Origin of the sequence: Micromonospora cynarisoli (assembly GCF_030518815.1) — a bacterium.
Classification (GTDB): domain Bacteria; phylum Actinomycetota; class Actinomycetes; order Mycobacteriales; family Micromonosporaceae; genus Micromonospora; species Micromonospora wenchangensis.
The window spans coordinates 5,376,658-5,488,876 of the sequence record NZ_CP130426.1 but is presented as its reverse complement, the minus strand read 5'-3'; the positions used below and the strand labels follow the sequence as shown (position 1 = coordinate 5,488,876).

At 73.4% G+C, this 112,219-nt stretch carries 114 protein-coding genes, 3 pseudogenes and 1 riboswitch (1 of these 118 cut by a window edge); of the genes and pseudogenes, 67 read left to right on the top strand and 50 right to left on the bottom strand.

Annotation, left to right across the window (positions count from 1 at the left end; all coding sequences use genetic code 11):
- Positions 1-16: 16 nt before the first annotated feature.
- The 5 genes from Q2K16_RS24175 to Q2K16_RS24155 all read right to left on the bottom strand — a co-directional run bounded on the left by Q2K16_RS24175 (position 17) and on the right by Q2K16_RS24155 (position 3,733).
- Positions 17-529: a hypothetical protein gene (locus Q2K16_RS24175; RefSeq protein ID WP_302740387.1), complete on the bottom strand. Its 513-nt coding sequence runs from the start codon at positions 527-529 to the stop codon at positions 17-19.
- Positions 530-684: 155 nt separating this feature from the next.
- On the bottom strand, positions 685-858 hold the full coding sequence (locus tag Q2K16_RS24170; protein WP_091244888.1) for a CsbD family protein: 174 nt from the start codon (positions 856-858) through the stop codon (positions 685-687).
- A 144-nt stretch (positions 859-1,002) separates the two neighbouring features.
- The gene (locus Q2K16_RS24165; RefSeq protein ID WP_302740383.1) at positions 1,003-3,279 is read right to left on the bottom strand and encodes a heavy metal translocating P-type ATPase; all 2,277 of its coding nucleotides are present in this window, start codon (positions 3,277-3,279) and stop codon (positions 1,003-1,005) included.
- A 14-nt stretch (positions 3,280-3,293) separates the two neighbouring features.
- Positions 3,294-3,515 carry a hypothetical protein gene (locus tag Q2K16_RS24160; protein ID WP_302740381.1) on the bottom strand — a complete coding sequence of 74 codons (222 nt, stop codon included), beginning with the start codon at positions 3,513-3,515 and terminating at the stop codon, positions 3,294-3,296.
- Between the two features lie 11 nt (positions 3,516-3,526).
- Positions 3,527-3,733 carry a heavy-metal-associated domain-containing protein gene (locus Q2K16_RS24155; RefSeq protein ID WP_088643691.1) on the bottom strand — a complete coding sequence of 69 codons (207 nt, stop codon included), beginning with the start codon at positions 3,731-3,733 and terminating at the stop codon, positions 3,527-3,529.
- A gap of 94 nt (positions 3,734-3,827) precedes the next feature.
- Between Q2K16_RS24155 and Q2K16_RS24150 the strand changes: the two genes are divergently transcribed.
- Positions 3,828-4,127: a metal-sensitive transcriptional regulator gene (locus Q2K16_RS24150; protein WP_088643776.1), complete on the top strand. Its 300-nt coding sequence runs from the start codon at positions 3,828-3,830 to the stop codon at positions 4,125-4,127.
- Between the two features lie 52 nt (positions 4,128-4,179).
- On the opposite strand, the gene Q2K16_RS24145 is transcribed toward Q2K16_RS24150, so the two are convergent.
- The 3 genes from Q2K16_RS24145 to Q2K16_RS24135 form a co-directional block, all read right to left on the bottom strand.
- On the bottom strand, positions 4,180-4,809 hold the full coding sequence (locus Q2K16_RS24145) for a DUF305 domain-containing protein (protein WP_302740378.1): 630 nt from the start codon (positions 4,807-4,809) through the stop codon (positions 4,180-4,182).
- A gap of 62 nt (positions 4,810-4,871) precedes the next feature.
- A complete protein-coding gene (locus Q2K16_RS24140) occupies positions 4,872-5,345 on the bottom strand; it encodes a hypothetical protein (RefSeq protein WP_302740377.1) in 474 nt (157 codons plus the stop codon).
- 44 nt (positions 5,346-5,389) lie between these two features.
- On the bottom strand, positions 5,390-7,432 hold the full coding sequence (locus tag Q2K16_RS24135) for a heavy metal translocating P-type ATPase (protein ID WP_302740375.1): 2,043 nt from the start codon (positions 7,430-7,432) through the stop codon (positions 5,390-5,392).
- A gap of 162 nt (positions 7,433-7,594) precedes the next feature.
- Between Q2K16_RS24135 and Q2K16_RS24130 the strand changes: the two genes are divergently transcribed.
- Both Q2K16_RS24130 and Q2K16_RS24125 read left to right on the top strand, forming a co-directional pair.
- Positions 7,595-8,938: a YibE/F family protein gene (locus Q2K16_RS24130; protein ID WP_302740374.1), complete on the top strand. Its 1,344-nt coding sequence runs from the start codon at positions 7,595-7,597 to the stop codon at positions 8,936-8,938.
- Between the two features lie 166 nt (positions 8,939-9,104).
- Positions 9,105-9,235: riboswitch (cyclic di-AMP (ydaO/yuaA leader) on the top strand.
- Positions 9,236-9,239: 4 nt separating this feature from the next.
- Complete coding sequence (locus Q2K16_RS24125) at positions 9,240-10,265, top strand: coiled-coil domain-containing protein (protein WP_302740372.1); 1,026 nt, start codon at positions 9,240-9,242, stop codon at positions 10,263-10,265.
- 99 nt (positions 10,266-10,364) lie between these two features.
- Here Q2K16_RS24125 and Q2K16_RS24120 read toward each other — a convergent pair whose 3' ends face one another.
- On the bottom strand, positions 10,365-11,036 hold the full coding sequence (locus Q2K16_RS24120; protein ID WP_302740370.1) for a carbonic anhydrase: 672 nt from the start codon (positions 11,034-11,036) through the stop codon (positions 10,365-10,367).
- Positions 11,037-11,282: 246 nt separating this feature from the next.
- Between Q2K16_RS24120 and Q2K16_RS24115 the strand changes: the two genes are divergently transcribed.
- The 6 genes from Q2K16_RS24115 (at position 11,283) to Q2K16_RS24090 (ending at position 14,959) form a co-directional block, all read left to right on the top strand.
- Positions 11,283-11,609, top strand: a complete 327-nt coding sequence (locus Q2K16_RS24115; protein ID WP_302740368.1) for a helix-turn-helix transcriptional regulator — start codon at positions 11,283-11,285, stop codon at positions 11,607-11,609.
- Between the two features lie 299 nt (positions 11,610-11,908).
- A complete protein-coding gene (locus Q2K16_RS24110) occupies positions 11,909-12,265 on the top strand; it encodes a hypothetical protein (RefSeq protein WP_302740367.1) in 357 nt (118 codons plus the stop codon).
- A 215-nt stretch (positions 12,266-12,480) separates the two neighbouring features.
- Entirely contained in the window at positions 12,481-13,278 is a 798-nt protein-coding gene (locus Q2K16_RS24105) for a hypothetical protein (RefSeq protein ID WP_302740366.1), read from the top strand.
- A gap of 78 nt (positions 13,279-13,356) precedes the next feature.
- On the top strand, positions 13,357-13,707 hold the full coding sequence (locus Q2K16_RS24100; protein WP_302740364.1) for a DUF1232 domain-containing protein: 351 nt from the start codon (positions 13,357-13,359) through the stop codon (positions 13,705-13,707).
- Between the two features lie 46 nt (positions 13,708-13,753).
- The gene (locus Q2K16_RS24095; RefSeq protein WP_302740362.1) at positions 13,754-14,206 is read left to right on the top strand and encodes a TIGR03618 family F420-dependent PPOX class oxidoreductase; all 453 of its coding nucleotides are present in this window, start codon (positions 13,754-13,756) and stop codon (positions 14,204-14,206) included.
- Between the two features lie 150 nt (positions 14,207-14,356).
- Positions 14,357-14,959 (top strand): hemerythrin domain-containing protein, encoded by a 603-nt coding sequence (locus Q2K16_RS24090; protein ID WP_302740360.1) that lies wholly within the window; start codon positions 14,357-14,359, stop codon positions 14,957-14,959.
- A gap of 54 nt (positions 14,960-15,013) precedes the next feature.
- Here Q2K16_RS24090 and Q2K16_RS24085 read toward each other — a convergent pair whose 3' ends face one another.
- From Q2K16_RS24085 to Q2K16_RS24075, 3 genes and pseudogenes are all read right to left on the bottom strand, one after another.
- On the bottom strand, positions 15,014-15,244 hold the full coding sequence (locus Q2K16_RS24085) for a ferredoxin (protein ID WP_302740359.1): 231 nt from the start codon (positions 15,242-15,244) through the stop codon (positions 15,014-15,016).
- Between the two features lie 20 nt (positions 15,245-15,264).
- Complete coding sequence (locus tag Q2K16_RS24080; RefSeq protein ID WP_302740357.1) at positions 15,265-16,473, bottom strand: cytochrome P450; 1,209 nt, start codon at positions 16,471-16,473, stop codon at positions 15,265-15,267.
- Positions 16,474-16,658: 185 nt separating this feature from the next.
- Positions 16,659-16,820: pseudogene (locus Q2K16_RS24075) on the bottom strand (antitoxin); the annotation flags it as partial.
- Between the two features lie 109 nt (positions 16,821-16,929).
- Between Q2K16_RS24075 and Q2K16_RS24070 the strand changes: the two are divergent.
- Both Q2K16_RS24070 and Q2K16_RS24065 read left to right on the top strand, forming a co-directional pair.
- Positions 16,930-18,417 (top strand): NF041680 family putative transposase, encoded by a 1,488-nt coding sequence (locus Q2K16_RS24070; RefSeq protein WP_302740355.1) that lies wholly within the window; start codon positions 16,930-16,932, stop codon positions 18,415-18,417.
- A 292-nt stretch (positions 18,418-18,709) separates the two neighbouring features.
- On the top strand, positions 18,710-19,876 hold the full coding sequence (locus Q2K16_RS24065; protein ID WP_302740353.1) for an AI-2E family transporter: 1,167 nt from the start codon (positions 18,710-18,712) through the stop codon (positions 19,874-19,876).
- A gap of 100 nt (positions 19,877-19,976) precedes the next feature.
- On the opposite strand, the gene Q2K16_RS24060 is transcribed toward Q2K16_RS24065, so the two are convergent.
- Positions 19,977-20,633, bottom strand: a complete 657-nt coding sequence (locus Q2K16_RS24060; protein ID WP_302740351.1) for a dienelactone hydrolase family protein — start codon at positions 20,631-20,633, stop codon at positions 19,977-19,979.
- A gap of 124 nt (positions 20,634-20,757) precedes the next feature.
- Between Q2K16_RS24060 and Q2K16_RS24055 the strand changes: the two genes are divergently transcribed.
- From Q2K16_RS24055 to Q2K16_RS24045, 3 genes are all read left to right on the top strand, one after another.
- On the top strand, positions 20,758-21,150 hold the full coding sequence (locus Q2K16_RS24055) for a MerR family transcriptional regulator (protein ID WP_088643569.1): 393 nt from the start codon (positions 20,758-20,760) through the stop codon (positions 21,148-21,150).
- Positions 21,120-21,467: a thioredoxin family protein gene (locus Q2K16_RS24050; protein WP_302740350.1), complete on the top strand. Its 348-nt coding sequence runs from the start codon at positions 21,120-21,122 to the stop codon at positions 21,465-21,467. The genes Q2K16_RS24055 and Q2K16_RS24050 overlap by 31 nt, the downstream gene beginning before the upstream one ends.
- Positions 21,468-21,563: 96 nt before the next feature.
- Positions 21,564-21,743 carry a hypothetical protein gene (locus Q2K16_RS24045; RefSeq protein ID WP_145917639.1) on the top strand — a complete coding sequence of 60 codons (180 nt, stop codon included), beginning with the start codon at positions 21,564-21,566 and terminating at the stop codon, positions 21,741-21,743.
- A gap of 63 nt (positions 21,744-21,806) precedes the next feature.
- On the opposite strand, the gene Q2K16_RS24040 is transcribed toward Q2K16_RS24045, so the two are convergent.
- From Q2K16_RS24040 to Q2K16_RS24000, 9 genes are all read right to left on the bottom strand, one after another.
- The gene (locus Q2K16_RS24040; RefSeq protein WP_302740347.1) at positions 21,807-24,179 is read right to left on the bottom strand and encodes a glycoside hydrolase family 65 protein; all 2,373 of its coding nucleotides are present in this window, start codon (positions 24,177-24,179) and stop codon (positions 21,807-21,809) included.
- Positions 24,176-24,925, bottom strand: a complete 750-nt coding sequence (locus Q2K16_RS24035; RefSeq protein WP_302740346.1) for a beta-phosphoglucomutase family hydrolase — start codon at positions 24,923-24,925, stop codon at positions 24,176-24,178. The genes Q2K16_RS24040 and Q2K16_RS24035 overlap by 4 nt, the downstream gene beginning before the upstream one ends.
- A 49-nt stretch (positions 24,926-24,974) precedes the next feature.
- On the bottom strand, positions 24,975-25,442 hold the full coding sequence (locus tag Q2K16_RS24030; protein WP_302740344.1) for a DUF4442 domain-containing protein: 468 nt from the start codon (positions 25,440-25,442) through the stop codon (positions 24,975-24,977).
- A gap of 145 nt (positions 25,443-25,587) precedes the next feature.
- Positions 25,588-26,892, bottom strand: coding sequence for an ABC transporter ATP-binding protein (locus tag Q2K16_RS24025; RefSeq protein ID WP_302740342.1), 1,305 nt, complete (start codon positions 26,890-26,892; stop codon positions 25,588-25,590).
- A gap of 136 nt (positions 26,893-27,028) precedes the next feature.
- On the bottom strand, positions 27,029-29,203 hold the full coding sequence (locus Q2K16_RS24020; RefSeq protein WP_302740341.1) for a bifunctional glycosyltransferase/CDP-glycerol:glycerophosphate glycerophosphotransferase: 2,175 nt from the start codon (positions 29,201-29,203) through the stop codon (positions 27,029-27,031).
- 17 nt (positions 29,204-29,220) lie between these two features.
- Positions 29,221-31,185 (bottom strand): DUF5941 domain-containing protein, encoded by a 1,965-nt coding sequence (locus Q2K16_RS24015; RefSeq protein ID WP_302740339.1) that lies wholly within the window; start codon positions 31,183-31,185, stop codon positions 29,221-29,223.
- Positions 31,182-31,922, bottom strand: coding sequence for an ABC transporter ATP-binding protein (locus Q2K16_RS24010; RefSeq protein WP_088643539.1), 741 nt, complete (start codon positions 31,920-31,922; stop codon positions 31,182-31,184). Before Q2K16_RS24010 ends, Q2K16_RS24015 begins: the two co-directional genes overlap by 4 nt.
- On the bottom strand, positions 31,923-32,750 hold the full coding sequence (locus Q2K16_RS24005) for an ABC transporter permease (protein WP_302740335.1): 828 nt from the start codon (positions 32,748-32,750) through the stop codon (positions 31,923-31,925).
- Positions 32,751-32,809: 59 nt separating this feature from the next.
- Entirely contained in the window at positions 32,810-34,180 is a 1,371-nt protein-coding gene (locus tag Q2K16_RS24000; protein WP_302740333.1) for an L-serine ammonia-lyase, read from the bottom strand.
- A gap of 295 nt (positions 34,181-34,475) precedes the next feature.
- On the opposite strand from Q2K16_RS24000, the gene Q2K16_RS23995 reads away from it, so the two are divergent.
- Positions 34,476-34,682 (top strand): PspC domain-containing protein, encoded by a 207-nt coding sequence (locus tag Q2K16_RS23995; protein WP_302740331.1) that lies wholly within the window; start codon positions 34,476-34,478, stop codon positions 34,680-34,682.
- Between the two features lie 180 nt (positions 34,683-34,862).
- Here the strand turns inward: Q2K16_RS23995 and Q2K16_RS23990 are convergent, their stop codons facing one another.
- The 7 genes from Q2K16_RS23990 to pdxH form a co-directional block, all read right to left on the bottom strand.
- Positions 34,863-35,630 carry a DUF4230 domain-containing protein gene (locus tag Q2K16_RS23990; protein WP_302740329.1) on the bottom strand — a complete coding sequence of 256 codons (768 nt, stop codon included), beginning with the start codon at positions 35,628-35,630 and terminating at the stop codon, positions 34,863-34,865.
- A 101-nt stretch (positions 35,631-35,731) separates the two neighbouring features.
- A complete protein-coding gene (locus Q2K16_RS23985) occupies positions 35,732-36,895 on the bottom strand; it encodes an acyl-CoA dehydrogenase family protein (protein WP_302740328.1) in 1,164 nt (387 codons plus the stop codon).
- 32 nt (positions 36,896-36,927) lie between these two features.
- Entirely contained in the window at positions 36,928-37,233 is a 306-nt protein-coding gene (locus Q2K16_RS23980; RefSeq protein ID WP_145917627.1) for a type II toxin-antitoxin system VapB family antitoxin, read from the bottom strand.
- A 179-nt stretch (positions 37,234-37,412) separates the two neighbouring features.
- On the bottom strand, positions 37,413-38,015 hold the full coding sequence (locus tag Q2K16_RS23975; RefSeq protein WP_302740326.1) for a nitroreductase family protein: 603 nt from the start codon (positions 38,013-38,015) through the stop codon (positions 37,413-37,415).
- A gap of 2 nt (positions 38,016-38,017) precedes the next feature.
- Positions 38,018-38,947, bottom strand: coding sequence for an aldose 1-epimerase family protein (locus Q2K16_RS23970; RefSeq protein ID WP_302740325.1), 930 nt, complete (start codon positions 38,945-38,947; stop codon positions 38,018-38,020).
- A 70-nt stretch (positions 38,948-39,017) separates the two neighbouring features.
- Positions 39,018-40,310, bottom strand: coding sequence for an MFS transporter (locus tag Q2K16_RS23965; RefSeq protein ID WP_302740324.1), 1,293 nt, complete (start codon positions 40,308-40,310; stop codon positions 39,018-39,020).
- Positions 40,307-40,936 (bottom strand): pyridoxamine 5'-phosphate oxidase, encoded by a 630-nt coding sequence (pdxH, locus tag Q2K16_RS23960; protein ID WP_302746592.1) that lies wholly within the window; start codon positions 40,934-40,936, stop codon positions 40,307-40,309. The genes Q2K16_RS23965 and pdxH overlap by 4 nt, the downstream gene beginning before the upstream one ends.
- A 271-nt stretch (positions 40,937-41,207) precedes the next feature.
- Here pdxH and Q2K16_RS23955 point away from each other — a divergent pair, with 271 nt between their 5' ends.
- The 27 genes from Q2K16_RS23955 (at position 41,208) to Q2K16_RS23825 (ending at position 65,034) form a co-directional block, all read left to right on the top strand.
- Positions 41,208-42,314 carry a citrate synthase 2 gene (locus Q2K16_RS23955; protein ID WP_088643529.1) on the top strand — a complete coding sequence of 369 codons (1,107 nt, stop codon included), beginning with the start codon at positions 41,208-41,210 and terminating at the stop codon, positions 42,312-42,314.
- 264 nt (positions 42,315-42,578) lie between these two features.
- Complete coding sequence (serC, locus tag Q2K16_RS23950) at positions 42,579-43,706, top strand: phosphoserine transaminase (protein WP_302740321.1); 1,128 nt, start codon at positions 42,579-42,581, stop codon at positions 43,704-43,706.
- A gap of 188 nt (positions 43,707-43,894) precedes the next feature.
- Entirely contained in the window at positions 43,895-44,974 is a 1,080-nt protein-coding gene (sepH, locus tag Q2K16_RS23945) for a septation protein SepH (RefSeq protein ID WP_302740320.1), read from the top strand.
- A 60-nt stretch (positions 44,975-45,034) separates the two neighbouring features.
- A complete protein-coding gene (locus Q2K16_RS23940; protein WP_302740319.1) occupies positions 45,035-45,610 on the top strand; it encodes an aldo/keto reductase in 576 nt (191 codons plus the stop codon).
- Positions 45,611-45,627: 17 nt separating this feature from the next.
- Positions 45,628-47,079 (top strand): recombinase family protein, encoded by a 1,452-nt coding sequence (locus Q2K16_RS23935; protein WP_302740318.1) that lies wholly within the window; start codon positions 45,628-45,630, stop codon positions 47,077-47,079.
- Positions 47,080-47,806: 727 nt separating this feature from the next.
- A complete protein-coding gene (locus Q2K16_RS23930; protein WP_302740317.1) occupies positions 47,807-48,091 on the top strand; it encodes a hypothetical protein in 285 nt (94 codons plus the stop codon).
- Positions 48,081-48,272 carry a hypothetical protein gene (locus tag Q2K16_RS23925; RefSeq protein WP_302740316.1) on the top strand — a complete coding sequence of 64 codons (192 nt, stop codon included), beginning with the start codon at positions 48,081-48,083 and terminating at the stop codon, positions 48,270-48,272. Before Q2K16_RS23930 ends, Q2K16_RS23925 begins: the two co-directional genes overlap by 11 nt.
- A complete protein-coding gene (locus Q2K16_RS23920; protein ID WP_302740315.1) occupies positions 48,269-48,430 on the top strand; it encodes a hypothetical protein in 162 nt (53 codons plus the stop codon). The genes Q2K16_RS23925 and Q2K16_RS23920 overlap by 4 nt, the downstream gene beginning before the upstream one ends.
- Positions 48,427-50,256 carry an AAA family ATPase gene (locus tag Q2K16_RS23915; protein WP_302740314.1) on the top strand — a complete coding sequence of 610 codons (1,830 nt, stop codon included), beginning with the start codon at positions 48,427-48,429 and terminating at the stop codon, positions 50,254-50,256. Before Q2K16_RS23920 ends, Q2K16_RS23915 begins: the two co-directional genes overlap by 4 nt.
- The gene (locus Q2K16_RS23910) at positions 50,253-50,417 is read left to right on the top strand and encodes a hypothetical protein (RefSeq protein WP_302740313.1); all 165 of its coding nucleotides are present in this window, start codon (positions 50,253-50,255) and stop codon (positions 50,415-50,417) included. Before Q2K16_RS23915 ends, Q2K16_RS23910 begins: the two co-directional genes overlap by 4 nt.
- A 2-nt stretch (positions 50,418-50,419) precedes the next feature.
- Positions 50,420-50,737 carry a hypothetical protein gene (locus Q2K16_RS23905; RefSeq protein ID WP_302740311.1) on the top strand — a complete coding sequence of 106 codons (318 nt, stop codon included), beginning with the start codon at positions 50,420-50,422 and terminating at the stop codon, positions 50,735-50,737.
- A gap of 53 nt (positions 50,738-50,790) precedes the next feature.
- On the top strand, positions 50,791-51,027 hold the full coding sequence (locus Q2K16_RS23900; RefSeq protein ID WP_302740309.1) for a hypothetical protein: 237 nt from the start codon (positions 50,791-50,793) through the stop codon (positions 51,025-51,027).
- Between the two features lie 136 nt (positions 51,028-51,163).
- Positions 51,164-51,580, top strand: coding sequence for a terminase small subunit (locus Q2K16_RS23895; RefSeq protein WP_302740307.1), 417 nt, complete (start codon positions 51,164-51,166; stop codon positions 51,578-51,580).
- Positions 51,555-53,135, top strand: a complete 1,581-nt coding sequence (locus tag Q2K16_RS23890; protein ID WP_302740305.1) for a terminase — start codon at positions 51,555-51,557, stop codon at positions 53,133-53,135. Before Q2K16_RS23895 ends, Q2K16_RS23890 begins: the two co-directional genes overlap by 26 nt.
- Positions 53,136-53,203: 68 nt before the next feature.
- A complete protein-coding gene (locus Q2K16_RS23885) occupies positions 53,204-56,377 on the top strand; it encodes an HK97 family phage prohead protease (RefSeq protein WP_302740304.1) in 3,174 nt (1,057 codons plus the stop codon).
- A gap of 46 nt (positions 56,378-56,423) precedes the next feature.
- Entirely contained in the window at positions 56,424-56,804 is a 381-nt protein-coding gene (locus Q2K16_RS23880) for a hypothetical protein (RefSeq protein WP_302740303.1), read from the top strand.
- A 12-nt stretch (positions 56,805-56,816) separates the two neighbouring features.
- Positions 56,817-57,395 carry a hypothetical protein gene (locus tag Q2K16_RS23875; RefSeq protein ID WP_302740301.1) on the top strand — a complete coding sequence of 193 codons (579 nt, stop codon included), beginning with the start codon at positions 56,817-56,819 and terminating at the stop codon, positions 57,393-57,395.
- A gap of 3 nt (positions 57,396-57,398) precedes the next feature.
- Positions 57,399-57,806: a hypothetical protein gene (locus Q2K16_RS23870; protein WP_302740299.1), complete on the top strand. Its 408-nt coding sequence runs from the start codon at positions 57,399-57,401 to the stop codon at positions 57,804-57,806.
- The gene (locus Q2K16_RS23865) at positions 57,806-58,210 is read left to right on the top strand and encodes a hypothetical protein (RefSeq protein WP_302740297.1); all 405 of its coding nucleotides are present in this window, start codon (positions 57,806-57,808) and stop codon (positions 58,208-58,210) included. Before Q2K16_RS23870 ends, Q2K16_RS23865 begins: the two co-directional genes overlap by 1 nt.
- A gap of 2 nt (positions 58,211-58,212) precedes the next feature.
- Positions 58,213-58,533: a hypothetical protein gene (locus Q2K16_RS23860; protein ID WP_302740295.1), complete on the top strand. Its 321-nt coding sequence runs from the start codon at positions 58,213-58,215 to the stop codon at positions 58,531-58,533.
- A gap of 174 nt (positions 58,534-58,707) precedes the next feature.
- Positions 58,708-59,118 (top strand): HK97 gp10 family phage protein, encoded by a 411-nt coding sequence (locus tag Q2K16_RS23855; protein WP_302740293.1) that lies wholly within the window; start codon positions 58,708-58,710, stop codon positions 59,116-59,118.
- 1 nt (position 59,119) lies between these two features.
- The gene (locus tag Q2K16_RS23850; protein WP_302740291.1) at positions 59,120-60,637 is read left to right on the top strand and encodes a hypothetical protein; all 1,518 of its coding nucleotides are present in this window, start codon (positions 59,120-59,122) and stop codon (positions 60,635-60,637) included.
- The gene (locus Q2K16_RS23845) at positions 60,630-63,389 is read left to right on the top strand and encodes a hypothetical protein (RefSeq protein WP_302740290.1); all 2,760 of its coding nucleotides are present in this window, start codon (positions 60,630-60,632) and stop codon (positions 63,387-63,389) included. Before Q2K16_RS23850 ends, Q2K16_RS23845 begins: the two co-directional genes overlap by 8 nt.
- Positions 63,390-63,399: 10 nt before the next feature.
- Complete coding sequence (locus Q2K16_RS23840) at positions 63,400-63,885, top strand: hypothetical protein (protein ID WP_302740288.1); 486 nt, start codon at positions 63,400-63,402, stop codon at positions 63,883-63,885.
- Positions 63,882-64,613: a hypothetical protein gene (locus Q2K16_RS23835; protein WP_302740286.1), complete on the top strand. Its 732-nt coding sequence runs from the start codon at positions 63,882-63,884 to the stop codon at positions 64,611-64,613. The genes Q2K16_RS23840 and Q2K16_RS23835 overlap by 4 nt, the downstream gene beginning before the upstream one ends.
- Entirely contained in the window at positions 64,610-64,861 is a 252-nt protein-coding gene (locus Q2K16_RS23830) for a hypothetical protein (protein ID WP_302740285.1), read from the top strand. The genes Q2K16_RS23835 and Q2K16_RS23830 overlap by 4 nt, the downstream gene beginning before the upstream one ends.
- Positions 64,858-65,034 carry a hypothetical protein gene (locus Q2K16_RS23825; protein ID WP_302740284.1) on the top strand — a complete coding sequence of 59 codons (177 nt, stop codon included), beginning with the start codon at positions 64,858-64,860 and terminating at the stop codon, positions 65,032-65,034. Before Q2K16_RS23830 ends, Q2K16_RS23825 begins: the two co-directional genes overlap by 4 nt.
- A 122-nt stretch (positions 65,035-65,156) precedes the next feature.
- On the opposite strand, the gene Q2K16_RS23820 is transcribed toward Q2K16_RS23825, so the two are convergent.
- Positions 65,157-65,357: a helix-turn-helix transcriptional regulator gene (locus Q2K16_RS23820; protein ID WP_302740283.1), complete on the bottom strand. Its 201-nt coding sequence runs from the start codon at positions 65,355-65,357 to the stop codon at positions 65,157-65,159.
- A 113-nt stretch (positions 65,358-65,470) separates the two neighbouring features.
- Here Q2K16_RS23820 and Q2K16_RS23815 point away from each other — a divergent pair, with 113 nt between their 5' ends.
- Complete coding sequence (locus Q2K16_RS23815) at positions 65,471-65,767, top strand: hypothetical protein (RefSeq protein WP_302740282.1); 297 nt, start codon at positions 65,471-65,473, stop codon at positions 65,765-65,767.
- An 86-nt stretch (positions 65,768-65,853) separates the two neighbouring features.
- On the top strand, positions 65,854-66,243 hold the full coding sequence (locus Q2K16_RS23810) for an Rv1352/Rv1906c domain-containing protein (RefSeq protein ID WP_302740280.1): 390 nt from the start codon (positions 65,854-65,856) through the stop codon (positions 66,241-66,243).
- A 56-nt stretch (positions 66,244-66,299) separates the two neighbouring features.
- On the opposite strand, the gene Q2K16_RS23805 is transcribed toward Q2K16_RS23810, so the two are convergent.
- From Q2K16_RS23805 to Q2K16_RS23795, 3 genes are read right to left on the bottom strand one after another with little or no spacing between them, the layout of a single operon-like run.
- Positions 66,300-67,151, bottom strand: coding sequence for a DUF2637 domain-containing protein (locus tag Q2K16_RS23805; protein WP_302740278.1), 852 nt, complete (start codon positions 67,149-67,151; stop codon positions 66,300-66,302).
- A complete protein-coding gene (locus Q2K16_RS23800; protein WP_302740277.1) occupies positions 67,148-67,741 on the bottom strand; it encodes a hypothetical protein in 594 nt (197 codons plus the stop codon). Before Q2K16_RS23800 ends, Q2K16_RS23805 begins: the two co-directional genes overlap by 4 nt.
- Entirely contained in the window at positions 67,738-68,262 is a 525-nt protein-coding gene (locus tag Q2K16_RS23795; protein WP_302740276.1) for a hypothetical protein, read from the bottom strand. Before Q2K16_RS23795 ends, Q2K16_RS23800 begins: the two co-directional genes overlap by 4 nt.
- A gap of 97 nt (positions 68,263-68,359) precedes the next feature.
- Between Q2K16_RS23795 and Q2K16_RS23790 the strand changes: the two are divergent.
- A pseudogene (locus Q2K16_RS23790) lies at positions 68,360-68,788 on the top strand (aldo/keto reductase); the annotation flags it as partial.
- Between the two features lie 113 nt (positions 68,789-68,901).
- Here Q2K16_RS23790 and thpR read toward each other — a convergent pair.
- The 5 genes and pseudogenes from thpR to Q2K16_RS23765 all read right to left on the bottom strand — a co-directional run.
- Positions 68,902-69,471 (bottom strand): annotated as a pseudogene (gene thpR, locus Q2K16_RS23785) (RNA 2',3'-cyclic phosphodiesterase); the annotation flags it as partial.
- Positions 69,468-69,983, bottom strand: coding sequence for a hypothetical protein (locus Q2K16_RS23780; protein WP_489671807.1), 516 nt, complete (start codon positions 69,981-69,983; stop codon positions 69,468-69,470). The pseudogene thpR and the gene Q2K16_RS23780, both read right to left, overlap by 4 nt.
- 92 nt (positions 69,984-70,075) lie before the next feature.
- Positions 70,076-71,380 (bottom strand): MFS transporter, encoded by a 1,305-nt coding sequence (locus tag Q2K16_RS23775; protein ID WP_302740272.1) that lies wholly within the window; start codon positions 71,378-71,380, stop codon positions 70,076-70,078.
- 66 nt (positions 71,381-71,446) lie between these two features.
- Complete coding sequence (locus tag Q2K16_RS23770; RefSeq protein WP_204925864.1) at positions 71,447-71,896, bottom strand: MarR family winged helix-turn-helix transcriptional regulator; 450 nt, start codon at positions 71,894-71,896, stop codon at positions 71,447-71,449.
- Positions 71,897-72,022: 126 nt separating this feature from the next.
- Positions 72,023-73,501, bottom strand: coding sequence for an NCS2 family permease (locus Q2K16_RS23765; protein WP_302740269.1), 1,479 nt, complete (start codon positions 73,499-73,501; stop codon positions 72,023-72,025).
- Positions 73,502-73,590: 89 nt separating this feature from the next.
- Here Q2K16_RS23765 and Q2K16_RS23760 point away from each other — a divergent pair, with 89 nt between their 5' ends.
- Positions 73,591-73,848, top strand: coding sequence for a DUF2530 domain-containing protein (locus Q2K16_RS23760; RefSeq protein WP_302740268.1), 258 nt, complete (start codon positions 73,591-73,593; stop codon positions 73,846-73,848).
- An 11-nt stretch (positions 73,849-73,859) separates the two neighbouring features.
- Here the strand turns inward: Q2K16_RS23760 and Q2K16_RS23755 are convergent, their stop codons facing one another.
- The gene (locus Q2K16_RS23755; protein ID WP_302740267.1) at positions 73,860-74,696 is read right to left on the bottom strand and encodes a DUF3027 domain-containing protein; all 837 of its coding nucleotides are present in this window, start codon (positions 74,694-74,696) and stop codon (positions 73,860-73,862) included.
- 86 nt (positions 74,697-74,782) lie between these two features.
- Between Q2K16_RS23755 and Q2K16_RS23750 the strand changes: the two genes are divergently transcribed.
- From Q2K16_RS23750 to Q2K16_RS23740, 3 genes are all read left to right on the top strand, one after another.
- A complete protein-coding gene (locus Q2K16_RS23750; RefSeq protein ID WP_302740266.1) occupies positions 74,783-76,453 on the top strand; it encodes an MFS transporter in 1,671 nt (556 codons plus the stop codon).
- Positions 76,450-77,100, top strand: coding sequence for a futalosine hydrolase (locus tag Q2K16_RS23745; RefSeq protein WP_302740264.1), 651 nt, complete (start codon positions 76,450-76,452; stop codon positions 77,098-77,100). Before Q2K16_RS23750 ends, Q2K16_RS23745 begins: the two co-directional genes overlap by 4 nt.
- A gap of 417 nt (positions 77,101-77,517) precedes the next feature.
- On the top strand, positions 77,518-78,354 hold the full coding sequence (locus tag Q2K16_RS23740) for a 1,4-dihydroxy-6-naphtoate synthase (RefSeq protein ID WP_302740263.1): 837 nt from the start codon (positions 77,518-77,520) through the stop codon (positions 78,352-78,354).
- Here the strand turns inward: Q2K16_RS23740 and Q2K16_RS23735 are convergent.
- Entirely contained in the window at positions 78,315-78,701 is a 387-nt protein-coding gene (locus Q2K16_RS23735; protein ID WP_302740262.1) for a cold-shock protein, read from the bottom strand. The genes Q2K16_RS23740 and Q2K16_RS23735 overlap by 40 nt on opposite strands.
- A 29-nt stretch (positions 78,702-78,730) precedes the next feature.
- Positions 78,731-79,354 carry an HAD family hydrolase gene (locus tag Q2K16_RS23730; RefSeq protein WP_302740261.1) on the bottom strand — a complete coding sequence of 208 codons (624 nt, stop codon included), beginning with the start codon at positions 79,352-79,354 and terminating at the stop codon, positions 78,731-78,733.
- Positions 79,355-79,437: 83 nt separating this feature from the next.
- Here Q2K16_RS23730 and Q2K16_RS23725 point away from each other — a divergent pair, with 83 nt between their 5' ends.
- Positions 79,438-81,900, top strand: a complete 2,463-nt coding sequence (locus tag Q2K16_RS23725; RefSeq protein ID WP_302740260.1) for a helicase-associated domain-containing protein — start codon at positions 79,438-79,440, stop codon at positions 81,898-81,900.
- A 30-nt stretch (positions 81,901-81,930) separates the two neighbouring features.
- Here Q2K16_RS23725 and Q2K16_RS23720 read toward each other — a convergent pair whose 3' ends face one another.
- The gene (locus Q2K16_RS23720; RefSeq protein ID WP_302740258.1) at positions 81,931-82,182 is read right to left on the bottom strand and encodes a hypothetical protein; all 252 of its coding nucleotides are present in this window, start codon (positions 82,180-82,182) and stop codon (positions 81,931-81,933) included.
- A 142-nt stretch (positions 82,183-82,324) separates the two neighbouring features.
- A complete protein-coding gene (locus Q2K16_RS23715) occupies positions 82,325-83,212 on the bottom strand; it encodes a L,D-transpeptidase family protein (RefSeq protein WP_302740256.1) in 888 nt (295 codons plus the stop codon).
- A 171-nt stretch (positions 83,213-83,383) separates the two neighbouring features.
- On the opposite strand from Q2K16_RS23715, the gene Q2K16_RS23710 reads away from it, so the two are divergent.
- Together Q2K16_RS23710 and Q2K16_RS23705 are read left to right on the top strand one after the other, a co-directional pair.
- Positions 83,384-85,063: a DNA repair helicase XPB gene (locus Q2K16_RS23710; RefSeq protein ID WP_302740254.1), complete on the top strand. Its 1,680-nt coding sequence runs from the start codon at positions 83,384-83,386 to the stop codon at positions 85,061-85,063.
- Positions 85,064-85,167: 104 nt separating this feature from the next.
- On the top strand, positions 85,168-85,464 hold the full coding sequence (locus Q2K16_RS23705) for a hypothetical protein (protein WP_302740252.1): 297 nt from the start codon (positions 85,168-85,170) through the stop codon (positions 85,462-85,464).
- Positions 85,465-85,587: 123 nt separating this feature from the next.
- Here Q2K16_RS23705 and Q2K16_RS23700 read toward each other — a convergent pair whose 3' ends face one another.
- The gene (locus Q2K16_RS23700) at positions 85,588-86,343 is read right to left on the bottom strand and encodes a TIGR03089 family protein (protein ID WP_302740249.1); all 756 of its coding nucleotides are present in this window, start codon (positions 86,341-86,343) and stop codon (positions 85,588-85,590) included.
- A 100-nt stretch (positions 86,344-86,443) separates the two neighbouring features.
- Between Q2K16_RS23700 and Q2K16_RS23695 the strand changes: the two genes are divergently transcribed.
- Positions 86,444-86,725, top strand: a complete 282-nt coding sequence (locus Q2K16_RS23695; protein ID WP_302740247.1) for an SCO0607 family lipoprotein — start codon at positions 86,444-86,446, stop codon at positions 86,723-86,725.
- A 76-nt stretch (positions 86,726-86,801) separates the two neighbouring features.
- On the opposite strand, the gene ligD (Q2K16_RS23690) is transcribed toward Q2K16_RS23695, so the two are convergent.
- Together ligD (Q2K16_RS23690) and ligD (Q2K16_RS23685) are read right to left on the bottom strand one after the other, a co-directional pair.
- On the bottom strand, positions 86,802-87,710 hold the full coding sequence (gene ligD, locus Q2K16_RS23690) for a non-homologous end-joining DNA ligase (RefSeq protein WP_302740245.1): 909 nt from the start codon (positions 87,708-87,710) through the stop codon (positions 86,802-86,804).
- A complete protein-coding gene (ligD, locus tag Q2K16_RS23685; protein WP_302740243.1) occupies positions 87,703-88,641 on the bottom strand; it encodes a non-homologous end-joining DNA ligase in 939 nt (312 codons plus the stop codon). Before ligD (Q2K16_RS23685) ends, ligD (Q2K16_RS23690) begins: the two co-directional genes overlap by 8 nt.
- An 86-nt stretch (positions 88,642-88,727) precedes the next feature.
- Here ligD (Q2K16_RS23685) and ku point away from each other — a divergent pair, with 86 nt between their 5' ends.
- Positions 88,728-89,786 (top strand): non-homologous end joining protein Ku, encoded by a 1,059-nt coding sequence (gene ku, locus Q2K16_RS23680; RefSeq protein WP_302740242.1) that lies wholly within the window; start codon positions 88,728-88,730, stop codon positions 89,784-89,786.
- Between the two features lie 63 nt (positions 89,787-89,849).
- Here the strand turns inward: ku and Q2K16_RS23675 are convergent, their stop codons facing one another.
- Positions 89,850-90,242: a PPOX class F420-dependent oxidoreductase gene (locus Q2K16_RS23675; RefSeq protein ID WP_302740241.1), complete on the bottom strand. Its 393-nt coding sequence runs from the start codon at positions 90,240-90,242 to the stop codon at positions 89,850-89,852.
- A 189-nt stretch (positions 90,243-90,431) separates the two neighbouring features.
- On the opposite strand from Q2K16_RS23675, the gene Q2K16_RS23670 reads away from it, so the two are divergent.
- The 10 genes from Q2K16_RS23670 to Q2K16_RS23625 all read left to right on the top strand — a co-directional run bounded on the left by Q2K16_RS23670 (position 90,432) and on the right by Q2K16_RS23625 (position 105,236).
- Positions 90,432-91,079: an FKBP-type peptidyl-prolyl cis-trans isomerase gene (locus Q2K16_RS23670; protein WP_302740240.1), complete on the top strand. Its 648-nt coding sequence runs from the start codon at positions 90,432-90,434 to the stop codon at positions 91,077-91,079.
- A gap of 140 nt (positions 91,080-91,219) precedes the next feature.
- Positions 91,220-92,044, top strand: a complete 825-nt coding sequence (locus tag Q2K16_RS23665) for an SCO6745 family protein (protein WP_302746589.1) — start codon at positions 91,220-91,222, stop codon at positions 92,042-92,044.
- A 315-nt stretch (positions 92,045-92,359) separates the two neighbouring features.
- Entirely contained in the window at positions 92,360-94,147 is a 1,788-nt protein-coding gene (locus Q2K16_RS23660; RefSeq protein WP_302740239.1) for a hypothetical protein, read from the top strand.
- The gene (locus tag Q2K16_RS23655) at positions 94,144-97,626 is read left to right on the top strand and encodes an AMP-binding protein (protein ID WP_302740238.1); all 3,483 of its coding nucleotides are present in this window, start codon (positions 94,144-94,146) and stop codon (positions 97,624-97,626) included. The genes Q2K16_RS23660 and Q2K16_RS23655 overlap by 4 nt, the downstream gene beginning before the upstream one ends.
- Positions 97,623-98,597 carry a hypothetical protein gene (locus Q2K16_RS23650; RefSeq protein WP_302740236.1) on the top strand — a complete coding sequence of 325 codons (975 nt, stop codon included), beginning with the start codon at positions 97,623-97,625 and terminating at the stop codon, positions 98,595-98,597. Before Q2K16_RS23655 ends, Q2K16_RS23650 begins: the two co-directional genes overlap by 4 nt.
- A gap of 5 nt (positions 98,598-98,602) precedes the next feature.
- On the top strand, positions 98,603-100,528 hold the full coding sequence (locus Q2K16_RS23645) for an ABC transporter ATP-binding protein (RefSeq protein WP_302740235.1): 1,926 nt from the start codon (positions 98,603-98,605) through the stop codon (positions 100,526-100,528).
- 3 nt (positions 100,529-100,531) lie between these two features.
- Positions 100,532-102,319: an ABC transporter ATP-binding protein gene (locus Q2K16_RS23640; RefSeq protein WP_302740234.1), complete on the top strand. Its 1,788-nt coding sequence runs from the start codon at positions 100,532-100,534 to the stop codon at positions 102,317-102,319.
- Between the two features lie 59 nt (positions 102,320-102,378).
- On the top strand, positions 102,379-103,035 hold the full coding sequence (locus tag Q2K16_RS23635) for an HAD family hydrolase (RefSeq protein ID WP_302740233.1): 657 nt from the start codon (positions 102,379-102,381) through the stop codon (positions 103,033-103,035).
- Positions 103,036-103,076: 41 nt separating this feature from the next.
- On the top strand, positions 103,077-104,213 hold the full coding sequence (locus Q2K16_RS23630) for a glutathione-independent formaldehyde dehydrogenase (protein WP_302740231.1): 1,137 nt from the start codon (positions 103,077-103,079) through the stop codon (positions 104,211-104,213).
- Between the two features lie 9 nt (positions 104,214-104,222).
- Positions 104,223-105,236 carry an NADPH:quinone reductase gene (locus Q2K16_RS23625; RefSeq protein ID WP_302740230.1) on the top strand — a complete coding sequence of 338 codons (1,014 nt, stop codon included), beginning with the start codon at positions 104,223-104,225 and terminating at the stop codon, positions 105,234-105,236.
- A 179-nt stretch (positions 105,237-105,415) separates the two neighbouring features.
- On the opposite strand, the gene Q2K16_RS23620 is transcribed toward Q2K16_RS23625, so the two are convergent.
- Positions 105,416-107,065: a fatty acid--CoA ligase gene (locus Q2K16_RS23620; RefSeq protein ID WP_302740229.1), complete on the bottom strand. Its 1,650-nt coding sequence runs from the start codon at positions 107,063-107,065 to the stop codon at positions 105,416-105,418.
- An 84-nt stretch (positions 107,066-107,149) separates the two neighbouring features.
- Between Q2K16_RS23620 and Q2K16_RS23615 the strand changes: the two genes are divergently transcribed.
- On the top strand, positions 107,150-107,641 hold the full coding sequence (locus Q2K16_RS23615; RefSeq protein ID WP_302740227.1) for an NUDIX domain-containing protein: 492 nt from the start codon (positions 107,150-107,152) through the stop codon (positions 107,639-107,641).
- A 55-nt stretch (positions 107,642-107,696) separates the two neighbouring features.
- On the opposite strand, the gene Q2K16_RS23610 is transcribed toward Q2K16_RS23615, so the two are convergent.
- Together Q2K16_RS23610 and Q2K16_RS23605 are read right to left on the bottom strand one after the other, a co-directional pair.
- Positions 107,697-109,370, bottom strand: coding sequence for an MDR family MFS transporter (locus Q2K16_RS23610; protein ID WP_302740225.1), 1,674 nt, complete (start codon positions 109,368-109,370; stop codon positions 107,697-107,699).
- Between the two features lie 110 nt (positions 109,371-109,480).
- Positions 109,481-110,029, bottom strand: a complete 549-nt coding sequence (locus tag Q2K16_RS23605) for a type 1 glutamine amidotransferase domain-containing protein (protein ID WP_302740223.1) — start codon at positions 110,027-110,029, stop codon at positions 109,481-109,483.
- 123 nt (positions 110,030-110,152) lie between these two features.
- Here Q2K16_RS23605 and rfaE2 point away from each other — a divergent pair, with 123 nt between their 5' ends.
- A complete protein-coding gene (rfaE2, locus tag Q2K16_RS23600; RefSeq protein ID WP_302740221.1) occupies positions 110,153-112,039 on the top strand; it encodes a D-glycero-beta-D-manno-heptose 1-phosphate adenylyltransferase in 1,887 nt (628 codons plus the stop codon).
- A protein-coding gene (locus Q2K16_RS23595) for a glycosyltransferase family 2 protein (protein ID WP_302740219.1) crosses the window boundary here: on the top strand, positions 112,036-112,219 show its 5' end (the start). The gene runs 689 nt beyond the window's last position; 184 of the gene's 873 nt are visible here — the first part of the coding sequence; it begins with the start codon at positions 112,036-112,038; its stop codon lies off the right edge, out of view. The genes rfaE2 and Q2K16_RS23595 overlap by 4 nt, the downstream gene beginning before the upstream one ends.

Genomic DNA, 112,219 nt, shown 5'->3' with positions numbered 1-112,219 from the left:
CCGACCCGGGTACGGCTCAGACGTGGCAGTCGCGGGTGAGCCGGGGCGGGATGTCGACGAAGTCGGTGCCCATCCAGCTCGCCGGGCTCTTGGCCGCCGCCCCGGCGTCGATCTTCGTGGCGGTCTCCTCGACCAGCTTCCTGATCCGGTCGTCCCGGGCCTTGCGGGCCTGCGCGCGGACGTCGTCGGCGAGCCGGAGCAGCCGCCCCTTGAGCTTGCCGTTGAGCTGCTCGGGGGTGAGTTCCTCGCGGGTGGCCTCGACCGAGTCGGCGGCGATCTGCCGGCTGCCGTCGATGATCAACTGATCGACGGCCCGGCAGACCTGGGCGGTGTTCGCGGCGGTGCCGGCGGTCGGGGTGGCGGTGGCGGCGGTCGTCACCGGGTCGGGCGTGGCCTCCCCGGTGGGGTTGCCGGCGGCACTGGTCGGCGGGCCGGGCGCGGGGTCCGTGTCGGTCCCACCGTCCGAGCAGCCGGCGGCGAGGACGGCGAGGACGGCGAGAGTGAGCGCGGTGGTGGAGCTGCGGTGCATCGACTTCCCCGTTTCGATGTGTCGGGCGGTACCGCGCAGAGGTGTCGGGCGGCACCACGGACACAATGCCGCACAGCCCGCTCGGCCGAGCTTTCACCCCCGACGCGCCACACGCCGGGCCGACGAGGTCGGTCCGGCGTGTGGGGTGGCGCGGTTCAGCTCTTGAAAGCGTCCTTGACCTTCTCGGCGGCCTGCTTGAGGCTGGACTTGGCCTGGTCGTTGCGGCCCTCGGCCTCCAGGCGCTCGTTGTCGGTCACCCGACCCACACCCTCCTTGACCTTGCCGGCGGTGTTCTCGGTCGTGTTTTCGATCTTGTCGTCGAACCCCATGAGAGCCTCCCGAATAAGCACTTCTTCCAACGCCCCCCAGATACCCCCGCCCCCCACCCCCAAAACACCACCACCGCCGCTCCAGCCCGTCGATCAAGAGGTTCGCGTCACCGGCAGGCGCGCCGGGTGACGCGAACCTCTTGATCAACTCGGTTGTCCGGGGTGGAGGGTGGCGGCGGGGAAGCGGCGCAGCCGGAGGCTGTTGGCGACCACGAAGACCGACGAGAAGGCCATCGCCGCCCCCGCGATCATCGGGTTGAGCAGCCCGGCGGCAGCCAGCGGGAGGGCGGCCACGTTGTAGGCGAACGCCCAGAACAGGTTCCCCCTGATCACCGCGAGGGTGCGCCGGGAGAGCCGGATCGCGTCCACCGCGGCCGTCAGGTCACCCCGGACCAGGGTCAGGTCGGACGCCTCGATCGCCACGTCGGTGCCGGTGCCCATGGCCAGCCCCAGGTCGGCCTGGGCCAGGGCGGCGGCGTCGTTGATCCCGTCGCCGACCATGGCGACCGTGTGACCCTGCGCCTGGAGCCGGCGTACCGCGTCGACCTTGTCGGTCGGCAGCACCTCGGCGGTCACCCGGTCGATGCCGACCTCGGCGGCCACCGCCTGCGCGACCGTCGCGTTGTCCCCGGTGAGCAGCACCGGGGTCAGGCCCAGGGCGCGCAGCCCGGCGACCGCCTCCCGGCTGCCGGGTCGGACCACGTCGGCGACCGCGAGGACCCCCCGGGCCCGCCCGGACCAGCCCGCCACCACCGCCGTACGCCCGGCGGCCTCCGCCTCGGCCACCGCCCGGACCACCTCCCCGGGTACGTCCAGACCCCGCTCGCGCAGCAGCCTCGGCCGCCCGACGACGAGGTCGTGGCCGTCGACGGTGCCGGTGACGCCCAGCCCCTCGGTGGCGGCGAACCCGGTGACCGGCGGCAGTTCCCCGGCCTCGGCGGCACCGGCCGCCACGGCGCGGGCGATCGGGTGCTCCGAGCCGGCCTCCACCGCCCCGGCGAGCCGGAGCAGCTCGGCCCGGTCCTGCCCCTCGGCGGGACGGACGTCGACCAGGGTCATCCGGCCGGTGGTGACCGTGCCGGTCTTGTCCAGCACCACCGTGTCGACCTGCCGGGTGGACTCCAGCACCTCCGGCCCCTTGATCAGGATGCCGAGCTGCGCGCCGCGCCCGGTGCCGACCAGCAGCGCGGTCGGGGTGGCCAGGCCGAGCGCACACGGGCAGGCGATGATCAGCACGGCCACCGCGGCGGTGAAGGCGGCGGTCGGGCCGCCCCCGGCGCCCAGCCACCAGCCCAGGGTGCCGACGGCCAGCGCGATGACGATCGGCACGAAGACCCCGGAGATCCGGTCGGCGAGCCGCTGCACGGCGGCCTTGCCGGTCTGCGCCGCCTCCACCAGCCGGGCCATCTGGGCGAGCTGGGTGTCCGCGCCGACCCGGGTGGCGGTGACGACCAGCCGGCCGCCCGCGTTGACGGTGGCACCGGCCACCTGGTCGCCGGGCCCGACCTCGACCGGCACCGACTCGCCGGTGAGCATGCTGGCGTCGACCGCCGAGGTGCCCTCGTCGACCCGCCCGTCGGTGGCGATCTTCTCGCCGGGCCGGACCACGAACCGGTCGCCCACGACGAGTTGGTCGACCGGAACCCGGGTCTCCGTGCCGCCTCGCAGCACGGCGACGTCCCGCGCGCCGAGTTCGAGCAGGGCGCGCAGGGCCGCCCCGGCGGTCCGCTTGGACCGGGCCTCGAAGTAGCGGCCGGCCAGCAGGAACACGGTCACCCCGGCGGCGGTCTCCAGGTAGATGTTGCCGGTGCCGTCGGTGCGGACGATGTCCAGCCGGAACGGGTGGGTCATCCCGGGCATCCCGGCGTCGCCGAGGAAGAGCGCCCAGAGCGACCAGCCGAACGCGGCCAGGGTGCCGAGGGACACCAGGGTGTCCATGGTCGCCGCGCCGTGCCGCAGGTTGGTCCAGGCGGCCCAGTGGAACGGCAGCCCGCCGTACGCGACCACCGGAGCGGCCAGGGTCAGCGACAGCCACTGCCAGTGGGTGAACTGCCAGGCCGGCACCATCGCCAGCACGATCACCGGCAGGGTGAGCACGACCGACACCCGCAGCCGGGTCCGCAGGGCGTCCAGCTCGTCGACGGGCGCACCGGCCGGTACCGTCCCGGCGGGGGCGGGAGGCGGGGGCACGACGGCGGTGTAGCCGGTCTTCTCGACGGTGGCGATCAGGTCGTCCGGGGTGACCCCGTCGGCGTACCGGACGGTGGCCTTCTCGGTGGCGTAGTTGACGCTCGCCTCGACGCCGTCGAGCCGGTTGAGCTTCTTCTCGATCCGGGCGGCGCAGGAGGCGCAGGTCATCCCGCCGATGGCCAGCTCGATCAGGTGGGGGGCGGCGGGCGGGTTCTGGGTGGTCGGGGTCATCGCGGCACCTCCGGTCAACCGTGGGTGTGACCGGCCCCGCCGGTGACCGTCGGCGTCGGGTCGGTGGTGGGCTCGGGGACGACGGTGCTGGGAACGGGTTCCGGGGTGTGCGTGGGGTCGTGGCGGGTCTCGGCGGGCGGGGCGACGGGGCCGGTCAGCTGGCCGACCCCGTACGCCGCGCCGAACACCACCGCGAGGGCGAGGGCGAAGCCGCCCAGCCTGGTCGGTGTGTTCATACCCCGGACCGTCACGCCTCGACGAGGTCGTAACCGGCCTCGTCGACGGCGGCCCGCACGGACGCGGTGTCCAGCGGGCCGTCGCTGGTGACGGCGACCCGGCCGGAGGCCAGGTCGACCTGGACGTCGGTGACGCCGTCGAGGGCACCCACCTCGGCGCTCACCGCGCTGACGCAGTGCCCGCAGGTCATGCCCGTCACCTGGTAGTTCGTGATCATGCGGCTCTCCCCTCCACTCGTCCAACATACCCCCCAGGGGTACATCGCCCTGCGACCGTAGCATACCCCCCAGGGGTACGCTATCGTGGTCGGCATGACCACACCGAGCACCCCGGTCCGGGGCTACACCGCCAGCAAGGACCAGCTGCTCGCGCGGCTGCGCCGCGTGGAGGGGCAGGTCCGGGGCATCGAGAGGATGGTCGACGACGACAGGTACTGCATCGACGTGCTCACCCAGATCTCCGCCGTGCAGGCCGCCCTGGACAAGGTCGCCCTCGGGCTGCTCGACGGCCACGCCCGGCACTGCATGCACGAGGGGGCCGCCGAGGGCCGGGCCGACGAGATGGCCGCCGAGATGATGGCCGCCGTCGGCCGCCTGATGAAACGCGGCTGACCGCCCCGGCGGCGCGGGCGGACCGGTCGGGACCCGTCCGCCCGCGCCCGGGTCAGCGCCGGGCGAGGATCTTCCGCATGGCGTCGATCTCGCCCTGCTGGGAGGCGACGATCTGCTGCGCCATGGCCCGGGCCCCGGCGTGCCGGCCGTCCGCCAGCTCCTGCCGGGCCATGGTGATCGCCCCCTCGTGGTGGGCGATCATCAGGGTGAGGAAGAGACGGTCGAAGTCCCGACCGGTCGCCCCCTCCAGCCGGGCCAGGTCGACGTCGGACATCATCCCCGGCATGCCGTGGTCCATCCCGGGCAGGTGACCGCCGGCCGGGCTGCCGGACGGGACGGGTCGACCCCAGGCGGTGAGCCACCCGGTCATGGTGGCGATCTCCGGGGCCTGGGCGGCGCGGATCTGCCCGGCCAACCGGGTCACCTCCGGATCGGCGGCCCGGCTCCCGGCCAGCTCCGACATCCGTACCGCCTGCTGGTGGTGCGGGATCATCATCTGGGCGAACATCACGTCGGCCGGGTCGACCCCGGCCGACCCGGAGGTGGCCGGGGCGGCGCCCGCGACCGGGCGGCCGTGGCCGCCGTCGGTGGAACGGTCGCCGCCGCAGGCGGACAGGGCGACGACGGTGCTGAGGGCGACGCCGGCCAGGACGGCACGGCGGGCGCAACGACAAGTGGACACGGGCAGACCTTTCGGTACGACGGATACGGACGCTGGACGCGGCGGAGCCACGTCGGGGCGTCCTATCTGCGCAGCACCGACACCGTGGCGAGGCGGAGCCCGAGCGGGCGGGGTGGCGGGGCGCGCGGCTCCCGAGGCCGCGACGGCGGACGGGACACCCCGGCCGGCCTGGTACGCACCGCGAAGAGCAGCACCAGCACCGTCACGGTGAGCGCGCCGAGCACCGCCAGGCAGACGCTCCACACCGTCGACGGGCTGTCGGGCGACCCGCCGGGCAGCGCCGCCGCGCACCCGTCCCCGCATCCCCCGACGGCCGGCACCGGCTCACGGAGCAACGACCGGTCGGCCGGGGCGTCGTGCCCGGCGGCGGACCGGTGCGCGCCGTCCGTCGCGGTGCCGTGGCCGGCGGGGTGACCACCGCCCAGGTGCACGTCGTGGCCGAGGGTGTGCATCGCGGAGAGCCCCAGCAGCGTGCCGACGAGCAGGAGCAGCCGCAGCCACCGCCCGGTCGTCGTCGCCGTACCCGCCCGCCGCACGGCTCCACGCTAGCCGTCCCGGCCGTGCGACGGGCCGGTACGGGTCACCGGGCGTCGAGGCGTACCCGGCGCAGCAGTTGGGCGTTGAGCGCCACCACGATCGTGGACGCGGACATCAGGATCGCGCCGACCGCCGGGCCGAGCGTGACCCCCGCCCCGGCCAGCACCCCGGCGGCCAGCGGCAACGCCACCACGTTGTAGCCGGCCGCCCAGGCCAGGTTCTGGAGCATCGTCCGGTACGCCGCCCGGGACAGCCGCAGCACGCCGGCCACCCCGCGCGGGTCGGACGAGGCGAGCACCACCCCGGCCGACTCGACCGCCACGTCGGTGCCCGCGCCGATGGCGATCCCGACGTCGGCTCTGGCCAGGGCCGGGGCGTCGTTCACCCCGTCACCGACCACCGCCACCCGCAGGCCGCGCCGCTGCAACCCGGCCACCTGCCGGTCCTTGTCGGCCGGGAGCACCTCGGCGAACACCTCGTCGACCCCGGGTCGGAAGCCCAGGTCGGCGGCGACCGCCTCGGCCACCGGTCGGGCGTCCCCGGTGATCATCGCAATGGTCCGGACGCCCTCCGCCCGCAGCGCGTCGACCGCCGCCCGTGCCTCCGGTCGCACCTGGTCGGCGAGGGCGAGCAGGCCGACGACGGTGTCGGGCAGGCGTACCAGGTACAGCACCACCGCCGCCCGGCCGGTCCACTCCCGCTCCGTCGCCGCCAGTTCGGGGGGCAACTCCCGGCCCAGGTCGCGCAGCAGCGCCGGGCCGCCCACGGCGTAGCCCGTGCCGTCGATCACGGCGCGGACGCCCCGGCCGGGCAGCGCGCGGAACCCGGTGGCCGCACGCGGTCCGCCCCGGTCGGCGGCGGCGGTCACGATCGCACGGGCCAGCGGATGTTCGCTGTCGGCCTCCACGCCGGCCGCGAGCCGCAGCACGTCGTCCCCGTCGGTGCCGTCGGCGGCGGCCACCCCGACCAGCACGTGCTCGCCCCGGGTGAGGGTGCCGGTCTTGTCGAAGAGCACGGCGTCGACGGTCCGCATCCGCTCCAGGGCCAGCCTGTCGCGTACCAGCACCCCGGAGCGGGCCGCGAGGGCGGTGGAGAGCGCGACCACCAGCGGGATCGCCAACCCCAGGGCGTGCGGGCAGGCGATCACCAGCACGGTGACGGCCCGCACCACCGCCTGGTCCGGCTCGCCGAGCGCGGTCCAGACCAGCGCGGTCACCACGGCGGTGCCGGTGGCGACGTAGAACAGCCAGCCGGCGAAGCGGTCGGCGAGCGCCTGCGCCCGCCCGCCGGACCGCTGCGCCTGGGCGACCAGGCGGCGGATGCCGGCCAGCGTGGTGGCCTCGCCGACCGCCTCGATCCGCACCCGGACGGGCTGGTCGGTGGCGACGGTGCCGGCCACCACCCGGTCGCCGGTCGACCGGGGCACCGGCCGGGACTCGCCGGTGACCATCGACTCGTCCAGCTCGGCGACGCCGGCCACGACGCGTCCGTCGGCGGGCACCCGGCCGCCGGGGCGGACCAGCACCACGTCGCCCTCGCGCAGCCCGGTCACCGGCACCCGTTCGACGACGTCGTCCGCGCCGACGCGTTCGGCGTCGTCGGGGAGCAGCGCGGCCAGCGCGTCGAGCGCTCCCCGGGCCTGGCCGATCGCCTTCGTCTCCTGCCAGTGGCCGAGCAGCATGATGGTCACCAGCGCCGCCAACTCCCACCAGAAGTTTAGGTCGAAGGCACCGAGGAAGGTCAGGACCGAGGCGGCGTACGCGACGCTGATCGCCATCGCGACCAGCAGCATCATGCCCGGCGTACGGGCGCGGGCCTCCCGGACGGCCCCGGTCAGGAACGGCCGGCCGCCCCACCAGAAGACCACCGAGCCGAGCACCGGCCCGACCAGGGCCCGGCCGGGGAACTCCAGCGGGTGGCCGACCCAGCCCAGCACCATCCGGTCGGTCGCCACCACCGGCAGGGTCAACGCCAGGCAGACCAGGAACCGACGCCGGAATGTCGCCGGATCGTGGTCGGCGTGACCGGGTGGCCCCGGATGGCCGGGGTGTGGGCTGGCCGCAGCGGCCGACCGGTGCTGGTCCATGACCCCCACCCTCCCCCCTGGGCCTACCGTGGGCAGGGCGAACCGGGCGCAAGGGCCGGGGTGGTGGCTACCATCGTCCGACGATGATCCGCCGCCCGTGGGATGAACCGGTTGGCCGGCTGACACGTATTCCGTCCCGGATCGTTGGGAGAACTCGCACACATGGGCGCCGACCACACCCGTCCCGCTCCGTCCACCCCGCCTCGGGTGCGGCGGCTCCTCGTCGTGACGGTGGTGCCGCTCATCGTGGTCACGGTGATCGCCACGCTGCTGCTCTGGCCCGGCGCGACCCCGAAGATCGACCAGGGTGACCAGGTGCCCCGCCACCACGGCACGGTGACCCGGGTGGTGACCGAGCCGTGCCCGCCCGCCCCGCAGACCCCCGACGGCCCCTCCGGGGTGGCCGAGGGGCCGTGCGGGACGGTGACGGTCGCCGTCGAGCAGGGGCCGGACGCGGGCCGTGAGGTGCAGACGCCCGTCCCGTCCGGGCCGGGGGCGCCGACGGTGGCGGTCGGCGACGAGGTGGTGCTGGTCGCGTTGGCCGATCCGAGCGATCCGTCGGCGAGCAGCTACCACATCGCCGAGCACCAGCGGGGCCTGCCGCTGCTCTGGCTGGTCGCCCTGTTCGCGGCGGCGATCGTGGCTTTCGGCCGGCTGCGCGGGCTGGCCGCCCTGGCCGGCCTCGGGGCCAGCTTCGCCATCCTGTTGACCTTCGTGGTGCCGGGCATCTCCGCCGGGGGCGCGCCGCTGCCGATCGCGGTCACCGGCGCCGCGTTGATCATGTTCGTGGTGCTGTACCTGACCCACGGGATCACCGCGCAGACCTCGGTGGCGGTGCTGGGCACGTTGGGCAGCCTGGTGCTGACCGGCGTGCTGGGCACGCTGGCCACCGCCGCCACCCACCTGACCGGGTACGGCAGCGAGGAGGCCACCACGCTGTCGATGTACCAACGCGACGTGGACCTGCACGGTCTGCTGCTGGCCGGGATCATCATCGGTTCGCTCGGTGTCCTGGACGACGTCACGGTCACCCAGTCGGCCACCGTCACCGAGCTGGCGCACGCCAACCCGGGGCTGTCCCGGTTGCAGCTCTACCGGGCGGCGACCCGGGTCGGCCGGGCGCACATCGCGTCCACGGTCAACACGATCGTGCTGGCGTACGCGGGCGCGTCGCTACCGTTGCTGCTCCTGCTCACCGCCGACAGCCGCCCGGTGAGCCAGATCCTCACCAGCGAGTTCCTGGCCCAGGAGATCGTCCGTAGCGCGGTGGCGACCCTCGGCCTGGTGGCGGCGGTGCCGCTGACCACCGGGTTGGCCGCGCTGGTCGTGACCGCCGGGCGGGGACCGGCCGACGCCGGTACGGCCGGACCGACCCCCACCCCACGTCCCGCCCCCGACCGTGCCGAGGCGCTGGAGGCGTTGAGCGCGCCCCGGCACGGCGAACCGTCCACCCCGGCCCCCGCACGGTGGCCGGACCCGGAAAGGAGCACGGACGCCGCATGGTGACACTGCGCTACGTGACCGGAGGCGAGGTCACGGCTGTCGGTCGCGTCACTGATTACCCCTCGCTATCGGGAAAATACTCATTTGGTCGGGTTGCGGGCGTAGATCCCCGGTACGACTCTCGGGTAACCTCGCTGCCGGTCACCGCCGAAGGCGCCCACCGGTGCCAGCGGTGCCACCGCCCAATCGCCGTACGGCGAACCGGGGAACCGAGCACCTGGGGTGAATCCGCGCCAGCGGTAGGGGCCACTTCCGTCCCGAACCCGTCAGCTAACCCGGTCGGCGGTCGACGGAAGGGAAAACTGTGACGGCACCCCTACGCCGCTGGCTGACGCCGGCAGTGGCCGTACTCGCCGCCCTGGCGATCGTCGCCGGACCGGCCGCCGCCCCCGTGACGGCCGCGCCCAACGCGCCCACCCCCTCGGGGCACGAGGAGGACGACGAGCCGAAGCTCCTCACCGACGTCATCGAGGCCACCAACCGGGAGTACTCGGCGGCGAAGAACCGGTTGGAGAAGTCCAAGAAGCGTCAGCTCCAGCTCGCCATCGAGGTGGAGAAGGCGGAGCAGGAACTGGCGGCGCTGGCCCCCCAGGTCACCGAGATCGCCGCCCAGTCGTACCGGACGGGTCGGGTCGGCGCGGTCGCCGCGCTGCTGGAGAGCGACGCGCCGGACGCCTTCGTCCGCCGGGCCGCCGCCCTGGACGAGCTGAACATGGTCAACGCCGGCAAGCTGGCCGAGGTCAACGAGGCCAAGAGCCGGGCCGAGAACGCCAAGCTCGCCCTCGACGCCGAGGTACGCGAGCAGCAGAAGCAGACCAACCTGATGGCCAAGAAGAAGACCGAGGCCGACAAGGCGCTGGCCCTGGTCGGCGGCCGGGGCTTCACCGGTGGCCTGGTCGACGCGACGTCCCCGGTGGCCCGGATCGCCCCCGGCCAGACCGCCGACGGCGGGTGGCGCGGCGAGTCGTGCAGCGAGAACGACCCGACCACGTCCGGCTGCGTCACGCCGCGCACGCTGCACATGTACAAGGAGGTCAAGCGGGCCGGTTTCAACCGGTTCGTCGGCTGCTACCGCCCCGGTGGGCCCTGGGAGCACCCCAAGGGCAAGGCGTGCGACTGGTCGTTGCAGAAGAGCGGGTTCAGCCCGTGGCACAACAACGACACCCGGATGTACGGCAACAACCTCGCCGCGTTCCTGATCCGCAACTCGGACCGGCTGGGCATCTACTACGTGATCTGGAACCGGCAGATCTGGTTCCCGGCCAACGGCTGGAGTTCGTACTCGGGGCCGTCCAACCACACCGACCACGTCCACGTGTCACTGCTGTAGCGCCCGTGATCGACACCGGGGCGACACCGGTGCGATCGAGCCGATCATGACGAAGGCCGCCCGGCTGAGCCAGGCGGCCTTCGTCATGCGTGGCGCGCGTCAGGAGGCGACGGCCGCCGGTGTGGAACCGGCCGGCACGACCGGCGCGGGGGCCGCAGCGACGGGCTCGGGGGTCGGGGCGACCTGGTGGACCTCACCGGCGGCGAGCCGGTAGGACATGCCGACCACCGCGCACCGGCCGGCGGCCACCTCGGCGGCGATCACCGGGGAGTTGCCGAGCAGCACCTCGACGGTCTGCGCGATGTGGATGTCGACGATCCCGTCGATGTCGTGCACCCCCTGCTGGGCCGCGCGGCGCAGGCTCGGCCCGACGGCGGCGACCACCGAGTAGAGGTGCCCCGGAGGCTGGGTGCCGGTACGGGCCGCGTCCCGGGCCGCCTGCACGGCACCGCAGGAGTCGTGCCCGAGGACCACCACCAGCGGGGTGCCGAGCACCGTCACCGCGTACTCCACGCTGCCGAGCACCTCGGGCCCGGCGGTGTGCCCGGCGGTCCGGACCACGAAGAGGTCACCGAGCCCCCGGTCGAAGATGATCTCGGCGGCGAGCCGGGAGTCGGAGCAGCCGACGATGACGGCGAAGGGATGCTGGCCGTCGGCCACGGCGGTGCGGTGCCCGGCGTCCTGGTTGGGATGGCGGGGCGCCCCGGCGACGAAACGCCTGTTGCCGGCCTGCAACTCGGCCAGCGCCTGGGTCGGAGTGATCGGGGCCATTGCCTCACCTCGGTCCGGAATCGCACCTGGTCACGCCGGCCGGCGGCGACGACGGCCGTGCCCCCACGGTCACACGCAGCTAAAGGTACGTCAAGATTTCGTGATACACGTTTCAGGCGTCGGTCGGCGCGGTGTCGACGGCGTGTCGAACCCGGGCGCGCACCGGGTCGGCGGGTGACCGACCCCACCGGCCGGGCGCGACCGTCGGGGCGGCCGACGACCGGTCTCCCAGGAACGGGCCATACGATGGCCGTCATGGCGACAGGCGGCACGGGAAGCACCCGGAACTGGACGTTCCTCACCAACCACGGCCACGTGCTGCTCGCCATCGCCCGCAACCCCACCGCCCGCCTCCGGGACGTCGCCGACGAGGTCGGGGTGACCGAACGGGCCGCCCAGGCGATCGTCGCGGACCTGGAGTCCGGCGGCTACCTGCGGCGGACCCGGGTCGGCCGGCGCAACGAGTACACGCTCAACCCGAGCGGTCACTTCCGGCACCCCGCCGAGGCCAACCGCCAGGTCGGCGACCTGCTCGCCCTCTTCACCCCCGACCAGGCCGACCCCGACGCCTGAGCCCCCGGGCCCGGCAAGGACGCCGACGGCCCCGCGTAGCGCTCGACGTCGACGTCGGTCACCGGGGTGAGCGGTCCGGTGTCGACGGTCGGCGGGACGTCGCGCCGTCGGCGGAACCGCCCGGACCCACCGGCCGGAAACTGTCGGCGTCCTCATCGCCGTCGATGCATCCAGGCGCAGGTCAGGGGCCGCAACCCTGGCGGGAGCGGTCCGTCCACACGGCACACCGTGGCCCGACTCACTCCTCCGGCCGGGTCACCGCCGCTGCGCGGACGGCCGGTCGGGGATAGGTTGGACTGGTGATCCGCGCAGCCTCCACCCCGCCCGTCTGGGTGTCGAGGCTGCGCGACCTGACCCGGCTGGCGGTCACCGCGCTGGTGCTCGCCGCCGGCCTCGGCGGGTTCCTCGCCGTCACCGGTGGCCCGGCCGCCGCAGCCACCCGACCGTCCGTGGTGACCTCGCGGGTGGCGACGCTGCCCGCCGACGCCCGGCCGGCCGACGATCGGGCCGACACCCGGCCCGACGACGGGTCCCTCCGGCCCCAGCCGCCGACGCCCACCGACGGTGCCGCCGCCCGGCCCGTCGCGCCGGCCGCCGGGGCGACGCCGGACCCGGCCCGGGACGCCACCGGCCGGCGCGGCCCGCCCCGGAGCTGAGCCGCGCGGCACCTGCGCGCCCGTCCGGCCACGACCGGAGCACGCCGACCGCGACCGACCCCGGTCGGTCCGACGGCGGTCCGGGCAGAACCGATCCGATTCGGTCCCGGCAGATCCGACCCGGCCCACCCGTCGCAGGACGCGCCGCGCACAGCTCCCGCCCCGCTGCCGGGCCCCCGTCCGTCCACATCGTTGTCCACCGTGAGGTGTTGGTGATGCAGACCGTCTTCTCCGCCGTCCTGCCCGATGTCCCCGCCGCCGCCGCGATCTGGTTGATCCTGCTCGCCTTCGCCGCCGTCGCCGTCGCGGCCCTGGTGGTCCGGCCCGGCCGGCTCCGGCTGGCGGTGGCCGGCCGGTTCCGCGACGCCGCCCTGCCCGACGACCCGGAACGGGCCGAGCAGGACCGGGAGCACACCCGGTACGCCGAGGAGGTCGCCGTGGCGGCCGACCGGGCCGGCACCACCGCGGGCCGGCTGCGGGCCGAGTGGCTCGCCACCCAGGACGAGGTCGAGGCGGCCTGGACGGCCCTGGAGGCGGCCGAGGCGCACCTGCGCCGGCTCGCCGCCGCCGCGGTCATGCCCCTGCCGCACACCGGCCAGACCCCGGCCGAGTACGCCGACCGGGAACGTTGGCTGCACCGGGCCGCCCAGGAGGCGCACCGGCGGGGTGAGCTGTCGGACGCGCAGCTCGCCGACGTCCTCGCCCACCGTGCCGGCTGGGACCCGCGCCGGCACCCGGTGGAGCAGGAACTGGTGCTGCGCCGCGCGGCCCGGGACCATCTGGCGGCCCGGCACCGGGCGGCGGTCGCCCGGGAACAGGCGGCCTGGCGGGCCGCCGACCTGGCCGGCGCGGCGGCCCGCAGCCTGCGCGACGAGGCGTTCGCCGCGCGGGAGCGTCGACCGGAGCGGGCCGAGTCGGTGCTGCCGATGCCGGAGGCCCCGCGACCCTCGACGGACACCACCCGGGAGAACCCGGTCGTGGCACGCGGCCGGGCCGCCGTCGCCGCCTACTGACCCGCCCCGGCGGCGGACGACGGCGCGGCGTGCCCCGGACGGCGGCGCGACGCGCGGCGCTGCACTAGCGTTGCGGGCATGTCCCGGGAGATGTGGGCGCTCGTCGTCGTCGGCGCGATCCTGGCGTTGGCGACACTTGTCGGCGCGATCCTGCTGGCGGTACGGGTGGTCCGCACCCGACGACTGCTCGGCACGCTCGGCGTGAGCGGCAAGGTGGCGTTCTACGGCGCGCTGATCTACACGATCTGCCCGGTCGACCTTCTGCCCGACCCGATCTACCTCGACGACATGGGCGTGCTGGCCGGGGCGTTGATCTATCTGACCCGCCTGGCCCACCGCCGCCGGGCCGCCGGCCGCAGCCTGCCCGGCCAGCCCGGTCGGACGGGTGTCCCGCCCGGTCCGGACCGGTCCCGCCGAACCGTGTCATGATCGGGGCCGGGCCGGGGCCACGCCGTCCCTGGGACGGGGGACGGACATGGCCGGCAGGCATCGGTTGGACCCGTACGACGAGCGGGCCCTCACGTTCTGCCGCGAGCGGCACCTGGCCACGCTGACCACCCTGCGGCCCGACGGCACGCCGCACGTCGTACCGGTCGGGCTGACCTACGACCCGGCGGCCGGGCTGGCCCGGGTGATCACGTCCGCCGGTGCGGCGAAGGCCCGGTACGTCGCCGCCGCCGGTGCGGCGGGGGTCCCGGTGGCGGCGTGCCACCTCGACGGCCGCTGGTGGCTGACCATCGAGGGCCGGGCAATGCTGCGGACCGACGCCGCAGCGGTGGCCGAGGCCGAGCGCCGGTACGCCGAGCGCTACCGCCCGCCGCGCCCGAACCCGGAGCGGGTGGTCATCGAGATCGGCGTGACCCGCCTGCTCGGCTCCCTCCCGCCACCCGCGTCGGGACATCACCGACCGGCGCGACAGGACCGGTAGGCACGCGACGGGCTGGTCGCTGACCGCCGCCAACCGGCGGGCGGGCTCGACAGGTGGCGGTTCATCGACGGTGATGGGTTCGGGTGGCCCGCGGTGGGTACAGGCTCCGGCCAGGAGCCGATCCGTCCGCAACCGGTAAGGGGCACCGAGATGAGCGACCTACAGGCCACCACGGCTCGGGACGTGGTGGACGTCCTGACCGCCGACCACCACGAGATCGAGGCGATCTTCGTGGAGCTGGAGAACCCGCAGGGCACCGCCGAGCACCGTCGTCGGCTGGCCGACGTGCTGATCGCCGAGCTGGTCCGGCACGCGGTCGCCGAGGAGATGTACGTCTACCCGACCGCCCGCCGGGCCCTGCCCGACGGCGACCGACTCGCCGAACACGAGATCGCCGAACACGCCGCCGCCGAGCGGACGCTGAAGGAACTGGAGCCGCTGGACCCGTCCGACGCCCGCTTCGAGCCGTTGATCAGCCACCTGGCGAAGTCCATCCGGCACCACGTACGGGAGGAGGAGTCGGAGCTGTTCCCCCGGCTGCGGGCGGCGGTCGCCCACGAGGAGCTGGTGGAGCTGGCCGACCGGGTGCGGGCGGCGAAGGGGCACCTGCCGACCCGCCCGCACCCCGGCGCACCGGACCACCCGCCGGCGAACCGGCTGCTCAACCCCGGCGCCGGGCTGGTCGACCGGATCAGGGACACGCTGAGCGGGCGACCGACCAGCCGGGCCGAGCTGCACGACGGGCAGGACTGACCGTCGACGGTGGTCACCTCCGGGGACCCCGCCGGAGGTGACCACCGGGACCGGTCACGGTTCCGGGGCAACCCGGCTGCCGTCCCCCACGTCGGAGACGACGATCGCCTCCATCGGGCAGGACTCGGCGGCGTCCAGCACCGCGTCCGCCGGCTCGATCCGCTCGGCGACCGGCTGGGACAACCCGTCGACCAGGACGAAGTGGGCCGGGGCGTAGCTCGCGCAGATCCCCGCACCGATGCACCGGGTCGGGTCCACGTGCACCCGCCAGCCGGTCTCCCCCATCTGCCTCACCGTCCTTTCCGTCACCAGCTCACGGGCAACGCCGTCAGGCCCCGGACCAGCAGGCCGCTCTTCCAGGTCAGGGCCGCCGTGGGCACCGCCAGCCGCAGGCCCGGGGTGCGGGCCAGCAGCGTCTCCAGGACCACCTGGAGCTCCATCCGGGCCAGTTGGGCCCCGATGCAGTGGTGCGGGCCGTGACCGAAGGCGAGGTGCGGGTTCGTCTCCCGGTCGAGGACGAGCCGGTCGGCGTCGGGGAAGACGTTCTCGTCCCGGTTGGCCGAGGGGATGGAGACCAGCACCGGTTCCCCGGCGCGGACCAGCACCCCACCCAGTTCGACATCCTCCAGGGCGTACCTGGCGAACGCGGAGGTCGCGCCGAGCGGGATGAACCGCAGCAGTTCCTCCACGGCGGACGGCACCAGGGACGGCTCGTCGAGCAGCCGCTGCCAGACGTCGGGCTCGGTGAGCAGGACGTAGACCAGGTTGGGGATCTGGGTGACGGTGGTCTCGTGGCCGGCGGCCAGCAGGCCCGCCGCCAGGCGTACCATCTCGTCCTCGGTGAGCCGGTCGGCGTTCTCGTCGCGGGCCCGGACCATCGCCCCGATCAGGTCGTCGGTGGGGGTCACCCGCCGCTGGGCGATCAGCCCCGCCATGTACGACAGCAGCTGGTCGAGGTAGCTCTGCGCCACCTCCGGCCGGAGCGAGGTGGTCGACACGATCGCCTCGGACCAGGTGTGGAACCGGTCCTGGTCGGTGACCGGCACCCCGAGCAGGTCGCAGATGACCCGGATCGGCAGCGGGGTGGCGACGTGGGCGACCAGGTCGGCCGGCGACCCGGCGGCGATCATGCCGGCGACGAGTTCGTCGGCCAGTTCGCGGGTGCGCGGGCGCAGTTCCTCGACCCGCCTGGCGGTGAACGCCTTGGCCGCCAGCCGCCGCAGCCGGCTGTGCTCGGGCGGGTCCATCCCGAGGATGCCGGACTCCCGCTGGTAGGGGACGCTGCGCGGCTCGTCCCGGCCGACGGCGGCGGCCCGGCTGAACCGCGGATCACCCAGCACGGTCCGCACGTCCGCGTACCGGGTGGCTAGCCAGGCCGGCTCCCCGAACGGGAGTCGCACCCGGACCAGCGGTTCGTCGCGGCGCAGCCCGGCGTAGCGGGGGTCGACGTCGAGCCGGTGCGGATCGCTGAACGGATACGGCCGGGCCTGCGTGGCGTGCGTTGTCTCGGTCACCGGGGATGCTCCCTCTCCTTGACGGCCCGCGGGCTCGCGTGCCGACCCACTCCACACGACTCCACGGTGAGTCATGCCCCGAATGCGGATAGTAGCGAGAGTCCTCGATGGTTACCAGAGGTGACCAGACCTTGACACGACGATGCCGGGCCACCCCGTACGGGTGACCCGGCAGTCGGAACGGCTCAGCGACCCTGGTCGCCCTCACCGGTACGCGCCTGGGCCGCGTCGACACCCTTGTCGATCTGCTCGTCGTACCTGCCGCCGGTCCGCTTGTCGGCGTAGTCCCCGGCCTTGTCGAGTCCCTGGTCGACCTGCTTGTCGTGCTTGTCCGCGAAGTCCTTGCTTGATCTTTAACCCGGGGTCGGTTGCATCGACCCTGGCTGATCATGGCCGCAGCCCTTGATCGATCATTCCTCTTGTCTAGGGAAGAAGATCGGGACCAAGGGCTGCGGGATGATCAGTGTGCATGACGCCGAGCGTGGAAGCGCGGTTGGGGACCTTGCGACGTTCCGTACGGAACTGCATCGCTGTCTGAGCGCCAGAGCTGATGCGCTGTTCGAGTTGGCCGACGCGGTGTTGTGCGCGGACGGGCCTGTACGGTCGCTGCCGGCCTTGTCCCTGGTGGCGGAGCACCGTCGAGGTCACGGCGCGTTGTACGACGCGCTTGGCGCCGGTCGGATCGATGTGCAGCGGTTGCGGACCGTGGTGGCGTCGATGCCGATTCCACGGGCCGCCGACGGGCGGATCGTCCTGGCCGTGGATGTCACCTGCTGGCTGCGGCCGGAAGCGCACACCGTGCCGGAGCGGATCCTGTGCCACACCTACGGCCGTGGCAAAGACCAGCACATCGGGGTGCCAGGCTGGCCGTACTCGTTCGTGGTGGCCCTGGAGTCCGGGCGCAGTTCGTGGACCGCGCCGCTGGACGCGGTCCGGCTGGCCCCGGGCACCGAGCTGGCCGCGGTCACCGCCGAGCAGCTGCGCGCGGTGGTGGACCGGCTGATCGCCGCCGGGCACTGGCAGCCCGGTGACCCAGCGGTCTGGGTGGTGATGGATGCCGGCTACGACGCGGCCCGGCTGGCCTGGCTGCTACGGGACCTACCGGTACGCGTCCTGGCCCGGATGCGATCCGACCGGGTGCTGCGCCGCCCGCCGGGGCCATGGATACCGGGCCCCAAGTGCGGTCGGCCACCACGGCATGGTAGCGAGTTCATCTTCGGCGACCCGGCCAGCTGGGGCACCCCGGACGTCACCACCGTGACCGAGACCCGTCTCTACGGCACCGCGACCGCCCGTGCCTGGCACCGGCTGCACCCCAGGCTGACCCGCCGCGCCGCCTGGGCCGACTGCCCCGAGCTGCCCATCCTGGAAGGCACCCTCATCCGCCTGGACGTGCAACGACTGCCCTCCGGCGCGACCGCGAAGCCGGTCTGGCTGTGGTGGTTCACCGGCCTCGGCCACCAGCGCGGCGGCGACAACCCCGACCCGACCATGATCGACCTGCTGTGGCAGGCGTTCCTACGCCGTTTCGACATCGAGCACACCTTCCGGCTGCTCAAGCAGACCCTCGGCTGGTGCGTGCCGAAACTCCGCGACCCGCACGCCGCCGACCGCTGGACCTGGCTGATCATCGCCGCCTACACCCAGCTACGGCTGGCCCGCCCCCTCGCCGCCGACCTGCGTCGCCCCTGGGAACGACCCGCCCCACCCGAACGGCTCACCCCCGCCCGAGTCCGCCGCGGATTCCGGCACCTGCGCGCCAACAGCCCCTGTCCCGCCGGCGCACCGAAACCCACCCGACCAGGACCCGGCCGCCCACCCGGACAACCCAACCGCCATCCCACCCGCCGCTACGACGTCCACATCGTCACCAGCAGCACGACCGGGAAGACAACCCCTTCGAAGAAGAAGTCGGCCAATCCCCGACCACGCCGCACAGGTTAAAGATCAAGCTTGGCCTTGTTCATGAAGTCGCTCATGGTGCCTCCTCGTCCTCGGGCCTCTGCGTTCCCCGTGCCCGGGGACACAAACCCCACCGGGGACAGGCGGCCGGCGCGGAGCCGGCGGAGAACACCCCCGCAGGCACCTGCCGAGCGGCCCGACAGGATCGCGTGGGCAGCGCCGTCCGGGTTCGACAGTCCTGAACGGAACCGACCGGCCGGCACGGCGTTGAGCACCGGGTGTCGCGGCCGGCCCGGTCGGGTATCGACCCCGCCGAGACCGAGGAGGAACCGACGTGGCCGAGGACGGTGCCGGGCGTACGCCCGAGGTGACGGCTGCGGGCGCCCGCCCCAGCCCACGGCAGGCCTGGGCGGCGCTGCCCTGGCTGGTCCGCACGGCGGTGGTGTGGAGCGCCTGCCTGGTGGTCGTGGTGTTCGGCTGCTACCTGCTGGGCCGGGTGGCGGTGCTGCTCGCGCCGCTGGCGATCGCGGTGGCGGTCACCCTCTTCCTCACCGCGCTGCTCGACCCGGTGCTGCTGGCCCTGCGCCGGCTGCGGGTACCGGCCGCGCTCGCCGCGCTGCTGAGCGTCCTGCTGCTGCTCGGGGTGCTGGTCGGGGTGGGGGTGCTGGTGTGGAACCTGACCGCCGCCCAGTTCGGTGAGCTGAGCCAGCAGCTCGACGAGGGGTTGCAACGCTCCCGCGACTTCGTCACCGAGACCCTGCCGGTCAGTGACGCCCAACTCGACAAGCTGATCGGGCAGGTCCGCGACGGCCTGGGCGGCAGCACCCCCGACCCGGTCGGCGGGGCCCGTACGGCGACCGAGGCGCTCGGCTCCACCCTGCTCGCCCTGGTGCTGCTGTTCTTCCTGCTCAAGGACGGCCGGTCGATGTGGCACTGGGTGCTGCGCCGGATGACCGGGCCGAACCGTACGGTGGCCGCCGAGGCGGGCCGGGTCGGCTGGCGCACCCTCGGCTCGTACAGCCGGGGCACGATGATCATCGCGGCCATCGACGCGATCGGTATCGGGCTGGCGCTGGTGCTGCTCGGGGTGCCGTTGGCGCTGCCCCTGGCACTGATCACCTTCCTCGGCGGTTTCGTGCCGATCATCGGGGCGACGGTGGCCGGCGCGGTCGCCGTCCTGGTGGCGTTGGCCGCGAACGGGCCGACCACGGCGCTGCTGGTGCTGGCGGCGGTGATCGCCGTGCAGCAGGTCGAGGGCAACCTGCTGGAACCGTTGATCATGAAGCGGCAGGTGCAGTTGCACCCGGCGGTGATCCTGGTGGTGGTCACCGCGGGCACGCTGATCGCCGGCATCGCCGGGGCCTTCGTGTCGGTGCCGATCGCGGCGGTCGCCTACCGGGTGGTCGACACCGTCCAGCGGCACCGGGAGCAGGTCGCGGCGGCCCCGCCGGACGACCGCCCGCACCACCGCCGCGACGAGCCCCCCGCCACCCCGGCCTGACCCCCACCCGACCGCCAAGATCCGTCCAGGGGGACGATGTTGTGGTGTCCCGAGGGCCCGGACACCACAACATCGCCCCCCTTGCACACCAGCCGGTGCGTCAGGCGGGGACGGGGAGGTGGCGGGTGAACCAGTCGGCGGCGGCGTCGGCCACCTGGTCGAGCGTGCCGGGCTCCTCGAACAGGTGACCGGCGCCGGACACCACGCGCAGTTCGTGCGGAGCGGCGAGCACCTCGGCGGCCTGCTCGTTCACCGTGATCACCTGATCGTCGAGACCGCCCACCAGCAGCAGCGTCGGAGCGCGTACCCCGGACAGGGCGGGGCCGGCCAGATCCGGCCGGCCGCCCCGGGACACCACGGCGGCGACCCGCTGCGGGCGGGCGGCGGCGGCCACCAGGGCGGCGGCGGCCCCGGTGCTCGCCCCGAACAGGCCGACCGGCAGCCGGCCCAGCGTGGGTTGGGCGGCGAGCCAGTCGAGGGTGCCGGTGAGCCGGTCGGCCAGCAGGTCGATGTCGAAGCGCCACTGCGCGGTCCGGGCGTCGTCCGCGTCCTCCTCGGCGGTGAGCAGGTCCACCAGCACGGTCACCAGCCGACGACGCTGGAGCACCCGGGCCACCGCCACGTTGCGCGGGCTGTGCCGGGAACTGCCGCTGCCGTGGGCGAAGAGCACCACCCCCGTCGCGTCGTCCGGCCCGTCGACGTCCGCCGGCAGCCTGACCTCCCCCAGCGACACCGTCGCCTCGGCGCGTACCCCCATGGTGGTGCCCCTTCCCGCTCGCCGGCCGGTGGCGGTTACCCACCCGGTGGCCGCTCTCACTTGTTGCCTTGACACCGGCGGCAAGGTCTAGCGTGACGCCGGGAACGCCGGCGAGGAGGTCGGGATGCTGATCGGCGAACTGGCGCAGCGGGCCGGCACGAGCACCCGCACGCTGCGCTACTACGAGACACACGGGTTGGTCCGGCCCCGTCGCTCGGCGAACGGCTACCGGGTGTACGACGAGGCCGAACTGCGGGTGGTGCACGAGATCCGGGCGCTGCTCGCGGTCGGCTTCGGCCTCGACGACATCCGGCCCTTCGTGGCCTGTCTCCGGGCCGGCCACGCCTCCGGGGACGTCTGCCCCGACTCGGTGGCGGTGCTGCGCCGCAAGCTGGCCGAGGTGGACGCCTACCTCGACCGGCTCGGCACGGTCCGCCGCCGGCTGCACGACCAGCTCACCCAGGCCATCGCACAACGGGAGGAAACATGCCTCAGGACACGGCAGCGCACCGGTTGACCGCCGTCACCGACGCCACCTTCGCCGACACGGTGCTGTCCGCCGACAGGCCGGTGGTGGTCGACTTCTGGGCGGACTGGTGCCCGCCCTGCGTGGGCACCTCGCGGCACCTCGCCGAGCTGGCCGATGAGTTCGGCGACCGGCTGCGGGTGGTCGCCCTGGACACCGACGCGAACCCCGCCACCACCCGGGCGTACGGGGTGATGTCGCTGCCCACCATGCTGGTGTTCGTCGGCGGGCAGGTGGCCGGCTCGATCGTCGGCGCCCGCCCGCAGAACCACCTGCGCCTCGCCTTCGCCCGCCACCTCGACACCTGACGGACCCACGCCCGTCGGCGGTTTGCGGGGGTTTCCGGCGGGAAGACGCGCGGGACACCGGCGCAGCCGCGCCCCGCACGGATCACGAGGTTCGCCATGGCCAAGCGGAAGGCACGTCAGCAGACCCGGACCATCGAGCAGGACCGCCCCGAGCCGGACGCCGGGCACGAGCCCGACTGGGCCGACGAGGCGGCGCAGGCGCGTACCCCCGAGGACCCTCGGGCGGTCGCCCCGCGCGACGCCGGTGGCCGTCCTTCCAACGGCCCCCAGTTCTGACCCGCCGATCAGCTGCGGGTGGAGGGTCGTCGTCACGGCCGTGACGACGACCCTTCGGCGGGGTCAGCCGGGGGACTCGGGCAGGCGCAGCAGCGGGGCCCGGCCGGGCGGCTGTTCCGGTGCCGGGCCGCTCTCGTGACGCTGCGGCACCGGTACGGTCACCGGGGCGGCGGAGGTCACCCGGACGCTCTCGCCGTGGTGCCGCAGCTCCATCACCGTGTCCGGGCCGCCGTTGCGCAGCGAGTACGTCGTCTGGTGCGGCCGGACGTCCACCCGCAGCCGCATCGACCGCCACTGCAACGAGAACTCCAACCGGCTCAACCGGCTGGACAGCCGGGGGGCGAACGACAGCTCGCCGTCGTGGTCGCGTAGCCCGCCGAAGCCGGCCACCAACGCGATCCAGGCCCCCGCCAGCGACGCCATGTGCACGCCGTCGCGGGTGTTCTCGTTGAGGTCGTGCAGGTCCATCAGCGCGGCTTCCCGCAGGTAGCTGTGCGCCAGCTCGGGGTGGCCCACCTCGGCCGCGAGCACCGCCTGGGTGCAGGCCGACAGGGACGAGTCCCGCACGGTACGCCGCTCGTAGTAGAGGAAGTTGCGCAGCTTCTGCGCGTCGGTGAAGGCGTCCCCCCGCCAGTGCATGGCCAGCACCAGGTCGGCCTGCTTGACCACCTGCTTGCGGTACAGGTCGAAGTACGGGTAGTGCAGCAGTAGCGGGTACTTCTCGGTCGGGGTGTGCGCGAAGTCCCACTCCTGGAGCCGGGTGAACCCCTCCACCTGCTCGTGCACGTCGAGGTCCTCGTCGTACGGGAGGTGCATGGCGGTGGCGGCGTCGCGCCACTCGGCCGCCTCCTCCTCGGACACCCCGAGGTCGAGGGCCTCGTCGCGCAGGCGCATCGCGCAGTCGGCGGCGGTGAGCAGGTTCCGCTGCGCCATCAGGTTGGTGTAGATGTTGTCGTTCTTGACGGCGGTGTACTCGTCGGGGCCGGTCACCCCGTCGATGTGGAACCGGCCGTACCGGTCGTGGTGGCCCAGGGAACGCCACAGCCGGGCCGTCTCCACCAGCAGTTCCAGGCCGATGTCCCGTTCCAGTTGCTCGTCGCCGGTGACCAGGACGTAGCGGCGCAGCGCGTCGGAGACGTCGGCGGCGATGTGGAAGGCGGCGGTGCCGGCCGGCCAGTACGCCGAGGACTCCGGCCCCTCGATGGTGCGCCACGGGAACGCCGCGCCGGCCAGGTTCAACGTCCGGGCCCGCTCCCGGGCCTGCTCCAGGGTGGCGTGCCGCCAGTACAGGGCGTCGCGTACCGCGCTGGGCTGGGTGTACGTCAGGACCGGCAGCACGAACATCTCGGTGTCCCAGAACGCGTGCCCGTCGTAGCCGGGACCGGTGAGCCCCTTGGCGGAGATCGGCCGGCGTTCGGCCCGCGCCCCGGCCTGGAGCACGTGGAACAGTCCGAACCGGACGGCCTGCTGCACCTCCGGGTCGCCCTCGACCCGGACGTCGGCGGCGTCCCAGAACCCGTCGAGGTAGCCACGCTGCTCCCGGTACAGCCCGTCCCAGCCGGCCAGCCGGGCGGCGGCCAGCGCCGCGCCGACCTGGTCACGCAGCGCCGGCAGGGAACGCCGGCTGGACCAGCCGTACGCGAGGTACTTGACCACGCGCAGCGTCTCGCCGGGCTGGAGCACGCAGCCGACGGTGGTCCGCACCCAGTCCTCGTACCCCTCGGACTCGATGGTGGTGCGGCTCGGGGCGTCGACGTCGTGGCCCATGCCGGCGGCCACCCGCAATCCGCTGACCTTGGTTCGGTGGATGAGCAGGCCGCCGTCGTCGGTGGTCAGCTCCTCCTCGGCCTGCAACGGCGACTCCAGCACGGCGGCGACCCGGGGGTCGCGGCTCTGCGCCGGCAGGTTCTCGTTGGCGACCAGCTCGGACTGGAGGATCAGCCGCAGCGGACCGCTGACCGCCTCCACCTCGTAGTGGATCGCGGCGACCGACCGTTGGGTGAAGGAGACCAGCCGGGTGCTGCGGACCTTCACCTCCCGGCCGGCGGGCGAGCGCCAGTGCATCTCCCGGTGCAGGGTGCCGGCCCGCAGGTCGAGGACCCGTTCGTGGCTGAGCAGCTCGCCGTAGCGCAGGTCGAGCGGTTCGTCGTCGACGAGCAGCCGGATCAGCTTGCCGTTGGTGACGTTGACGATGGTCTGCCCCGACTCGGGGAACCCGAACCCGGCCTCCGCGTACGGCAGCGGACGCAGCTCGTAGAACGAGTTCAGGTAGGTGCCGGGCAGGCCGTGCGGCTCGCCCTCGTCGAGGTTGCCGCGCAGTCCGATGTGGCCGTTGGAGAGCGCGAACACCGACTCGGACTGGGCCAGCACGTCCATGTCGAGGCGGGTCTCCCGGATGTGCCACGGCTCGACCGGGTAGGCGCGTTCCCTGATCATGCGGCCGGCCCGCGCAGCAGCTCGGCGAGGTCGGTGACCACCACGTCGGCGCCGTGGGCGCGCAGTTCGTCGGCCTGGCCGACCCGGTCCACCCCGATCACGTGGCCGAACCCGCCGGCCCGGCCGGCGGCCACCCCGGCCAGCGCGTCCTCGAACACGGCCGCGTCGGCGGGGGCCACCCCGAGCAGCTCGGCGGCGGCGAGGAAGGTGTCCGGGTGCGGTTTGCCGCGCAACCCCTCGGCGCGGGCGACCAGCCCGTCGACGCGTACCTCCAGCAGCGGTTCCAGGCCGGCGGCGGCGACCACGTCGCGGCAGTTGGCGCTGGCCGAGACCACCGCGCGGCGCAACCCGGCCTGCTCGGCCGCCTTCAGGTAGGCCACCGACCCGGGGTACGCCGCCACGCCGTCGTGGTGGATCCGGTCCAGCAGGACGACGTTCTTGCGGTTGCCGACCCCGTTGACGGTCTCCGCGCCGGGCGGGTCGTCGGGGCTCCCCTCGGGCAGGGTGATGCCCCGGGAGGCGAGGAAGGACCGCACCCCGTCGGCGCGCGGTCTCCCGTCGACGTACCGGTTGTAGTCCGGGCCGGGGTCGAACGGCCGGAACGGTTCGCCGCCGGCCTCGGCGTGCCGGCGCAGCAGGTCGTCGAAGGTCTGTTTCCAGGCGGCGTTGTGCACCTTGGCGGTCTGGGTCAGCACGCCGTCGAGGTCGAAGAGGCAGGCGGTCACATGAGCAGGTAGGCCCAGCACGCTACGAATCTATCCAGCGCCCCACCCGGGCAAACCCCCGCCACGCGGGTCAGCGGTGCGGGCGCAGCGTCCACAGGACGGTCATGGTGGCGGTGACGGTGCCGTCGGGGGTGCCGATCTCCACCGCCACCGGGAACTCGGGGCGCTGCCCGGCGTCCAGCTCAGCGAGCACCTCGGCCGGGGGACGACCGAGCCGTGCGGTGGCCCGCACCTCCCCCATCGCCACCCGCCGGTACGCGATGTCGGCCCGTACGGCCAGCGGCACCGCCCGGTCGAGCACCTGCCCGAACGCGGCCATCACCACCGCGCCGGAGGCGGTCTCGCCGAGGGTGAACATGGCGCCGGCGTGCGGGCCGCCGACGTGGTTGTGGGTGGCCGGCGAGTCGGGCAGCCGGACGACGGCCCGGACCCCACCCTCGGCCTCGGGCGCGACCTCGACGAACTCGAAGCCGAGCGTGCGGGCGAACGGGACGGCCCGGAGCACCCCGGCCGCCACCTCGCGGGAGTCAACGGTCATGACCCTGACGTTACCCGCGGGTAAAATACCCCGCCAAGGCGGCGCATGGTTCCCGCCATGTCGCTGGGATTGTGGCATCGGGACCTGCGTATACCGCAATTCCAGCGACATGGCCCGACCACACCGGGCACGCGCGGCGGCCGGCTCAGCGCCAGCCGACGTCGATCCGGTCGCCGCGTTCGTCGAAGAAGTGCAGGGCGTCCATCCGGACCGCGACCGCCATCGGGTGCCCCGCCGAGATCGCCGGGTACGGGGCCAGCCGGACCGCCAGTTCGGCCGGGCGGCGGTGGTGCCGGCCGGGATCGTTCAGCACGCTGGTGCGGTTGCCGCCGGGCGTCCGGTCGACCTCCTCCGGGTCGGTGGCCCGCCCGGTGAGCCGGGACATGACCTGACCGAACCGGCGCAGCCCGCGCTGGCCGGGGGCCGCGTCGTCGGTCGGGGCGCTCATCTCGTCGACCATGATGGCGGTGGCGCCGATGTCGAGGAAGGCCAGCGACTCGTGCCCGTGGTGCTCCAGGTAACGCACCCGGCCCTGGAGCACGTCGCCGGGGGTGTCCGGGGCGACCGGGGTGAGCGCCTCGGCCCGCATCCCGACCACGATCCGCTCGCCGTGGTAGTGCGCCACCGCCCGGCTGCGGATGTCGTCCCACGGCAGGTAGAGCGCCTGGTCACCGAGGGTCAGCGTGACGTACCGGTCGAGGTGGACGTAGACCGACGCCTCCAGCAGGTTCATCCGGGGGCTGCCGAGGAAGGCGGCCACGTAGAGGGTCGCCGGCCGGCCGTACACCTGGGTGGGGGTGCCGACGTCCTGGAGCACGCCCTTGCGCATGATGGCCACCCGGTCGGCCATGGTCAGCGCCTCGGCCTGGTCGTGGGTGACATAGATGGTGGTGACGCCCAGCTCGCGGGTCAGCGCGGAGATCTCGGCGCGCAGCTCGGCGCGCAGCCCGCTGTCCAGGTTGGACAGCGGCTCGTCCATCAGGAAAAGCCCCGGCCGGCGGACGATCGCCCGACCCATCGCCACCCGCTGCCGCTGGCCGCCGGAGAGCTGGCTCGGCTTGCGGCCGAGCACGTCGCCGATGCCGAGCGCGCTCGCCACGTCCTGCACCCGCTCGCCCCGGGGCACCGGCTCGACGCCGGACAGCTTGAGCGGGAAGCCGATGTTGTCGCCGACGGACATGTGCGGGTAGAGCGCGAAGTCCTGGAAGACCATGGCGATCTTCCGGTCGCGCGGCGGCAGGTCGTTGGCGACCTCACCGTCGAGCATCACCGCGCCGCTGGTCGGCTCCGCCAGGCCCGCGATCATCCGCAACACGGTCGACTTCCCGCAACCGGACGGGCCCAGCAGCACCATGAACTCCCCGTCGACGACGTCGAGACTGACGTTGTCGACGGCAATTGTCCCGTCCGGGAATACCTTTGTTACGTCCTTCAGCGCGACGGTGGTCACCGTCTCCTCCCCCAGCTTGGCCGAACCCCGGGGTTGACTGTGACGAGCATCATCGGGTTAGCACATCGGGTAAACGTGCCATGTTCGACTGATGACAGCCCTATTACGGGCCAGTACGGCGATCCGCCCGGAAACCTCACCCCGGCTCGTCGAGAAACACCCGCCGGACCACCCGTTCCGCCGCGTGTCCGTCGTCCCAGCCGCAGAACCGCTCCCGGAACGCCAGCCGGGCCCGCTCGGCCGACGCCCCGGTCACCGCGCCGGAGCGGAAGACCTCCCGCAGCTCGTCGAAGGTCAGCGCGACCGCGCCCGGCGGCTCGGCGGTGACGTCGAAGTAGACCCCCCGGGCCAGCCGGTAGGCGTCGTGGTCCGGCGCGTAGACCACGATCGGCCGGTCCAGCACCGCGTAGTCGAACATCGCCGACGAGTAGTCGGTGACCAGCACGTCGGCGGCCAGGTAGAGGTCCTCCACGGTGCCGACGTCGCTGACGTCGACCACCCGCCCCCCGGCCCGCCGCCGGGCCCGGCCCTCCCGGTCGTGGAAGTAGTGGCTGCGCACCAGCAACCGACCGGCCGGCCCGAGCACGTCCAGCAGCCGGTACGGGTCGAACGGCGGCCGGTAGCCGGGCAGGTGCTCCCGGTGGGTCGGCGCGTACAGCACCACCCGATCGTCCGGGGCGATCCCGAGCCCGGCCCGGACCGCGCGGACCTCCTCGGCGGTGGCGGTGACCAGCCGGTCGTTGCGCGGATAGCCCACCTCCAACCTGACGTAGTCCGCCGGGTAGGCGCGGTCCCACATCTGGGTGGAGAACGCGTTGGAGGTGATGCTGTAGTCCCAGCGGTCCACCCGGCGCAGCAGCCCCGCGAAGTCCATCCCGACCGCGCCGAGCGGATACCGCTGCTGGTCCAGCCCCATCACCTTGACCGGGGTGCCGTGGTGGGTCTGCACGTGCACCTGGCCGGGGCGCTTGCGGACGAAGTCCGGGAAGTTGACGTTGTTGACCAGCCAGCGGGCCCGCGCCAGCACCCGCTGGGCGTCGCGGGTGCCGGCGACGACGTACTCGGTGCCGGGCGGGAGGGTGTCGACCCGGTCCCGGCGGACGATCCACACCCCCCGGACCTGCGGGGCGAGCCGGCGGGCGGCGGCGTGCACCGCCGCCGGGTTGCAGGCGTAGCCCCGGTACCAGTAGGCGGCGTAGACGGCGAGCGTCGGGTCGATCGGCCGGCGCAGCTCGGCCCGGTAGTACTCGTGCAGCAGCGCGTCCCGGGCCAGCCGCGCGGTGCGCCGGGCCACCGGCCGGACCCGCCGGCCGGTCACCCGCGCGCGCTCCCGGGCCTGGTTGACGGTGCGCAACGCGCTGAAGGTGTGCCACCTGCCGGCGGCGACCAGCCGGTGCTTGAGCCCGTCCCCGCCGTCCGGCACCGGGTAGCCGCCGGGCGGGCGGAAGCGCCTGTGGTCGGCGGTGATCCGTCGGAAGAACGCCTGCCGCAGCGCGGGGGCGATCCGGTCGCCGTTGCCGAGCACTGTCAGGTAGTGCCAGATCATCCGCTCGAACACCACCGGGCGCAGGCCGGCCAGGTCGGGCCGCCCGTCGAGGAAGGCGAACACCCGGTGCCACTGCTCGAAGACCTCGAAGTGCCGGCCGTCGACGGTCCGGGTGATCGCGCCGGCCCGACGCTGCCGGTAGTGCACGCAAACCCGGTCGAGCACGCCGATCCGCCCGGCGGCCAGCAGCACCGGGTAGCTGAACGCGACGTCCTCGTACCAGCCGGGGGCGAAGCGCAGCCCGAGGCCGGTCAGGAACTCCCGCCGGACCAGCCGGTTCCAGGCGGTGTGCAGCAGGCGCAGGGCCTCGGGCCGCTCCGCCAGCCGGAACGTCGCCTCGCCCGGCGGGTCGGGGAAGACCTCCGGCAGGGCGCTGCGGGTGGCGCGCTCGTCCCAGTGCACCCGGACGTGGTCGACCAGCAGCACGTCGGGGCGGGTGGCGGTGAGCCGGTCGGCGACCTCGGGCAGGCAGTCGGGGGCGAGCCGGTCGTCGCCGTCGAGGAACCAGACGTACTCGCCGGTGGCCCGGTCCAGCCCGACGTTGCGGGCCGGACCGAGCCCGACGTTGCGCGGCAGGCGTACCGCGTGGACCCGGGGGTCGCGGGCGGCGTACTCGTCGAGGATGTCGCCGCAGGCGTCCGGGGAGGCGTCGTCGACCCCGATCACCTCGATGTCCCGGTACGGCTGGCCGAGCAGCGAGTCCAGGCACTCGCGCAGGTAGCCCTGCACCCGGAAGGCCGGTACGACGAAGCTGATCAGCGTCATCCGGCCGCCCCCGTTCGTCAGCCCGGCGAGGCACCCCGCACGGGTACGGCCGCCGCCCGGCCCGCGCGGGCCGGCAGGACGACCCAGGCCAGCACGACACTCGCCACGAACACCACCAGAAGGTACGTACCGATTGTAGCCATGGCAGGGGCGGCAAATCCGGCGATCGCCGCCACCGCCAGCAGCACCGAACGGCCCTCCCAGCCCAGCGTCCAGACGTGCAACGGCGGGGCCGCCTGCCGCTTCTCCAACCGGGCGGTCAGGTCGTAGTGGTGCACGGTCAGCACGAAGACGTACCCGAAGACCAGCCAGGCCGGCACCCCGCCGACCACCCCGACCACGGCGGCGAACAGGTACTCGCCGGCCCGCAGCGCCGCCGGCACCAGCCAGTCCAGCGGCCCGTTGTGCGCCGCGCCCGCACCCAGCCCGGCGACCAGCAGCAGCACCAGCGCCACCGGCAGCCACCAGCGCAGGCCGCCCGGGTCGCCGTCGCCGGCCGCCCGGAGCAACCCCACCACCAGCAGCACCGCCGGCCCGAGCGCCCCGAGCACCGCTAGGGTCAACGGCCCCATCGGGCGGACCACCGGCAGCCGGGCCGCCACCGGCCCGTCGTCGCGGTGCAGCGTCGCGTCGACGGTGTCCAGCACCGGCACCCACATCCAGCGCGCCCGCAGGGTCCGCAACGCGCCCGTGTAACCGAACGCCAGCACCCCCCACACCAGCACCGCGACCAGGCTGACCAGCGGCCCGAACAGCGCGGCGGTGACCGCGATCAGCGCCCACCGCTCGCCGATCGGGAAGACCACCGTCCGCTTCAGCCAGTACGACACCGAGCCGGTGTCCGCCTGCACCCGGGTCGAGGCGGCGTTCAGCTTCCCGCCGATCCCCCCGGCGGCCGGGCCGGCCGGGCGGGGACGCCGGGCCGCCTCGTCGTGCAGCACCCCGTACCAGGCGTCGGTCATGTGCCTGACGGTCTGCAAGATCATCGCGGCGATGGCCAGCGCCCAGCCGTACCGGAACCCGGCGTGCGTCGCGCCGTAGCCCAGCCCCGCGTAGACCAGGTACTCCTTGGCCCGGTCGGCCATCGTGTCCAGCCAGCCGCCCCAGGCGCTGAAGTGCCTGGTGTAGCGGGCCAGCTGCCCGTCCACGCAGTCCAGCACGAATCCCAGGTAGAGCAGGACCGCGCCGGCCACCAGGGCGGCCCGCCCACCGGCACCGAAGAGCACCGCCGCGACCACCGCGAACAGCACCGAGATCATGGTGACCCCGGTCGGCGTCAGGCCCAGCTGGGCGCACACCTTCGTCACGGACGGCGACCAGGTGCTGACGAAGTAGGTGGTGAAGAAGTCGTCCCGTTCCTTCACCGACAGCCGTAGCTGCGCCCGGTCCTCGTCCACCCCGGCCAGGGCCGTCTCGGCGGCGGCCAGCCCGGCCGGATCGGCGACCCGGTGCGCCACGAGCAGGCGTACCCGGTGGGCGAAGGTCAGGGTGCCGAGGTCGGTGAGCGCGGCGAACAGCCGGTCCACGGCGGCACCGGCCGCCGGGGCGACGGCCGCCGAGCGGGCGGCGGCGGCCAGCGCCGGCAGGTCGTCCGCGCCGACCCGCAGCGCGCCGCCGAAGACGCCGGTGGCGTCGGGCAGCTCCGGGCCGGCGTCGACCACCTGCCCGCGCTCCTCGCGGACCAGCGTCCGACCGGCCGCCGGCGGATCGGTGAGCACCAGGGCCACCGTCGGGCCGACCGGGCTGGTCGCCAGGTGCCGCAGTACGGCGGTGTGCGCGACCAGGTCGCCCCCGGTGACCAGGACCGGGCCGGTGACGGTGTCCACCAGGGCGGCCAGCGCGGGCAGGTCGGCGACGGTGTGCACCCGGTCCGCCCCGGCCCGGCGCAACTGCCAGGCGAGCCGGTCGGCAAGCGGCTCGCCCGTGCCGGTGGGCAGCCCCGCAGCCGGCGCACCGGCAGCGAGCACGATCGCCACGGTCATCGCGGCACCGCGGCGTGGTACGCGTCGAGCGCCTCGGCGACCGTCCCGTCCACGGTCAGCCGCCCGCCGTCGAGGTAGAGCCCCCGACGGCAGAACCGGGTCAGGTCCTTCTCGTTGTGTGACACCAGCACCAAGGTGCGCCCCTCCGCGAGCAGTCGGTCGATCGTCGAGTAACACTTCTGGCGGAACTCCGCGTCGCCCACCGCGGTCACCTCGTCCATCAGCAGGATCGGGTGCGGCAGGTGCGAGATGATCGCGAACCCGAGCCGCACCTTCATCCCCGACGAGTAGTGCCGCACCGAGGTGTCGATGGCCCGTTCCACCTGCTCGCCGGCGAACCCGACGATGTCGTCGAAGTGCCGCCGCAGGTAGCCCGTGGAGAGTCCGTGCAGCCCGCCGACCAGGTAGAGGTTCTCCCGGCCGGTCAGGTCGTTGGAGAAGCCGGCGGAGAGTTCCAGCAGCGGCGCGACGTCACCGGAGACGGTGATCCGCCCCTCGTCGGGGATGAGCACCCCGGCGATCAGCCGCAGCAGGGTGCTCTTGCCGGTGCCGTTGCGCCCGATCACCCCGAGCGTGTCGCCCGGCGCGACGGTGAACGAGACGTCCCGCAGCGGCCAGAACTGCCCGGTGGCGGCCCGGCCGCCCCGGTGGATGAACAGCTCCCGCAGCCGGAGCTGCCGACGCCGGTTGCGGACGAACCGGATGCCGAGCCCCTGCGCCTCGATGATCGGCGGCACCTACAGTTCCTTCAGCACGGCCGGTTCGAGCCGGCGGAACGCCCACCAGCCGGCGGCCAGCACCAGCAGGCTCCCGGCGATCGTGGTGGTCAGCAGTCGGGCGTCGGGGAACTCGTCCGGGTACCAGATGGCGTGCTGGAGCTGGAAGATTCCGACCAGCGGGTTCAGCTCGTACGCCACCTTCACCCAGCCCGGCATGCCCGACTCCCGGACCAGGCTCAACGGGTAGATGATCGGGGTGGCGTAGAACAGCACCCGGATGACCAGCCGCATGAACCGCTCCACGTCACGCATCAGCACGTTCACCGCCGACAGCAGCAGGGCCAGCCCGATCAGCAGGGTGGCCTGCACGGCGACGGCCAGCGGCAGGCTCAGCAGCGACCAGCCCAGCGTGATCCGCCCCGGTACGGCGTACGCGACCGCGACGGCCAGCAGGATCGGCAGGCCGGCGACGTACTCGGCGAACCGGCCGGTGACCCGGCCGATCGGGAAGACCTGCCGGGGCACGTTCATCGTGGTGATCAGGCGGGACTGCCCGGTCAGCGCGTTGGTCGCCTCGCTCAGCGCCGAACTCGTCCACATCCAGGCGAAGATGCCGGTGATCAGGAACAGCGGGTACGACCCGGCGGCCTCGCCGAGGTGCCGGTTGGTCGGCCCGGAGTAGAGCACCCCGAAGACGAAGAAGTAGATCGCGCCCATCCCCAGCGGCTCGATCAGCGACCACAGGTAGCCGAGCACGGACTGCTGGTACTTCACCGCGAGATCGCGTCTGACCAGGATGCGCAGCGAGTTGCGGTGCGACCACAACGCCGTGACGCCTGCGGTCACCGTCGCCTCCCGCCTGACAACAACGGACGACAGGTTAGCAGTCGGTGAACGAACGCCCCTCAGCACTCGATCACGTTGACGGCCAGGCCGCCGCGTGCCGTCTCCTTGTACTTGACCTTCATGTCCGCCCCGGTCTCGCGCATGGTCTTGATGACCTTGTCGAGCGAGACGTGGTGCACCCCGTCGCCGCGCAGCGCGAGCCGGGCCGCCGTGATCGCCTTGATGCTAGCCACCGCGTTGCGCTCGATGCAGGGGATCTGCACCAGCCCCCCGACCGGGTCGCAGGTCAACCCGAGGTTGTGCTCCATGCCGATCTCGGCGGCGTTCTCCACCTGCTCGGGGGTGCCGCCGAGCGCCTCGGCCAGCCCGGCGGCGGCCATCGAGCACGCCGAGCCGACCTCGCCCTGGCAGCCCACCTCGGCCCCGGAGATCGAGGCGTTCTCCTTGAACAGCACCCCGATCGCCCCGGCGGCCAGCAGGAACCGCACCACCCCCTCGTCGGAGGCGTCCGGCACGAACCGGGTGTAGTAGTGCAGCACCGCCGGGATGATCCCGGCCGCGCCGTTCGTCGGGGCGGTCACCACCCGGCCGCCGGCGGCGTTCTCCTCGTTGACCGCGAGCGCGAACAGGGTCACCCAGTCCATCGCGCGCAGCGGGTCGGCCGCGCCCGCGTCGGCCTCCAGGCTGCGGCGCAGCTCGGCGGCGCGCCGCCGGACCCGCAACCCGCCCGGGAGTACGCCGTCGCGGGTGCCGCCCCGGGCCACGCACTCCCGCATCACCCGCCAGATGTCCAGCAGCCCCGCCCGCACGTCCGGCCCGCTGCGCCAGGACAGCTCGTTGGCGAGCATCACCCCGCTGATCGGCAGGCCGGTGCCGGCGGTGACGTCGAGCAGTTCGGCACCGGTGGAGAAGGGGTGCGGCACGGCGGTGGTGTCCGCGGTGATCCGGTCCGCCCCGGCCGCCGCCTCGTCCACCACGAACCCGCCACCGACCGAGTAGTACGTCCGGCTGCGTACCTGCGCGCCCGCGGCGTCCCAGGCCGAGAAGACCATCCCGTTCGGGTGGTACGGCAGCGACCGGCGGCGGTGCAGCACCAGGTCCCGGTCCGGTTCGAAGTCGATCTCCTGGCTGCCGAGCAGGGCGAGTCGGCGGCGGGCGCGGATCTCGGCGACCCGGGGGCCGACGCTGTCGGTGTCCACCGTCTCCGGGCTCTCACCGGCCAGGCCGAGCAGCACCGCCCGGTCGCTGCCGTGGCCGTGGCCGGTGGCGCCCAGGGACCCGAACAACTCGGCCCCGACCCGGGCGACGCTGTGCAGCAGGCCGTCGGCCTTCAGCCCGGTGACGAAGGTGCGACCGGCCCGCATCGGGCCCACCGTGTGGGAGCTGGACGGGCCGATGCCGACACTGAAGAGGTCGAAGACACTGATCATCGCTGCGCTTCCTCGCCGTCGCCCCGGTGGTGCCGGGTCCGGCCGGGTCCGTGGCCGCCGGGGTCCCCGGTGACCTGCTGATCCCGCCCGGGGTGGGGGCGGTGTCGATCGGCGAGCCTACCCGCCCGGTCCCCCGCACCCGGCCGTCGCGTCGGCAGGCGTCGGCCGGGGTCGACTCGGGTAACCACCTACGGGTACGGGGTCACCGGATCACCCTCGGGGCGGAGGGCACGGTGGCCACCCCTTCCTACCGTGGAACCAGCGCGGCGGATCGCCGCAGAGTGGGAGTACGACGATGAGTCGCAAACTGGTCCGGCCCCGCGAGGGGCGCATGCTCGCCGGTGTCTGTGCCGGCCTGGCCCGCCGGTTCAACACCTCGGCCACCCTCGTCCGGCTGCTGTTCCTGCTGTCGCTGCTGCTGCCCGGCACGCAGGTGATCATCTACCTGGTGCTGTGGATCCTGATGCCCAACGAGGACCGCTACGCCACCACCAGCTACTGACCGCCCCGGGCGTCACCCGGCGGGGCCGCGCCCACCGGGGCCGCGCCCGGTGATCAAGAGGTTCGCGTCAACGTGGAGATCAACACTGACGCGCACCTCTTGATCACCAGTACCGCCGTCGGACCCTCGACAGCGCCACCGCCACGCGGCACCGGGGCCGCGTGCCGGTGGCGCTTCGGGTCAGGAGGCCGTGTAGGTGATGGTGACCTTCTCGTAGCCGAGCGAGCGGAGCAGGCCCTCCAGCATCTTGCGGGTGTTCTCCTCGGCGCGCTGGGCCAGGCCGCTGTCCCGGGCCGCCGTGGTGATCCGCTCCTCGGCCATCCGGTAGACCTGCTGCTGCCGGTTGGGGTCGCCCTTGACCACGTCACCGATCCGGTTGAACAGGCCGCGCTCCTCGGCGAAGACGTAGCTCTTGTCCATGTCGAGGTTGGTCTCGCCGAGCTGCGGGGCGGGCAGCTTGATCTCGACGGACTTGCCGTCGGCGGACGGCACCACCGCCCCCTCGCCGATCTTGCCGAAGTCGACGTACGCCTCGACACTGCCCGCCCCCACGAACAGCGTCCGCTGGTTGAGCAGGAACTCCGGCACGTTGTGGCGGTCGTTCTGGAGGTCGACGACGACCTGGAAGTTGCCCTCGGCCGCCACGTAGCGGCTCAGATCCTGGATCGACTTGAGCAGCGGCGGCTGGCTGCGGTCGGTCTGTTCCTTGGCGAACGGGTTGCGGAACTCCGGGAAGATCCCGGTCACCTGCGTGCCGAGCAGCACCACCACGACCAACGCCGCCGCGCCGAGCACCCAGAGCAGGCCCCGGGCCGGGCCGCCGCCCGAGCGGGGCGGGTCGGCCGGTGGGGTGTCGGGGTCGACCGGGTCGCCCGACCGGGTGCGCAGTGTGTCGGCGGTCGGGTAGCCGGGGAACTCACTCTGGGGGGTTTCACCGTCGCGGGCCATCGCCCTCACCGTCCTCGTCAGACACGTGCCTCTGTCGATGACGGTACGGCCACCGTACGACGCGCGCGCGGCGAGCGACCCGAACGGGTGACGGGCGGTGGTCAGCCGAAGGCGGACAAGCCGGTGAGTCGCTGCCCGACGACCAGTTGGTGGATCTCGGAGGTGCCCTCGTAGGTGAGCACGCTCTCCAGGTTGTTGGCGTGCCGCATCACCGGATACTCGCCGGAGACCCCGTTCGCGCCCAGGATCGTCCGGCACTGCCGGGCGATCGCCAGCGCCTCCCGCACGTTGTTCAGCTTGCCCACGCTGACCTGGTCCGGTCGCAGCGTGCCCGCGTCGGCCAGCCGGCCCAGGTGCAGGGCGAGCAGCAACCCCTTGTTCCACTCCACGGCCATGTCGGCGAGCTTGGCCTGGGTGAGCTGGAAGCCGGCCAGCGGACGACCGAACTGGGTCCGGGTGCCGGCGTAGGACAGCGCCGTCTCCAGGCAGTCCCGGGCCGCGCCGAGCGCGCCCCAGACGATGCCCTGCCGGGCCTCGGTCAGGCAGCTCAGCGGTGCCCGGAGCCCGACCGCGCCGGGCAGCAGGGCGTCCGCCGGCAGCCGCACCCCGTCGAGGGCGATCTCGCCGGTCACCGAGGCCCGCAGCGACATCTTGCGGCGGATCTCACGCGCCGTCACCCCGGGGGTGTCCATCGGTACGAGGAAACCCCGCACCCCCTCGTCGGTACGCGCCCAGACCACCCCGACGTCGGCTATCGGCGCATTGGTGATCCACATCTTCGCGCCGTCGAGGAGCCAGTCGTCGCCGTCACGGCGGGCCCGGGTCGTCATCGAGGCCGGGTCGGAGCCGTGGTCGGGCTCGGTCAGGCCGAAGCAGCCGATCGCCTCACCGGCGGCCATCGCGGGCAGCCAGCGCTGCTTGTGTTCCTCGTCGCCGAAGCGCCAGATGGCGTACATGGCCAGCGAGCCCTGCACCGACACCAGGGAGCGGACGCCGGAGTCGCCGGCCTCCAGTTCCAGGCAGGCCAGCCCGTACGCGACCGCCGACGCGCCGGCGCAGCCGTACCCGGTCAGGTGCATGCCGAGCAGGCCGAGTCGGCCGAACTCGCGGGCCAGTTCCCGGGCCGGCACGTCGCCGTCCTCGTACCAGCCGGCGACGTGCGGGCGGACCCGGTCGTCGACGAGCCGGCGGACGACGGCCCGGATCTGGCGTTCCTCCTCGCCGAGCGAGGCGTCGACGTCCAGCAGGTCCAGCGGGGTGCCCATGGCCGTCACCTTAACGACTGCTCAGGCGGGCGTCACTCGGGCTGGCCGTTGTAGACCAGCACCCGGGCGTGGATCTGGTTGCGCTGCTGCAACGCCGCGCGCAACGCCCGGTGCAGGCCGTCCTCCAGGTAGAGGCCACCGTTCCACTGCACCACGTGCGGGAACAGGTCGCCATAGAAGGTGGAGTCCTCGGCGAGGAGCTTGTCCAGCGCCAACTCGCGCTTGGTCGTGATGAGCTGGTCCAACCGCAACGGGCGGGGCGGGATCTCCGCCCACTGCTTCAACGTCAGGTTGTGCTCCGGATAGGGACGCCCGTCCCGGACCGCCTTGAAGATCACGGCACGCTCCCCTCCCCCTGGTCGGGCCGACCCTCGGCGTGGTGCCGGGTCACGCCGAGCTGCCGCACCGTGCGGCACCGATCACGGTGCCAGCCTATCCGCCCCCGCCACACCGCGTTCTGCTCCCCGTTGTCGGTTTCCGTCGCCCCGTCACCCGCTGCGGATGGTACGAACCAGCATCAACTCCACCGGCCGCGCCGCACCACCTCGTCCACCGGCCGACGCCCCCGCCGCAGCGACGGTGACCGATGGTCGACCGCCCGATAACCTATCGTCATCGCGCCGATCGGGTGGTACTCCCCCGGCACCCCGAACGCCTCCCGGTACGCCGACAGCCGGTCGGGGGGAATGCCGAAGAAGCACGCCCCCAGCCCCTCGTCCACGGCGGTGAGCAGCATCAGCAGCGCGGCGAAGCCGGTGTCGACGTACCAGTAGGGCACCGGCCAGCGGTCCTCCGAACGGTCCGCCCAGCCCTTGTCCGGCTCGGCGTACCGCTCCAGGTAGGCCGAGCGGTTGGCGTGCGGCACCACGATCAGCGGGGCCCGGCGCATCCCGGCCAGCCACCGGTCCCGCCCACCACCGCCGGGCGTGGCCGCCGCCCAGAACCGGTCCCGGTCCGCCGGCTCCTCCAGCACCAGGAAGCCCCAGCCCTGGGCGAAGCCGGCCGACGGCGCCCGGACCGCGTGGTCCAGCAACCGCCGCACCACCTCCGGCGGGACCGGACGGTCCGGGTCGTAGTTGCGCACCATCCGGCGACGCCGGACCACCTCGCCGAACTCCACGCTCAGACCCCGGGCCGGATGCCCCAGGCGCCCCGCCAGGTCTCCCCCGGGGCCAGCGCGATCACGTCCCGACCTGACCGGAACGCGTCCGGCGGGCAGGTCATCGGTTCCACCGCCACCGACCGACGGTGCCGCTCGCCGGTCAACGCGTCACCGGTGAAGACCTGCCACCAGCCGAACTGGTGGTCGGCCCACAGGCGCACCCCGTCCGCGTCGTCCGGGGCGGTCAGGGTCACCGACGAACCACCGTCGTCGTCCCGGATCACGTCCCCGAAGCAGAGGTCGAGCTGCGCGTCGCCGATCGGCCGGGCGGTGGTCCAGTCGTACTCGGTGCCGGCCACCGGGGTCGCCCCGATCGGCAACAGCCGGGCGTCGACCTGGAGCCGGCTGCGGGCCGGCAGCCGCATCGTCAGGTCGTCCACCGCCACCCCGGCCAGCCGCAGGTACGGGTGGACGGAGAAGCCGAACGGCGCGGCCTCGGCCCCGGTGTTGGTCACCTCGTGCACGCCGCGCAACCCGTCCGCCCCCACGCTCCACCGGCTCCGCAGCCGCAGCGACCACGGGTAGCCAGGGGTCGGCGGCAGGTCGTAGCCGAGGGTCACCGCGTCGGCCGACTCCTCGACCGGCTGCCAGCGCACCCAGTTGACCAGGCCGTGCAGGGCGACCCCCCGGGCCGGCTCGGTCAGGTCGAGCTGCAACGACCGGCCGCCGAAGGAGTACTGCCCGTCCCTGATCCGGTTCGGCCAGGGGGCCAGCACGTGCCCGGCGCTACCGGGGCTGATCTCGTCCTCGGCGTACCCGTCGAGGTAGTCGACCCCGTCCCGCCGGTAGGTCCGTACCCCACCGCCGACCTCGACGATGACGGCCTCGTGACCGTCGGCGGCGATGGTCCACTGTGTCCCCGAGGGCGGGCGGTGCGCAGCGTTGTCCATGCCGTGACCTTAGTCCGTGCCCCGGCCCGCCCGCCGGACCCGGCGCACCCGTCCCACCGGCCCCGGAGGTTCAGTCGCGCCCCTGCGCCGCCGTGCCCGCCCGGTAGCGCAGCAGGGCCGGGAAAGTCACCACCAGCAGCACCGCCAGCCCGGCCGAGAGCAGCCCGCCGGCCACCCAGGCGACCGAGCCGCCGAACCCGGCGGCCATCGCCCCGGCCCGCAGGTCGCCCAGCCGGGGCCCGCCGGCCACCACCACCGTGTTCACCCCCTGGAGCCGGCCGCGCATCCGGTCCGGCGCGTAGACCAGCAGCATCGACTGCCGCAGCACCGCGCTGACCAGGTCGGCCGCCCCGGCCACCGCGAGCAGCAGCACCACCAGCCAGAGCTGCCGGGCCAGCCCGGCCGCCGCGATGGCCAGCCCCCAGCCGACCACCGCCACCACCAGGGCGAGCCCCTGCCGCCGCAGCCGGCCGATCCAGCCGGAGGTCAACCCGCCCAGCATCGCGCCGATCGCGATGGCGCTGTAGAGCCACCCCACCGCCGCCCCGCCGCCGAACCGCTCCTGCGCCACCTCGGGGAAGAGCGCCCGGGGCATGGCCAGGATCATCGCGATCAGGTCGATGGCGAACGAGGAGAGCAGCACCGGCGTGGTGGCCAGGTAGCGGAACCCGTCGAGGATGCCGGCCAGACCACCCCGGCGCACCTCCCCCTGCGCCGGTGGGGCCGGGGGCATCGCGGGCAGCCGTACCGTCGCCACCACCAGCGCGGTGAACAGCAGGGCGTCGGCCGCGTAGGCGACCGGCAGCCCGGCGTCGGTGCCGAACCCGGCGAAGACCAGGCCGGCGGCGAGCGGGCCGGCCACCGCCGCGGCGGTGAAGGTGGTGTAGTTCAGGGTGCTGCCCGCCGGGACCAGCTCGGGCGGGAGCAGCCGGGGCAGGATCGCCGAGCGGGCCGGTGAGCTGATCGCGAACGCGATCGAGTGCACCGTCACCAGGGCCAGCAGCAGCACCGGGCTGCCGAGGCCGGACAGCGCGTGCCCAAGCAGGCCGAGCACCGACAGCCAGAGCAGCGCCGAGCCGACCAGCAGCACCCGCCGCCGGTCCCGGGCGTCGGCCACCGCCCCGCCCCAGAGGCCGAAGACCAGCAGCGGCAGGAAGCCGGCCACCCCGAGCAGGCCGACCCAGAAGGAGTCCCGGGTCAGCGCGTACATCTCCACCGGCACGGCGACCGCGGTGAACTGGAACCCGAACATCGCCACCGTGTTGCCGAGCCACATCCGGCGGAACGCGGGGACCCGCAGCGGACGCAGGTCGATGGCCAGCCGACGGGCCCGGCCCGTCCGGGCCGGCTTGACGGCGGTCACGGGGCCAGCCGCTCGACGGCCCAGTCGCCCTCCTCGACCCGACGGAACCGCAGCCGGTCGTGCAGCCGCCCGGCGCGGCCCTGCCAGAACTCCACCGTCTCCGGGTGGACCCGGAACCCGCCCCAGTGCGGGGGCGCCGGGACCGGCGTGCCGGCCGGGAACCGCTGCGCCACCTCCCGGTACGCCTCCTCCAGCGCGGCCCGGTCCGGCACCACCGCCGACTGGGTGCTCGCCCAGGCCCCGAGCTGGGAGCCGCGCGGCCGGGAGGCGAAGTACGCTTCGGTCCCACCCCGCCCGACGTGCTCGACCCGACCGGTCACCACCACCTGCCGCTGCATCGGGAACCAGGGGAAGACCAGGCTGGCCCACGGGTTGTCGGCCAGTTCGGTGCCCTTGCGCGAGCCGTGGTTGGTGAAGAAGACGAACCCCTGCGGGTCGTACTCCTTGAGCAGCACGGTCCGGCCGCTGGGCCGGCCGGTGGCGTCGGCGGTGCCGAGGACCATCGCGTTCGGCTCGGGCAGGCCGGCGGCGACCGCGTCGGCGAGCCAGCGGCCGAACTGGGTGGGCCAGTCGGCGGCCAGATCCGTCTCGGAAAGCCCCAGGTCGGCGGCGTACTCGTGCCGCATGGCCGCCAGGGCGGGTGTGTCGCCCGTCACGTCGTCCTCCTCACGCCGGCCGTCCCGCGTCCCGACGACGCTGGTCAGCCCACCGATCAGTCTCACGGAGCGCACCCCGGAGTCCAGCGGCGGGGATGTCGCGTGCAGCACAGTCGCAGCGGGTCGCGCGCTTGGTTACTCACCAGGCAAGATGACGAGAACACATCCCTGAGGGTCGCCTTAGGTACCGGGCCGGACCGAGCCCGTGGCGGGCGCACCGAGCCAGAAGCCAGGAGACGACATGGCCGACTTCAAACCGGGCCTCGAAGGCGTCGTGGCCTTCGAGACCGAGATCGCCGAACCGGACCGCGAGGGTGGCGCGCTGCGCTACCGGGGCGTGGACATCGAGGATCTGATTGGCCAGGTCTCCTTCGGCAACGTCTGGGCCCTGCTGGTCGACGGGCGTTTCGGCCCCGGCCTGCCGCCCGCCGAGCCGTTCCCGGTGCCGGTGCACTCCGGCGACATCCGCGTCGACGTGCAGTCCGCGGTCGCCATGCTCGCCCCGTACTGGGGGCTCAGTCAACTGCTCGACATCTCCGACTCCCAGGCCCGCGCCGACCTGGCCCGGGTCTCGGTCACCGCGCTGTCCTTCGTCGCCCAGTCCGCCCGCGGGCTGGGCCTGCCGGCGGTGCCGCAGAAGGAGATCGACAAGGCGGAGACCATCGTCGAGCGGTTCATGAAGCGCTGGCGGGGCGAACCGGACCCCCGGCACGTCAAGGCCGTCGACGCGTACTTCATCTCGGCCGCCGAGCACGGCCTGAACGCCTCCACCTTCACCGCCCGGATCGTCGCCTCCACCGGGGCCGACGCGGCGGCCTGCATCTCCTCGGGCATCGGCGCGCTGTCCGGCCCGCTGCACGGCGGCGCGCCGTCGCGGGTGCTCACCATGCTGGAGGCCGTCGAGCGCAGCGGCGACGCCGAGGGGTACGTCAAGGGCGTCCTCGACCGGGGTGAGCGGCTGATGGGCTTCGGCCACCGCGTCTACCGGGCCGAGGACCCGCGCGCCCGGGTGCTCCGGCGCACCGCGCGGGAGCTGGGCGCGCCGCGCTTCGAGGTGGCCGAGGCGCTGGAGAAGGCCGCCCTGGCCGAGCTCCAGGCCCGCCGCCCGGACCGCGTCCTCGCCACCAACGTCGAGTTCTGGTCGGCAGTGGTCCTCGACTTCGCCGAGGTGCCGGCGCACATGTTCACCTCGATGTTCACCTGCGCCCGGATGGGCGGCTGGTCGGCGCACATCCTGGAGCAGAAGAAGCTCCAGCGGCTCGTCCGGCCGTCGGCCCGCTACGTCGGGCCCGGCACTCGCAAGCCGCAGCAGGTCGAGGGCTGGGACGCCATCCCGCACGGCGTCTGAGCACACCTGCTCCGCGAGGGGCGTCGACCGGCCGGTCGACGCCCCTCGCGCGTGGCCGGCCCCCGGCCCCCGGTGTGTCCGACGCCTCAGCCCCGGGCCTGGGACCAGCCGGCATCCGGGCCGCCACGGGTGCGAGGATGAAGGCCGGCAGTGTCGCCGGACCAGGCCCGGACCCGGCCACGACGTGCGTTCAGCGCGCGTCCGCCGCGGCTCCGCGCCCGTTGAAGGGCCCGCCCTCGCCCATGCGGAAGGATCGAGAAAACCGTGGCTGACGCACCGACCATCCGGATTCCCGACGACATCAAGCCCGCCGACGGGCGGTTCGGCTGCGGGCCGTCCAAGGTCCGTCCGGCGGCGGTCTCCGCGCTCGCCGACGTGGCGACCAGCTTCCTGGGCACCTCGCACCGGCAGCAGACCGTCCGGGCCGAGGTCGCCCGGCTCCGTCGGGGCCTGGCCGAGTTCTTCTCCCTCCCCGAGGGCTACGAGGTGGTCCTCGGCAACGGCGGCACCACCGCCTTCTGGGAGGTCGCCACCTTCGGGCTGGTCCGCGACCGGGCCCAGTTCGCCAGCTTCGGCGAGTTCGGCGCGAAGTTCGCCAAGTCGGTCAAGGACGCGCCGTTCCTCGGCGAGCCGACCGTCCGCAAGGCCGAGCCGGGCAGCGCCCCGAGCCTGGTCGCCGAGGCCGGGGTGGACGTCTACGCCACCCCGCACAACGAGACCTCCACCGGTGTCGCGGTGCCGATCGGCCGGGTCGCCGACGCCGACCCGGGCTCGCTGCTGCTGGTCGACGCCACCTCCGGGGCCGGCGGTCTGGACGTCAACGTCGGCGAGACCGACGTCTACTACTTCGCCCCGCAGAAGTGCTTCGGCTCCGACGGCGGCCTCTGGCTGGCCCTGATGTCGCCGGCCGCGCTGGAGCGGGCCGCCGAGATCAAGGGCTCCGGCCGCTACATCCCGGCCTTCCTCGACCTGGTCACCGCGATCGACAACTCGCGGCTGGAGCAGACGTACAACACCCCGGCGCTGGCGACCATCTTCCTGGCCGCCGAGCAGACCGACTGGATGAACGCGCAGGGCGGCCTGAGCTGGGCGGCCAAGCGTACCGCCGAGAGCGCCGGGATCGTCTACGGCTGGGCCGAGCGGTCCGCGTTCGCCACCCCGTTCGTCACCGATCCGACGCTGCGCTCCAACGTGGTCGCCACCGTCGACTTCGCCGACGGGGTCGACGCCGCCGCGATCGCCAAGGTGCTGCGGGCCAACGGGATCGTCGACACCGAGCCGTACCGCAAGCTCGGCCGCAACCAGCTGCGGGTCGCGCTCTTCCCGGCGGTGGAGCCGTCCGACGTGGAGGCCCTCACCGCCGCCATCGACTACGTGGTCGAGCGGCTCTGATCACACCCGTCACAGTGGGTGGTCGCAGCGGCTGCTGCGGCCACCCACTGTGATCATTGCCGCAGCTCAGTCGCGACATGCGGATTCACCTCCCCCACCTGCGGGCAGATGGGCGTACGGTGGTGCGAGGACGCCCGGGTGGCCGGCTCGTGGCGTGACGGCCAGCGAAGCGGGACGGAGGCTACGCCATGCGCCCAGTACGCTTCGTCGCCCTCTCCGAGGACGGCCAGGCGCTGGTGCTCGCCGACGAGGTCGGGCGCCTGCTCGCCCTCCCGATCGACGAACGCATCGCGACCGTGCTGCACGCCGAGCCCGGCACGCCGCCGCTCGCCGTCGTCCCGGTCGGGGCCGATCCGACCCCGTCGCTGTCCCCCCGCGACATCCAGGCCCGCATCCGCTCCGGCGAGTCCGCCGAGGACGTCGCCCGGATCGCCGGCGTCCCCGTCGACCGGGTGCTGCGCTACGCCGGCCCGGTGCTCCAGGAGCGGGCCATGCTCGCCCAGCACGCCCGGCGCACCCGGCTCAAGGGCGCCGAGAAGGCCACCCCGCTGGCCGAGGTGGTCAACGGCCGGCTGGCCCAGCACGGCATCGACACCGAGAAGATCTCCTGGGACGCGTTCCGGCGCGACGACGGCACCTGGCGGATCATCGCGACCTGGCCGTCGGGCAAGGCCACCGCGCAGGCCGTCTGGGATCTCGACAAGCTCCGGCAGAACGTCACCCCGCACGACGACATGGCGCAGTACCTCTGCGCCGAGCGTCCCACGCCGATCCTCGGCCAGGAGCCGGCACCGGAGCGGGGCGGTCACGCGCTGCCCGGCCCGTCGCGCGGTGAGCCGAGCCGGGGCGGGCACGGCCTGCCGGCCGCCAACGAGCAGGCCCGACCGGGCCGGGACCCGATCCGGGCCGGCCGGGACGCGCTGCTCGCCTCGCTGGACCGTCCGCTCGGCGGCACCTCGGGGCGGGGTCTCGACCCGCGTTCCCCGGCCGCGCTGGCCGGTGCCGACGCCCCCCGTCAGCGGGCCGTCGGCGGTGGCGCCGCCGCGCTGCTCGGCGGTGGGCAGGGTTCCGCCTTCGACGACGACTCGGACGCGCCGAAGGAGGTCCCGGCCGTACCGTCGCTGGCGGTGCTCCGGCCGCGTCGCACCGGCGCGGCGGCTGCCGCCGGCGGCGAGTCGACGGACGCCTCGGGCAAGCCGCGTAAGCGCCTGCCGAGCTGGGACGACGTCCTGTTCGGCAGTGGCCCGGCGGCCCGCGAGTCCTCCTGACCCGAGGCTCCACCCTGGCATCAGGAGGCACTGCGCCCGCGCGCGTGTCAGGGTGGGGTCATGGAGTACACGAATCTGGGACGCACCGGCCTGTCGGTGAGCCGGCTCTGCCTCGGCACGATGAACTTCGGGCCGCAGACGTCCGAGCCGGACAGCTTCGCCATCATGGACCGGGCGCTCGAACACGGCATCAACTTCTTCGACACCGCCAACGTGTACGGCTGGCAGACCGGCGAGGGGATCACCGAGCAGATCATCGGCCGCTGGTTCGCCCAGGGCGGGGGCCGGCGGGAGAAGGTCGTCCTGGCCACCAAGGTCTACGGCAAGATGGGCGAGTGGCCCAACGACCAGGGCCTGAGCGCCAGGCACATCGTCCGGGCCTGTGAGGACTCGCTGCGGCGGCTCCAGACCGACGTGATCGATCTGTACCAGATGCACCACGTCTCCCGCAGCACCCCGTGGGAGGAGATCTGGCAGGCGATGGAGACCCTGGTCGCGCAGGGCAAGGTGATCTATGTCGGGTCGTCCAACTTCGCCGGCTGGCACATCGCCCAGGCGCAGGCCGCCGCCGGGAAGCGCAACTTCCTCGGCCTGGTCGCCGAGCAGTCCATCTACAACCTGCTTTCCCGTACTTAACCTGTAAGCTACGCCGCATGACCGACAGCACGCAAGAGCGGGCAGCCGTCTACGGGCGGCAATCCCGAGGCAAGGCCAAGAGCATCGGCGAGCAGCTCGACGCCGGGGCGTACGTCATCGCCGCTGAGGGCTGGGAGCACGCCGGGAACTACCAGGACGGCACCAGCGCATCCCGCAGCGCACGCACCGTCCGCGACGACTGGCAGCGCATCCTGGCCGACATCGCCGTCAAGGCGTTCACCGTGCTGATCATGTGGGAGTCCAGCCGCGGCGACCGCACCCCGGAAACGTGGTTCGCGTTCCTGTCCCTGTGCCGCGCCCAGGGCGTCCGCATCCACATCATCAGCCACGAGCGCACCTACGACCTGAGTCTTCCCCGGGACTGGAAGACCCTCGCCGAGGAGGGCGTCAGCAACGCGTACGAGACGGAGCTGCTGTCGCTGCGCGTCCGCCGAGGGCACGCCGGGTCGGCGGCGGCCGGCCGCCCGTCGCACGGTCGCACCCCGTACGGCTACCGGCGCACCTACGACCCGGCCACCGGGGAGCTGGTCGGCCAGGTCGCCGACGAGACCACCGCGCCCGTGGTGCGGGAGATCGTCGCCCGGATCGCCAAGGGTGACGCGATCTCGACCATCGTCAACGACCTGAACGCCCGGCAGGTGCCGACGATCGGCGCGAAGGCCTGGTACCGGCAGCGCGTCATCGACATCGCCCGGAACGTGGCGTACGTCGGCATCCGGGTGTTGAACGACCAGCAGTTCCCCGGCGACTGGCCGGCCATCGTCGAGCCGGCCGTGTTCTGGGAGACGCAGGCGATCCTGAGCAACCCGGCCCGGATCACCACCCGGCCGGGTCGGCAGAAGCACCTGCTGTCGTACCTCGGGACGTGCGGGCCGTGCGGCAGCAACCTGACCGCCGTGCGCGGCCGGTACCGGTGCCTCGCCCCGGGCTGCGTGACGATCGTCCAGGCGCCCACTGACGACATGGTGACGAGGATGGTGCTCAGCCGGCTCGCCCGGCCGGACGCGTACACGGCGCTGCGGCAGGCCGGCGCGGACTCCGACCGGGAGGTGCTCGCGGCCCGGAAGGAGGCCGCCGAGCTGACCGCGAAGCTGGACGAGTGGCGGTTGTCGGCAGCCCTGGGCGAGACTTCCCCGGCGTCGTTGGCGGTGATCGAGGCGGACCTGACGCGGAAGATCCGGACCGCTGAGCGGCGGGCCGAGCATGCGTCGATCCCGCCCGCGCTGCGGCAGATCCTGGAGCCAGGTACGGACGTGCGGGTGCGCTGGGATGCCGCGCCGTTGCCGGCACGACGGGAGGTGATCCGCGCGCTGGCCGTGATCAAGGTCGACCAGGCGTCTTCACCCGGCGGTCGCAACTTCGAGCCGGAGCGTCTGGGTCCGTCGCGGTGGGTCGGCGACAAGCGAACCTGGGCCGAGATATGGGCAGAATCCCGCGACGGGGAGTGATCGACACCCTGATGACGGTGGCCACCAACCGGACTCGTAAGAGACGGCCGCCCAGGTGTGCGCCGGGCTGCTCGTACTTCGACCCCCGGGCCATCCACATCGAGTGGAAGACGGGATGAACTGATCGAGATCAACTCGGCCTGGAGTGTCAGCCCGCCGACAAAACGCAAGCGGACTCCACCTTTCGTCGGAGAAACACGCACAGTAGTGCGGCCATGTGGCACAGATCACACCCGATTTGGGTGGTGTCGCGTAAGTGGTTCGCTGGATTTCGCTGGATTTCGCAGGGAGCGCAGCCCCTACCTGCGGGTTTGCCAGCATGTTGCAACCGGGGCCAGTCGCGCTAAGTATTCGAACGCACGTGCCCAGAGGTGCCCAACGCACATGTATTCCGTCCGCACTGTTCCGCAGGGCTCAGCTGAGCGCTGTACGTGCACTGGCCTGGATAGACACAAGCGCGGTGCCGTACTAGCGTTTCCGCCAGCACGACACCGCACCTTCTGAATGTAGTTCCCCGACCCCGAGCGCCAACTCGGACGGAGGGATGCGCACCGCGCCAACGGCGTTGCATCCGTGCATCAACCTAGCGCTGTGCCCCAGGTGTTGCCAGTGGGCAATACCTGGCAATGCCGGGAACACCGGGGAACACCCGGGAACCGGCGTTACGCAGAGTTACATGCAGCCGTCCGGCGACCCGGGGCGGGGCTGACCGAAAGGTTCGCCCCCGATGTCCTCGACCCACCCCTCCGCGACCTCTGAAGTCGCCAGCCTCGCCGCCCACGTCAAGTGGGCCACCTGCCCGGACCGGACCGCCGCCACCGCTGCCGCCCGCGCATCCTTCGCCGCCCGCTGGGAGCGCCAGGTCGACCCCGACGGCACCCTCGACCCCGCCATCCGCGCCGAACGCGCCGCCGAGGCCAAGCGCGCCCACTTCGCCGAACTCGCCCTCAAGTCGGCCGACGTCCGGCGAGCCAAGGCCGCCGCCCGGAAGGCGGCCGGCAATGCTGCGTGAACTCCAGGGCCGGACCGCGCCCAGCACCGTGGGCCAACTGGTCGCCGCCACCGTCGCCGCCGCGCCGCCGCTGACCGTTGAGCAGCGTCACCGCCTCGCGGCACTGCTCCGCCCGGTCACGGCGGAGCAGGTCCCCGTCGTCGGCCGGCGGCCCGAACTCGCGACGCGGGCGGCAGCATGAGCGCCCCTGGGTACACCCCGGCTCGGCCGGTGGTGACCGGGTGCCGGCGGTACGGCGGGTGCCGGCCCGAGGCGCGCTGCCCGGAACACCGGGTCGACGTCGACCCGCCGTCGATCGGGGAGCTGATCCGCGAGATCGCCCAGGGGCAGCGCGAGTGACCGACCTGATCACCGGAGCCGAACGCATCGTGCTCGGCTCCCTGCTGCTCGACCCGGCCGCGATGGACAAGGCCCACGGTCGCCTCACCCCACTGTCCTTCAAGCATCCCCCGCACGGCACCATCTACCGGCACGTGCTCGCGGCCCGCGCCGCCGGTGAACCGACCGAACCCCTGGCGCTGGCCCGGCGGCTCGACGCCGCCGGGGAACTCGCCAGGGTCGGCGGGGCACCGTACCTGCACGACCTGATTCAGGCCGTGCCCGTCGCCGCCCAGGTCGACCACTACATCGGCGTGGTTCTCGACGCCGCCGGGCAACGGGACCTCGCCGAGCAGGCCGCGCTACTCGGCCAGGCCGCCGCGCTGGCCGACCCGGACCGCCGCCGCCAGGCCGTCGCCGACGTGGCCGCACACCTGGCCGCCACCGCACAACCGGCCCGCACCGGGCGCATGGTCAAGCTCAAGTCCGCCGCCGGCATCAAGCCCCGGCGCGTCCGGTGGCTGTGGGAAGGCCGGGTGCCCGTCGGGGAGATCACCCTCGTCGCCGGCCGGGAGGGCGCCGGGAAGTCGACGTTCCTCGCGTGGATGGTCCGGGCCATCACCCGGGGCGAGCTGGCCGGCGAGTTCCTCGGCCAGCCTCGCGCCGTGCTGTACGCCGCCGCCGAAGACTCGTGGGAATACACCGTCGTGCCCCGGCTCATCGCCGCCGGAGCCGACCTGGAACTGGTCTACCGGGTCGACGTCGAAGACCTGGAGCACGGCCAGGCCAAGATGACGCTCCCGGCCGACACCGCCGACGTCATGGCCGCCGGCAGGGAAGCGGGTGCGGCGGTGCTGATGCTCGACCCGGGCCTGTCGTTCCTCGACGACCGGATCGACACCTACCGCACGCCGGAGGTGCGCCCGGCCCTGGAGGCGCTCCGCCGACACGCCGAGCAGTACCGCCTGTCCGTGATCATGCTGTGCCACTTCAACAAGGGCCAGGGGACCGACGTCCTGACGAAGATCGCCGGATCGCGGGCCTTCGCGGAGGTGGCCCGCGCCGCCCTGGCGGTCGCCGTCGACGACAGCGACGACGACGAAGGCCCACCCGACGACGGGCTACCGCCGTTCGCCGACCGGCCCGACCGCCCGAAGGAGCCCAGGGAGAGCACGGTCATCCTGAGCCAGGCGAAGAACAACCTCGGCCGGTCCGACCACCCGAACCTGACCTACGCCATCCGGGACACCATCGTCGAGACCGACGACGGGGACGCGCACGTCGGCCGGCTGCACTGGGTCGGCCAGACCGACCGGACCGCCGAGCAAGCCCTCAACGGGATCAAGACGGCGTCGAGCAAGAAGCCGCTCGGCGACACCGGGCAGGCCATCGTCAACGTGGTCACCGCGGCCCGGCACACGCAGACCACCAGCGAGGTCGTCGCCGCGCTACCCGACTTCGCGGACGGCACGGTGAAGAAGGAGCTGCGCCGCCTGGTCGACCGGGGCGTGCTCTACCAGCCCAGCCGTGGGCACTACGCGGTGAGCTGGAGCCAGCAGCGCGGAAGTGGCACCACCCCACCCGCAGGCGCTGCCACTACTGCCACTTTCGCCAGTGGCAGGCCCTCCCATGGTGAAGCTGCCACTTCTGCCACTTCTGCCACTTTCCCTGCTCACACACACCAACTTATTGATGATGATGATAGAGAGAGTGCCACTACTGCCACTTTCGGAAGTGGCAAAGTGGCGAAAGTGGCAGTAGTGGCAGGGGTCAACGGTGCCACTGCCACTTCGGACGACCTGTGGTCGACCACACTCACCGAGCCGCCCCCGGACGGTGAGTGGTGACCGAGCAGGAAGCCGCCGAGTGGCAGGAACGCCTCCAGGCCGCCACCGCAGCAGCGGTGCGCCGCCGGGAAGATCGGCGCAAGCTACGCGCCCAACTCGACGCCGCACGGGCCATCGGCCTACAGCGGCGCCACCATCAGAAGCTCCACCGGAAGGTCTGACCATGAAGCTCATCCCGCAGTCGTACCCGCTGTTCCTGGGCATCGCCGACCCCGACCACCCCGACCCGGAGTCGACCATCAAGGTCCGGGCCGTCGTCGCCTGGCGGGCCGACCCCTACGACGACCTGCTGCCCATGGTCATCGGGGAATCTGGCACGCCCAGCGCCGTCCAGATCAGCGACGAGATCGGACCCCTGTTCGCCTACGAGATGACCGTCGAAGCGGCCCGTCGGTCCGTGGGCAGGCAGATCGAGGAACGCAAGCGCCTCATCGAGCAGCGCCAGCAGCGGAAGCCGCACCTGACCAAGGTCGACCCCTGAGCCGATCGTGGGCCAAGGGCAGCACCAGGGCTTGGCGTAGAACCCGGGCCCTGGTGCTGCTCCGTGACGCCGGGAAGGGCTGCCGCGCCCACCTCGACGGGTGGTGCGCCCAGGTGCCCGGCATCCACCAGTGCACCGACACGCAGGACGTCGCCCACCACACGCTCGGCAAGGCCGTCACCGGCGACGACCCCCGACACCTGGTGGCCGCGTGCGCCGCGTGCAACCTGCACATCGGTGACCCGGCGCGACACGTCGACCCACCCGACCGGCCGGTGACCCGGTGGTGAACGCGACCGGCCGCGTGAGCTGCGGCTTTTCCCCAGCGGGTACCCCCCGGACACCCGCGCTCTGTCCTTTTTCTCTCTCCCCGAGGTGGCCGGCCCCGGGGTGCCAAGCCGATCTGTCACGAGGGGTGAGCGGACTGTGACGACTCAGGGGCCGATGGTGCGGGCGGTGGTCGACGCCCTGCGGGTGGCCGAGTTGCGGCCGGAGGATGGCGCGGCGCAGGCCCTGGCGCGCCGGTACGCCGCGCTCATCGACGAGGCGGTGCCGCTGGCGAAGTACGACAAGCCGTTGCGGGCGTTGCGCCAGGCGGTGCGGGAGTGCAGCGACCCGGGCGCGGTGGAGCACCTGGCGAGGATCGAGCAGGCGCTCGCCGCGCACTCGGTAGCGTCCGACCTTGGCCCGAAGTTGCTCGCCGCGCTGACCGCGCTGGGGATGACCGCTGCGGGCCGTAGCACGAAGGGAGGTGCCGGCGGTGGTGTCGGCCCTGTTAGCCCCGTCGCCTCCAAGCTCGACGAGTTGCGAGCCCGACGTGACCGTGGACAGCGTTCGGGGTAGCACGACGCCCCGGCTGTTCACGCCGCCGCTGGTGGTCGGTCCGCCCGGCCCGTGCGGGTGCGGGTGCGCCCTGACGCCGGAGAGCAGCTACGGCTTCGACGTCGACGAGTTCGCCCGGGAGGTGCTGCGGCATCCGCTGGACCCGTGGCAGCGGTGGTCGGCGATCCACGCCGGGGAGCTGCTGCCGGACGGGTCGCCGCGGTTCAGCATCGTGCTGATCCTGGTCGCCCGGCAGAACGGCAAGACCGAGTTGCTGGTGGTGCTGGCGCTGTACTGGCTGTACGTGGCGCGGATCGCCCTGGTGCTCGGCACCAGCACGAAGCTGGACTACGCCAAGGAGTCGTGGAAGAAGGCGGTGAAGCTGGCCCGGTCCATCCTGGAGTTGGCCGCCGAGATCCCGAAGCGTGGCGGGGTGCGCAAGGCCAACGGGGAGCAGGAGTTGGTGGCGGTGCCGGCCGGCGCGGCGAACCCCGACGACCCGGACGACCCGGAGGCGTGCCGGTACAAGATCGCGGCGGCGAACGACGAGGGCGGCCGGTCGCTGTCGATCGGCCGGTTCATCGCCGACGAGCTGCGCCAACACCACTCGTATGAGGCGTGGGACGCGGCCGAACCGGCGACGTCGGCGGTGGACGGGTCGCAGATCTTCGCCCTGTCGAACGCGGGCGACGACCGGTCGGTGGTGCTCAACGATCTGCGGGGGGACGCCCTGGCGGCGATCGAGGCCGGGGAGGGCGGCGACCTGATGCTGGCCGAGTGGTCCGCACCGGAGGACGCCGACCCGTTGGACCTGGCCGCGCTGGCGCAGGCGAACCCGAACCTGGGGCACCGCAAGAACGCGCGGAAGCTGCTCGCCGCCGCCCAGCGGGCGGTCGCCCGGGGCGGCGACAAGCTGACCGGTTTCAAGACCGAACACATGTGCATCCGGGTGCAGATCATGGACCCGGCGATCGACCCGGGCGCGTGGCGGGACTGCTGCGTTCCGGCGCCGCTGGACATGGAGCAGCGGCAGCGCCTGGCCGCGTGCGTGGACCTGGCCCCGGACGGCACTCACGCGACCCTCGCCGTGGCGGTCATCCTCGACGACGGGCGGGTGCGGGTGGAGACGGTGACCGAGTGGACCGGCATGGACGCGGCCACCCAGCTGGAGCGGGAGCTGCCGGCGTGGGTGGCCCGGGTGCGGCCGACGGTGCTGGGTTGGTACCCGGGCGGGCCGGCGGCGGCGGTGGCCACCCGGCTGGTCGACCGGCGCAAGGACGGGGTGCGGGGGTGGCCGCCCCGGGGGACGCGGGTGGCGGAGATCCGGGGCGAGATGACGGCGGTGTGCATGGGCTTCGGCAAGGAGGTCCGGGCCAAGACGCTGGTGCACTCGGGGCAGCCGTTGCCGGGGGCGCAGGTGGCGAAGGCGGAGAAGCTGCGGCGCGGCGACGGCTGGGTGTTCACCCGGGCCGGCGGGCACGTCGATGCGGTGTACGCGATGGCCGGCGGGGTGTACCTGGCGCGGACGATGCCGAAGCTGCGCGCCGTGTCTCGGCGCACCCGTTCAGCCACTTGACCTACGAATCGAAGGTTCGGCGGCCCTGTGACTGATGAATCGTAGGCAGGTTCGCGTATGCTGCCCGCGTGGGATGGGCGGCGGCGGTCGGACAGCAGATGCGGGATCTGCTGTCCCTGCCGCGCCCGTCCGCCCTCATGGACGCCCGACCGGCCGTCGCGCTGGACTCCCCGCCGCGCCCGATCGACCGGCTGTTCGCCGAGCTGTCGGCGAGCGTGCCGAGTCGGATCGGCCGGGCTGAGGCCCTGTCGGTGGCAGCGGTGCAGCGCGGGCGCAACGCCTTGTGCTCGATCGCCACCCTGCCGCTGGTGCAGTACCGGGGCCTGGAGATCGTGCGGTCGCCGTTCCTGGAGCAGATCGACCCCGACGTCGCCAACGTGGTCACCCTCGCCCAGACGATCGAGGATCTCGCGTTCGACGGCATCTCCTGGTGGCTGATCACCGCGCAGGACCGCGACCGCTACCCGCTCGCGGCTCGCCACCTCGAGGTCGGGGCGGTGTCCCTGGACCCGCCGAAGGGCGCGGCCAACCCCTTCCCCAGCGGCCGGGACGCCCGTGGTGTGCCGGTCGTCTGGGTGCACGGCGAACCGAAGGGCGCGGACGTGCTGATCCGGTTCGACTCTCCGAACCCGGGCCTGCTGTCCGCGAACGCCCGCGCCATCCGGCGGGCGCTGCTGCTGGACAAGCTGGCCGAGACGTATGCCGACAACCCGATCCCCCTGGACTACTTCACCGACAACCTCGACGACCCGTCGGTCGATCCGATGGAAGACGACGAGGTCGACGCGTTCCTCGCGGAGTGGCAGGCCGACCGCAAGCGACGCTCGACAGGCTGGATTCCGGGCAACGTGAAGCGGATCGACGTCAACGCCCCGTCGCCGGCCGAGCTCCAACTTGTGGAGCGGCAGAAGCAGGTAACGCTGGAGATCGCCAACGGGTCGGGCGTCGACCCCGAGGACCTGGGCGTGTCGACCACGTCGCGGACGTACTTCAACGCGCAGGACAGGCGGACCACCCGGATCAACGAGACGTACGCGCCGTTCATGCAGGCGATCACGCAGCGCCTGTCCATGGGCGACGTGACCCGGCGCGGGCACGTCGTCCGCTTCGACCTGTCCGACTACCTCAAGCCCGACTCGGAGGGCCTGATCGCCTACTGGAAGGGCCTGAAGGAGATGGGTGTGGTGGACGAACAGTGGATCGGTGAGCAGGCCGGAGTCTCGGCCGACGTCGTCACCCGGGCTGCTGCGGCGGCCCCGAAGCCGACCCCGGCGGCACCGCCGGCAACCGAACCGGCCGGCGACGCCCCCGCCGCCGACCCGGCCACCGCCGAAGCCGACGGCGAGCCGGCGCACACCTTCGACGGCCCGTCGACGCTGACCCTCGACGCCGAGGTGCTCGGCTTCACCGTCGACACCGAACGGCGCACCATCGAGGGCCTGGCCCTGCCGTACGGGCAGACCGCCACGAAGTACGGCACGAAGTTCCTGTTCGAGCCGGGCAGTCTGCGGTGGTCGGACCCGAGCCGGGTCAAGCTGCTGCGCGACCACGACTACCGGCAGCCGCTGGGCCGGGCGGTGGAGCTGACCGACACCCCGCGTGGGCTGAAGGTGAAGTTCGCCGTCGCGCCGGGGGCCGCCGGTGACGAGGCCCTGGCGCTGGCGGACCACGGCACCCTCGACGGCCTGTCGGTCGGGGTGGACTTCGACCTGGCCGCCGACACGGTGCCGGACGAGAACGACAAGGGCACGGTGCGGGTGCGCCGGGCTGACCTGCGGGAGACGAGCCTCACGGCGGTCCCCGCTTTCGACGATGCCCGTGTCGCCACGGTGCGGGCACAGCGTGATGGAGGATCGATGGACGAGTGCGCCACCTGTGGCCAGCGGCACGCGCCCGGCGTGGCGTGCCCGACCACCCCGCCCACCAACCAGCAGCAGCCGGACGGGCTGGCCCTGACGCAGGATCAGCTGACCGCGCTGCTCGCCCGGCCCGGCGCCCTCCAGGCGCTGATCCGGCAGCCGCAGCAACCGCAGCAGCCCGCGCAGCCGGCCGGCGCGCTGACCCTGTCCGCCGAGCAGGTCGACGGCCTGATCCGGGCCGGGCAGCTCGGTGCGCTGCTGGGCGTGCCGCAGGTGGCCGGCGCGTCGCGTCCCGAGCCGGAGCAGCGGCCGACCGTCGACCCGACCCGGCGGACCACCGTCACGGCCAGCGTGACCGAGCCGCAGCCGTATCGGTTCGACCGGTCCGGGAACCTGACCCGGGGCACCCACGACTTCAGCTCCGACCTGATCGCCGGCAGCAAGGGTGACGGGGTGGCGCTGGAGCGGGCGCAGTCGTTCATGCGGGAGCAGTTCGACGCCGTGATGCGGCACGGCCAGTTCGACATCGACCGGGCGGACGTGACCGCGTTGAACCCGAGCCGTCAGCGTCCGGATCTGTACGTCGACCAGCGCACCTATCGCTCCCCGATCTGGGAGGCGATCAACAAGGGCACCCTGGCCGACTCGACGCCGTTCGTGTTGCCGAAGTTCAACAGCGCGTCCGGCATGGTGGCCACCCACACGGAGGGCGTCGAGCCGACCCCCGGCGCGTACACGGCGACCTCGCAGACGATCACCCCGGAACCGGTGTCCGGGAAGGTGGAGATCACCCGCCCGGCATGGGACCAGGGCGGCAACCCGCAGCTGTCCAGCATCATCTGGCGGCAGATGCTGCGCGCCTGGTACGAGGCCCTGGAGGCGTCCGCCGTCGCCGTGCTCGACGCTGCCACACCCACGGGAATCACCCTGCCCGCCGGTGCCGTGAACGGTGCCCTGGACCAGGCCCTCACTGCCGCGTTCGCCGGCCTCCAGTTCGTCCGCGGCGGCTTCTCCATGGACGACATGTTCACTCAGGTCGACCTGTACAAGGCGCTGGTCGCCGCCGTCGACTCCGACGGCCGCCGCCTGTTCCCGGCGCTCGGCCCGTCCAACGCCACCGGCACGGCCCGTAGCCGGTACGCGGCCCTGGACATCAACGGCGTGACCGCGCTGCCTGCGTGGGCGCTCGCCGCGTCCGGCACCGTCCCGGCATCGAGCTACCTGTTCGACCGGGAGTCGGTGCACGGCTGGGCGACCGCTCCGGATCGGCTGGAGTTCCAGTACCGCGTCGCCTACGTGGACCTGGCGATCTGGGGCTACCGGGCGGCAGCGATCACCGACCTGTCCGGGGTCCGTGAGGTCATCTACGACCCGACGGCCTGACCCGGCCCGCCCTGCCCTGATCCGAGACGACGAAGGGACCGGCACCATGCCGACCGCACCGAGGAACCAGACCACCCCTGCCACCGAGCCGGCCCCGCCCGTCGAGCCGGCGCCGGCCGCTGTCCAGACCGCCGACCGCGTCGCCGAGCTGGAGGCGGAGAACACCCGGCTGCGGGCGGAGAACGCCCGGCTGGCCGAGCAGCTCGCCGCCGCCGGCCGCCCGGCGGGCCCGGCCCGGCCGGTGGAGCCGTCGTTCACCTTCAGCGAGGGCCAGCGCGCCGAGCTGGAGACGACCGGCCGGACCGTCAGCCCGTATACCGGGCAGCGGTTCGTCGGCACCTCGGCGGCGGATGCCCGGGAGGCGACCGCCGCCGAGTTCGCCAAGGCGAAGCCGCCGACCCGGCCGGCCGCCGACCGGAAGCGCTGAGGGGTCGCGGCCGTGCCCTGGAAGCCTGACTACCTCACCGCCGAGCAGGCGGCCGCCTTCGTGCGCGCCCCCGGCGTGGACGAGGACGAGTTGGCGACCTGGTGCACGGCCGCGAGCCGAGCAGTCGACACGAAGTGCAACCGCCAGTTCGGGAAGGTCGACACGCTGACCGCCCGGACGTACCGGCGGCCGGCCGCGTACGACGTCGTCAGCGGGTTGTGGCTGCTGGAGGTCGACGACGTCCAGGACGTCACCGGCCTCACCGTCGGCGGGACCGCGTACGCCGACGCGGGGGTGACGCTGCTGCCGGACAACGCGGCGGCTGACGGCCGGCCGTACGAGCGGCTCGGCTTCGGTGACTGCCCGACGGGCCCGGTCGTGGTGGCCGCAGTGTGGGGCTGGTCGGCGGTGCCGGCGCAGGTCGTCGGCGCGTGCAAGCTCCAGGTGTCGCGGTGGGCGGCCCGACGCGACTCGCCGTACGGCGTGGCCGGCAGCCCGTCGGACGGCAGCGAGCTGCGGTTGCTCGCCCGGCTGGACCCGGACGTTTCCACGACCCTCGCGGGGCTGTCCCGCCGGCGCAGGGTGGGCTGAGCGATGGACCTGGAAGCGGTGGTGGCCGAGGTGCGGACCGCCCTGGGGACGATCGACGACCTGACGACGCCCGAGTGGGGAGTGCAGCGCATCCACTCGCCGGCAGCGGTGATCGCCCTGCCGGAGCGGATCGCGTACGACCAGGCGTACGGGCGGGGGTCGGACCTCATCGAGGGTCTGCCGGTGCTGGTGCTGGTGGCCCGGCCGACGTCGCCGGAGGCCCGGCGGGAGATCGCCGAGTACGCCGCCGGGTCCGGCCCGCGCAGCGTCAAGGCGGCGGTCGAGGCGCACCAGTACACCGCCGCCGACGAGGTGACGGTGGTGTCGGCGGAGTTCGACGTCGTCACCTACGCGGGGAACGACTACCTCGCGGCGCAGTTCAACCTGGAGATCGTTGGAAGGGGTGCCTGATGGCCTTCGTACACGGCCGGCACACGGTCATCACGCTGGACGGGGAGGACCTGTCCCGGCCCACGAACACCAGCACGTTGGACCAGGAGTCCGACGAGCACGACACCACCGGCTACGGCGTCGACGACTACACCGTGGAGGGTGGCCTGCTCAAGGGCGCGTTCTCCATGGGCGGCACCTACGACTCGGGGGCGGCCGGTCCGAAGGCGGTCATCGAGCCGCTGATCGGCACGGTCGTGACGCTGATCCGCAAGCCGGAGGGGACCGGGGCCGGCAAGCCGCAGGAGAGCGTCAACGTCCTGGTCAAGAAGTACACCGAAACCAACCCGGTCGCCGGGATGATCACCTGGCAGTGCGACATGACCAAGAGCGGCCCGATCACCCGCACGACCCAGGGAGCCTGACCGTGGCCATCGTCGACAAGAGCGCACTGCTGGCCCGTCGGGTCGCCGAGGACACCGTCGAGATCGAGGGCCTGGGCGAGGTCGCCGTCCGGGGCGTCACCCGGTACGAGCTGCTGGCGGCCGGGAAGGGCGTCAACGAGGAGAAGGTGCCCGACCTGATCGAGCGTCGGATGCTCGTCGCCGGCATGGTCGACCCGCAGCTGACGATGGACGAGGCCGAGGCGTGGCAGAAGAGCGCCAGCGCCGGGGAGATCGGCAAGGTGCTCCACAAGATCCGGCAGCTGTCGGCCCTGATCGAGGGAGCCGGGAAAAGCGGCGTATAAGGCGTTCGACGCCGATCCGACGCTGGAGTTCGAGTTCTTCCTCGCTGACCGGCTCGGCCGGACGGTGGAAGAGCTGCGGGAGTCGATGACGCAGGCCGAGTTCGTGCAGTGGTCGATCTACCACGGGCGGAAGGCGCAGCGGCAGGAACTGGCGATGAAGACGGGCGGTGCGGGGTGAGGCAGACCATCGCCGTCGGTGGGCTGAAGGAGTTCAGCAAGGGCCTTCGGAAGCTCGACTCGGACCTGCCGAAGGCCCTGCGAATCGCGATGAACGCGGCGGCGGGGCTGGTCATCGACTACGCGGTGCCGCGCATCCCGCGCCGGTCCGGGCGGGCCGCGTCGACGCTGAAGGCGAAGAGCACCCGCACGGCCGCCCGGATCGCGATGGGTGGCAAGCGGGCGCCCTACATGCCGTGGCTGGACTTCGGCGGGAAGGTCGGCCCGAACCGGTCGGTGTCGCGGCCGTTCCTGAAGGACGGCCGGTTCGTCTACAAGGGGCTGGCGGAGCGGCGGGAGCAGATCACCGACGTGATGGAGCGGGGCATCCGGGACGTGGCCCGGCAAGCGGGGCTGGAGGTGGACTGACGTGGCGAACCAGGTCACGCTGACCTTCGGCGGTGACGCCGGGGAGCTGGCGAAGGCGGCGAAGGTCGCGAAGGTCGCCACCGATGACGTCGCCGCCGCCGCCGGGCAGGCTGGCGCGGACATGGGCCGGGCGGCCGGCGGGTCGAAGGACCTCGCCACCCGGATGGGGTCGCTCGGTGCCGCCACCGACGGCGCGTCGACGGCGATCTCCGACGCGGCCGGCACCATGCAGGCCCTGGCCGATGTGCAGCAGGCCGGGAAGCGCAGGGCGATCGAGCAGGCGCGGGCCCTGGGCGACGTCGAGCAGGCGAACCTTGACGCCCGGCAGGCCGTACGGGACCTGATGCAAGCCCAGCTCGATCAGAACCAGTCGATGCTCGACGGCAAGCAGGCGACGATCGATGCCGAGCAGGCCGCGATCGACGTGCAGCAGGCGAACCTGGACGCCACCACGGCGCAGAAGGAGTACAACAAGGCCGTCAAGGAGCACGGGGCCGACAGCGAGGAGGCCCGGCAGGCGGCGATCGACCTGAAGCAGGCCCAGTCCGACCTGAAGCAGGCGAACCTCGACGCCGAGCAGGCGACCGCCGACGCCGCCCAGGCGCAGGAAGACGGGAAGCAGTCGACCGAGGATGCCGCCCAGGCCGCCCGGGACGCCGCTGACGCCCAGGTCAACCTGCGTGAGGCGCAGATGGCGGCGAACCCGCCCGACTTGCAGAAGTGGGCGAACCAGCTGAACCTGCTCTCGCCGTTGCTGTCGGGGCTGGTCGGGATCGTCGCGCTGGTCACCGCGGCGCAGTGGGCGTGGAACGCGGCGCAGCTGGCCAACCCGACAACGTGGGTGGTGCTGGCCGTGCTCGCCCTGGTCGCCGTGATCGTGGTTATCGCCACCAAGACGACCTGGTTTCAGGACGTCTGGAACACGGCGTGGGGTGGCATCAAGGACGGCTACGACGCGACCGTCGGCGGGATCGCGTCCGGGTGGCGGTGGCTGTCGGACGGCTTCACCACCAGCATCACCTACTGGACGGGCCTGTTCGGCGGGTTCTGGCGGGGCACGGAGCGTCAGGCGGCCCGCTTCACCGGGTTCGTACTGGACATCCCCGACCGGGTGACGAAGACGTTCGCCCGGGTCAGCACGGCGATCTCCGCGCCGTTCCGGGCCGCGTTCAACGCGGTGTCGACCGCGTGGAACAACACGGTGGGCCGGCTGAGCTGGAGTGTGCCCGGGTGGGTGCCCGGCCTCGGCGGAGCGTCGATCAGCGCGCCGCAGCTGCCGAAGTTCCACTCCGGCGGCACGGTGCCCGGCCTACCCGGGCAAGAGGTCCTGGCCGTGCTCCAGGCCGGCGAGGAAGTCAGCACCCCCGGCCAGTCCGGCGGCGGGGTACTCCGGATCGAGACGCGCGGCGGCGGCAGCACGGTAGAGCAGCTGCTCGCCGAGTGGTTCCACCACGCCGTCCGCACCGGTGCGATCCAACTGAGCGTGCGCGGGTCGCGGGTGGCGGTGTCCGGTGCCTAGGCAGGACCTGACCGTCGAGCTGTTCTACGGCGGGTGGTGGGGGGCCCCGGCCCGGGCCGCCGACCGGGTGGCCATCGTGCGCGGCTACCGGGACGAGGGCGGCGAGGCGGTGCCGTGCACCGCCGACCTAACCCTCGACAACCGCACCGGGGCGTACAACCCGCGCAACGTCGCGTCGCCGCTGTACGGGCTGATCGGCCGGAACACCCCGGTCCGGATCGGCCTCACGCTGGCCGCCGACGCGTTCGGCCGTACCCTGTCGTCCGCGTGGGGCACCGCCGACCGGGGCGGGGCGTGGACGCTCGGCGGCGGGCCGGCGGCCGACTTCACGATCTCCGGCGGCTACGGCCGGCACCTCCAACCCAGCAAGAACGTGCTCCGCTACGCGCTGCTGTCCGACGCCCGCCGCAACGTGGAGCAGGTGTCCGACGTGGCGGTGCCGGCGGTGGCCACGGGCGCGTCGGCGGTGGTCGGGCACCTGGCCCGCTACCAGACCGGCACCGGTGACCGGTACTGGCTGCGGTGGGAGTTCGACGTCGGCGGCGGCGTGACCGCGAAAATCTCGAAGACCGTCGGGGGCGTCCATACCGACCTGGCCGTCCGGGCGAGCATCCCCGGGCTGACGTACACCGCCGGCCAGTGGTGGACCGTCCGCAGCAGCGTGGTCGGCCGCCGCTTGTCGGTGCGGGCGTGGCCGACCGGCACCCCCGAGCCAGACGGGTGGACGCTGACCGTGCTCGACTCGTCGATCACCGCCGCCGGCCGGTACGGCGTGCAGTCGTGGGCGGTGGGCGGCAACACCAACACCACCGAGTTCCGCATCGACAACTACGCCGCGGTGGATCGGCGGTTCGTCGGCGAGGTCGCGTCGTGGGCGCCGGAACGGACCCTCGACTGGGGAGCCGGCGCGGGCCGCGGTGACGCCTGGACGAAGGTGTCAGCGGCCGGGGTGCTGCGCCGGTTGCAGCAGGGCTCGGACGTCATCGTGTCGCCGCTGTACCGGGAGATGCTCGCCGCGAACCCGACCGCCTACTGGCCCCTCGAAGACATCGCCGGGGCGCTGTCGGCGCAGTCGGCGGTGCCGTCCGCCCCCGACATGACGCCGTTCGGCTACAGCAGGTTCACCACCCCCGGGTCGGGTACCCCGGTGCCGGCGGCCGGGCTGCCGAAGTTCGGCACCGGGTCCGGCATCCCCGGCAGCAAGCCGGTCGTCGACCTGTCGCAGGGCGGGGTGCTGGCCGGGTCGGTGCCGGCCGGCACCGGCACCGGGTGGCGCATCGAGTGGGTGATGACCTGCCCCCGCGACCAGGCCGCCGCGCGGGTGCCGATCGCGTGGACGACGACGGGCACCTGGCCGTACTGGCGGTTCCAGATCGACAACACCGGTGTGCTGTCCACGTTCGCCCTGACCCCGGTGTCAGGTGCGTCCGGCAACGTCACCAAGGCGTACAGCGTGTTCGACGGCCTGCCGCACCACTACGCCGTGGTGTCCGGGGTGCTGTCCGGCGCGATGTACGCCTGGCTCTACATCGACGGCACGCTGGCCGCGCTCTACGACCCGTTCGTCGTGGGCGCGTTCACCGGCGCGGACCCCGGCCGCCTGCTCACCATCGAGGTGAACCCCCTCGAAGAGATCAACGGCGACGCGGCGATGCCGATCCTGGGGCACGTCGCCGCGTGGAACCCGGCCCCGGCGGTCGCCCCGGCCAGCACCACGGCCATGCTCGGCCGGCCCGGCGAGACGGCCGGCGCACGGTTCCTGCGCCTCTGCGCGGAAGCCGGGGTGACCGGGGTCGTCGACGGCGACGCGGCGGCGACCCGGCCGATGGGCGCCCAGCAGATCGGCCCGCTGACCGACCTGCTCGCCGAGTGCGCGCGCACCGACGACGCCGTGCTGTTCGAGCCGTCCGACTTCCTCGGCCTGATCTTCCGACCCGGCCGGACGTTGCAGAACCAGACCCCGGCGCTGACCCTCGACTGGTCGGCCGCCCAGGTCGCCGCGCCGTTCGCGCCGGTGCTCGACGACCAGCGCACCCGCAACGACATCACCGCCCGCTCGACGTCCACCGGTGTCACCGCGCGGGCGGAGCAGACCACCGGCCGCATGTCGGTGCTGCCCCCGCCGGCCGGCGTCGGCCGCTACACCACCCAGCTCGACATCAACCCCGCCGACCCGCAGGACATCGGCCACCTGGCGTCGTGGGCCCGCGCGAAGGGCACCGTCGACGAGGTCCGGTTCCCCCGGGCCACCGTCGACCTGACCGCCAACCCCGGGCTGGCCGGTGCCGCATCGGCCGTCGACGTCGGCGACCTGGCCGCCGTGGTCAACCTGCCCGACGACCTCACCCCCGACGACGCGTCGCTGCTGGTGCTCGGCTACACCGAGACGATCGGGTCCCACACCCGCACCATCAGCTACACCGCCGCGCCCGGCACGCCGTACACGGTCGCCACGGCCGGCGGGACGCCACGCATCCCGGCCCGTGGGTCGACCCTCGCCACCGCCCTGTCGTCGTCGGCGACGACCCTGTCGATGGCCTCCACCACCACCAACGGCGTCTGGACGACCAACGCGGCGCACTTCCCGCTCCAGATGCGCATCGGCGGCGAGCGGGTCACCGCGACGGGGATCTCCGGCACCACCAGCCCGCAGACCGTCACCCTGTCCGTCCGGGGCGTCAACGGCGTCCAGCGCGCCTGGCCGGCCGGCACCGAGGTGGACGTCTGGCAACCCGCGATCGCGCCCCTGTGAGGAGCACACCATGCCGCCGCTGATCCAGTCCGGGATGCCGCTACTGCCGGAGCTGCTCAACTCGCCCACCGCATGGAAGACGGCCGACACCTCCCGGTCGTCGACCACCACGCTGGCCGCCGACCCGGACCTGGCCGTGCCGGTCATCGCCGGTGCCACCTACATGCTGTCGGCGTACATCGCGCACACCTACGACGCAGCGTGCGACTTCAAGTTCAGCTGGAGCGGCCCGGCGGGGGCGACGATGACGAACTGGCAGGCGGACTGGCGCACCACCGACGGCACCGAGATCAGCGGGGCGTTCGCGTCGCTCGGGTCGGTCGTGCCGATCACCTCCGGCTCCGGCACCCTCAGCCAGCCCCTCTGGGCGCACGGCGTGCTGATCATCGGCGGCACCGCCGGGAACCTCGCGTTCACCTGGGCGCAGAACACCAGCTCGGCGAACGCGGCGATCGTGCGCGCCGGGTCGACCCTCCGATTGGAGCGAGTGGCATGACCGGACCCATCCTGGTGCCGAACCTGGCCGTCCTGCGCGAAGAGTTCAACGCCCGGTGGCCCCGGCGGGACAAGCGGTCCGACGGGTGGATTGGCGACCAGGCCCACGCCACCCGGCCGTCCGGCCACAACCCCGACGAGAGCGGCAAGCCGGAACGGACCGACGCCGACAAGGTCGACGAGGTCCGGGCGATCGACCTCGACGCCGACGTCGACCCGGCTCCGGCCGACGAGCTGTTCGCCGAGCTGGACCGCATCCGGCGTACCCCGGCACTGCGGAAGCGGCTGATCTACATCATCTACCGGCGCAAGATCGCCAGCGCGTCGAACGGGTGGGAGTGGAAGCCCTACAGCGGCGACAGCCCGCACACCGAGCACGGGCACCTGTCCGGGCACCCGGACTACGACAACGACCGCACGCCGTGGGGCGTGGCGACGAAGGGGGACGTGATGGACACCAAGCAGGAAGCCAAGCTCGACAAGGCCCTCGACAAGCTCGACAAGCTGGAGAAGGTGACGTGGGCGACGACGAACCGGGCCGCCGGCCTGCTGTCGGGCGCGACCACGGTGACGTACCGCGTCCCCGGCGAGAACAGCGACCGGACGGAGCCGAACAAGGTGGCCGCGCAGCTGGCCGCGCTCGCCGACCGGCCGGCGGTCGAGATCGACTACGACCGGCTGGCCGACGCGATCGTGCGGCGCGTGCTGGCCGGTGAGGCACCCTCGTGAGCACCGTCCAGTCGTGGGCCGGGGCCGCCGCCGTGCTGGGCGTCATCCTCACCGCGCTGACCCTGACCGTGACCGTCGTCCGGCCGCTGCGCCGGTTCAACCGGCAGTGGGACGACTTCCGACTCGACTGGTACGGCACCCCGGCCCGGCCCGGCCGCGACCGGGTGCCCGGCGTACCGGAGCGCCTGGCCCTGATCGAGCAGGGCCTCACCGACCACATCACCTCCCACGGAAGGAGCACCTCGTGAACTGGAAGCCGTACGCCAAGGCCCTCGTCGGCGGCGCGACCGCCGGACTCACCGCACTGGGGACCGCCCTCGCCGACGACCACGTGACCCGGCTGGAGTGGACCATCATCGCGGGCGCGGTGCTGGCCGGGCTGGGCATCGTGTACGCGGTGCCGAACCGGACCGCCCGGTGACCAAGCCACCCCCGCCGCCCCCGTCGCGGCCGTCACCGCCGCCGGCACCGAAGCCGACCCGCACCACCCGGCCGACCGGCCCGGCCGGTCCCCGGCCTCCGGCGCCACCCAGGGGGCGGTAGCTACTGCTCGTCGACGTGCTGACTCGGCCGGTGCTCCCGAATCCACGCCTGGACCGCTTCCCGGTCCCAGATCCGCATCCGGCCGTTGCCGACCACGTCAACCGGGTCGGGGAAGCCGGGCCGGCGCACGATCTCCGTTGCCCGGGTGCGCGACACCCCGCCGAGCATCTCGGCGACGTCGGCAAGGGCAGCCAGTCTCACGCCGCGACCGTAGGCAGAAGGGCGCTTGCCACTTCGGCACTTGCCGCATTGACGGTGCCGAAGTGGCAAGGGAGGCTGTTGGGGTAATCCCGCAGCTCCGAAGGGTCACCCGAATGATCGACGAGCACGGCGCGACCGCCGACGCCCAACCCGTCCTCCACGCCATCGGCCGGCTACCCGGCATCGACGGGCACCTGCCCGACCGGCCCACCTGGGCGTGCGCCGCCCCGGACTGCCCGGACCCGTGGCCCTGCCCGCACGCCCGGGAGCGCATCACCGCCGCCGCCAACGGCGACCGGGTCGACCTGTCCATCACCATGGCCCAGGTGCTGAACGTCGCCGTCAGCGACCTGGTCCACGTCCCCGGCGACCACGACCTGTTCCGCCGGATGCTGGCGTGGACCCGATGACGCCCGCCGGCCAGTCGGCAACGCGACAGCCGCTCGGCCCGATCGCCCGGTGCCGCCGCCGGCTGGCCGGGGTGAGACTGCCTCGGGTGACCTACCGCCCCTACCTGCTGCCGCTGGTCGCCGCCGGCTGCCTGGCCCTCGCCGCGTGCGGGGGCGGGTCACCACCCGCCGACGGCCTACCGGACCCGACGACCACCCCGGCCGCCACGACCCCGGCCGCCGACACCCCGACCACCAGCCGCCCCCTGGAGCTGACCGACGGCATCTACGAGGTCGGGGCCGACATCCTGCCCGGCACCTACACGGCCACCGCCGGCAGCCGACCGTGCTACTGGGCGCGGCTGCGCAGCTTCGGTCAACCCTCGTCGATCATCGCCGAGGACAACCTTGAGCCCGGCGAGCGGCAACAGGTGACGATCCGGGCGTCGGATCGGGGATTCAAGGCCGCCAACGGCTGCCGCTGGCGTCTCGCCTGACCCAGCCCCGGGAGCTGAGAGGGACAGGGTGTCCCTCTCAGCTCCCGCAGGGCCGGTCAGGTCCGCCGTCTGCTCGTGGTGCCGATCCGGCCACCCAGCTCGACCAGGCAGATCGACGCCACCACCACCAGGCCGTCCACCGACAGCGGCAGCAGGTACTGGGCGCCGCCCGTCTCCCCGTACCGGGACGCCACCGCCGCCATGTGCCAGTAGGACACCCACGCCGCGATCCCCGCGATGAGCGCTGTTGCCGCCCACCGGCCGACCGCCAGGTGCCGGCGGTGCACGGGCACCCGGGAGATCAGTTCGATGGTCAGCAGCAGCGCCAGCGGCGACCACGCCGAGATGATCTGACTGATCAGCTCGTCGCGGGCGTGGAGCACGTTCCCGGCGATCGACGCGACCACGCCCACGGCGAGCACCAGGCGCACCGCCCACCGGACCCGCTTGAGCGACCGCACCTCCCCGTCGCCGGCCGGATCAGGCTCGGCCGTACCCGGGGACGTGACCACCGGGGGCTGCGGCGGGACCTTCACGGCCGGCCGGTGCCGCACCGGGTGCGGTGCCCGGCGGGGACGCCGAACGGACCGCCGCGTCACCACCGGGACCGGCACCGGACCGATCGGCGCGGCGTAGTCCCACCGGACCGGCAACACCGGCTCGGCGGCGACCGGCTCGATGACGTGGGTCTGACCCACGTCATCCGGGCCCGGGGCGGCCGGCTGCTCCCGCTCCGCCCGCAGCAGACCCAGAAGCGCGTTCGCCTTCGGCGGGCCGATCCGGAACTGCTTCATCAGCCGGTTCCGGCTGGGCACCTCGCCCAGCTCGGCCAGCAGCTCCCGCGCCGCCGGCAGCAGCTCGTCGACGGGCTGCGGGTAGCGGGTGCCGTTGATCGTTGGCGCGGTCACGCGTCTCCCCCCTGCTCCAGGTCCACGACCGTCCCGCCCGGGTCGTCCGCGTCGGGGTCGGCCCACCACTGCGCTTCCTCGGCCGCCGCGTCCGGGGTGGCCCCGACCGCGTCCGCCACGTCGAGCAGGTCATCGGCCGCCCGTTGGACGCCATCCGACGGCCACAGGTCCGGGCGGATCTCGCGCGTCAGGGCGGCCAGCGCGTCGCGGTACTGCTCGTACGGGATCAGGCCGAGGTCGTGATCCCGGATGATCTCCGCCAGGCGTGCGAACTTCTCCGGATTTGCCTCCCGGGCCCGCCGAAGCAACTGCTCGTCGAGGTAGTCGGCGACCTGGCGGTGCAGGGCACGTGAGCCGATCTGGCAGGTCAGCTCGGTCGGGTCGTCGAGCAGCTCGGCGAGGAACTCGTACGTGTCCCGCTCGCCGAGCTGCCTGCCGAGCTGAACCGCAGCCTGGTCCATCGCCTCCAGGGCCGTGTCGACCTCGGCGGAGGTGAACCGCTCCCGGCGGTACCGGCTGGCCAACGCCCGCTGGCCGGGCCGGGTGTTCCACCGCTCCCACCGGCGCGACCGGTACTCCCGGGCGCTCACCGGGCACCGCCCGCGCTCGCGTCGAGCAGCTGCCGCAGCCGGTACACCAGCACCCGCGCCTGCCCCAGCGACATCAGGATGCGCTCACCGCCGGTCACCCCGTCCAGGGCGGTCAGGCTCACCATCACCTGTGCCGCCGGGTGCAGGTACTGCACCAGCACCACCGCGAGAGCGGTCTCTTCGACCCGGCCGGTGTCGACGTCGCGGACGGCCGAGCAGTGCGCCTGACGGCGCACGCACTCGTCACGGTCGCACCACGTCGGGTGGGTCAGGTTCCCGGCCAGCGACCCGGTCGGGTAGGTGTAGACGTGCCCGCACGTCCGGGCCATCGCGGGCGACAGCGGCACCCGCTGGGCGATGAGGCCGGCGGCGAGGATCGCCAGGGCCGCGTCGTCGCTGTGCTGGTCGCACACGTACGCCGAGGCGTCGAGGGAACCGACGGGCCTGGTGGGGTCGTAGATCTCGATCCGGCCGGTGGCCGGCTGCTCACAGGCGGGCAGGGTGAACGGTAGATTGCTCACGGGTCAGGACTCGCTTCCTGATCAAGGGCCCGGCCAGCGGTGGAGTCGCTGCGTCCGGGCCCGACCTAACTTGCTACACCTTTAAGGCCGGGGCTATCTGCTCACCCGGCACGTCGAGCTGGAGGTGATCCCCGCCGCGCAGCACTACGGGCTGGGGGTCATCCCGTGGTCGCCGCTGCACGGCGGGCTGCTCTCCGGGGTGCTGCGCAAGATGGCCGAGGGCGGGGCCGCGCGGGGCACCGCCGGTCGCGCCGCCGACGGGCTCGCCGCGCACCGGCCGGCCATCGAGGCGTACGAGAAGTTCTGCGCGGAGCTGGGTCAGGACCCGGCCGACGTGGCGTTGGCGTGGCTGCTCTCCCGGCCGGGGGTGACCGCTCCGATCATCGGCCCGCGTACGGTGGCGCAACTCGACAACACCCTGGGTGCGCTCTCGGTGGAGATCGACGAGGCGACGGAGCAGCGGCTCGACGAGTTGTTCCCGCCGGTCGGCAACGGCGGCCCCGGCCCGGAGGCGTGGGCCTGGTGACCTACCCGCCGGGGTGATCAACTCGACGGGGGCGATGTGGCGGTGTCCGAGCGCTCGGTCACCGCTGTGTCGCCCCCGTCGCGTGAGGGCAGCGCATCCAGGCGGCGCGGTGACAGGGGCCAGGTGGTCACGGGGGTGTGGTGCGGGCCGGGGCGGCTGTGGACCAGCACCAGGTCGGTGGCCGGCCACGGCGGGCCGAGGTGGGCGTCGAGGGCGAGCCGGTCGGCCTCCACCTCGGACGGGGTGAGCCGGTCCCCGGGGCGGGCCACCGTCAGGTGCGGGCGGAACGGTTTCCCGTCGTACGGCAGGCCGGCCCGGTCCAACTCGGCGCGGATCAGCCGGGCCAGGGTACGCAGCGCAGGCACCTCCCCCAGCACGTCCACCCAGAGCACCGTGGAGCGGCCCTGCCCGAAGCAGCCCCCGCCGCCCAGCCGCAGCCGGGGCGGGTGCGGCCAGCCGGCACGGGCGGTCCGGGCCGCCGCCGCGAGGGCACTCTCCACCTCGGGCAGTCGACCGGGGGCCACCTCGCCGAGGAAGGCCAGCGTGACGTGCAGGTGCGCCGGCTGTGCCAGGCGTACGTCGAGGCCTGCGGCGGTGGCCGCGCCCACCCGCAGGCGGGCCGTCCGGGCGGTGAGGTCGGCGACGGCGGTCGGCGGCGGGTAGACCGCGACGAAGAGTCTCACGCCCGCCGGTCACGGGGGCGGCGGTCGGCGCGGGTGGCCGGCAGCCCCAGTCCCGCCCCGGTGAGCAGCCCCTCGACCCGGACCCGTTCGATCTCCCGGTCGACCCCGGTCAGCTCGGCCAGGTGCTCGGGGATTCCCAGTGCCCGGCAGGCGGCGCGGAGCCGGTCGTCGTACGCCTCGATCACCGAGGGGTGCCAGACCACCGAACGGCCGCCTGCGGCGAGCCGGTGCCGGCCGAGTCGGCGCAGGTCGGCGGCGAGGAGTTCGAGGGGGCGACGGTCGGCCCGGTCCAGCTCGGTCAGGTCGAGGTCACGGGTGACCGGATCGGCGGCGAGGGCCCGGTCGAGCCGGGCGATGGTGCGGCGTTCCCGGCGGCGTTCCCGCCAGTCGGCCCAACCGCAGGCCACCCGGTCGAGGATCTCGTCGTAGCAGACGACCAGGGCGAACGCCAACGGCAGGCACGCCATGGCGAGGAACGCCAGTACCAGCGTCAGCGCGCTCCCGCCTGCCACACCTTGACGCTAGGGCCCGGCGGGGCCGCGCGCCACCGTTTTGTTGCTATCTGAACGCTGTGCGTGTCCGCCCCCGGGCGGCACGGCACCGCTCACCGCCCGCTGGGGGTGAGCAGCCGGGGGCGGGACACCACGTAGAAGCGGGGCAGCGGCAGCACCCGGAAACGCAGCCGGGCACCGGAGCGGCGGAGCTGCCAGGTGAGCGCGAGCAGGGCGGTGGCCAGGGAGATGAGCCCGCCCATCCAGATGCTCGCCCCGGCGCCGAAGGTCTCGGCGACCCAGCCGATGATCGGCGCGCCGACCGGGTTGGTGCCGAGGAACACCAGCACCCACAGCGCCATCACCCGACCCCGGAAGGCGGCGTCGGTGCCGAGCTGCACCCGCTGGTTGGCCGCCTGGGCGAAGAAGACCATGAAGAACCCGGTCGGCAGGAGCAGGGTCACCACCAGCCAGTACGCCGGGGCGAGGCCGACCAGGGTGCCGAAGACCGCACAGCCGACGGCTGCGCCGAGCACCAGCCAGACCGAGGGGCGGCTGCGCCGGCCGGTGCCGGCGAGTGCCCCGACCAGCGCGCCGACCGCCAGCGCGGTGCTGAACAGGCCGAACGAGGCGGCCCCGGTGTGGAAGACCGTCTTGGCCAGCGCGGCGAGGGTGAGCTGGAAGTTGAACAGCGACATCCCGATCACCGACATGACCACCATCGGCAGCAGCAGGTCGGGGCGGCTGCGGACGTAGCGCAGCCCGTCGACGACCTTTGCCGAGTCCCGCTCGCCGAGCGGCGGGAGGTCCTTGCGGTACAGCTCGGCCGGACGCATCCGGACCACGTTGGCCAGCGGGGCGATGGAGCTGACGGCGGTGAACAGGAAGACCGGGCCGACGTCGAACGCGGCGATGGCCAGGCCGGCGACGGCGGGGCCGATGATCCGGGCCGAGTTGAACACCGCCGCGTTGAGCGAGAGCGCGTTGGGCAGCAGGGTGGTGCCGACGAGTTCGCTGACGAACGCCTGCCGGACCGGGGTCTCCACCGCGTTGGCGGTGCCGAGCAGGGCGGCGAACGCGAAGACGTGCCACAGCTCGACCAGGCCGGTGAGCACCAGCAGGCTCATCCCGAGCGCCAGCACCGTCCAGAAGGAGTTGGCGACGAAGAGCAGCATCCGCTTGTCGTACCTGTCGGCGAGCCGGCCGGAGAGCAGGGTGAGCAGCAGCACCGGGGTGAACTGCAGGGCCGTCACCACGCCGAGCGCGGTGGCGGAGTTGTCCGAAAGCTCAAGGACGAGCCAGTCCTGGGCGATGAACATCATCCAGACGCCGATCAGTTTGATCAGCTGTCCGGTGGCGAAGAGTCGGTAGTTGCGGACTCGTAGGGACTGGAACATCGTGCTCAGCTTCGCCTGCACTCTTGGTGCGCCTCCTCGGGCCGGGTACGCGTCATCGACGGCGGACGGCGCGGACCCGGTGGGGCGTCAGGCGCGGGCGAGCTGCTGGAGGATGTCGGCGGCCCGCCGTAGCGTGTCGCGTTCGTCCTCCGTGAGCGCGGCCAGCCGGCTGGCCAGCCACTCGTTACGGGCCCGCTCGAACTGGTCGAGCACGGCCCGGCCTCCCTCGGTGGCCGCCAGGATGACCTGCCGGCCGTCGGTCGGGTGGGGGGTGCGCTGCACCAGGCCGCGCTCCTCCAGCTTCGCGACGATCTTGGTCATCGTCGGTGGCTGGACCCGTTCGACGTCGGCCAGTTCCCGGGGCGTCAGCGCACCCGCCAGCCGGAGGCTGGTGAGCGCGGAGAGCTGGGTGACCGTCAGGTCGCCGACCGGGCGGGCCTGCCGGACCCGCCGGTTGAGTCGGGTGATCGCATCACGCAGCTGGGGCGCCAGCTGCGCCGGTGGCACGCGGTTCGCCGTCACCGTCCGCTCCGTCACAGTCGTTAGCTTAACTAATGAGCCTGGCTAACGACATGCGATATGACCATGCTCACGAGGGGGAATGCCGTCACCCCGGGCCGGGCACCCCGACGGGTCACCCGGCCCGGAGGCCGACGGATGGGACTACAGCACCGCGGACTCGATGGGCCCACGCAGGAAGTACAGCACGAACAGCACCGCCACCGCGTAGAGCAGCGGATGGACCTCCCGTCCCTTGCCCTTGGCCAGCTTGAGCACCACGTAGCTGATGACGCCCGCGCCGATGCCGTTGGAGATCGAGTAGGTGAACGGCATCAGGGTGATGGTGAGGAACGCCGGGATCGCGATCTCGTAGTCGGTCCAGTCGATGGTCCGCACCGCGGTCATCATCAGGAAGCCCACCACCACCAGCGCCGTCGAGGCCGCCTCGAACGGCACCACCGTCGCCAGCGGCGACAGGAACATCGCCAGCAGGAACAGGGCGCCGGTGACCAGGTTGGCCACCCCGGTCCGGGCACCCTCCGCGACCCCCGAGGCACTCTCGATGTACGACGTGTTGCTGGAGACGCTCGCCGCGCCACCCGCCGCCGCGGCGATCGAGTCGACCAGCAGGATCTCCTTCGCCCGGGGCGGGGTGCCCTGCTCGTCGAGCATGCCCCCCTCCTGGCCGATCGCGACCATCGTCCCCATCGTGTCGAAGAAGTCCGTGATCAACAGGGTGAAGATGAACATCAGCGGGATCAGCCAGCCCGCCCGGCTCCACGAGCCCAGCACGTTGAAGTTGCCCAGCAGCGACAGGTCGGGGATGTCGACGATCCGCTCGGGCAGCTTCGGCACGTTCAACGACCAGCCGTGCGGGTTCGGCTTGTCGTCGACGAAGGACGGGCCCACCTTGGCGACCGCCTCCACGATGATCGCCAGCACGGTCGAGGCCAGGATGCCGATCAGGATGGCGCCCCGCACCCGGCGTACCACCAGCACCAACGTCACCAGCAGGCCGACCACGAAGACCAGCATCGGCCAACTGACGATCTTGCCGTTGATACCGAGGCCCACCGGCACGGTGCTGTTCGCCGCGTCCGGCACCCGCCTGACGAAACCGGCGTCGACCAACCCGATGATGGTCAGGAACAACCCGATGCCGACCCCGATCGCGGTCTTGAGCTGCGTCGGGACCGAACGGAACACCGCCGTACGCAGGCCGGTGAGCACGAGGATCGCGATGAGCACACCCTCGATCACCACCAGCCCCATCGCGTCCGCCCAGGTCATCTGCGGGGCGATCTCGAACGCGACGAGCGCGTTCACCCCCAGACCGGCGGCCAGCGCCATCGGGAACCGCCCGACGACCCCCATCAGGATCGTCATCAGACCGGCCACCAGCGCGGTCGCGGCGGCCAACGCGGGGATCGAGAGCTTCTGGTCGTCACCGTCGGCGGCCCCGCCCAGGATCAGCGGGTTCAACACCACGATGTACGCCATCGTGAAGAAGGTCGCCAGGCCACCGCGTACCTCGCGGCTCATCGTCGAGCCACGGGCGGAGACCTCGAAGAACCGGTCGAAACCGTTCCGGGGTTGAGCGGGATCAGAGGGAATGCCGTTGTCCGGCGGCGCAATGGCCATCAGGTCCTCGCAAATGATCTACCGTTGTCGCGCGCATCGTCCCAGATCAGCGGCGGGCCGGGAAAGTGCTTCGCGGTACGCTTCTGCCCGTGCCGCAGGAGCAACCACCCCGACCCGAGCCGCTCGACCCGCCGATGGTCCCGTTCGCGGTGGCCGGGCTGATCGCCTGGGCGGTGGCCGGCCTGGTCCTGCTGGTCTTCTTCCGTGACTGGATCACCGAACACGGCCACCAGGACTGGCTCTGGACCTGCCTGGCCGGATTCCTGTGGGGCTTTCCCGGTCTGGCCACGATGATGCGGCACGACGCCCACCGTCGCCGCCGTCGGGAATCCGCCCCCCGGGGCTGAGCGGTCGGCGGTCAGACGGGTTCGGTCGACTCCACCGGCGCGGGCTCGTCGGCCGCGGACGCGCCGTCCACCGTCATCGATTCGACGGCGCTGTCGTCGAACACCGTCGGAAGCTCGTCGACCACCGGCTCGGGAGTCTCCACCAGGGTTTCCGAGTGCGCGCCGCAGCCGTGGTCGGCGCTGACCACCCGACCGTCGTCCGGGGCGTAGAAGTTGCCGCAGGCCCCGAACGCCTGCCGGAGCGCGCCGGCCAGCGGCAGGTAGAAGCCGCAGGTGCCGCAGCGGGCCGACGCGGGGGCGGCGGTGGAGATCGCCGCCGACGGGCCGTGGTCACCGTCGTACCAGCGTTGGGCCGTCTCGGCCCGCCCCTCCCGGGACAGCACCCGGGGGCGGCCCAGACCCAACTCCCAGGAGGTCTCCTCGACCGCAGGGTCGTCGGAGAGCAGGTAGCCGGGGGCGAGCCGGTCGTCGTCCGACGGGGTGGGCAGTAGGTCACCGGGGCCGAGGTCACCCGGCTGGAGACGTTCCTGCCAGGGCAGCCAGCCCGGCGCGAGCAGCGCGTCGGAGCCGGGCAGCAGCACCGTCTCACAGACGGTGACCTGCCGGCTGCGCGGCACCCGGGTGACCGTCACCGCCCAGCGCCAGCCCCGGTAGCCACCGAGCAGACATTCGAAGTAGTGGGTGACGACCCGGTCGCCCTCGGCGACGGCCCGCAGGTGGTCGCCGATGTCGGAGGGCTCCACCTCGGTGATGGCGTCGCGGGCCACCTCGACGGCGGCGGCGCAAACCTGGTCGAGGCGGGCGGCACGGGCGGGAGCGGGCCTGGTCACCCGACCATTGTTCCCCATGCGCGCCGCGCACCGACAGGCACTCCCCGAGTGAGTCTTCCCCCGTGGTGCGGCGTACCCGGAGCAGATGGGCAAGGATGGTGCACATGCCGCTGTTCTCCCGCTCCGGGTCGTCCGTACTGGGACGGACCGTCGGCACCGGCATCCGCGCCACCCGCCTGCTGCTACGCGGCTCGGTCAACGGCGGACGCTGGGTGACCCGCCGCGCCGGCTCGGCCCGCGCGCGGGGGGCCGGCGGCGAGGCCGGCATGGTCCGCCTGTTCGACCTGCACGCCGTCTCCTGCGCCGGGGACACGTTGATCGCCATCGGGCTGGCCGGGACCATCTTCTTCGACGTCCCGCTCGGCGAGGCCCGCAGCAAGGTCGCGCTCTACCTGCTGGTCACGATGGTGCCGTTCGCGATGCTGGCCCCCGTCGTCGGCCCACTGCTCGACCACTTCCGGCACGGCCGCCGGTACGCGCTCGCCACCACCATGCTCGGGCGGGCCTTCCTCGCCTGGCTGATCTCCGACTACCTCGGCAGCCTCGGGCTCTATCCGGCCGCGTTCGGCGTGCTGGCGCTCTCCCGGGCGTACGGGGTGGCCCGGTCCGCCGCCGTACCCCGGTTGCTGCCGGAGGGGCTCGGGTTGTCCCAGGTGGGGGCGCGGGCCAGCGTCTACGGCACGGTGGCCGGGGCGCTGGTGGCCCCGCTGGGTCTGGCGGCGTTCTGGTTCGGGCCGCAGTGGCCGCTGCGGGTGGCCTCGGTCATCTTCCTGGTCGGCATGGTGATCGCGCTGCGGCTGCCGCCCCGGGCGGACTCCGAGCCTCCCGAGCGGGTGCCCCGACCGCTGCGGGCGCTGCGCCGCAAGGGCGACCGTCCGCTGGGTCGGGGGCGACCGGCGGGCCGGCTGGTGATCGCCACCCTGATCGGGGCGGCGGGGCTCCGCGCGCTCTACGGCTTCCTCCTGCTCTTCCTGGCGTTCGCGCTGAAGAAGGGGGACCTGACCAACGACCTGTTCGGCCGGGAACTCAATGACCAGGCGGCGCTGGGCATGATCGGCGGGGCGCTGGCGGTCGGCGGTTTCCTGGCCACCGCGGTCGGCACCCGGCTGCGCATCCACCGGCCGGCGGCGATCCAGTCCAACACGATGATCATCGTGGCCGGGGTGGGCATCCTGACCGTGCTGAAGTTCTCGCTGCCGATGGTGGCGCTGTTCTGCCTGGTCGCCGCCCTGTCCAGCGGGATCGCCAAGCTCGCCGTCGACGCCTCGATCCAGGAACGGATTCCCGAACGGCTGCGGGCCAGCTCCTTCGCCCACTCGGAAACCGTCCTGATGCTCGCCTTCGTCGCCGGCGGTGGGCTCGGCCTCGTCCCGTTCGAGGGTCGGGTCGGCATCGCGGTCGCCGCCGGGGTGGGTGTCCTCGCCGCCGTCCGGGGGGTCGTCGTCGCCGGTCGGCTCCGCGCCCAGCGGCTGCTCGGCCGGCCGCTCACCGACGAGGAACTGGCCACCCAGGACCGGACCGACGCCGTTCCCGACGAGGCCCGCCCCGACCCCACCGACCCGACCGACGGTACGGGCGGGGCCGCCGACGACGCGGCGGCCGAGGCGGCGGCCCGCGCCGCACCGACCTCACCGGCACCGAGCGGGACGGGTACCTCCGGGCGTTCCGGCGACGGGCTGGCCCCGCCCGGTTACCACATCTACCGGCCGTCCTCGGCCGTCCCGGGCAGCGGCGTCGACGACGAGCGGCGGCAGTCGCCCGGGTCGGTGTCGTGACGGGTCTGCTGGTGCTGACCGCCGTACCGGCCGAGGCGGAGGCCGTCCGGGCCGGGCTGACCGATCCGACGGTGACCGTCCGGGCGGTCGGCGTCGGCCCGGCCGTGGCCGGTGCCGCCACGGCCCGGATGCTGGCCCTGGCCGAGGCCGCCGGCCGCCCGTACCGTGCGGTGGTCAGCGCCGGGATCGCCGGCGGTTTCGCCGGCCGCGCCCCGGTCGGCGGTACGGTCCTCGCCTCCCGCACCGTCGCCGCGGACCTCGGTGCCGAGTCCCCGACGGGCTTCATCCCCGTCGACGAGTTGGGCATGCCCCCGGAACTGCTCGGCGGCGGTCCCGCCATCGACGTCGACCCGGTGCTGCTGGGCGCGCTGCGCACCGCCCTCCCCCGGGCGGTCGTCGGGGCGGTGCTGACGGTCAGCACGGTCACCGGCACCGCCGCGAGCACCACCGCACTGACCGAGCGGCACCCCGACGCGGTGGCCGAGGCCATGGAGGGGTACGCGGTGGCGGTCGCCGCCGGGCAGGCCGGCATCCCCTTCGCCGAGCTGCGTACCGTCTCGAACCCGGTCGGCCCCCGGGACCGCGACGGCTGGCGGATGCGGGAGGCGTTCACCGCCCTGACCGAGGCGGCCCGCGCATTGTCCTGAGCGGTACCCACCGGCCCCGTGCCAACGGGCGTGCAGCGGGTCGACCGCCGGTCTCAGGTGGCCGGGCGGTCGGGGTGGCCGGGGCGCGGGACCGGCCGGGCGTTCCACGGTCATGGCGAGGGGACGACCGGCCGCGACCAGCACCCCGTCGAGCACCTGGTCTACGGCGACGGCCAGTCCTGGCCGTCGCTCCCGTTGCGTCGGCCGGTTTCAACAGCCCCACCACGGGCTGTGGATAACCCTGTGGAAACCCGCTGGAGCTGGGGACAAGGTACCTGGGGTCGCGGTCAGCGGCCCCGCCCACGGCGGACCGGCCGGGAGTGGGCCGCCGACGGGACGGATGTCGTCGGCAGGGGGCCGGATCACATCGGGGTGGGCGCGGCGAAAGGGCGGCCGAGGCGGGGTTACCGTGGGGACGTGCCGATCTCCCTGGCGATCTCGCCCTGCCCCAACGACACCTTCGTCTTCGACGCGCTGGTGCACGGCCGGGTGCCGGGTGCGCCGCCGGTCGAGGTGACCTTCGCCGACGTCGACGTCACCAACACCGCCGCCGAATGGGGCGCATTCGATCTGGTGAAGGTCAGCTACGCCGCGCTCCCCTGGCTGCTCGACGACTACCACCTGCTGCCCTGCGGCGGTGCGCTCGGCCGTGGCTGCGGCCCCCTCGTGCTCACCCGTGGGGAGGCCGACCGGGTCGACCTGGCCGGGGCCACGGTGGCGGTACCCGGTGACCGGACCACGGCGTACCTGCTGTTCCGGCTCTGGTCGGCCGGACGGCCGCCGGCCCGGATCGAGATCGTGCCGTTCCACGAGATCATGCCGGGCGTCGCCGCCGGCCGGTACGACGCCGGGCTGGTGATCCACGAGGCCCGGTTCACCTACCACCGGCACGGGCTGACCGCGCTGGTGGACCTGGGCGAGTGGTGGGAGGCCGACACCGGCCTGCCCATCCCGCTCGGGGCGATCCTGGCCCGCAAGGACGCGGTCGACCCGGTGGCCGCCGCCGGCTGGATCCGCGAGTCGGTACGCCAGGCGTGGGCCGACCCGTCGGCCAGCCGGGGGTACGTGCTCGCACACGCGCAGGAGATGGAGCCCGACGTGGTGGACCGGCACATCGGCCTCTACGTCAACGAGTTCACCGCCGACCTGGGGGACGCGGGGTTCGCCGCCGTGGAGGCGCTGCTGGGCCGGGCCACCGACGCCGGGCTGGTGCCTCAGACCTCCAGCTCGCGGGCCACCGCGTGGACCAGCTGAGCGATCTTCTGCGCGGTCTTCTTGTCGGGGAACCGGCCCCGGCGCAGATCCGGCTGGACCTTCGCCTCCAGCACCTTGATCATGTCCTCGACCAGGCCGTGCAGTTCCTCGGCCGGCCGACGGCGCAGCTCGGCCATGGACGGCGGCGCGTCCAGCAGCCTGACCCCCATCGCCTGGGCGCCGCGCCGGCTGTCCACCACGCTGAAGTCGACCCGTTGCCCGCCCTTGAGGTCGGTGACGCCCGCCGGCAGCGCGCCCTTCGGCAGGAACACGTCGCCACCCTCGTCGCTGGTGACGAACCCGTATCCCTTGGCCGCGTCATACCACTTCACTCGCCCCGTCGGCACCTTGGAGACCCCTGCTTCACTCGATACGTCTACTGCTCCAAGGCTAGCCCGATGATCCGGTCGAGCGCCGCCGGGAATCCGGTGAGGTCGTCGAGCACCACCTGTGCGCCCGCCGCACGCAGGTCGTCCGCCGGGCAGGGGCCGGTGGCCACCCCCACGCCCGGGATGCCGGCCGCTCCGGCCGCCACCATGTCCGCCACGTGGTCACCGACGTAGAGCGCGGCCCCGTGCTCCCGCAGCGAGGTCGCCTTCTGCTCGGCGAAGAGGTCGCCGGCCAACTCGTCGACCGGCAGGCCGAGATGGTCCAGGTGCAGCCGGGCCAACCGGCCGATCTTGGAGGTGACGACCATCACCCGGCCGCCGTGCGCGTGCACCGCGTCGACCGCCTCGCGGGCCCCGGCCATCGGCACCGACGGGGTGATCGCGTACGCCGGGTACAGCTCCCGGTAGAGCGTCACCGCCTCCTCGACCTGCTCGGCCGGGAACCAGTGGGCGAGTTCGGTGCGCAGCGGCGGGCCGAGCCGGGAGACCGCCAGTTCGGCGTCGACCGGCACGCCCGTGCGGGCGGTGAGCGCCCGGTAGGCGGCGGCGATGCCGGGACGGGAGTCGATCAGGGTCATGTCGAGGTCGAACCCGACCATCAGCGCGGACATCATGCGAAGGTACCCGGACAGGTCGCCCGAGCCGGACGTCCGGGCGGCGCGATCGGGCGGCAGCGGGCTAGCGTGGAACGACGATGACCACCTCACTCGCCGACCAACTGCGCGCGCTGCCCGACGAGGCGCTCGCCGCGCTGCTCCAACTGCGGCCCGACCTCGTCGTGCCGGTGCCGGCCGACGTCGCCGCCCTCGCCCTGCGGGCCGAGTCGCGGGTGTCGGTCGCCCGCGCGCTCGACGGGCTGGACCAGTTCACCCTCCAGATCCTCGACGCCGCCCGGCTGACCCGGCACGCCTCGGACGGCAGCACCTCCACCGAGGCGGTCCTCGCCCTGGCCGCCGCCGGGCCGCACCCGCCCGCCCCGGCCACGGTCCGCGGCGCGCTCGACCGGCTCCGCGCCCGGTTCCTGCTGTACGGCCCGGAGCAGGCACTCCGGGTCACCGGCAGCGTGGACGAGCTCGCCCCGTACCCGGCGGGGCTGGGTCGGCCGGCGGAGGAGCTGGACCTGCGGGCGGCGGCCCTCTGCGCGGACGCCGCGAAACTGCGCCGGACGCTGCTCGCCGCGCCCCCGTCGGCGCGGGCGATCCTGGACCGGCTCGCCGCCGGCCCACCGGTCGGCAGCGTGCCGCCCGGATCGCTGCAGGCGCCGGCGCTCGGCGCGGAGGGCGACGTGCCACCCGACCCGACCAACGGTGGCGCCCCGACCGGTTCGCCGGTGCGCTGGCTGGTCGAGGCGCGGCTGCTGGTGGCGGTCTCCGCCGCGACGGTCGAGCTGCCCCGCGAGGTGGGGTTGCTGCTGCGCCGGGACACCGGCCCGCTCGGGCCGCTGCGGATCGACCCGCCGCCGGTCTCGGCACCACCCCGGGAACCCAAGGCCGTCGACTCCGCCGGGGTCGGGCAGACCATGGAGGTGGTACGGCACACCGAGGCGCTGCTGGAGGCGCTGACCGCCGAGCCGGCGCCGGTGCTGCGGTCCGGCGGGATCGGGGTACGCGACCTGCGCCGGCTGGCCCGTACGGTGGCCTTGGACGAGTCGACGACCGCGCTGCTGGTCGAGGTGGCGTACGCGGCAGGTCTCCTCGGTGAGCTGGACCTCCCCGCCGCCGCCAGCCGGTACGGCGGCGAACAGCAGGTGCTGCCCACCGGGGCGTACGAGGTGTGGCGGGCGATGTCGCTGGCCCACCGCTGGGAGCAGCTGGCCCGCGCGTGGTTGACGATGAGCCGGCAGGCCGGTCTGGTGGGGCAGCGCGACGACCGGGACCGGCCGGTCAGTGTGCTCTCCGCCGAGGCCGAACGGGCCGGTGCGCCGGCCGCCCGCCGGGCGGTGCTCGGGGTGCTGGCCGAGCTGGAACCGGCCACCGCCCCGACCGCCGAGGAGGTGCTGGCGCTGCTCGACTGGCGGGCGCCCCGGCGCAGCCGGGGTCGGGAGGCCGCGCACCGGGAGGTGCTGACCGAGGCGGCCCGGCTCGGGGTGACCGGCCTCGGCGCGCTCACCTCGTACGGGCGGCTGCTGCTCGCCGACGTGACGGACACCGACGAGCGGGGCGGGGACGACCCGCTGGGGTTGCGCGCCGACGCCGACGGTGACTCGTCGGGTACGGTCCGGGCACTGGACGCCCTGCTCCCGGCCCCGGTCGACCACTTCCTGGTGCAGGCCGACCTGAGCGTGGTGGTGCCCGGTCCTCCCGATCCGACGCTGGCCGACGAGCTGGAGGCGGTGACCGAGCCGGAGTCGGCGGGTGGGGCCAGCGTGCACCGGGTCACCACGGCCAGCGTCCGGCGGGCCCTGGACTCCGGCTACACGGCCGACGACCTGCACGACCTGTTCCGGCGGCGGTCGCGTACCCCGATCCCGCAGGGGTTGACCTACCTGGTGGACGACGTGGCCCGTCAGCACGGCGGGCTGCGGGTCGGCTCCGCCGGCGGGTACGTGCGCAGCGACGACGAGGCGCTGCTCGCGGAGGTGCTGGCCGACCGGCGGCTGACGCCGTTGGCGTTCCGCCGGCTAGCCCCGACGGTGCTGTGCACCCCGTACCAGGTGGGGCGGATGCTGACCGCGTTGCGGGACGCCGGATACTCCCCGGTGCCGGAGGACGCCAGCGGCACGACGGTGCTGGCCCGGCCCCGGGTACGGCGGGCCCCGGCCCGGGTGCCGCTGACCGGGCGGGCGGTGGACCCGCTGGCCACGCCCCGGTTGGCGCTGCCCCGGCTGTTGGGTGTGGTGGAGCAGATCCGGCGGGGCGAGGCGGCGGCGCGGGCGGCCCGGCGGGCCCCGGCGGTGGTCCGGGGCGGTGCGGCCCGCGCGGCGGCCGGCCCGGTGCCCGCACACGGTCACGCCGAGGCCCTGGCGGTGCTCCAGCAGGCGGTCCGGGACAAGGCGCTGGTCTGGGTCGGCTACGTCGACGCCCACGGGGCGACGCTGTCCCGGCTGCTGCGGCCGGTGTCGATCGGCGCCGGCTACCTGCGTGCCGAGGACGAACGGACCGAGATGCTGCACACCTTCGCCCTGCACCGGATCACCGCGGCCGTCCGGGAGAACTGACCGCCCGGCGGCACCGCCCTCCGCTGCCGCTCAGCGGCGGCTGCGGCGTACGGTGCCGATGACGGAGACGATGAGCAGCAGGGCGAAGCCCGTGCCGGCGGCCTCACCGACCGAGTCGATGAAGCCCTGCCGCTGCACCAGCCACCCGAAGAGGAACCAGCCGACGACGGCGATCCCGGCGACGGCGTACCCGACCATGGTGGCCGTGGACACCTCGTCGGTCGGTGTCACCTGCTCGCCGTTCGCCGCGTCCTCGGCGATCATCTCGTGGTCGACGGTCATCCCAGCCCTCCCACCCCGTCCGGCCCCCGGCTTCCAGGGTGGCACCCGGTCGCCAGGACGGACAGGGGGATAACCCCCGATCCGGCCCCTATGGACAACTACCGACGGGCCGGACGCGAGACGGGCAGGGCGGACGGGCGGCTCAGGTGCCGGGGCGGCGGCCGACGAGGACCACCCGGGAGCCGACCCTACCCAGTTCCCACCACCGCACCGCGTCGGCGTGCAGCAGGTTGACGCAGCCGTGCGAGCCGATCCCCGCGTTGTGCAGGTAGGTGGTGGTCTGGTGGAAGCCGATCCCGCCGTTGAAGCGCTGCCAGTAGGGCAGCCACACCTCGTACGGGTTGGACCACTCCTTCAGGTTGCGGAAGTTCACCCGGTACGTGCCGGCGGGGGTGGCGTATCCGGCCATTCCGGTCCGGGTGACGGTGGGCTTGGCGACCACCTTGCCGTCGCGCATCACCCAGGTGGTCTGCCGGGTCAGGTCGACGCAGAAGGTGGTGCCGGAGCCGGCGGAGCAGCGTTTGACGTCGGTGGTGGCCAGCCGCTTCGCCACGTCGTACGTCAGTGGGCCGGCGCGCCCCTCGGCGGGGCGGATGTCGTACCGCTGCTGGAACTTCTTGATCGCGGCGCAGTCGGCGTCGGTCTGCCGGCCGTCCACGGTCACGGTGCCGAACCCGCCCAGCCGGGCCAGGTACGTCTCCACCTCACGCTGGTGCTCGCCCTGCTGGCAGCGGGTCAGGTTGGACTTCTGCGGGACGCGCGGGCGACGCCCGGTCGACGCCTTCGGGGTCGTGGTGGCGCGGATCTTGGGCTGCGGCTTCTCCCGGTGCCGGGGCTTCGTGTCGGACCCGGTCAGCTGGTCGGGCAGGGAGGAGGCACCCGCCCCCGTTACCTGTTCCGCACTGCCGACCGGGGCGAGCCCTCCTCCTGTGCCACCCGGGTCGGCCTGCGGCACGGACGCACAACCACCGGCGCCGACCAGCATGACCATGGCCAGGGCGACGACCCGGGCTCTGTGGCGGACCTGCATCGTGTGCCTCCCCGGGTCGGTCGTCCCACTGGTAGACGCGTGCGCTCTGGGAAACGTTGCACCCATTGCGAAGATTTTCTGGCAGTCTCCCACCCCCGTGCAACACTGGATGGTCGACCTGCGGCGGGATTCGCCGCCGACGGGGGAATCCGGCCGAGGAGAGGACCTGGCGTGAGCGGTGGGCCACTGATCGTGCAGTCCGACAAGACGCTGCTGCTGGAGATCGACCACCCGGACGCCCAGTCCTGCCGGATGGCGATCGCGCCCTTCGCCGAGCTGGAGCGTTCCCCTGAGCACGTGCACACCTACCGGCTCACCCCGCTGGGACTGTGGAACGCCCGCGCCGCCGGCCACGACGCCGAGGCCGTGGTCGACGCGTTGTTGAAGTTCTCCCGCTATCCGGTGCCGCACGCCCTGCTGGTCGACGTGGCCGACACGATGGACCGGTACGGCCGGCTCCAACTCGCCAACGACCCGGCGCACGGCCTGGTGCTGCGGGGACTGGACCGGATGGTGCTGATCGAGGTCGCCAAGAGCAAGAAGCTCGCCGGGATGCTCGGTGACAGGATCGACGACGACACGATCCGGGTGCACCCGTCCGAACGGGGTCGGCTGAAGCAGGCGCTGCTCAAGCTGGGCTGGCCCGCGGAGGACCTGGCCGGGTACGTCGACGGTGAGGCGCACCCGATCGAGCTGACCGAGGCCGGCAAGGACGGCGGTAGGCCGTGGACGCTGCGGTCGTACCAGCGGGAGGCGGTGGAGGCGTTCTGGGCCGGCGGGTCCGGGGTGGTGGTGCTGCCCTGCGGGGCGGGCAAGACCATGGTCGGCGCGGCGGCGATGGCCGAGGCGAAGGCGACCACGCTGATCCTGGTCACCAACACGGTCGCCGGCCGGCAGTGGAAGCGAGAGCTGATCGCCCGCACCTCGCTCACCGAGGACGAGATCGGGGAGTACTCGGGCGAGCGTAAGGAGATCCGTCCGGTCACCATCGCGACGTACCAGGTGCTCACCTCGCGGCGCGGCGGCGCGTTCACCCACCTGGACCTGTTCGGCGCCCGCGACTGGGGTCTGGTCGTCTACGACGAGGTGCACCTGCTGCCCGCGCCGATCTTCCGGTTCACCGCGGACCTCCAGGCCCGCCGCCGGCTGGGCCTGACCGCCACCCTGGTCCGCGAGGACGGCCGGGAGGGTGACGTGTTCAGCCTGATCGGCCCCAAGCGGTACGACGCGCCGTGGAAGGACATCGAGTCGCAGGGCTGGATCGCCCCGGCCGAGTGCACCGAGGTCCGGGTCACCCTGACCGACGCGGAGCGGATGTCGTACGCGACGGCGGAGGCCGAGGAGCGTTACCGGATGGCGGCGACCGCCCGGACGAAGCTGCCGGTGGTGAAGGCGCTGGTCGGCCGGCACCCCGACGACCAGGTGCTGGTGATCGGGGCGTACATCGACCAGTTGCACCAGCTCGGGGAGTATCTCGACGCGCCGATCATCCAGGGTTCCACCACCAACAGGGAGCGCGAGCGGCTGTTCGACGCTTTCCGCTCGGGTGAGCTGCGCACGCTGGTCATCTCGAAGGTCGGCAACTTCTCCATCGACCTGCCCGAGGCGGCGGTGGCGATCCAGGTGTCGGGCACGTTCGGCTCCCGGCAGGAGGAGGCGCAGCGGTTGGGCCGGGTGCTCCGCCCGAAGGCCGACGGTCGGCAGGCGCACTTCTACACTGTGGTCTCGCGGGACACCATCGACACCGAGTACGCGGCCCACCGGCAGCGCTTCCTCGCCGAGCAGGGGTACGCGTACACGATCGTCGATGCCGACGACGTCCTCGGCCCGAAGCTTCCCACGGTCGACTGACCGGGCTCGGGCCCGGCCGCACCCCGCCCGACAGGCAGCCCGGTCCCCCGACGGGTACGGTGTCCACAGTAGACAGTGACTCCGACACGTCGAAGGGATTCCGAGTGAAACGCCGACTCCTGCACGCCCTGGCGATCGCGCTCGTCGTCGCCCCGGGCACCGTCGTGGCCGCCACGCCGGCCTCGGCCAGCGACGCGCCCGGCTTCGTCTGCAACCTCACGCAGAACACCTGGCTCCGCACGGCACCGCACGGCCAGGTGCTGCGCACCCTGACCGCCGGTCGGGGGTTCCGCTGGCACGGTCAGGGCTGGTCCGAGGACAACGACACCTGGATCTACGGCCACGGTGCCGAGGACCCGTCCCTGGACGGCTGGGTCCCCGCCGGCAACACCACCTGCTGACCCACTCGCCATGATCCACTCAGGGGAGCCGAAGTAGCGCCACCGAACTCATCGGACACCGCAACACCGGCCCCTGAGTCGATCCCCGCCCCGCCCCACCCCCTGCGGGCGGGGCGGGGCGGTTCAGAGGGTGTGGGTGGTCTGTTCGGTGGCGATCCGGGTGGGCAGGGTGGCGGGGTCGAGGTTGGCGCAGACGACCACGGAGGCACCGACGGCCAGCGGGGCCAGCAGCCACTTCAGCGGCTGTTCGTGTTCGGCGGCGTCGACCAGCAGCCGGTCGCCGGGGCGCAGGTCGAGCCGGTCGGCGACCTCCCTGGCGAGGTTTCCCCAGGCACCGAAGCTCGTGCCGTCGGGGGTGGCCGGGGCGGCGGGGTGGACGGCGGCGTAGTCGGGCGGAGCATCAGTGTGCCGGAGCACCTCGACGGACCAGTCCAGCCAGCCCACCGGCACGTCGGCCAGCGCCCCGGGTCCGGTGCCGACGAGATAGCGGTGCACCCCCTCGGGCACGTCCTCCAGCCAGTCGTCGAGGCGTTGCGGGGTGACGAACACCGCGTCGTACGGTCGCTCACCGCCCGGTTCGAGGGCCGGCAACCCGGCGGTGGCGCGTGGCCGGAACGACACCGCCATCCCCACCGACCAGGCCCCGAGCAGCACCGCGGCGGTACGCCAGTGCGGCGGCAGCAGCACCGCGACCCGGCTGCCCGGCCCCAGCCCGCAGCCGTCGCGCAGCAGGCCGGCGGTGCGCGCCGCCCAGTCACCGAGCCCGCTCGCGGTCAACTCCGTCCGTTCCCCGGTCGCGTCGTCGCAGTAGGTCAGCAGCGGCCGGTCGACCTGCTCAGGCACGTCGGTCGACGCGGTGACGGCGGAGTGGGCAACCATCGGGCCTCCTGTCCGGACGGAACGTCCCACCATACCGAGCCGGGACGAGTTGAGTACGCGTGCGCATGACAGCACCGTCCGCCGTGACGAGACTCGACCCATGCGTACGCGGATGATGATCGTTCTTGTCGGGGTGGGCCTGGGCGGCCTGCTGTTGACCAGCGGCTGCGGCTACCGGGAGAGCATCTGCAGCGATGGTGAGTACCCGGCGATCGCGGTGGGTGGGCAGGGCGGCAGCGCCTGCTTCCCCGACGGCCAGGAGCCGACCGCGCCGTACGTCCGCTACCCGCAGGGCAAGGTCCCGCAGCACGTCGACGACGAGTGGGACGTCTACTGGCGGGACCACGGCATCGACGCGAGCGGCACCGTCATCGAGCGGTGACCGGCTCGGCCGTCATCCAGCGGTGACGGCCCGACCGACCCGCCACAGCTGTGGGTCGGCCGGGCCGTCGCGCAGCTCACGCCGGCAGCATCGGGCCGCCGTCGAGCAGCGGGGCGAGCAGGTCGCCCTGCTGCTCGACCCGCCGCAGCACCTCCCCGGCGGTGTACGGCTTCGCCGCAGGCCGTTTCCCCGCCGCCCCCGCCTCGACCTCGTCCCAGGTCAGCGGGGTCGACACCGCCGGCACCGCCTGCGCCCGCAGCGAGTACGGCGTGACGGTCGTCTTCGCCGCGTTGTTCTGACTCCAGTCGATGAAGACCTTCCCGGGCCGCAGGTTCTTCGCCATCCGCGACACGATCAGCCTGGGGTGTTCCCGCTCCAGTTCCTGGGCGATCCGCTTGGCGTAGTCGGAGACGAGTTCGGCGTCCTGGGTGGCGCTGATCGGGCAGCAGAGCTGCATGCCCTTCTTGCCTGAGGTCTTCGGGTACGCCGTCACCCCGTCGCGGCTGAGCCGGTCGCGCAGCAGGACGGCCACCCGGCAGCACTGACGCAGGGTGGCCGGGGGGCCCGGGTCGAGGTCGACCACCATCAGGTCCGGGTGGCCGCCGATCGTCCACTGCGGGGTGTGCAGTTCGAGGGCGGCGAGGTTGGCCAGCCAGACCAGGGTGGGCAGGTCGTCGGCGACCACGTAGTCGATGGTCTCCCGTCCCCGGCTCGACCCGGGGGCGGGCAGCGTCTCGGTGCGTACCCAGGAGGGGGTGGCGGCGGGGGCGTTCTTCTCGAAGAACGAGCCGCCGGTGACGCCGTTGGGGAACCTGATCCGGGTCAGCGCCCGGTCGGCCAGGTGCGGCAGCAGCACCGGGGCGATCCGGGTGTAGTAGTCGATCACCTCGCCCTTGGTGAAGCCGGCCGCCGGATAGAGCACCTTGTCCAGGTTGGACAGCTCCAACGCCCGGCCGTCGACCTCGACCTTCACCCGCTCAGGCATCCTCCACCTCCCCGGGTGGCTTGTCGGGGCGCAGGCGCAGCACCCGGGGGAACCGCAGCCGCCCGTCCGGGGTGCGCTGGCCGTACCTGACCTCGACCACGGTCCGGGGGGTTACCCAGATCGCGCCCCGGGCATCCTCGCGCGGCACGTCTCCGGCGAACGGCGAGCCGTCGGCGCGCAGCGGTTCGAGTTCGCGCAGCAGTTCCCGTTCCAGGGCCGCGCCGATCCCGCCGCCGACCCGTCCCCGGTAGGTGAGCCGCCCGTCCGGGCCGGGCACCCCGACCAGCAGCCCGCCGATCTTCCGCGCGCCGGGCCGCCAGCCGCCGACCACGAAGTCCCCGGTCACCTCCAGCTTGACCTTCACCCAGTCGGGCGAGCGCACCCCGGGTCGGTAGACCGAGTCGGCCCGCTTGGCCAGCACCCCCTCCAGGCCGTGTTCCCCGGCCGCCTGGTAGGTGGCGGCGCCGTCGGTGAAGAAGGGCGGCACCGCCCACCGGGCCGCGCCGAGCCCCAGGCCGTCGAGCGCCGCCCGCCGTTCGTGGTACGGCCACCCGGTGAGATCCTCGCCCCGCCACCGCAGCAGGTCGAAGATCATGTACGTGACCGGGAGGGTCGCCGCCAGCCGGGCCGCCTTGGCCCGGTCCCGTACGTGCATCCGCTCGGCGAGGGCGGTGAACGAGGGCTGCCCGGCCGGGTCGAAGAGGACCACCTCACCGTCGAGCAGCGCATCGTCGACCTGCTCGGCCAGGGTCACCAGCTCCGGGTACGCGGCGGTGATCTCCACGCCGGAACGGGCGAACAGGTGCGGGTGGCCACCGGTCAGGTCGGCGAGCCCGCGCACCCCGTCCCACTTGAACTCGTACGCCCAGCCGGCACCCACCGGGAGCGGCCCGGTCGTCGCGAGCATCGGCTTCAACGGCGTGCCGGGCACCTGTCCGACTGTAGTTGCGCACGGAAGCACGTGCGGGGGCTTCGATCGTTTGCGATCCTGGTCAGGGCGGTGAGAGGAGCATCGGGATGCGGGCGATCTGGAAGGGCGCCGTGTCGTTCGGGCTGGTCTCGATCGGGGTGAAGCTCTACTCGGCCACCGAGGAGAAGGACATCCGGTTCCACCAGGTGCACCGCGACGACGGCGGCCGGATCCGCTACAAGCGCACCTGCTCGGTCTGCGGCGAGGAGGTCAGCTACGACGACATCGCCAAGGGCTACGACCTGGGCGGCGGCGAGATGGTGATCCTCACCGACGCCGACTTCGCCGACCTGCCGCTGACCAGTTCCCGGGCGATCGACGTGCTGGAGTTCGTCCCCGCCGAACAGGTCGACCCGATCCTCTACAACAAGGCGTACTTCCTGGAGCCGGAGGGGACCGCCACCAAGCCGTACGTGCTGCTGCGCGACGCGCTGGCCGACTCGGAGCGGGTGGCGATCGTCAAGGTGGCGCTGCGCCAGCGGGAACAGTTGGCCACCCTGCGGGTCCGCGACGGGGTGCTGCTGCTCAACACGATGCTCTGGCCGGACGAGGTGCGTACCCCCGACTTCGGTTTCCTGGACGAGGACCTGAAGGTCCGCCCGCCGGAGCTGGCGATGGCCGCCTCCCTGATCGACTCGATGGCCGGCGAGTTCCAGCCGGACGCCTTCACCGACGACTACCGGGCGGCGTTGCAGGAGGTCATCGACGCCAAGGTGGAGGGGCGCGAGGTGGTCCAGCCGGCGGAGGAGGAGGCCGCGCCGGCCGCCGCGGTGGACCTGATGGCGGCGCTGAAGGCGTCCGTGGAGCGGGCCCGGGTGGCCCGGGGCGAGGCACCCTCCGGCGGGGCCGGCGAGCCGACGCCGATCTCGTCGGCCCGGTCGGCCAAGCAGGCGGCGAAGGCACCGGGGGCGAAGGCCGAACCGGCGAAGAAGACCGCCGCCCGCAAGACCGCCGCGAAGAAGACCACGGCCAAGAAGGCGGAGCCGGCAAAGAGGGCGGAGCCGGCAAAGAAGACCGCCGCGACGAAGACCACGGAGAAGAAGGCCGCCAAGGCACCGGCGAAGAAGACCGCCGAGAAGAAGGCCGCGCCGCGCCGCAGCGCCTGAGCGGCGGACCCGCCCGACGCCCCGGCGCGACGGTGGGCCGTCCCGCCGGGGGTCGTGCGTCGGTCAGCCGCGGCCGAGCTTCTCGGTGGGGGTGATCCGGACGATCACCCGCTCCTCGTCGGGCCGTCGGAACGGGTAGGTGTCCTGCCCGAGGTACTTCTTCGCCAGCCGGTCGATGTGCGCGTCGGCGCCCTCGGTGACGAACTCGGCGGTGCCCTTCACCCAGAGGGTGCGGAAGTCGTCGGCCCGGTCGACCACGGAGACCGCGACCACCGGGTTGCGGGCGATGTTGTGGTACTTCTGCCGCCCCTTGGCGGTGTTGAACAGGATGTGCTCGCCGTCGACGTCCACCCAGACCGGGGTGACGTGCGGCGTGCCGTCCGCCTCGATGGTCGCCACGTGGGCGAGTTGCGGCTCGGCGAGCAGGGCCTTGTCTTCGTCGGTGAGGATCGCCATGGTCGAGAACCTACCGCCGGACGGCCCCCGCCACCCGGAAAGACGGGCACGAACCGGGAGGCCCGGTCCGTCCACCGGACAGCACGGGCGGGCGACGGCCCACCCTCGGCATCGATCCGGGTACCGTGTGCGCTGGCCACGGAACCGGGTCGCCGGGCCGGTCACCCACATCAGCAGGGAGTCGAGGACGTGAGCGAGCGTACGGAGAACCGTTCGGCGGGCCAGGGTCAGGCCCCGGAGACGAAGGCACAGCGGCGACTCGCCGCCCAGTTGGCGGCGCAGAAGGCCGCCGAGAAGCGCAAGCGCCGGCAGGCCTGGCTGGGCGCCGTCGCCGGCGTGGCCGTCATCGCGGTGATCGTCGGGGTGTTCGTGGTGGTCCGCAACGGCGAGAAGGACGACCCGAAGCCGGCGGCGGCACCGGCCGGCTGCGCGGGTGACTTCCCCAAGCTGCCCGACGGGGCCGACCAGGCGCTGTGCACCAAACCGCAGGCCGGCAAGGGCGAGGGCGAGCTGACCGGGCTGAAGGCCACCCCGCTGATCCGGGGCACCGGCCCGGCCGCGCAGGCCGGCCAGCAGATCACCGTGAACTACGTGGGTGTGTCGTACAAGACCGGTGAGGAGTTCGACGCCTCCTGGAAGCGGTCCGAGCCGTTCACCTTCGGCCTCGGCCAGGGCAACGTCATCCCCGGCTGGGACCAGGGCATGCAGGGTCAGACCGTGGGCAGCCGGGTCCAGCTCGACATCCCCGCCGACCTGGCGTACGGCGACAAGCCGCAGCGTCCCGGCGCGCCCGCCGGCCCGCTGCGGTTCATCGTCGACGTGCTGGCGGTGCAGTAGACCACACGGGTCTTCCGGCCGGCACCTACCGGCAGTAGGTTCGGGGTCACCGTGGGCGGCCGGTCCGCGCCACGGTGACCCCCACCGACCCGGAGGTGCGCGTGCCGCCGCTGGACGATCCCGGGCGGACCGCCCGGTTGATGTGGACGCACGTCGAACCCGTGCATGCGATCACCTACTTCCACCCCCGGGCCCGCGCCGCCACCGAGGCGATCGGGTTGCGTGGCTACTGGCGGGGTTACTTCGCGGGCCGGGCCGCCCCGCTGGGGCCGGTCGACGCCGCCCCGGTGACCGCCGTCTTCTTCACCTTCGCCCCGCCGATGGTGAGCCGGGCGCTACCGGCGGTGTGGCAGCTCGCCGCCCCGCAGGAGGCGTTGCGTGCCCGGCTCACCGGGGCCGTGCAGGCGCTTGCCGAGCTCACCTACGAACTTCCCGAGGCGCACCTGGCCGAGGCGGCCGAGCTGCTGGAGGCCGCAGCGGTCGGGGCGGACACCGCCGGCCGGGTGCTCGGCGCGGCAAACGCCGCCCTGCCGCGCGGCGACTACCCGCTGGCCCGGCTCTGGCAGGCGGCCACCACGCTGCGCGAGCACCGCGGCGACGGGCACGTGGCGGCCCTGGTCGCCGCCGGTCTCGACCCGATCGAGACGTTGACGTTCCGGGTCGCCCAGGACCGGCCGGAGGAGCACCTGCTCGGCCGGGGCTGGACCGGGGACGAGTGGGCGCAGGCGCGGGCCCGGCTGGTCGACCGGGGGTGGCTGACCGACGGGGGCACCCCCACCGAGGCGGGGCACGCCGGCCTGCGGGCGGTGGAGGACGCGACCGACCGGGCCGCCGCCCGCCCCTGGCTGGCTCTCGGCCCGGACGGCACCGAACGGCTCCGCGAGCTGCTGGTCCCGGTCGCCCGCGCCTGCCACACGGTCATCCCGCCGGACAGCCCGATCGGGCTCCCCGCGCTCTCCTCCTGATCACCCCCGGCCCCCGTCGCCCGAGTCGGACCATCGGTGTCGTACCGGGCAGACACGTCGTAGCAGGTCGTCGGTGTTCGACACACGTTGTTGACACATGTTTCATCGTCGGCAAGACTCCTTGATCGGGAGCGCTCCCACACCGGGGTGGAAGTGTCGCTCCCTCTCGCCGTGGCACTGCCACGGGAGCCCTCCACCCTCCAGGTCGGCTGCCGGCCGCCGCATGCCCTGTCGTCACCGCGCGGCGGTGGCCGTTTTCGTACGAGCCGCATCGTGCGAACGCCGCAGCCTGCCCCGGTCGAGAAAGGCGGGACCGTGCGACGTACGAAGTTCGACCAGTGGAGCCAGGAACTGCGCGACGTGCGTGACCCCGTCGAACTGTTCGGCGGCAGCGCCCAGACGGCCGTGCTGCGCCTGCTCACCATGGCCGGCAAGGTGCCCTTCCGGTCCGCCCTCGACGGCCTGACCCTGCGCGAGCAGGCGATCGTCAGGCACCTGCTCGGCCGGCAGCAACTCCGGCTGACCGCGCCGGGTGCCGACGCCGCCCCCGCCCAGTTCGTGCTGGCCCACTCGGCGCTGGGCAGGCTGACCATCCACGAACCGGCGCGCGGCGACCTGCCGGCCGAGGAGGTGGTGGCCGAACTCGCCCTGCCCGGGTGGATGATCGAGATGATCGACGAGGAGTGGCTGCCGGCCCAGGCCGAGGAGGAGCACCAGCGCCGCGAACTCGACCAGATGCTGTACACCTGGCACGCCGACGGCAGCCTGTCGGAGCGGCTGGAGGAGGTCATCGACTGGGTCGAACGGGTCGAGACGGTCCTGATCTTCGTCGAGCGTCGGGTGTTCTCCCGCTCCGACTCCGGCTCCAGCACCCTCATCCGCGACGGCGTGCTGCCCGCGTTGCGGGGCCGTCCACCGGCCGACTGGAGCCCGGAGGAGCGGCTCTTCGTCGCCTCCATCCAGTTGCTGTTCCGCACCGGCCGGGCGGTGCGATTCGAGGAGTTCAACGGCCGCCAGCTCAGCGCGGTCAGCCTCCGGAAGGTGTTGACCACCCGCTGCGCGGCGTACCTGCGCGCGCTCGGCGAACAGGCCACCGTGGAGCTGAGCACCGCGACCCTGGCCGAGTTGGCCACCCTCGCCGGTGAGCTGGTCGAACTCGTCGACGGCAGCGGTCACATCCGCTACCGGCGGATCAACGGGCTGACCTACGCCAAGGACGAGTACCTGCTGCCCTGGGAGGAGGAGCAGCGCAGTCAGGTCGAACTGCCGCCGACCCTGCGGACGTCGACAGGCGTCCGCCCCGGTCCGGTCGACGGCGAGGACGCCGCCTCCTGGGTACGGCACGCCACCACCACCGCCCTGCGCAGCGTGTACGCGGGCGGCGACGAGCGCGAGCTGACAGGCATCCTGGAGGGCATCGTGCTGGGCGCGGTCGTCGACAGCCGCGCCGACTACGGCATGTCCAGCGGCATCCGGGACCTGTCCCGCCTCGACGGTCCGGCCGGGCGGTACGACGAGGAGGTCGCGGGCCTGAAGAAGCCCGACTTCTTCTGCTGCGTGCTGCCCAGCCCCGAGATGGCCGCCGACCTGCCCGCCCCCGCCGTCACCGACATCCTGTGGCAGGTCGCGCAGCGGATGATGTACAACCGCTGGCACTTCGTGCCCGGCAACTTCGACCGGGTCGAGGTGCCCCGGCAGCGGCACTACTTCTTCCCGCCGCTGGTGCCCGACATCGCCGAGTGGGGCGACCTGCGGCACGGCGGGCACAGCACCTCCCGCGTCCGCTACACCCTGCGGGCCCCCGGCGCGGCGATGTGGAAGCAGCCGTTCACTGTCGGTGGCCGGCAGTACCGGGGCGCGTTCGACATCCGGCTGGTCCGCATGGACGGGCCACCGTTCACCCTGGCCGACCTGCGGACCGCCTGCCGGTACTCGGCGCTGGTGGACGTGTTCTGGCGCGAGGTCGCCGGCTTCGCCGACGCGCACGACGGCTGGACCCCGACGATCACCTCGTTCGGCGGTGACTGGTACACCAAGGAGTCCTGGCGCGACCCCGTCGAGCGGCTCGACACGGCACCGCAGACGGTCGGGGGTCCCGCGTGAGCGTCGATCCGCACCAGGTCGTCGTCAACGGCGAGGACCAGTACTCCCTGTGGCCGGCGGGCCGGCCGCTGCCGGGTGGCTGGACCACGGTGTTCACCGGGCCGGTCGAGGCCTGCCTGGAGCACGTCGCGGCACACTGGACCGACCTGCGGCCCGCCTCGCTGCGTACCACGGGGGGTGCCGGCACCGGCCCCGCCATCCGGCCGGGACCGGCCACCGTGGACGCCGCGTCGTCGGTCGCCACCGGCCCCCGCCGCCCGTTCGGCGACACCCCGCTGCACGTCCTCGTCGACCGGGCGCTGGCGGCCGATCCGGAGCGCGTCGCGGTGCGCTGCGCCGGGGTCGCGGTCACCGCCGGGGAGCTGCGGGCGCGGGTCCGGCACGCCGCCCGGGTGCTGCGGGGCCACGGCGCCGGGCCGGAGACCCCGGTCGCGGTGCTGCTCCCCCGCTCGGTGGACGCGGTGGTGGCGATCCTCGCGGTGCTGGCGGCCGGGTCGGCGTACCTGCCGCTGTCGGTCCACGACCCGGCGGACCGGCGGGCCCGGATCCTGGCCGACGCGGGCGATCCGGTGCTGCTGACCGGTCCGGAGCACCGCAACCTCGTGGACGCCGGCTACCCGTCGACCGTGCTCGACGTGACCGACCTGCCGGAGCCGGTCGGTGACGACGGTGACGGCGGCTGCCGGGTGGAGAACCTGGCGTTCATCATGTACACCTCCGGCACCAGCGGCGCTCCCAAGGGGGTGCTCGGCACCCACCGGCAGCTGGTCAACTACGTGCACTGGTGCGCCGAGGAGTTCGCGTTCCAGCCCGGGGAGCGGGCGGTGCTGCACGCCCCGCTGTACTTCGTCGGGTCGGTGATGACGCTGTTCACGGCGCTTGTCGCGGACTGGGAGCTGGAGGTCGCGCCCGAGCCGGTCGCGTTCGACGACCTGATCGCGCTGACCGCCGCCGCCCCGTGCGGGTTCCTGAAGCTCACCCCGTCGCACGTGCGGGCGATGACCGCCCTCGGTGGCGTCGACGACGTCGCCCGCCAGGTGATGATCGGCAGCGAGCCGCTGTACCTGACCCCCGAGTTCGACGCGTGGATCACCGGCAGCCCCAAGTCGGGCTTCGGCAACCACTACGGCATGAGCGAGACCGTCGGCGCGACCTGGTACTGGATCGGCGCGGACCGTACGGTCGGGCGGCGGCTGCCGGTCGGTGCCCCCATCCCCAACGCCGAGGTGCACATCCTCGACGAGCAGGGCCGGCCCGTGCCGCCGGGGCAGACCGGCGAGATCTGCCTGGGCGGGGCGGTGATCGGCCGGGGCTACCACGGCCAGCCGGTGCTTACCGCCCAGCGGTGGATCCCGCACCCCGGTGGCGACGGGCGGCGGCTGCTGCGCACCGGTGACCTGGGCCGGCTGGGCCCGGACGGGGTGCTGGACGTGCTCGGCCGCGCCGACCGGCAGGTGAAGATCCGGGGCCAGCGCGTCGAGCCGCCCGCCGTCGAGGACGCGCTGCGCCGCTGCCCCGGGGTCGCCGAGGCGGTGGTGATCGCCGAACCCGACGGCCATGACCTGCACCTGGTCGCCTACCTGCGGTCCGAGGACGAGCCCCGACCGACCGAGGCGCAGCTGCGCGCCCACGCCGCCGGTCTGCTGCCGGAGGCGTCCGTCCCGAGCCGGTTCCTGTACGTGGCGCAGTACCCGCTCACCCCGAACGGCAAGGTCGACACCCGTCGGCTGCCCACCACGCCGACGGTGCGGCCCGCGCTGAGCACCGCGTACGTCCCGCCCTCCGGTGACCTGGAGACGGCGGTGGCCGGGGTGGTCGGCGCGGTGCTGCGGGTGGACCGGCTCGGTGTGGACGACGACTTCTTCGAACTCGGCGGCGACTCCATGCAGGTGGTCGAGGTCGTCACCCGGTTGGACGAGGAGTTGGGCCTGCCGGTGGGCATCGCCGACCTGTTCGACAGGCGCACGGTGCGCGCCCTGGCCGCCGGGATGCCCGACCACCGGTCGCCGGGCACCGTGGCCCCGGCGACGCCGACCGGGGAGCACCCGGACCGGCCCCTGCGGGCGGACGCCGGCCGGCCGGCGGTCGGGGACGCGGCGGTCCAGGCCCGGTTCACCGGAGCGTCCGCCGGTTCCGCGCCGCTGACCTGGGGGCAGACGGCCATGTACCGGCCGATGCAGTGGTTCGGCGAGGCCAGCCGGGACTTCAACATCAGGCGGGTGCTGCGGCTGACCGCCCCGGTCACCACCGAGCGGGTCACCACGGCCTGGTCGGAGCTGGTGCTGCGACACCAGGTGCTGCGCACCCTGATGACCGAGGACGCCGACGGACCCCGCCAGCACCTGCTCGCCGACGGGTCGTACGCGCCGCTGGTGCGGGACACCACCGCCGCCGAACTGCCGGCGGCGGCGGACGCCACCGCCGCCGAACTGGCCGGCACCGCGTTCCGGCTGGACCGGGACTGGCCGGTCCGGTGGGCGCTGCTGCGCGTCGACGGCCAGGTGGAGGCCGTGGCCGTGGCCGCCTCGCACGTGTCGCTGGACGGCTGGTCGCTGGAGCTGCTGCTGGCGGAGCTGCGCACCCTGATCGAGGGCGAACGGACCCTGCCCGCGCCGGGCTGGCAGCCGTTGGACCAGGCCGGCTACGAGGCGTCACCGGCCGGGCAGCGCCGGGCCGCCCGGTCCCTGGCGTACTGGCGGGAGCGGCTGCCCCTGGTGCCGCAGCGGATCTTCGACGGGCCGGAGCAGGACGCCGGCGGGCTGCCTGTCGTCACCTGGCGGATGGAGTCCACCGCCGTGGCCGCCGCCGCCACCGCGCTGGCCGAGCGGACGGGGGCGTCGTCGTCCACCGTGGTGCTGACCGCCGCGCTGCTGGTCCAGGCGGCGTTGACCGGCCGGGACCGGGCCGTGGTCAAGCTGATCGCCGGCAACCGGAACACCCCCCGCCAGCGGCAACTGGCCACCGGCATCGCCCAGAACGCGCTGCTGGTCTTCGAGATCGGCGACCGTGACGTCGACGACGCCGTCCGGCGCTGCTACCGCGACTCGACGGAGTCGTACTTCCACGCCACCTACCCGCCGGAGGCCCTGGACGCGCTGATCGCGGCCGAGGGCGCGCAGGCCGACCTGTCGGTGTACTTCAACGACGCCCGCCTGGGCCGCGACTTCGACGTCCCGGCGGGACCACCCGACCGGGCCACGCTGACCGCCCTGGCGGCGCACACCACCGTGCGGCAGGTCACCGCCGTGGCCCGCCACGACATGACCTTCTTCCTGGCCATGCCCCACCTGGCCGGCGGCTGCGCGCTGCACCTGCTGGCCGACACCCGGCGGGTGCCGGGCCCCGTCTGCGAGCGGGCGCTGCGGGGCATCGAGACGCTGCTGTGCGAGGCCGCGCTGCGCCCGGTCGCCCTGCGGGACGTCGCCGCGCTGCTCGACCTGGGCAGCACCCGCCCCTCCGACCACCGGGAGTCCCGATGACCGACCCCTATCCGCTGCTGCACCGGCTGGCCGCCGCCGACGACGACGCGCTCACCACCGTCGCGCTCCCGCCCGACGGCCGCTACCAGGTCGTCACCACCACCGTCGACGAGGTCACCGCCCGGATCGTGCGTACCCTGCGCGACGGGTTCGCCGGTCGGGGCCCGGCCGACTACCCGCTGCTGGTGCTCGGCTGGGGGCGCTGCCGGGTCGGCTCGACCGCCGTGACCAACCTGTTCGGCATGGCGCGGGCGGCGGCCTACTACCAGCCGGTCAAGACCATCGGCCGGTTCGCGCTCACCGGCGGTGAGGGTTCGCCGTGGAAGCTGCCCGACGGCGAGCCGGTGCTGTTCGCCAAGGAGATGGCCGGGCCGTACGTGCCGTTCGAGGCGCTGTTCAACCCGGCCCGCTGCCTCGTCGAGGCCGGCTGGCCGGTCGACCGGCTGCGCCTGCTGGTGCTGGACCGGCAGCCGCGTGCCTCGCTCGACTCGTGGATGGCCAAGTGGGAGGGCAAGATCGGGCGCGAGCGGGTGGTGGAGAACTTCGTGCTCAGCACGCTCAACTACGCGCGGATGCGCGCCTGGGCCGGGGCCGAGGGGCTGGCGGTGACGCACTTCCCGTACGAGTGCAGCCGCGCGCCGCAGGAGACGGTGTCCCGGTTGTTCGACCGCCTCGGCATCGGCCACCTGTACCGGCCGGAGATGCTCACCGGGTGGGGTGCGGCAGGCGACCTCAACTCCGACCAGTCGAAGATCCACAACCCGGTGGAGCCGGAGCCCTACGTCGTACCCGGTCTGCACGGCAACGCCGACGAGTACCGCTTCCGGCCCCGGTCGGTGACGGTGCTGACCGACGCGGAGTTGGCCGTGGCCGACAGCCCCGAGGTGGTGGAGTCCTACCAGGTGTCGGTGCGGTCCTGCACGCAGGAGCTGGACCTGCCGGCGCCCCTGCGGGACGAGATCTTCGGCTGACCGCGATGGCCGCCTCCCCCTCCGGCGTCGGGCAGTGGCGTGAGGCCGCCGCCGCCCGGCTGCGCATCGCCCGGCAGTGGCCCGCCGCCGGAGCCGGTTGGAGTGCCGTCGCGCTGGCGCTCAGCGTGTCCCGGGGGGTGTTGCCGGTCGTCTTCGCGGTCGCCGTCAGCACCACCGTCGGCCGGATCGGCCCGGTGCTGCACGGCACCGCCGGACCGGCCGGGGTGTGGTGGCCGCTGGCCGTCGCCGGCGCGGCGCTGATCGCGGCGCAACTGGCGGAGGCGGCGCAGAAGGCCGTCGCCGAGCAGCTCAGCCGCCGCGTCGACGGGCACATGTACCGACGGCTCATCCAGGCGTCGCTGTCGACCCGGGAGATCACCCCGCTGGAGGACCCGGCGGTGCTGGACGAGTTGGGCGAGGCCGGGCACGAGCTGCGGTTCGCGTTCCGCACCCCGGGCGCGGCCTACGCCGGGCTGATCGCGCTCGTCGGGCCGTACACCCAGGTCGCCGGGTTCACGGTGGTGGTGGCGGTGGTGCTGGGGCCGTGGGCGGCGCTGGTCATGCTGGCGGTGGTGCTGCTGTTCCGGCACGGCCAGCGCGGCGGGTTGCGCCGCTACGCCCGGGTCATCCGCGACGTGGCGGCCCTGCGCCGGGAGAGCCGCTACCTGCGGGGGCTGGCGATGGGCCCGGCCGCCGCCAAGGAGCTGCGGGTCTTCGGGCTCACCGGCTGGCTGACCGAACGCTACCGGCAGGTCTACCGCCGGGCCCTGGCCCCCGTGTGGGCCGAGCGCCGCCGGATCTATTTGCGGCCCTACCTGGCGTACACGGCGGTGGGGCTGGTCGGCGTCGCGGCCGTGCTGGCGCTGGCCGGGGTCCGCGCCGCCGAGGGGGCGTACGACCTGGCCGCGCTGGCGCTGGTGTTGCAGGCGGTGCTGGCCCTGATCCGGCTGGGCGAGTTCTACCCGGACTCCGACACCCAGACCCAGTACGGCATGAACGCCGAGACCGCCATCACCGCGTTCGAGCAGGCGATGGCCCGCTACCCGGAACCCGCTGACCGGGGCCGCGCCGGGCCGCCCGCCACCGCCGCCCCGGCCATCGACTTCACCGGGGTGCGCTTCGGGTACCCGGGCGCGGCCACTCCGGTGGTCGACGGCCTGGACCTGCACATCCCCGCCGGACGCTGCACCGCCCTGGTCGGGGTGAACGGCGCGGGCAAGACGACCCTGGTGAAACTGCTGGCCCGGCTCTACTCGCCGGATGCCGGTGCGGTGCGGGCCGACGGCGTCGACCTCGCCGACCTGCCGGCCCGGGACTGGCAGCGGCGGATCGCCGTGGTGTTCCAGGACTTCGTCCGCTACGAACTGTCGGTGGCGGCCAACATCGGGTTCGGCGCGGTGGAACATCTCGACGACCGGGCCGGGATCCGCCGCGCGGCGGAGGCGGCCGGGCTGCTCGACACCCTCGACGCGCTGCCGGACGGCATGGACACGCTGCTGTCGCGCGCGTACGACGGCGGGGTCGACCTGTCCGGCGGGCAGTGGCAGCGCATCGCCATCGCCCGGGCCCTGTTCGCGCTCTACCACGGCAGCACCGTGCTGGTGCTCGACGAACCCACGGCGGCGCTGGACGTGCGGGCCGAGGCCGAGTTCTTCGCCCGGTTCGCCGAGCTGACCCGGGGCCGCACGACGGTGCTCATCTCGCACCGGCTGTCCAGCGTCCGGCTGGCCGACCGGATCGTCCTGCTCGACGGGGGGCGGGTCGTCGAGCAGGGCAGCCACGACGAGTTGATGGCGGCGGGCGGCCGGTACGCGGCGATGTTCACCCTTCAGGCGGAGCGGTTCGCCGACGACGGGGCCGACGGGGACACCGGCGGGGCCGACCGGGAGACCGACGAGGGCGCCGGTCCGCTGGCGCAGCGGGTGGGCTGAGCGATGCTGCGGGCGATCATCGGGCTGCTGCGGCTGTCGTGGCGGCAGGACCGGCGCAAGATGGCCGTGGCGCTGGCGTTGATGGTGGGCAACGCGGTGGCGGTGCCGGCGAGCGCGGTGGCGCTCAAGCACCTCACGAACGCGGCGGCGGCCGGTCGGGCCGGGGCGGCGGCCTGGGCGGGCCTGGCCGTCGCGGTGGCCGCGATCGCGGCGCTGACCTGCGCCCACTTCGCGCACATCGGGTACTTCGAGGTGTCCGAGCTCAACGTGCTCAGCACCGACGAGCAGCTCATCGCGATCAGCAACGGCACGCCGTACCTCGACCACCACGAGCGGCCCGAGCACGCCGACCGGATGGCGTTGGCCCAGGACGAGCTGCAACGCATCGGCGAGGGTCTCCAGGCGCTGCTGACCGGGGGGTCGCTGGTGGTCGGCCTGCTGCTGACCACCGTGCTGCTCACCCTGACCCATCCGGCGCTGGTGCTGCTGCCGCTGCTGGCCGCGTTGCCGGTGCTGGCCGGTCGCCGGGCCCAGGCCGCCGCCGACCGGGCCCGCGCGGACAGCGTCGTCGACACCAGGCAGGCCCGGCACCTGTTCGAGCTGACCACCACCGCGGCCTCGGCCAAGGAGCTGCGCCTGTTGGGCCTGGTGGGGCATCTCCAGCAGCGCTACGCCACGCACTGGCAGCGGGCCACCGCCCGGCTCTGGCGCGGCGAGCTGGCCGCCGGCCTGTGGCGGGCCGCCGGGCAGGCCGTCTTCGCCCTCGGCTACGTCGCCGCCCTGGTCCTGGTCGTCCGCGACGCCGTACGCGGCCGGGCCGACGTCGGCGACGTGGTGTTGGCGGTCATGCTCGCCTCGCAGCTCAACCAGCAGGTCGCCGCAGCGGTGACGATCACCCAGCAGTTGGCGCGCAGCGGCCGGTCCCTGCAACGCCTGGACGAGGTGCGTGACCTGGTGCCGGCACCGGTCACCCCGCCCGACGCGCCCGCCACGCCACTGCGCCCGCCCGCGCGCCTGCTGGAGGGCATCCGGCTGCGGCAGGTGACCTTCACCTATCCGGGCGCGGCCGGGCCGGTGCTGCGCGACGTCGACCTGCTGCTGCCCGCCGGCAGCACCGTGGCGGTCGTGGGCGAGAACGGCGCGGGCAAGACCACGCTGGTCAAGCTGCTCAACCGGTTCTACGAACCCGACCGGGGCGCGATCCTGGTCGACGGGGTCGACCTGCGCCACCTCGACCTGGCCGCCTGGCGGGAGCGGACCACCGCCGCCTTCCAGGACTACGCGCGTCCGGAGCTGACCGCCCGGCTGGCGGTCGGCATCGGGGACCTGCCCCGGGCCACCGACGACGAGGCGGTCCGCACCGGCCTGGCCCGGGCGCACAGCGAGGTCGCCGACCGGCTGCCGTACGGGCTGGACACCCGGCTGGGACGCAGCCACGCCGACGGCGGGGTGGACGCCTCCGGCGGGCAGTGGCAGCAGTTGGCGCTCGGCCGGGCGATGATGCGCGACGCCCCGCTGCTGATGGTGCTGGACGAGCCGGCGTCGGCGCTGGACGCCGAGGCCGAGCACCGGTTGTTCGCCAGGTACGCCGACGGGGCGGCCCGGGTCGCCGCCGACAGCGGTGGGGTGACGGTGTTCGTGTCGCACCGGTTCTCGACGGTCCGCACCGCAGACCTGATCATCGTGATCGGCGACGGCGGGGTACGCGAGGTGGGCACCCACGACGAGCTGATCCGTCTCGGCGGCGTCTACGCCACCCTCTACGGCACCCAGGCCGCGGCCTACCGCTGACCCGCCCGCGGGGCAGGGTGGCGTCGGGACGGGGCGGTGGCGTCGGGGAGGATGGGCGGGTGACGGTGGATGCGGTGGTGTTCGACCTGGACGGCGTGATCGTGGACTCGGAGCCGGTCTGGGAGGAGGTGCGCCGGGCGTACGTGGCGGCGCGGGGCGGCACCTGGCAGCCCGACACCCAGCGGCGGCTGATGGGGATGAGCACCGGCGAGTGGGCCGGGTACCTCAGCGGCGAGCTGGGCGTCGACCGCAGCGCCGAGCAGGTGGCCCTGGACGTGGTCGAGGAGATGGCCCGGCGGTACGCGGTGCGCGTACCGCTGATCGACGACGCCGACCTGGTGGTGCGCCGGCTGGCCGCGCGCTGGCCGCTGGGGCTGGCCAGTTCCTCGCCGACCCGGCTGATCGCGGCGGCGCTGACCGCAGCGGACCTCACCGCCGAGTTCCGGGTGACCCTGTCGACCGAGCGGACCGCCCGGGGCAAGCCCGCGCCCGACGTGTACCTGGCCGTCGCCGAGCAGCTCGGGGTCGACCCGGCCCGGTGTGCGGCCGTGGAGGACTCCTCGAACGGGGTCCGCTCGGCCGCCGCCGCCGGGATGCGGGTGGTCGCGGTGCCGCACGGGTCGTACCCGCTGGACCCGGACGCGGCGGAGCTGGCCGCGACGGTGCTCTCCTCGGTGCACGACCTCACCCCGGAGGTGGTGGACCGGCTCGGCTGAACCGCCTCCGTGACCCGGCCGGGCCGCCTAGCGTCGGACCCATGAGAGCTGTGGTGTACCAGGGGCCGCACGAGGTGACGGTCGAGCAGGTCGAGGACCCACGCATCGAGCACCCCGACGACGTCGTCGTGCAGATCACCACGACCGCGATCTGCGGCTCGGACCTGCACATGTACGAGGGGCGCACGCTCGCCGAGCCGGGCATCGTCTTCGGCCACGAGAACATGGGCACCGTCGTCGAGGTCGGCACCGGGGTACGGCGGGTCAGGGTCGGCGACCGGGTGTCGATGCCGTTCAACGTGGCCTGCGGGTTCTGCCGCAACTGCCGGGAGCAGAAGACCGGCTTCTGTCTCACCGTCAACCCCGGCTTCGCCGGTGGCGCGTACGGCTACGTGGCGATGGGGCCGTACCGGGGTGGGCAGGCCGAGTACCTGCGGGTGCCGTACGCCGACTTCAACTGCCTGAAGCTGCCGCCCGGCACCGAGCACGAGAACGACTACGCGATGCTCGCCGACATCTTTCCCACCGGCTACCATGGGGTGGCGATGACCGGGTTGCGGCCGGGCGAGAACCTCACCGTGATGGGGGGTGGGCCGGTCGGGCTGATGGCCGCGTACTCGGCGCTCCTGATGGGTGCCGCCGAGGTGTTCCTGGTGGACCGGGTGCCGGACCGGCTGCGGCTGGCCGGGTCGATCGGGGCGACCCCCATCGACTTCTCGGTCGGCGACCCGGTGGCGCAGATCCTCGACCGGACCGACGGGGTGGGCACCGATCACGGGGTGGACGCGGTCGGCTACCAGGCCACCGGGGCGGGTGGCGGGGAGCAGCCGGCGGCGGTGCTCGACAGCCTGGTCGAGGTGGTCCGGGCCACCGGGGCGCTCGGCGTGGTCGGCCTCTATCTGGCCAGCGACCCGGGTGCGCCGGACGAGCACTCCGGCAGGGGTGAGCTGCTGTTCAAGGTGGGCAAGTTCTTCGAGAAGGGTCTGCGGATGGGCACCGGGCAGGCCAACGTGAAGACCTACAACGAGTACCTGCGGAACCTGATCATGTCGGGGCGGGCCACGCCGAGTTTCGTGGTGAGCAAGGAGTTGCCGTTGGACGCGGCTCCGGAGGCGTACCAGCGTTTCGACCGCCGCGAGGAAGGCTACTCGAAGGTGGTGCTCAAACCGGCGGCCTGAGGAGACGGCATGCAGACGATCGTGTACGAACGCACCGGTGACCCGTCGGTGCTCCGGTTGGTCGACCGGCCGGTGCCCGAACCGGGCCCGGGGGAGGTGCTGGTCCGGCTGGCGGTGGCCGGGGTGAACCCGACCGACTGGAAGAGCCGACGGCAGCAGCCGTTGCCTGTCGGCTGGCAGACCCCGGGGCAGGACGGGGCGGGCGTGGTGGAGTCGGTCGGCGCGGGGGTCGACCAGGGTCTGGCCGGGGAACGGGTGTGGGTCTGGGAGGCCGCCTGGCAGCGCCCGTGGGGCACGGCCGCCGAGTACACGGTGGTGCCGGTCCGGCAGGTGGTGCCGCTCGGGGACGCCTCCTTCGAGCTGGGGGCCTGCCTGGGCATCCCGTTCCTCACCGCGCACCGCTGCCTGACCGTCGGGGAGTACATGCCGGACACCCTGCACGCGGGGGCGCTCAGCGACCACGTGGTGCTGGTGCAGGGTGGGGCGGGTGCGGTGGGCAACGCGGCGATCCAGTTGGCCCGCTGGGCCGACGCCTGCGTCGTCGCGACGGTGAGCAGCCCGGAGAAGGCGCAGTTGGCGGCGGCTGCCGGGGCGTCCTTCGTGGTCGACTACCGGGAGCAGGACGTGGTCGAGGAGGTCCGCAAGATCTCGCCCGACGGGGTGCACACCGTCGTGGAGGTCTCCGCCGCCCGCAACGCGGCCACCGACGTGCGGTTGCTGCGTCCCGGCGGGGCGGTCTGCGTCTACGCCGACGACGGTGGCGACGAGGTGACGCTGCCGATCCGGCCGTTGATGGCCCCGAACGCCCGCTGGCAGTTCGTGTTTGTCTATACGGCGCCGAAGGCGGCCAAGGCGCAGGCGGTGACCGACGTGGCGGCGGCGGTCGCCCAGGGGGCGGTTCGGGTGGGCGTCGAGGCCGGCCTGCCGTTGCACCGCTTCCCGTTGGCGCAGGCCGCCGACGCGCACCGGGCGGTGGAGGACGCGGTGGTGGGGAAGGTGCTGATCGACACCGCCGGGCAGTAGTTCCGAGGACATTTCGCAATCGCCCGGACAGAAGCGAGTAATTCTCGCAACAATGACATGGCGGGTCACCGCGAGGAAGGGCGGCCCCGGCGCGGTGCGAACGCCGGGGCCGCCCCGTGGGGAGGGATGTTTCAGGAGTGACGTCCCTACCCCCATCGGCGACGGAGCGCCGAAAAGTGTTACGGCCCCGCCAGCTCCCGTACCTCCAGGTCGCCGGCGGCGTACCGCGAACGCACCACCTTCTTGTCGAACTTGCCCACGCTGGTCCTGGGCACCGCGTCGATGACCGCCCAGCGTTCCGGCAACTGCCAGTGTGCCACCGTACCGGCGAGGAACGCACGGAGCTGCTCCACACTGGTCGACGCGCCCTCGCGGACCACCACGGTGGCCAGTGGACGCTCACCCCACCGCTGGTCGGGCACCCCCACCACACAGGCCTCCTGCACGTCCGGGTGGGCCATCAACGCGTTCTCCAGCTCCACCGAGGAGATCCACTCCCCACCGGATTTGATCACGTCCTTGGCCCGGTCGGTAAGCGTGATGAACCCGTCAGGTGAGAGCGTGCCCACGTCACCCGTACGCAGCCAGCCGTCGCGGAACCTCTCCGGGTCGGGGGCGTCGTCGCCGACGTACCGGGCGGTCACCCACGGCCCGCGCACCTCCAACTCCCCCACGGACGCCCCGTCGGCGGGCAGCGGGTCGCCCAGCGGGCCGACGATCCGGGCGGCCACCCCGGCCGGCACCCGCCCCTGCGTGTAGCGGTACCGCCAGGCATCGTCGCCGGTCGCCCCGGCCGGCGCCCGGGACACCGACCCCAGCGGGGACATCTCGGTCATCCCCCAGGCGTGGATCACCTCGATGCCGTGCCGCTCGGCGAACGCGTGCATCAGCGCGGGCGGGCAGGCCGAACCGCCGACGATCACCTCCTTGAGCGACGAGGTGTCCACCTCGTGGGCGTCCAGGTGGGCCAGCAGGTCGTTCCAGATGGTCGGCACCGCGCCGGCCAGGGTGGGCCGCTCGGCGGCGATCATCTCGGCGATCGGCGCGGCCTGGAGGAACCGGTCCGGCATGATCAGCGACGCCCCGGACAGGAACGCCGCGTACGGCAGCCCCCAGGACATGGCGTGGAACATCGGCACGATGGCCAGTTCCCGGTCGCCCGGCCCGAGCCCGAACCCCTCCGGCAGGCACACCTGCAACGAGTGCAGGTAGATCGACCGGTGCGAGTAGGCGACGCCCTTGGGGTGGCCGGTGGTGCCGGAGGTGTAGCACAGCGCGGCGGCATCCCGCTCGTCCACCTCGGGCCAGTCGTAGTGCTCGGGGCGGCCGGCCAGCAGGTCGTCCCAGTGGTGGAAGGTGACCAGGTCACCGGCGACCGCCCGCAGCGGCCCGGGGTCGCCCCCGCCGACCACCACCACGTGCCGCACCGTGGTCAGCTCGCCGAGCACCCGGGCCAGCAGCGGGATGAGCGTCGAGTCGACCAGCACGACCCGGTCCTGCGCGTGGTTGGCGATGTAGGCGACCTGGTCGGGAAAGAGCCTGATGTTCAGGGTGTGCAGCACCGCGCCCATGCTCGGCACCGCGAAGTACGCCACCAGGTGCTCGGTGTTGTTCCACATGAAGGTGGCGACCCGCTCGTCGCCGGTCACCCCGCACTCGTCGCGCAGCGCGTGGGCCAGCCGGGCCGCCGTCCGCCCCACCTCGGCGTACGACATCCGGCGCGGCTCGGCCCCCGTCCAGGTGACCACCTCGGCCGTGCCGTGCACGGTGACGCCGTGTTCGAGGATCCGGGCGACCTGGAGCGGGGCGTCCATCATCGTGCTACGCATGGGTGACAAGCTAGTGTCGCCGGTCACACGTTGGGAACCCCCGGAACGCCCGACCCTCACCGAGATGCTGCGTAGATTGTCCGGGTGAGTATCTCCTGGGCCGACTCGTACGTGGGACAACTACGCGCCCTGGCCGGTGACCGGACGCTGATGTTCGTCGGCGCCCGGGCCGTGGTGCGCGACGACGTCGGACGGGTGCTGCTGATCCGCCGCTCGGACAACGGCCAGTGGGCGCTGCCGGCGGGCGCGATGGAACTCGGCGAGTCGATCGCCGACTGCGCGGTGCGCGAGGTACGCGAGGAGACCGGCCTACGCGCCCTGCGGGTCAGCGCCTTCGCCCTCTACACCGGCCCGGACCGCACCCACACCAACATGTACGGCCACACCTACCAGATCTTCACCACCGCGTTCCGGGTCGACGAGTGGGACGGCGAGCTGGCCCGGGTCACCGACGAGACGACCGACGCCGCCTTCCTGCACCCGCACGAGTTCCCCGCCCCGCTCTCCCTCTCGGTCCCGGAGACCCTCGCCGACCTCGACGTCTTCACCCAGACCAACCGCCTCATCCTGAAGTAGCCTCTGGTCCCACCGACCCGGCCGGGGCGGGCCGGGCAGGTCAGGGGCGGGCGGGTCAGAGCATGGTCTGGGACTTGGCGTCGAGGTCGGCGGCGGCTTCATCCCTGGACTCCCGGGTCAGGGGCTTGCCGCCGGGGGCGGGGGCCTTGCCGCCGAGCGGGTCGGTGCCACCCGTCGCGCCCTGCGGGCCGGCGCCCCGGAGCTGGTCGTTCGGCAGAGCCAGGGTGACCAGCACGGCGAGCAGCGCGATCAGCCCGGTGGTCAGGAACACCAGGTGCAGCGCGTCGACGAAGGACGCCTGGATGGCCGCCCGGACCGGGCCGGGCAGGGCGAGGATCGTCGCCGGATCGTTGATCGAGATGTTCGTGCCGCTGCCCGCCACCGCCGCCCGCTGGTCGGGCGGGAGCTGGGCGATCGCGCCCGGCAGCCGGTCGGCCAGGCCACCGGCGAGCCGGGAGGAGAGCACCGCGCCCAGGATGGCCACCCCGAACGAGCCGCCCAGCGACCGGAAGAACGTCGCCGAGGAGGTCGCCGCGCCCAGGTTCCGTACGTCCACCGCGTTCTGCACGCCGAGGATGAGCGACTGCATGCACAGGCCCAGCCCGACGCCGATGACCACCATGTAGCCGAACGCCGCCCAGAGCGAGCTGTCCACCTGGAGCCGGGTGAACAGCAGCATGCCGGCGACCAGCACCACCGAACCGGCCACCGGGAACCACTTGTACCTGCCGACCCGGCTCATCGCCCGACCGGTCACGATCGAGGTGACGATGATCCCGGCCATCATCGGCAGCATCAGCAGACCGCTGCGGGTGGGCGAGGCGCCCTTGACGATCTGGAGGTACAGCGGGATGAAGATGATCGACCCGAACATCACCAGACCGAGCACGAAGCCGGCCGAGTTGGCCAGCGCGAACGTCGCCGAGCGGAACAGCCCCAGCGGCAGGATCGGCTCGTCGACCCGGGTCTCCTGGAGCACGAACGCCACCCCGAGCACCGCACCAGCCACGAACAGCCCGACGATCGTCGCCGAACCCCAGGCGTACGAGTTGCCGCCCCAGCTCAGCGCCAGCAGCAGCGCGCTCACCCCGGCGACCAGCAGCGCCGCCCCCAGCCAGTCGACGGTGTGCTCCCGCCGCTCGAACGGGATCAACCGCAGCACGTGGTAGCAGACCACGATCGCCAGCAGCGCCAGCGGCACGTTCAGATAGAAGATCCACCGCCAGTTGGTCTCGGCGAAGTAGCCGCCGACCAGCGGCCCGGCCACCGAGGAGACACCGAAGACCGCCCCGAACAGCCCCTGGTAGCGACCACGCTCCCGGGGCGACACCACGTCCGAGATGATGGTGAACGCCAACGTCATCAGGCCACCCGCGCCGATGCCCTGCACACCCCGGGTGACGATCAGCTGGGTCATGTCCTGCGACAGGCCGGCCAGCAGCGAGCCGAGCAGGAACGTGCCGATCGAGAAGAGGAAGACCGGGCGGCGGCCGTACAGGTCGGCCATCTTGCCGTAGAGCGGGGTGGAGGCGGTCGAGGCGAGCAGGTAGGCGGTCACCACCCACGAGTAGTGGTCGATCCCGCCCAGCTCGCCGACGATGGTGGGCAACGCCGTACCGACGATGGTCTGGTCCAGCGCGGCCAGCAGCATGCCGGTCATCAGGCCGAACATCAACAGGCGGAGCTGGCGGGCCTGGAGCACCGGCTGGCCGTGGGTCTGGGCGGTCATCCCGCCTTCTTTCCCGCTCCCCCGCGAACATGCCTGCGGGCCGGGGAAACCTGCCCCCGGATCCACCGACGGGCACGCGGGCGGCCCCCCGCGTGCCCGTCGAACACGGCTCAGCCGCCGTCGGCGAACCGGTCGACGATCGCGGCGCAGAACGCCGGCAGGTCGTCGGGCTTGCGGCTGCTGACCAGGTTGCCGTCGGTCACCACCTGCTCGTCGACCCAGGTCGCGCCGGCGTTGGTCAGGTCGGTCCGCAGGCTCGGCCAGCTGGTGATCCGGCGGCCCGACACCACGCCCGCCTCGACCATGGTCCAGGGGCCGTGGCAGATCACCCCGACCGGCTTCCCGGCGGTGAAGAACGCCTTCACGAACCGGACCGCGTCCGGATCGGTACGCAGGAAGTCCGGGTTGGCCACCCCACCGGGCAGCACCAGCGCGTCGTAGCCGTCGGCGTCCGCGTCGGCCGCCGTCACCGCCACGTCGTACGTCTTGCCCTGGTCCAGGTGGTTGAAGGCCTGGATGGTGCCGGGCTTGAGCGACACCAGCTCGGCGGTCGCGCCCGCCTTCTCGACCGCCTCGCGCGGCTGTACGTACTCGACCTCCTCCACGCCGTCGGTGGCGAGGAACGCGATCCGCTTGCCCTGCAATGTCGTGGCTGCCATGTCGAATTTTCCCCTCTCCGGATACCTCTGTCGGTTCCCGAGGCGCGGGGCCCGAAACACCGACCCCGGTCGCCGGCTGCGGCGGAGGGTTTGGCCTGGTCGGGTCGGGGGACCCCGGTGGGCATGGCAGGAGCAGCAGCGGAACAGCGCCGGCTCGCCACGGTCGTGGAGAGCTGGCGGGAACGCGCCGTCCTCGTCGTCGGCGACGCCATGCTCGACGAGTGGCGCTTCGCCGAGTCGGAGCGGCTGTGCCGGGAGGCCCCCGCGCCGATCCTCACCCTGCGTCGACGGATCACCGCCGCAGGTGGGGCCGCGAACACGGCGGTCAACATCGCCACCCTCGGCGGGCGGGCCCTGCTCGTCGCCCCGGTCGGCGCGGACGTGGCCGGCGACGAGCTGCACGACTGCCTGGACCGGGCCGGCGTCTGGGACCGTACGGTCAGCGAACCGCACCGGCCGACGCCGGTGAAACGTCGGATGCTCGCCGGCAACCAGATCCTGCTCCGCGAGGACTCCGGCGACCCGGACGACCCGCTCGACGACGACGGGGTCGGCCGGCTGCTCACCGCCCTGAGCTGCGCCACCGAGGAGCTGCGGGCGGTGGCCGGCGGGGCCGCGCCCACGCTGGTGGTCTGCGACTACGGCCTCGGCGCGCTGCCCGCCCCGGTACGCGCCTGGCTGGTCGCCCACCGCCACCGGTACGCCACCGTCGCGCTGGACGCCCACGACCTCGCCGACTGGCGGGGGCTGAACCCGACGGTGGTCACCCCCAGTTTCGCCGAGGCGACCCGGTTGCTGGCCCGCGCCGCCGCCGGCTTCGGCGTGCCGCCCGCCCCGACCCGTACCGGCGGCACCGGCCTGCACCTGGACCACCCGCCGAACGACCCGGCGGACGGGCCGTCGGAGCTGGTCGTGGGCACCGCCCCGGGCGGGGTCGGCCGGGCACCCACCGGCCCGACCGGGGAACCGACCCCCGGCGAGGGACGGGTCGCGATGACCGGGGACGGGTTGAGCGTGACCGGGGCCGGGGTGACCGTCAACGCCACCGTCGGCGAGGGGGTCGACCGGGCCGGGCTGGCCCGGGCGCGGCTGGCCGAGTTGCGGGCGCACACCGGCGCGGACGTGGTCGCGGTGACCCTGGACACCGAGGGCGCCATCGTGGGCGGCCCGGACGGGGCGCCCCGGCGCAGCCACAGCACCCCGGTCCCGGCCAGTCACGCCGTCGGCGCGGGCGACGCGTACCTGGCGGCGATGACCCTCGCGCTGGCCGCCGGGGCGCCGCTGCCGACCGCCGCCCAACTGGCCCAGCTCGCCGCCACCATCACCGTCTCGGACACCGGCACCTGCGTGTGCCGCCGGGAGGACCTGCTCGACGCGCTCGGCGGCGCACCCGACGGCGGTGCCCACCCCACGCTGGTCGGCACCGGCGAGCTGGACGCGATCGTCGCCGACCACCGGCGGGCCGGCCGGTCCGTGGTGTTCACCAACGGCTGCTTCGACGTGCTGCACCCCGGCCACGTGCGCTACCTGGAACAGGCCCGCGCGCTCGGCGACCTGCTGGTGGTGGCGGTCAACTCCGACTCCAGCGTCCGCCGGCTCAAGGGCCCCGACCGGCCGGTCAACCCGGTGGAGGACCGGATCGCCCTGCTCGCCGCGCTGTCCTGCGTGGACCACGTGGTGGTCTTCGAGGCGGACTCGCCGGTCGACCTGATCGAGGCGGTCCGCCCCGACGTGTACGTCAAGGGCGGCGACTACCCGCCGGAGATGGTCCCCGAGGCACCCCTGGTACGCCGGCTCGGCGGTCAGGTGCGGACCCTCGGCTACGTGCCGGACCGGTCCACCTCGGCGATCATCGACCGCATCCGCGCGCAGGCCGCCGTCGGTCCGGCCAGCGCCGCCGACGCGCCGGACGAGCCGGTACGACCCGCCGGTCCGTCGGCGGCACCCGGCCCGGACCCGACCCCGGCCACCCCGACCCCGACCGCCGAACACCTGGGCAGGACCACGTGAACCGACCGCTCGACCTCGGCTCGGCCGGGGAGTTCCGCCGACCCCGTCGGCTCGACGTGCTGATCCCCACCCGCAACCGGCCGGCCGAACTGGCGGTCACCCTGGCCGGGCTGGCCGCCCAGGGTGAGGTCCCCGACTTCGGGGTGGTGGTCAGCGACCAGTCCGACCACGACCCGGCGT

What these genes read in the sequence shown, in the direction of transcription:
- Q2K16_RS23695 (WP_302740247.1), top strand. Translation starts at nt 86,444, where the DNA reads ATGCGTACGCGGATGATGATCGTTCTTGTCGGGGTGGGCCTGGGCGGC.
- Q2K16_RS23725 (WP_302740260.1), top strand. Translation starts at nt 79,438, where the DNA reads ATGACCACCTCACTCGCCGACCAACTGCGCGCGCTGCCCGACGAGGCG.
- Q2K16_RS24115 (WP_302740368.1), top strand. Translation starts at nt 11,283, where the DNA reads ATGGCCGTCATGGCGACAGGCGGCACGGGAAGCACCCGGAACTGGACG.
- Q2K16_RS24175 (WP_302740387.1), bottom strand. Translation starts at nt 529, where the DNA reads ATGCACCGCAGCTCCACCACCGCGCTCACTCTCGCCGTCCTCGCCGTC.
- pdxH (WP_302746592.1), bottom strand. Translation starts at nt 40,936, where the DNA reads ATGCGGCACGAGTACGCCGCCGACCTGGGGCTTTCCGAGACGGATCTG.
- Q2K16_RS23640 (WP_302740234.1), top strand. Translation starts at nt 100,532, where the DNA reads ATGCTGCGGGCGATCATCGGGCTGCTGCGGCTGTCGTGGCGGCAGGAC.
- Q2K16_RS23985 (WP_302740328.1), bottom strand. Translation starts at nt 36,895, where the DNA reads ATGGGCACCCCGCTGGACCTGCTGGACGTCGACGCCTCGCTCGGCGAG.
- Q2K16_RS24150 (WP_088643776.1), top strand. Translation starts at nt 3,828, where the DNA reads ATGACCACACCGAGCACCCCGGTCCGGGGCTACACCGCCAGCAAGGAC.
- Q2K16_RS23835 (WP_302740286.1), top strand. Translation starts at nt 63,882, where the DNA reads ATGACCGGACCCATCCTGGTGCCGAACCTGGCCGTCCTGCGCGAAGAG.
- Q2K16_RS24135 (WP_302740375.1), bottom strand. Translation starts at nt 7,432, where the DNA reads ATGGACCAGCACCGGTCGGCCGCTGCGGCCAGCCCACACCCCGGCCAT.
- sepH (WP_302740320.1), top strand. Translation starts at nt 43,895, where the DNA reads ATGCGCCCAGTACGCTTCGTCGCCCTCTCCGAGGACGGCCAGGCGCTG.
- Q2K16_RS24130 (WP_302740374.1), top strand. Translation starts at nt 7,595, where the DNA reads ATGGGCGCCGACCACACCCGTCCCGCTCCGTCCACCCCGCCTCGGGTG.
- Q2K16_RS24170 (WP_091244888.1), bottom strand. Translation starts at nt 858, where the DNA reads ATGGGGTTCGACGACAAGATCGAAAACACGACCGAGAACACCGCCGGC.
- Q2K16_RS23990 (WP_302740329.1), bottom strand. Translation starts at nt 35,630, where the DNA reads ATGGCCCGCGACGGTGAAACCCCCCAGAGTGAGTTCCCCGGCTACCCG.
- Q2K16_RS23920 (WP_302740315.1), top strand. Translation starts at nt 48,269, where the DNA reads ATGAGCGCCCCTGGGTACACCCCGGCTCGGCCGGTGGTGACCGGGTGC.
- Q2K16_RS24055 (WP_088643569.1), top strand. Translation starts at nt 20,758, where the DNA reads ATGCTGATCGGCGAACTGGCGCAGCGGGCCGGCACGAGCACCCGCACG.
- Q2K16_RS23840 (WP_302740288.1), top strand. Translation starts at nt 63,400, where the DNA reads ATGCCGCCGCTGATCCAGTCCGGGATGCCGCTACTGCCGGAGCTGCTC.
- ligD (WP_302740245.1), bottom strand. Translation starts at nt 87,710, where the DNA reads ATGCCTGAGCGGGTGAAGGTCGAGGTCGACGGCCGGGCGTTGGAGCTG.
- Q2K16_RS23645 (WP_302740235.1), top strand. Translation starts at nt 98,603, where the DNA reads ATGGCCGCCTCCCCCTCCGGCGTCGGGCAGTGGCGTGAGGCCGCCGCC.
- Q2K16_RS23940 (WP_302740319.1), top strand. Translation starts at nt 45,035, where the DNA reads ATGGAGTACACGAATCTGGGACGCACCGGCCTGTCGGTGAGCCGGCTC.
- Q2K16_RS23665 (WP_302746589.1), top strand. Translation starts at nt 91,220, where the DNA reads ATGTGGACGCACGTCGAACCCGTGCATGCGATCACCTACTTCCACCCC.
- Q2K16_RS23995 (WP_302740331.1), top strand. Translation starts at nt 34,476, where the DNA reads ATGAGTCGCAAACTGGTCCGGCCCCGCGAGGGGCGCATGCTCGCCGGT.
- Q2K16_RS24095 (WP_302740362.1), top strand. Translation starts at nt 13,754, where the DNA reads ATGGCCGGCAGGCATCGGTTGGACCCGTACGACGAGCGGGCCCTCACG.
- Q2K16_RS23700 (WP_302740249.1), bottom strand. Translation starts at nt 86,343, where the DNA reads ATGGTTGCCCACTCCGCCGTCACCGCGTCGACCGACGTGCCTGAGCAG.
- Q2K16_RS24015 (WP_302740339.1), bottom strand. Translation starts at nt 31,185, where the DNA reads ATGACCGTGGCGATCGTGCTCGCTGCCGGTGCGCCGGCTGCGGGGCTG.
- Q2K16_RS24155 (WP_088643691.1), bottom strand. Translation starts at nt 3,733, where the DNA reads ATGATCACGAACTACCAGGTGACGGGCATGACCTGCGGGCACTGCGTC.
- Q2K16_RS23675 (WP_302740241.1), bottom strand. Translation starts at nt 90,242, where the DNA reads ATGGCGATCCTCACCGACGAAGACAAGGCCCTGCTCGCCGAGCCGCAA.
- Q2K16_RS23750 (WP_302740266.1), top strand. Translation starts at nt 74,783, where the DNA reads ATGCCGCTGTTCTCCCGCTCCGGGTCGTCCGTACTGGGACGGACCGTC.
- Q2K16_RS24020 (WP_302740341.1), bottom strand. Translation starts at nt 29,203, where the DNA reads ATGACGCTGATCAGCTTCGTCGTACCGGCCTTCCGGGTGCAGGGCTAC.
- Q2K16_RS23730 (WP_302740261.1), bottom strand. Translation starts at nt 79,354, where the DNA reads ATGTCCGCGCTGATGGTCGGGTTCGACCTCGACATGACCCTGATCGAC.
- Q2K16_RS23630 (WP_302740231.1), top strand. Translation starts at nt 103,077, where the DNA reads ATGAGAGCTGTGGTGTACCAGGGGCCGCACGAGGTGACGGTCGAGCAG.
- Q2K16_RS23930 (WP_302740317.1), top strand. Translation starts at nt 47,807, where the DNA reads ATGTCCTCGACCCACCCCTCCGCGACCTCTGAAGTCGCCAGCCTCGCC.
- Q2K16_RS23970 (WP_302740325.1), bottom strand. Translation starts at nt 38,947, where the DNA reads ATGGACAACGCTGCGCACCGCCCGCCCTCGGGGACACAGTGGACCATC.
- Q2K16_RS23715 (WP_302740256.1), bottom strand. Translation starts at nt 83,212, where the DNA reads ATGCAGGTCCGCCACAGAGCCCGGGTCGTCGCCCTGGCCATGGTCATG.
- Q2K16_RS23955 (WP_088643529.1), top strand. Translation starts at nt 41,208, where the DNA reads ATGGCCGACTTCAAACCGGGCCTCGAAGGCGTCGTGGCCTTCGAGACC.
- Q2K16_RS23870 (WP_302740299.1), top strand. Translation starts at nt 57,399, where the DNA reads ATGGACCTGGAAGCGGTGGTGGCCGAGGTGCGGACCGCCCTGGGGACG.
- Q2K16_RS24000 (WP_302740333.1), bottom strand. Translation starts at nt 34,180, where the DNA reads ATGATCAGTGTCTTCGACCTCTTCAGTGTCGGCATCGGCCCGTCCAGC.
- Q2K16_RS23880 (WP_302740303.1), top strand. Translation starts at nt 56,424, where the DNA reads ATGCCGACCGCACCGAGGAACCAGACCACCCCTGCCACCGAGCCGGCC.
- Q2K16_RS23865 (WP_302740297.1), top strand. Translation starts at nt 57,806, where the DNA reads ATGGCCTTCGTACACGGCCGGCACACGGTCATCACGCTGGACGGGGAG.
- Q2K16_RS24040 (WP_302740347.1), bottom strand. Translation starts at nt 24,179, where the DNA reads ATGATCAGGGAACGCGCCTACCCGGTCGAGCCGTGGCACATCCGGGAG.
- Q2K16_RS24165 (WP_302740383.1), bottom strand. Translation starts at nt 3,279, where the DNA reads ATGACCCCGACCACCCAGAACCCGCCCGCCGCCCCCCACCTGATCGAG.
- Q2K16_RS23935 (WP_302740318.1), top strand. Translation starts at nt 45,628, where the DNA reads ATGACCGACAGCACGCAAGAGCGGGCAGCCGTCTACGGGCGGCAATCC.
- Q2K16_RS23905 (WP_302740311.1), top strand. Translation starts at nt 50,420, where the DNA reads ATGAAGCTCATCCCGCAGTCGTACCCGCTGTTCCTGGGCATCGCCGAC.
- Q2K16_RS24090 (WP_302740360.1), top strand. Translation starts at nt 14,357, where the DNA reads ATGAGCGACCTACAGGCCACCACGGCTCGGGACGTGGTGGACGTCCTG.
- Q2K16_RS23620 (WP_302740229.1), bottom strand. Translation starts at nt 107,065, where the DNA reads ATGCGTAGCACGATGATGGACGCCCCGCTCCAGGTCGCCCGGATCCTC.
- Q2K16_RS23625 (WP_302740230.1), top strand. Translation starts at nt 104,223, where the DNA reads ATGCAGACGATCGTGTACGAACGCACCGGTGACCCGTCGGTGCTCCGG.
- Q2K16_RS24030 (WP_302740344.1), bottom strand. Translation starts at nt 25,442, where the DNA reads ATGACCGTTGACTCCCGCGAGGTGGCGGCCGGGGTGCTCCGGGCCGTC.
- Q2K16_RS24120 (WP_302740370.1), bottom strand. Translation starts at nt 11,036, where the DNA reads ATGGCCCCGATCACTCCGACCCAGGCGCTGGCCGAGTTGCAGGCCGGC.
- Q2K16_RS24160 (WP_302740381.1), bottom strand. Translation starts at nt 3,515, where the DNA reads ATGAACACACCGACCAGGCTGGGCGGCTTCGCCCTCGCCCTCGCGGTG.
- Q2K16_RS24100 (WP_302740364.1), top strand. Translation starts at nt 13,357, where the DNA reads ATGTCCCGGGAGATGTGGGCGCTCGTCGTCGTCGGCGCGATCCTGGCG.
- Q2K16_RS24070 (WP_302740355.1), top strand. Translation starts at nt 16,930, where the DNA reads ATGATCAGTGTGCATGACGCCGAGCGTGGAAGCGCGGTTGGGGACCTT.
- Q2K16_RS23720 (WP_302740258.1), bottom strand. Translation starts at nt 82,182, where the DNA reads ATGACCGTCGACCACGAGATGATCGCCGAGGACGCGGCGAACGGCGAG.
- Q2K16_RS23650 (WP_302740236.1), top strand. Translation starts at nt 97,623, where the DNA reads ATGACCGACCCCTATCCGCTGCTGCACCGGCTGGCCGCCGCCGACGAC.
- Q2K16_RS23605 (WP_302740223.1), bottom strand. Translation starts at nt 110,029, where the DNA reads ATGGCAGCCACGACATTGCAGGGCAAGCGGATCGCGTTCCTCGCCACC.
- Q2K16_RS23815 (WP_302740282.1), top strand. Translation starts at nt 65,471, where the DNA reads ATGATCGACGAGCACGGCGCGACCGCCGACGCCCAACCCGTCCTCCAC.
- rfaE2 (WP_302740221.1), top strand. Translation starts at nt 110,153, where the DNA reads ATGGCAGGAGCAGCAGCGGAACAGCGCCGGCTCGCCACGGTCGTGGAG.
- Q2K16_RS24085 (WP_302740359.1), bottom strand. Translation starts at nt 15,244, where the DNA reads ATGGGGGAGACCGGCTGGCGGGTGCACGTGGACCCGACCCGGTGCATC.
- ku (WP_302740242.1), top strand. Translation starts at nt 88,728, where the DNA reads ATGCGGGCGATCTGGAAGGGCGCCGTGTCGTTCGGGCTGGTCTCGATC.
- Q2K16_RS24045 (WP_145917639.1), top strand. Translation starts at nt 21,564, where the DNA reads ATGGCCAAGCGGAAGGCACGTCAGCAGACCCGGACCATCGAGCAGGAC.
- Q2K16_RS23755 (WP_302740267.1), bottom strand. Translation starts at nt 74,696, where the DNA reads ATGGGGAACAATGGTCGGGTGACCAGGCCCGCTCCCGCCCGTGCCGCC.
- Q2K16_RS24105 (WP_302740366.1), top strand. Translation starts at nt 12,481, where the DNA reads ATGCAGACCGTCTTCTCCGCCGTCCTGCCCGATGTCCCCGCCGCCGCC.
- Q2K16_RS23610 (WP_302740225.1), bottom strand. Translation starts at nt 109,370, where the DNA reads ATGACCGCCCAGACCCACGGCCAGCCGGTGCTCCAGGCCCGCCAGCTC.
- Q2K16_RS24050 (WP_302740350.1), top strand. Translation starts at nt 21,120, where the DNA reads ATGCCTCAGGACACGGCAGCGCACCGGTTGACCGCCGTCACCGACGCC.
- Q2K16_RS24060 (WP_302740351.1), bottom strand. Translation starts at nt 20,633, where the DNA reads ATGGGGGTACGCGCCGAGGCGACGGTGTCGCTGGGGGAGGTCAGGCTG.
- Q2K16_RS23925 (WP_302740316.1), top strand. Translation starts at nt 48,081, where the DNA reads ATGCTGCGTGAACTCCAGGGCCGGACCGCGCCCAGCACCGTGGGCCAA.
- Q2K16_RS23765 (WP_302740269.1), bottom strand. Translation starts at nt 73,501, where the DNA reads ATGGCCATTGCGCCGCCGGACAACGGCATTCCCTCTGATCCCGCTCAA.